At 53.3% G+C, this 115,343-nt stretch carries 98 protein-coding genes, 1 tRNA gene and 1 pseudogene (1 of these 100 running past the window's edge); 41 read left to right on the top strand and 59 right to left on the bottom strand.

What is annotated here, in order from left to right; translation table 11 throughout:
• From CXF87_RS18390 to CXF87_RS18360, 7 genes are all read right to left on the bottom strand, one after another.
• Nucleotides 1-167 carry the beginning of a hypothetical protein gene (locus CXF87_RS18390; protein ID WP_101147691.1) on the bottom strand. The gene continues 712 nt to the left of window position 1, outside the view, so the window shows 167 of its 879 coding nt (coding positions 1-167); it begins with the start codon at nucleotides 165-167; its stop codon lies beyond the left edge, outside the window.
• Nucleotides 164-472, bottom strand: coding sequence for a BolA family protein (locus CXF87_RS18385; RefSeq protein ID WP_101147690.1), 309 nt, complete (start codon nucleotides 470-472; stop codon nucleotides 164-166). The genes CXF87_RS18390 and CXF87_RS18385 overlap by 4 nt, the downstream gene beginning before the upstream one ends.
• 41 nt (nucleotides 473-513) lie before the next feature.
• Nucleotides 514-1,917, bottom strand: a complete 1,404-nt coding sequence (locus CXF87_RS18380) for an MFS transporter (protein WP_101147689.1) — start codon at nucleotides 1,915-1,917, stop codon at nucleotides 514-516.
• Between the two features lie 199 nt (nucleotides 1,918-2,116).
• Complete coding sequence (locus tag CXF87_RS18375; protein ID WP_008958714.1) at nucleotides 2,117-2,503, bottom strand: hypothetical protein; 387 nt, start codon at nucleotides 2,501-2,503, stop codon at nucleotides 2,117-2,119.
• An 83-nt stretch (nucleotides 2,504-2,586) separates the two neighbouring features.
• Nucleotides 2,587-4,098 carry a lysine--tRNA ligase gene (gene lysS / locus CXF87_RS18370; RefSeq protein ID WP_101147688.1) on the bottom strand — a complete coding sequence of 504 codons (1,512 nt, stop codon included), beginning with the start codon at nucleotides 4,096-4,098 and terminating at the stop codon, nucleotides 2,587-2,589.
• A 33-nt stretch (nucleotides 4,099-4,131) separates the two neighbouring features.
• Nucleotides 4,132-5,230 (bottom strand): peptide chain release factor 2 gene (gene prfB, locus CXF87_RS18365; RefSeq protein WP_101147687.1). Its coding sequence is split into 2 segments (ribosomal slippage): nucleotides 4,132-5,154 and nucleotides 5,156-5,230, totalling 1,098 coding nucleotides; the frame shifts between segments, so codons are not numbered across the junction.
• Between the two features lie 163 nt (nucleotides 5,231-5,393).
• Nucleotides 5,394-6,770 (bottom strand): OmpP1/FadL family transporter, encoded by a 1,377-nt coding sequence (locus CXF87_RS18360; protein WP_101147686.1) that lies wholly within the window; start codon nucleotides 6,768-6,770, stop codon nucleotides 5,394-5,396.
• Between the two features lie 265 nt (nucleotides 6,771-7,035).
• On the opposite strand from CXF87_RS18360, the gene CXF87_RS18355 reads away from it, so the two are divergent.
• Nucleotides 7,036-7,464 (top strand): MerR family transcriptional regulator, encoded by a 429-nt coding sequence (locus CXF87_RS18355; RefSeq protein ID WP_101147685.1) that lies wholly within the window; start codon nucleotides 7,036-7,038, stop codon nucleotides 7,462-7,464.
• Nucleotides 7,461-10,025: a heavy metal translocating P-type ATPase gene (locus CXF87_RS18350; protein ID WP_101147684.1), complete on the top strand. Its 2,565-nt coding sequence runs from the start codon at nucleotides 7,461-7,463 to the stop codon at nucleotides 10,023-10,025. Before CXF87_RS18355 ends, CXF87_RS18350 begins: the two co-directional genes overlap by 4 nt.
• 74 nt (nucleotides 10,026-10,099) lie before the next feature.
• Here the strand turns inward: CXF87_RS18350 and CXF87_RS18345 are convergent, their stop codons facing one another.
• From CXF87_RS18345 to ffh, 11 genes are all read right to left on the bottom strand, one after another.
• Nucleotides 10,100-10,729, bottom strand: a complete 630-nt coding sequence (locus CXF87_RS18345; protein ID WP_101147683.1) for a YitT family protein — start codon at nucleotides 10,727-10,729, stop codon at nucleotides 10,100-10,102.
• 45 nt (nucleotides 10,730-10,774) lie between these two features.
• Complete coding sequence (locus tag CXF87_RS18340) at nucleotides 10,775-12,571, bottom strand: single-stranded-DNA-specific exonuclease RecJ (protein WP_101147682.1); 1,797 nt, start codon at nucleotides 12,569-12,571, stop codon at nucleotides 10,775-10,777.
• 7 nt (nucleotides 12,572-12,578) lie between these two features.
• Nucleotides 12,579-13,967, bottom strand: a complete 1,389-nt coding sequence (gene thrC / locus CXF87_RS18335) for a threonine synthase (RefSeq protein ID WP_101147681.1) — start codon at nucleotides 13,965-13,967, stop codon at nucleotides 12,579-12,581.
• A 5-nt stretch (nucleotides 13,968-13,972) separates the two neighbouring features.
• Nucleotides 13,973-15,289 carry a homoserine dehydrogenase gene (locus tag CXF87_RS18330; RefSeq protein ID WP_101147680.1) on the bottom strand — a complete coding sequence of 439 codons (1,317 nt, stop codon included), beginning with the start codon at nucleotides 15,287-15,289 and terminating at the stop codon, nucleotides 13,973-13,975.
• Nucleotides 15,290-15,422: 133 nt separating this feature from the next.
• Entirely contained in the window at nucleotides 15,423-16,229 is an 807-nt protein-coding gene (locus CXF87_RS18325) for a DsbC family protein (protein WP_101147679.1), read from the bottom strand.
• Nucleotides 16,204-17,085, bottom strand: coding sequence for a site-specific tyrosine recombinase XerD (gene xerD, locus CXF87_RS18320; RefSeq protein WP_101147678.1), 882 nt, complete (start codon nucleotides 17,083-17,085; stop codon nucleotides 16,204-16,206). The genes CXF87_RS18325 and xerD overlap by 26 nt, the downstream gene beginning before the upstream one ends.
• 132 nt (nucleotides 17,086-17,217) lie before the next feature.
• Complete coding sequence (rplS, locus tag CXF87_RS18315; protein WP_008958726.1) at nucleotides 17,218-17,574, bottom strand: 50S ribosomal protein L19; 357 nt, start codon at nucleotides 17,572-17,574, stop codon at nucleotides 17,218-17,220.
• A 142-nt stretch (nucleotides 17,575-17,716) separates the two neighbouring features.
• Nucleotides 17,717-18,478 (bottom strand): tRNA (guanosine(37)-N1)-methyltransferase TrmD, encoded by a 762-nt coding sequence (trmD, locus tag CXF87_RS18310; RefSeq protein ID WP_101147695.1) that lies wholly within the window; start codon nucleotides 18,476-18,478, stop codon nucleotides 17,717-17,719.
• Nucleotides 18,479-18,579: 101 nt separating this feature from the next.
• On the bottom strand, nucleotides 18,580-19,125 hold the full coding sequence (rimM, locus tag CXF87_RS18305; RefSeq protein WP_101147677.1) for a ribosome maturation factor RimM: 546 nt from the start codon (nucleotides 19,123-19,125) through the stop codon (nucleotides 18,580-18,582).
• Nucleotides 19,126-19,186: 61 nt separating this feature from the next.
• Nucleotides 19,187-19,435, bottom strand: coding sequence for a 30S ribosomal protein S16 (gene rpsP / locus CXF87_RS18300; protein ID WP_007111767.1), 249 nt, complete (start codon nucleotides 19,433-19,435; stop codon nucleotides 19,187-19,189).
• A gap of 289 nt (nucleotides 19,436-19,724) precedes the next feature.
• A complete protein-coding gene (gene ffh / locus CXF87_RS18295) occupies nucleotides 19,725-21,152 on the bottom strand; it encodes a signal recognition particle protein (protein WP_071695239.1) in 1,428 nt (475 codons plus the stop codon).
• A gap of 244 nt (nucleotides 21,153-21,396) precedes the next feature.
• Here ffh and CXF87_RS18290 point away from each other — a divergent pair, with 244 nt between their 5' ends.
• Nucleotides 21,397-22,194 (top strand): cytochrome C assembly family protein, encoded by a 798-nt coding sequence (locus tag CXF87_RS18290; RefSeq protein WP_101147676.1) that lies wholly within the window; start codon nucleotides 21,397-21,399, stop codon nucleotides 22,192-22,194.
• 104 nt (nucleotides 22,195-22,298) lie between these two features.
• Nucleotides 22,299-23,573: an HlyC/CorC family transporter gene (locus tag CXF87_RS18285; RefSeq protein WP_008958731.1), complete on the top strand. Its 1,275-nt coding sequence runs from the start codon at nucleotides 22,299-22,301 to the stop codon at nucleotides 23,571-23,573.
• A 17-nt stretch (nucleotides 23,574-23,590) separates the two neighbouring features.
• Here the strand turns inward: CXF87_RS18285 and CXF87_RS18280 are convergent, their stop codons facing one another.
• Nucleotides 23,591-24,256 carry a 1-acyl-sn-glycerol-3-phosphate acyltransferase gene (locus CXF87_RS18280; RefSeq protein WP_008958732.1) on the bottom strand — a complete coding sequence of 222 codons (666 nt, stop codon included), beginning with the start codon at nucleotides 24,254-24,256 and terminating at the stop codon, nucleotides 23,591-23,593.
• Nucleotides 24,253-24,867 (bottom strand): TetR/AcrR family transcriptional regulator, encoded by a 615-nt coding sequence (locus CXF87_RS18275; protein ID WP_101147675.1) that lies wholly within the window; start codon nucleotides 24,865-24,867, stop codon nucleotides 24,253-24,255. Before CXF87_RS18275 ends, CXF87_RS18280 begins: the two co-directional genes overlap by 4 nt.
• Before the next feature lie 191 nt (nucleotides 24,868-25,058).
• Here CXF87_RS18275 and CXF87_RS18270 point away from each other — a divergent pair, with 191 nt between their 5' ends.
• A complete protein-coding gene (locus CXF87_RS18270) occupies nucleotides 25,059-25,745 on the top strand; it encodes an SOS response-associated peptidase (RefSeq protein WP_101147674.1) in 687 nt (228 codons plus the stop codon).
• Nucleotides 25,745-28,633, top strand: coding sequence for an insulinase family protein (locus tag CXF87_RS18265; RefSeq protein ID WP_101147673.1), 2,889 nt, complete (start codon nucleotides 25,745-25,747; stop codon nucleotides 28,631-28,633). Before CXF87_RS18270 ends, CXF87_RS18265 begins: the two co-directional genes overlap by 1 nt.
• Before the next feature lie 34 nt (nucleotides 28,634-28,667).
• On the opposite strand, the gene sbcB is transcribed toward CXF87_RS18265, so the two are convergent.
• The 4 genes from sbcB to minC form a co-directional block, all read right to left on the bottom strand.
• Nucleotides 28,668-30,161: an exodeoxyribonuclease I gene (gene sbcB / locus CXF87_RS18260; RefSeq protein ID WP_101147672.1), complete on the bottom strand. Its 1,494-nt coding sequence runs from the start codon at nucleotides 30,159-30,161 to the stop codon at nucleotides 28,668-28,670.
• Between the two features lie 106 nt (nucleotides 30,162-30,267).
• Entirely contained in the window at nucleotides 30,268-30,525 is a 258-nt protein-coding gene (gene minE, locus CXF87_RS18255) for a cell division topological specificity factor MinE (RefSeq protein ID WP_008958737.1), read from the bottom strand.
• Nucleotides 30,522-31,340, bottom strand: coding sequence for a septum site-determining protein MinD (gene minD / locus CXF87_RS18250; protein ID WP_008958738.1), 819 nt, complete (start codon nucleotides 31,338-31,340; stop codon nucleotides 30,522-30,524). The genes minE and minD overlap by 4 nt, the downstream gene beginning before the upstream one ends.
• Before the next feature lie 157 nt (nucleotides 31,341-31,497).
• Nucleotides 31,498-32,247 carry a septum site-determining protein MinC gene (gene minC, locus CXF87_RS18245; protein ID WP_101147671.1) on the bottom strand — a complete coding sequence of 250 codons (750 nt, stop codon included), beginning with the start codon at nucleotides 32,245-32,247 and terminating at the stop codon, nucleotides 31,498-31,500.
• Nucleotides 32,248-32,441: 194 nt separating this feature from the next.
• On the opposite strand from minC, the gene CXF87_RS18240 reads away from it, so the two are divergent.
• The gene (locus CXF87_RS18240) at nucleotides 32,442-35,258 is read left to right on the top strand and encodes a DUF349 domain-containing protein (protein WP_101147670.1); all 2,817 of its coding nucleotides are present in this window, start codon (nucleotides 32,442-32,444) and stop codon (nucleotides 35,256-35,258) included.
• A 99-nt stretch (nucleotides 35,259-35,357) separates the two neighbouring features.
• Here CXF87_RS18240 and phbB read toward each other — a convergent pair whose 3' ends face one another.
• Nucleotides 35,358-36,104 carry an acetoacetyl-CoA reductase gene (gene phbB / locus CXF87_RS18235; protein ID WP_101147669.1) on the bottom strand — a complete coding sequence of 249 codons (747 nt, stop codon included), beginning with the start codon at nucleotides 36,102-36,104 and terminating at the stop codon, nucleotides 35,358-35,360.
• A gap of 270 nt (nucleotides 36,105-36,374) precedes the next feature.
• On the opposite strand from phbB, the gene CXF87_RS18230 reads away from it, so the two are divergent.
• A tRNA-Met gene (locus tag CXF87_RS18230) sits at nucleotides 36,375-36,451 on the top strand.
• A 164-nt stretch (nucleotides 36,452-36,615) separates the two neighbouring features.
• Here the strand turns inward: CXF87_RS18230 and CXF87_RS18225 are convergent.
• Complete coding sequence (locus CXF87_RS18225) at nucleotides 36,616-36,891, bottom strand: helix-turn-helix domain-containing protein (protein WP_442906379.1); 276 nt, start codon at nucleotides 36,889-36,891, stop codon at nucleotides 36,616-36,618.
• Nucleotides 36,892-36,988: 97 nt separating this feature from the next.
• On the opposite strand from CXF87_RS18225, the gene CXF87_RS18220 reads away from it, so the two are divergent.
• The 13 genes from CXF87_RS18220 to tnpC all read left to right on the top strand — a co-directional run bounded on the left by CXF87_RS18220 (nucleotide 36,989) and on the right by tnpC (nucleotide 58,732).
• On the top strand, nucleotides 36,989-37,228 hold the full coding sequence (locus CXF87_RS18220; RefSeq protein ID WP_008958743.1) for a hypothetical protein: 240 nt from the start codon (nucleotides 36,989-36,991) through the stop codon (nucleotides 37,226-37,228).
• Nucleotides 37,221-37,532: an Arm DNA-binding domain-containing protein gene (locus tag CXF87_RS22190; protein WP_232774960.1), complete on the top strand. Its 312-nt coding sequence runs from the start codon at nucleotides 37,221-37,223 to the stop codon at nucleotides 37,530-37,532. The genes CXF87_RS18220 and CXF87_RS22190 overlap by 8 nt, the downstream gene beginning before the upstream one ends.
• A complete protein-coding gene (locus tag CXF87_RS18215; protein WP_332870671.1) occupies nucleotides 37,441-38,460 on the top strand; it encodes a tyrosine-type recombinase/integrase in 1,020 nt (339 codons plus the stop codon). The genes CXF87_RS22190 and CXF87_RS18215 overlap by 92 nt, the downstream gene beginning before the upstream one ends.
• Nucleotides 38,447-39,397 (top strand): TraI domain-containing protein, encoded by a 951-nt coding sequence (locus CXF87_RS18210; protein WP_101147667.1) that lies wholly within the window; start codon nucleotides 38,447-38,449, stop codon nucleotides 39,395-39,397. Before CXF87_RS18215 ends, CXF87_RS18210 begins: the two co-directional genes overlap by 14 nt.
• A 205-nt stretch (nucleotides 39,398-39,602) precedes the next feature.
• Nucleotides 39,603-44,855 (top strand): DEAD/DEAH box helicase, encoded by a 5,253-nt coding sequence (locus tag CXF87_RS18205; RefSeq protein ID WP_101147666.1) that lies wholly within the window; start codon nucleotides 39,603-39,605, stop codon nucleotides 44,853-44,855.
• Nucleotides 44,852-45,349, top strand: a complete 498-nt coding sequence (locus tag CXF87_RS22185; protein WP_232774959.1) for a hypothetical protein — start codon at nucleotides 44,852-44,854, stop codon at nucleotides 45,347-45,349. Before CXF87_RS18205 ends, CXF87_RS22185 begins: the two co-directional genes overlap by 4 nt.
• A 9-nt stretch (nucleotides 45,350-45,358) precedes the next feature.
• Nucleotides 45,359-47,698, top strand: coding sequence for a helicase-related protein (locus tag CXF87_RS18200; RefSeq protein WP_232774958.1), 2,340 nt, complete (start codon nucleotides 45,359-45,361; stop codon nucleotides 47,696-47,698).
• Nucleotides 47,699-47,762: 64 nt separating this feature from the next.
• Entirely contained in the window at nucleotides 47,763-52,007 is a 4,245-nt protein-coding gene (locus CXF87_RS18195) for an Eco57I restriction-modification methylase domain-containing protein (RefSeq protein WP_101147665.1), read from the top strand.
• A complete protein-coding gene (locus CXF87_RS18190) occupies nucleotides 52,004-54,652 on the top strand; it encodes an McrB family protein (protein WP_101147664.1) in 2,649 nt (882 codons plus the stop codon). The genes CXF87_RS18195 and CXF87_RS18190 overlap by 4 nt, the downstream gene beginning before the upstream one ends.
• Nucleotides 54,649-55,875 (top strand): McrC family protein, encoded by a 1,227-nt coding sequence (locus CXF87_RS18185; protein ID WP_101147663.1) that lies wholly within the window; start codon nucleotides 54,649-54,651, stop codon nucleotides 55,873-55,875. Before CXF87_RS18190 ends, CXF87_RS18185 begins: the two co-directional genes overlap by 4 nt.
• 491 nt (nucleotides 55,876-56,366) lie before the next feature.
• Nucleotides 56,367-56,684 (top strand): IS66 family insertion sequence element accessory protein TnpA, encoded by a 318-nt coding sequence (gene tnpA, locus CXF87_RS18175; protein ID WP_062374215.1) that lies wholly within the window; start codon nucleotides 56,367-56,369, stop codon nucleotides 56,682-56,684.
• Complete coding sequence (gene tnpB, locus CXF87_RS18170; RefSeq protein ID WP_101147662.1) at nucleotides 56,684-57,052, top strand: IS66 family insertion sequence element accessory protein TnpB; 369 nt, start codon at nucleotides 56,684-56,686, stop codon at nucleotides 57,050-57,052. Before tnpA ends, tnpB begins: the two co-directional genes overlap by 1 nt.
• A 45-nt stretch (nucleotides 57,053-57,097) precedes the next feature.
• On the top strand, nucleotides 57,098-58,732 hold the full coding sequence (gene tnpC, locus CXF87_RS18165; protein ID WP_101147661.1) for an IS66 family transposase: 1,635 nt from the start codon (nucleotides 57,098-57,100) through the stop codon (nucleotides 58,730-58,732).
• Nucleotides 58,733-58,747: 15 nt separating this feature from the next.
• On the opposite strand, the gene CXF87_RS22465 is transcribed toward tnpC, so the two are convergent.
• Complete coding sequence (locus CXF87_RS22465; RefSeq protein WP_198556138.1) at nucleotides 58,748-58,876, bottom strand: transposase; 129 nt, start codon at nucleotides 58,874-58,876, stop codon at nucleotides 58,748-58,750.
• A gap of 375 nt (nucleotides 58,877-59,251) precedes the next feature.
• Here CXF87_RS22465 and CXF87_RS22180 point away from each other — a divergent pair, with 375 nt between their 5' ends.
• Nucleotides 59,252-59,467 (top strand): conjugal transfer nickase/helicase domain-containing protein, encoded by a 216-nt coding sequence (locus CXF87_RS22180; protein ID WP_232774961.1) that lies wholly within the window; start codon nucleotides 59,252-59,254, stop codon nucleotides 59,465-59,467.
• A gap of 111 nt (nucleotides 59,468-59,578) precedes the next feature.
• Here the strand turns inward: CXF87_RS22180 and CXF87_RS18150 are convergent, their stop codons facing one another.
• The 17 genes from CXF87_RS18150 to CXF87_RS18070 all read right to left on the bottom strand — a co-directional run bounded on the left by CXF87_RS18150 (nucleotide 59,579) and on the right by CXF87_RS18070 (nucleotide 84,711).
• Entirely contained in the window at nucleotides 59,579-62,929 is a 3,351-nt protein-coding gene (locus CXF87_RS18150; RefSeq protein ID WP_101147660.1) for a DUF2357 domain-containing protein, read from the bottom strand.
• The gene (locus tag CXF87_RS18145; protein ID WP_232774957.1) at nucleotides 62,926-65,472 is read right to left on the bottom strand and encodes a chromosome partitioning protein ParA; all 2,547 of its coding nucleotides are present in this window, start codon (nucleotides 65,470-65,472) and stop codon (nucleotides 62,926-62,928) included. The genes CXF87_RS18150 and CXF87_RS18145 overlap by 4 nt, the downstream gene beginning before the upstream one ends.
• Before the next feature lie 2 nt (nucleotides 65,473-65,474).
• On the bottom strand, nucleotides 65,475-67,430 hold the full coding sequence (locus CXF87_RS18140; protein ID WP_101147658.1) for a hypothetical protein: 1,956 nt from the start codon (nucleotides 67,428-67,430) through the stop codon (nucleotides 65,475-65,477).
• The gene (locus CXF87_RS18135; protein WP_101147657.1) at nucleotides 67,424-70,792 is read right to left on the bottom strand and encodes a DEAD/DEAH box helicase; all 3,369 of its coding nucleotides are present in this window, start codon (nucleotides 70,790-70,792) and stop codon (nucleotides 67,424-67,426) included. The genes CXF87_RS18140 and CXF87_RS18135 overlap by 7 nt, the downstream gene beginning before the upstream one ends.
• Complete coding sequence (locus tag CXF87_RS18130) at nucleotides 70,789-72,132, bottom strand: protein kinase domain-containing protein (RefSeq protein ID WP_101147656.1); 1,344 nt, start codon at nucleotides 72,130-72,132, stop codon at nucleotides 70,789-70,791. Before CXF87_RS18130 ends, CXF87_RS18135 begins: the two co-directional genes overlap by 4 nt.
• Nucleotides 72,125-72,865, bottom strand: a complete 741-nt coding sequence (locus CXF87_RS18125) for a PP2C family serine/threonine-protein phosphatase (protein WP_101147655.1) — start codon at nucleotides 72,863-72,865, stop codon at nucleotides 72,125-72,127. Before CXF87_RS18125 ends, CXF87_RS18130 begins: the two co-directional genes overlap by 8 nt.
• Nucleotides 72,856-73,332, bottom strand: a complete 477-nt coding sequence (locus tag CXF87_RS18120; RefSeq protein WP_101147654.1) for a hypothetical protein — start codon at nucleotides 73,330-73,332, stop codon at nucleotides 72,856-72,858. The genes CXF87_RS18125 and CXF87_RS18120 overlap by 10 nt, the downstream gene beginning before the upstream one ends.
• Nucleotides 73,329-75,092 (bottom strand): Card1-like endonuclease domain-containing protein, encoded by a 1,764-nt coding sequence (locus CXF87_RS18115; protein WP_232774956.1) that lies wholly within the window; start codon nucleotides 75,090-75,092, stop codon nucleotides 73,329-73,331. The genes CXF87_RS18120 and CXF87_RS18115 overlap by 4 nt, the downstream gene beginning before the upstream one ends.
• The gene (locus CXF87_RS18110; RefSeq protein ID WP_101147652.1) at nucleotides 75,089-77,764 is read right to left on the bottom strand and encodes an FtsK/SpoIIIE domain-containing protein; all 2,676 of its coding nucleotides are present in this window, start codon (nucleotides 77,762-77,764) and stop codon (nucleotides 75,089-75,091) included. Before CXF87_RS18110 ends, CXF87_RS18115 begins: the two co-directional genes overlap by 4 nt.
• A complete protein-coding gene (locus CXF87_RS18105) occupies nucleotides 77,761-77,991 on the bottom strand; it encodes a hypothetical protein (RefSeq protein WP_198556137.1) in 231 nt (76 codons plus the stop codon). Before CXF87_RS18105 ends, CXF87_RS18110 begins: the two co-directional genes overlap by 4 nt.
• Nucleotides 77,984-78,328: a hypothetical protein gene (locus CXF87_RS18100; protein WP_101147650.1), complete on the bottom strand. Its 345-nt coding sequence runs from the start codon at nucleotides 78,326-78,328 to the stop codon at nucleotides 77,984-77,986. Before CXF87_RS18100 ends, CXF87_RS18105 begins: the two co-directional genes overlap by 8 nt.
• A complete protein-coding gene (locus tag CXF87_RS18095) occupies nucleotides 78,325-79,635 on the bottom strand; it encodes a hypothetical protein (RefSeq protein WP_101147649.1) in 1,311 nt (436 codons plus the stop codon). The genes CXF87_RS18100 and CXF87_RS18095 overlap by 4 nt, the downstream gene beginning before the upstream one ends.
• Nucleotides 79,636-79,651: 16 nt before the next feature.
• Nucleotides 79,652-79,921, bottom strand: coding sequence for a WXG100 family type VII secretion target (locus tag CXF87_RS18090; RefSeq protein WP_101147648.1), 270 nt, complete (start codon nucleotides 79,919-79,921; stop codon nucleotides 79,652-79,654).
• On the bottom strand, nucleotides 79,921-80,667 hold the full coding sequence (locus CXF87_RS18085; RefSeq protein WP_101147647.1) for a vWA domain-containing protein: 747 nt from the start codon (nucleotides 80,665-80,667) through the stop codon (nucleotides 79,921-79,923). Before CXF87_RS18085 ends, CXF87_RS18090 begins: the two co-directional genes overlap by 1 nt.
• A 281-nt stretch (nucleotides 80,668-80,948) precedes the next feature.
• Nucleotides 80,949-81,341: a hypothetical protein gene (locus CXF87_RS18080; RefSeq protein WP_101147646.1), complete on the bottom strand. Its 393-nt coding sequence runs from the start codon at nucleotides 81,339-81,341 to the stop codon at nucleotides 80,949-80,951.
• Between the two features lie 224 nt (nucleotides 81,342-81,565).
• A complete protein-coding gene (locus tag CXF87_RS18075; protein ID WP_101147645.1) occupies nucleotides 81,566-83,227 on the bottom strand; it encodes a hypothetical protein in 1,662 nt (553 codons plus the stop codon).
• A 35-nt stretch (nucleotides 83,228-83,262) separates the two neighbouring features.
• Nucleotides 83,263-84,711 (bottom strand): hypothetical protein, encoded by a 1,449-nt coding sequence (locus CXF87_RS18070; RefSeq protein ID WP_101147644.1) that lies wholly within the window; start codon nucleotides 84,709-84,711, stop codon nucleotides 83,263-83,265.
• Nucleotides 84,712-85,020: 309 nt separating this feature from the next.
• Here CXF87_RS18070 and CXF87_RS18065 point away from each other — a divergent pair, with 309 nt between their 5' ends.
• Entirely contained in the window at nucleotides 85,021-87,030 is a 2,010-nt protein-coding gene (locus CXF87_RS18065; protein ID WP_101147643.1) for a DEAD/DEAH box helicase, read from the top strand.
• 48 nt (nucleotides 87,031-87,078) lie between these two features.
• On the opposite strand, the gene CXF87_RS18060 is transcribed toward CXF87_RS18065, so the two are convergent.
• Genes CXF87_RS18060 through CXF87_RS18045 form a run of 4 tightly spaced genes read right to left on the bottom strand, consistent with a single transcriptional unit; the run spans nucleotide 87,079 to nucleotide 89,602 of the window.
• Nucleotides 87,079-87,618: a hypothetical protein gene (locus tag CXF87_RS18060; protein WP_157826570.1), complete on the bottom strand. Its 540-nt coding sequence runs from the start codon at nucleotides 87,616-87,618 to the stop codon at nucleotides 87,079-87,081.
• On the bottom strand, nucleotides 87,606-88,247 hold the full coding sequence (locus CXF87_RS18055) for a hypothetical protein (protein WP_101147641.1): 642 nt from the start codon (nucleotides 88,245-88,247) through the stop codon (nucleotides 87,606-87,608). The genes CXF87_RS18060 and CXF87_RS18055 overlap by 13 nt, the downstream gene beginning before the upstream one ends.
• Nucleotide 88,248: 1 nt before the next feature.
• Nucleotides 88,249-89,184 carry a hypothetical protein gene (locus CXF87_RS18050; protein WP_101147640.1) on the bottom strand — a complete coding sequence of 312 codons (936 nt, stop codon included), beginning with the start codon at nucleotides 89,182-89,184 and terminating at the stop codon, nucleotides 88,249-88,251.
• On the bottom strand, nucleotides 89,168-89,602 hold the full coding sequence (locus CXF87_RS18045) for a hypothetical protein (RefSeq protein WP_101147639.1): 435 nt from the start codon (nucleotides 89,600-89,602) through the stop codon (nucleotides 89,168-89,170). The genes CXF87_RS18050 and CXF87_RS18045 overlap by 17 nt, the downstream gene beginning before the upstream one ends.
• 517 nt (nucleotides 89,603-90,119) lie before the next feature.
• On the opposite strand from CXF87_RS18045, the gene CXF87_RS18040 reads away from it, so the two are divergent.
• The 6 genes from CXF87_RS18040 to CXF87_RS18015 all read left to right on the top strand — a co-directional run bounded on the left by CXF87_RS18040 (nucleotide 90,120) and on the right by CXF87_RS18015 (nucleotide 95,235).
• Nucleotides 90,120-90,830 (top strand): hypothetical protein, encoded by a 711-nt coding sequence (locus CXF87_RS18040; protein ID WP_101147638.1) that lies wholly within the window; start codon nucleotides 90,120-90,122, stop codon nucleotides 90,828-90,830.
• Nucleotides 90,831-91,034: 204 nt separating this feature from the next.
• Nucleotides 91,035-91,652, top strand: coding sequence for a DUF2201 family putative metallopeptidase (locus tag CXF87_RS18035; protein ID WP_101147637.1), 618 nt, complete (start codon nucleotides 91,035-91,037; stop codon nucleotides 91,650-91,652).
• Nucleotides 91,653-91,692: 40 nt separating this feature from the next.
• The gene (locus CXF87_RS18030; RefSeq protein WP_101147636.1) at nucleotides 91,693-92,715 is read left to right on the top strand and encodes a helix-turn-helix transcriptional regulator; all 1,023 of its coding nucleotides are present in this window, start codon (nucleotides 91,693-91,695) and stop codon (nucleotides 92,713-92,715) included.
• A 223-nt stretch (nucleotides 92,716-92,938) separates the two neighbouring features.
• Nucleotides 92,939-94,117, top strand: coding sequence for a hypothetical protein (locus tag CXF87_RS18025; protein WP_101147635.1), 1,179 nt, complete (start codon nucleotides 92,939-92,941; stop codon nucleotides 94,115-94,117).
• A 99-nt stretch (nucleotides 94,118-94,216) separates the two neighbouring features.
• Nucleotides 94,217-94,732 (top strand): gamma-glutamylcyclotransferase family protein, encoded by a 516-nt coding sequence (locus tag CXF87_RS18020; RefSeq protein ID WP_101147634.1) that lies wholly within the window; start codon nucleotides 94,217-94,219, stop codon nucleotides 94,730-94,732.
• A complete protein-coding gene (locus CXF87_RS18015) occupies nucleotides 94,732-95,235 on the top strand; it encodes an opioid growth factor receptor-related protein (RefSeq protein ID WP_101147633.1) in 504 nt (167 codons plus the stop codon). Before CXF87_RS18020 ends, CXF87_RS18015 begins: the two co-directional genes overlap by 1 nt.
• On the opposite strand, the gene CXF87_RS18010 is transcribed toward CXF87_RS18015, so the two are convergent.
• Both CXF87_RS18010 and CXF87_RS22175 read right to left on the bottom strand, forming a co-directional pair.
• On the bottom strand, nucleotides 95,232-96,446 hold the full coding sequence (locus tag CXF87_RS18010) for a DUF4236 domain-containing protein (RefSeq protein WP_101147632.1): 1,215 nt from the start codon (nucleotides 96,444-96,446) through the stop codon (nucleotides 95,232-95,234). The genes CXF87_RS18015 and CXF87_RS18010 overlap by 4 nt on opposite strands.
• 28 nt (nucleotides 96,447-96,474) lie before the next feature.
• Entirely contained in the window at nucleotides 96,475-96,765 is a 291-nt protein-coding gene (locus tag CXF87_RS22175; protein ID WP_231125681.1) for a hypothetical protein, read from the bottom strand.
• A 441-nt stretch (nucleotides 96,766-97,206) separates the two neighbouring features.
• Here CXF87_RS22175 and CXF87_RS22460 point away from each other — a divergent pair, with 441 nt between their 5' ends.
• On the top strand, nucleotides 97,207-97,596 hold the full coding sequence (locus CXF87_RS22460) for a lysozyme inhibitor LprI family protein (protein ID WP_101147630.1): 390 nt from the start codon (nucleotides 97,207-97,209) through the stop codon (nucleotides 97,594-97,596).
• 125 nt (nucleotides 97,597-97,721) lie between these two features.
• Nucleotides 97,722-99,137: a TOTE conflict system archaeo-eukaryotic primase domain-containing protein gene (locus CXF87_RS17995; protein ID WP_442906380.1), complete on the top strand. Its 1,416-nt coding sequence runs from the start codon at nucleotides 97,722-97,724 to the stop codon at nucleotides 99,135-99,137.
• 251 nt (nucleotides 99,138-99,388) lie between these two features.
• Here CXF87_RS17995 and CXF87_RS21820 read toward each other — a convergent pair whose 3' ends face one another.
• The 4 genes from CXF87_RS21820 to CXF87_RS17975 are packed head-to-tail and all read right to left on the bottom strand — an operon-like array spanning nucleotide 99,389 to nucleotide 103,234.
• The gene (locus tag CXF87_RS21820; protein WP_198556135.1) at nucleotides 99,389-99,556 is read right to left on the bottom strand and encodes a hypothetical protein; all 168 of its coding nucleotides are present in this window, start codon (nucleotides 99,554-99,556) and stop codon (nucleotides 99,389-99,391) included.
• A complete protein-coding gene (locus CXF87_RS17985) occupies nucleotides 99,549-101,546 on the bottom strand; it encodes a DUF262 domain-containing protein (RefSeq protein ID WP_101147629.1) in 1,998 nt (665 codons plus the stop codon). Before CXF87_RS17985 ends, CXF87_RS21820 begins: the two co-directional genes overlap by 8 nt.
• Entirely contained in the window at nucleotides 101,543-102,967 is a 1,425-nt protein-coding gene (locus tag CXF87_RS17980; protein ID WP_101147628.1) for a DUF262 domain-containing protein, read from the bottom strand. Before CXF87_RS17980 ends, CXF87_RS17985 begins: the two co-directional genes overlap by 4 nt.
• Before the next feature lie 6 nt (nucleotides 102,968-102,973).
• Nucleotides 102,974-103,234 (bottom strand): hypothetical protein, encoded by a 261-nt coding sequence (locus CXF87_RS17975; protein ID WP_101147627.1) that lies wholly within the window; start codon nucleotides 103,232-103,234, stop codon nucleotides 102,974-102,976.
• A gap of 761 nt (nucleotides 103,235-103,995) precedes the next feature.
• On the opposite strand from CXF87_RS17975, the gene CXF87_RS17970 reads away from it, so the two are divergent.
• The 6 genes from CXF87_RS17970 to CXF87_RS17945 all read left to right on the top strand — a co-directional run bounded on the left by CXF87_RS17970 (nucleotide 103,996) and on the right by CXF87_RS17945 (nucleotide 108,907).
• Complete coding sequence (locus CXF87_RS17970) at nucleotides 103,996-105,090, top strand: PcfJ domain-containing protein (RefSeq protein WP_157826568.1); 1,095 nt, start codon at nucleotides 103,996-103,998, stop codon at nucleotides 105,088-105,090.
• Nucleotides 105,091-105,202: 112 nt separating this feature from the next.
• Complete coding sequence (locus CXF87_RS17965; RefSeq protein WP_101147625.1) at nucleotides 105,203-105,823, top strand: DUF2201 family putative metallopeptidase; 621 nt, start codon at nucleotides 105,203-105,205, stop codon at nucleotides 105,821-105,823.
• A 41-nt stretch (nucleotides 105,824-105,864) separates the two neighbouring features.
• On the top strand, nucleotides 105,865-106,899 hold the full coding sequence (locus CXF87_RS17960; protein WP_101147624.1) for a helix-turn-helix transcriptional regulator: 1,035 nt from the start codon (nucleotides 105,865-105,867) through the stop codon (nucleotides 106,897-106,899).
• Between the two features lie 41 nt (nucleotides 106,900-106,940).
• Entirely contained in the window at nucleotides 106,941-107,456 is a 516-nt protein-coding gene (locus CXF87_RS17955; protein ID WP_071695207.1) for a gamma-glutamylcyclotransferase family protein, read from the top strand.
• The gene (locus tag CXF87_RS17950) at nucleotides 107,453-107,968 is read left to right on the top strand and encodes an opioid growth factor receptor-related protein (protein WP_232774954.1); all 516 of its coding nucleotides are present in this window, start codon (nucleotides 107,453-107,455) and stop codon (nucleotides 107,966-107,968) included. Before CXF87_RS17955 ends, CXF87_RS17950 begins: the two co-directional genes overlap by 4 nt.
• 330 nt (nucleotides 107,969-108,298) lie before the next feature.
• Nucleotides 108,299-108,907 carry a hypothetical protein gene (locus CXF87_RS17945; RefSeq protein ID WP_101147623.1) on the top strand — a complete coding sequence of 203 codons (609 nt, stop codon included), beginning with the start codon at nucleotides 108,299-108,301 and terminating at the stop codon, nucleotides 108,905-108,907.
• A gap of 9 nt (nucleotides 108,908-108,916) precedes the next feature.
• Here CXF87_RS17945 and CXF87_RS22455 read toward each other — a convergent pair.
• A pseudogene (locus tag CXF87_RS22455) lies at nucleotides 108,917-109,066 on the bottom strand (DUF4236 domain-containing protein); the annotation flags it as partial.
• A 68-nt stretch (nucleotides 109,067-109,134) separates the two neighbouring features.
• Complete coding sequence (locus CXF87_RS21685; RefSeq protein WP_157826566.1) at nucleotides 109,135-109,395, bottom strand: hypothetical protein; 261 nt, start codon at nucleotides 109,393-109,395, stop codon at nucleotides 109,135-109,137.
• A 116-nt stretch (nucleotides 109,396-109,511) separates the two neighbouring features.
• Between CXF87_RS21685 and CXF87_RS17940 the strand changes: the two genes are divergently transcribed.
• Both CXF87_RS17940 and CXF87_RS17935 read left to right on the top strand, forming a co-directional pair.
• On the top strand, nucleotides 109,512-109,805 hold the full coding sequence (locus tag CXF87_RS17940) for a lysozyme inhibitor LprI family protein (protein ID WP_157826565.1): 294 nt from the start codon (nucleotides 109,512-109,514) through the stop codon (nucleotides 109,803-109,805).
• Between the two features lie 116 nt (nucleotides 109,806-109,921).
• Nucleotides 109,922-112,255 (top strand): TOTE conflict system archaeo-eukaryotic primase domain-containing protein, encoded by a 2,334-nt coding sequence (locus CXF87_RS17935; protein WP_101147621.1) that lies wholly within the window; start codon nucleotides 109,922-109,924, stop codon nucleotides 112,253-112,255.
• 581 nt (nucleotides 112,256-112,836) lie between these two features.
• Here the strand turns inward: CXF87_RS17935 and CXF87_RS17930 are convergent.
• Together CXF87_RS17930 and CXF87_RS17925 are read right to left on the bottom strand one after the other, a co-directional pair.
• The gene (locus tag CXF87_RS17930) at nucleotides 112,837-113,130 is read right to left on the bottom strand and encodes a helix-turn-helix domain-containing protein (RefSeq protein ID WP_008958885.1); all 294 of its coding nucleotides are present in this window, start codon (nucleotides 113,128-113,130) and stop codon (nucleotides 112,837-112,839) included.
• Between the two features lie 26 nt (nucleotides 113,131-113,156).
• Nucleotides 113,157-113,480 (bottom strand): type II toxin-antitoxin system RelE/ParE family toxin, encoded by a 324-nt coding sequence (locus tag CXF87_RS17925; RefSeq protein ID WP_101147620.1) that lies wholly within the window; start codon nucleotides 113,478-113,480, stop codon nucleotides 113,157-113,159.
• A 366-nt stretch (nucleotides 113,481-113,846) separates the two neighbouring features.
• Between CXF87_RS17925 and CXF87_RS17920 the strand changes: the two genes are divergently transcribed.
• Together CXF87_RS17920 and CXF87_RS17915 are read left to right on the top strand one after the other, a co-directional pair.
• Nucleotides 113,847-113,996, top strand: coding sequence for a DUF4113 domain-containing protein (locus CXF87_RS17920; RefSeq protein ID WP_101147619.1), 150 nt, complete (start codon nucleotides 113,847-113,849; stop codon nucleotides 113,994-113,996).
• Nucleotides 113,997-114,208: 212 nt separating this feature from the next.
• On the top strand, nucleotides 114,209-115,090 hold the full coding sequence (locus CXF87_RS17915) for a hypothetical protein (protein WP_101147618.1): 882 nt from the start codon (nucleotides 114,209-114,211) through the stop codon (nucleotides 115,088-115,090).
• A 7-nt stretch (nucleotides 115,091-115,097) separates the two neighbouring features.
• On the opposite strand, the gene CXF87_RS22170 is transcribed toward CXF87_RS17915, so the two are convergent.
• Nucleotides 115,098-115,343, bottom strand: a 246-nt coding sequence (locus tag CXF87_RS22170; RefSeq protein WP_232774952.1) for a hypothetical protein, incomplete at its 5' end; no start/stop codon positions are given.

The raw sequence follows: 115,343 nt of genomic DNA, 5'->3' as shown, positions 1-115,343 counted from the left end.
TCATCCAACAGCGCCTGCAGCCGCTCCCGGGGTGGCGTAGGAGCTGGCGCAACATCGTCCCACTCGCAGGCTTCAGTAGGCAGCGCATTGGGTAGTTGGTAGCGCGAGCCCCAGGCGGTAATGCCCATGGCGTCCAGATAGTGGCGCCGAATAACTTCCTGGTTCACTTTCCGCCGCCACGGCAGTTGGGAGAATCAGGCCGATCACCGCCACGGGCTTGCCACTCACTAGGCGTATAAAGATGCAGCGCTAGGGCATGCACTGGCCCTGACAGTTCATCGGCCAACAGCGCATAAATCTGCTGGTGGCGCTTCACCGGCATCATGCCGTCGAAGGCATCGCTTACCAGCGTCACTTTGAAGTGGGTTTCAGAGTTCGCGGGCACGCTGTGCATATGGCTTTCGTTTTCAACCTGCAGCACATCGGGCGCGAGTGCCGCTAACTTCTGCTCAATCTGTGTCTGCAGCGTCATGGGGGTCTCCTTGAGATTACAAACCACTTTATTGTACGCGCTTACTGCCCGGCAGACGATGCCCGACGAGCGTGTAATGCACGCCTTGCCAGTGGCATACGTGCAACGCTTGCCAATAGCGCTAGCAGCGTAGTTAACGCCCCTAACCAGAGCGTCACCTGCACCGGCCACCCCAACGCCAGGGCGGCGCCGACTAGAGCGACGCCGAACGACTGCCCCACCGTGCGCGTGGTGCTCATTACCCCTGAAACGTTAGCGCTGCGCTCCGGCGGCAGGCTGCCCATCATTTCGCGATTATTGGGCGGCTGGAACAGCCCAAAGCCAATACCGCATAACGCGGTGCGCCATAAACTGCCGGCTACTCCGGTCGACTCATCAACTAACGCCAGCGCAATCAGGCCAATGATCAGCAAGCTAAGCCCTGTACTGGAAAGAATACTGGGATTAATTCGGTCGGCTAGGCGCCCGGCCACAGGGCCAACGAACATGATAGCTAGCGGCCAGGGAGTGAATAGCCAAGCGGTTTCCAGCGGTGAAAAGCCCATCTGTTCCTGGTAGAAAAATGACAGGGCAACAAACGTAAGACCCTGGCCAATAAAGGCAAGCCCAGAGGCAGAAACGGCCAGCGTAAAGCGCGGCTCGGCAAATACGCTAAGCGGCAGTAATGGATAAGGCGCACGACGCTGGCGGGCAATAAAACCGGCACAGGCCAGCACCGTCAGTAGCGCCCAGCCACCGCTTTGCCAAATCGGCGCGGCGTGGCTCACGGCGTCCATGGCAATAAAGAAGCTGGCCAGCATAACGATCGAGAGCAATGCCCCAGCAACATCAAAACTGCCTTTGCGCGGCTCTTCGCGGGGCAACGCACGCTTGGCCAGCCATAGCGAGCAGAGACCCAGCGGCACATTTAAGGCAAACAGCCAGGGCCAGTCGGCAAACGACAAGATCACCCCGCTCAATGTGGGCCCCGCGGCGTAGCCACCGGCCACCACCAACGCACTCAAGCCCAGCGCGCTACCCAGCAATCGCGAAGGGAAAATAGCCCGATACAGCGACGGACCAATGGAGAGCGTCGCGGCGGCGCCCAGCCCCTGGAAAGCGCGAAACACCAGCAGCGTTTCCAGGTTGCGTGATAGCGCCGCCCCCAACGCAGCAGCAACAAAGGTCGCCAGCCCGAACAGGTAAAGCCTGCGCCGCGTGATCAACTCGCTAATGCCCGCGAAGACGAGCAAAAAAGCCGCACAGACCACTTGAAAGAGGTTGGTGATCCATACCGCTCGTGATGCCGACACACTTAAATCCGCAGCGATAGTGGGCAGCGCCAGATTGATCATGGTGGTGTCCACCACCGCCATTAAGGTACCGGTTACCAACGCCAGCACGGCCAAGGCACGCTCAGGCCCAGGCAGGCCATCGTCGCCAGGGCGGGTTTCAAACAGTCGCATAGCGAAGTCCTAGGGAAGAGTGTTTCTAAACGAAACGGCTAAAACCATTGTTTTCAAAACAATTATCTCGAAAACAATTAACTTGAAAACCATGAGCTTGAAAACAAAGAAACCGGCCTAAGCCGGTTTCCTAGTGCGCTAAATGGCTGTATTAAACAGCCGCGCTGGCAGCACTGAGCTTGCCTAAAATATTAGCACGCTAATCCTGCTCACTGTCTAATAACAATGCATCATCGACTTCGGAAATCTCAAGGGCTGTTTCGTCGTCCAAATCAATTGCTAGGTAGCTATGTTCAACGCGCACAAATTCTTGAAACAGAGCCCAATCGATCTTGTCCGGCCACTGGCGCTCATCCTCTTCCCAAGCGCGCAACTCAGTCTCGAGAATTTCCACGCAGCGCTCGCGCACAAACGTTTCCAGCGCCTCTGGAGTATCCATCTCTGGAATCAGATAAATGGTACTTTCACGTTCGACGTCGTCCAGGGTCAGGTCGTCGTCTCCCATGGTGGGTTCCAGCGCGTTGATCCAGTCCACAAAGGGCTGGGTCGGCCTGACGCTCAGTGCGGAGCGGTTAAGCAGTTTCATGGGATTCTCCTCGCCGTCGAAACGTTGACCATTATGGGCGCTATAACGCGCCCTTACCAACTTTTCATCCGCTATCGAATGGTTTAAACCACTTCGGGGCGCATCGCAGGGAATAGCAGTACATCACGAATGGAAGGGCTGTCGGTAAACAGCATCACCAGGCGATCAATACCGATACCTTCACCCGCGGTAGGCGGCATGCCGTACTCCAATGCGCGAACATAATCCGCATCGTAGTACATCGCTTCCAGGTCGCCAGCGTCTTTTTCCGCTGACTGGGCGCGGAAACGCTCTGCTTGGTCTTCGGCGTCGTTGAGCTCCGAGAAACCGTTGGCGATTTCACGACCACCAACAAAGAACTCAAACCGATCCGTAACGAACGGGTTAGCGTCGTTACGCCGCGCCAAGGGGCTGACCTCTGCAGGGTACTCGGTGATAAAGGTCGGCTGATCGAGCTTATGCTCGGCAACCTCTTCGAATATCTCCGTTTGCACCTTACCCAGGCCCCAGCTCTCCTTGACCTTGATGCCCAGTTTTTCAGCCATGGCCCGCGCAGCGTCCAACGAATCCAAATCAGCATCGGCAATGCCGTCACCGTGATCAAGAATTGCCTGGCGCAGCGTCAAGCGGGTAAATGGCTGACCAAAATCGTAGCTCGCGCCCTGATACTCAATCACCGCGCTGCCCAGCACTTCTTCAGCCGCTGTGCGCAGCATGGCTTCGGTCATGTCGAGCAGGTCGCGGTAATCCGCATACGCCCAGTAGAACTCCACCATGGTGAATTCTGGGTTGTGCCGCGTTGATAACCCTTCGTTGCGGAAATTGCGGTTAATCTCAAACACTTTTTCAAAGCCGCCCACCACCAGGCGCTTGAGGTAAAGCTCCGGTGCAATGCGCAGATACATATCGATATCCAGTGCATTGTGGTGGGTAATGAACGGCCGCGCCGCGGCGCCGCCGGGAATCGGCTGCAGCATCGGCGTTTCCACTTCCATAAAGCCACGGGCTTCAAAGAAGCGACGCATGGAGCTAATCACCGCCGCGCGAGTCTCAAATACTTTGCGCGAATGCGGGTTCATGATCAGATCCACATAGCGCTGACGATAGCGGGCTTCCATGTCGGTCAGTCCGTGAAACTTATCGGGCAGCGGGCGCAGGCTCTTGGTGAGCAGCTGAGCCTCTTTCATCATCACGTACAGATCGCCCTTGCCGGATTTATGTACCGGTCCATGAGCGGCGACGATGTCACCGATATCCCAGCTTTTAACGTCTTCAAGCACGTCAGCGGGTAAGCCTTTCTTATCCACGTAGAGCTGGATTTGCCCTGCCACATCCTGAATAACGATAAATGGCCCACGTTGACGCATCACACGACCTGCCACAGCGGCGTGGTGATCCAGCGCTTCAAGCTCGGTCTTTTCTTTATCGCCAAAGGCGTTTTGCAGCTCGACGGTTAAGCTATCGCGGCGAAAGTCATTGGGAAACGCACTTTTTCCCTGCTCAGCGGCGCGCTCGCGGCGAGCGGCCAGCTTGGCACGGCGCTCGGCGATAAGGTGGTTTTCGTTGTCTGCAGGAGACACGTCTTGGTTAGCCATGGGGCACCCTGTTCATGTTCAAACGCTAAAAAATTACAAACCTTGCTTTAAGCTGGCGACGATAAACTGATCAATATCCCCGTCGAGCACTTTATCGCAGTTGCTGGACTGCACGCTGGTGCGCAAATCTTTAATGCGCTGATCATCCAGCACGTAAGAGCGAATCTGGCTGCCCCAGCCGATATCCGCCTTGGAGTCTTCGGCTTCCTGCTTGGCGGCGTTGCGCTTTTGCATCTCATGCTCCCATAACCGCGCCTTTAACTGCTTCATGGCAAAGTCGCGGTTAGCATGCTGGCTGCGCTGTCCCTGGCAGGCCACGACAATACCGGTCGGTTCGTGGGTGATCCGCACCGCTGAATCGGTAGTGTTAACGTGCTGGCCGCCCGCGCCACTGGAACGGTAGGTATCAACGCGCAAGTCCGAGGGATTAATTTCCACTTCGAAACTGTCGTCAATTTCCGGGGACAGGAATACCGACGCGAAGGAGGTGTGCCGACGACCGCCGGAATCAAACGGGCTTTTACGCACTAGGCGGTGCACACCGGTTTCGGTACGTAGCCAACCGAAGGCGTAATCGCCCTGAACATGCACGGTGGCCGACTTTATGCCTGCCACTTCGCCTGCGGAGATTTCGGTGATATCGGCTTTAAAGCCGTGGCTCTCCGCCCAGCGTAGGTACATGCGCAGCAAAATATTGGCCCAGTCCTGGGCTTCCGTCCCACCGGAACCGGACTGAATTTCCAGGTAGGCGTTATTGGGGTCCATTTCGCCGGAGAACATGCGCCGAAACTCAAGCTTTTCTAACGCGGCTTGCATGCTGTCCAGCTCTTGGCGCACCTCATCAACGGTACCTTCGTCCTCTTCCATTTCAGCCAGCTCTAACAGATCCCGGCTATCGCCAAGGCCTTGCTCAAGATCGTCAATAGTGGCCACGATGGCTTCGAGGGAGGCGCGCTCTTTGCCTAACTTCTGCGCGTAGTCTGGATCATTCCAGACATTGGGGTCTTCCAGTTCGCGGGTGACCTCTTCTAACCGATCTTTCTTCTCGGCATAGTCAAAGATACCCCCTAAGAACGTCTGTCCGCTCAGACAGGTCCTTAATCTGGTTATGAATCGGGTTGGTTTCCAACATGGGGTCGCCCTAGCGTTGTCAGTAACTGATCGTACAGAGGTGTTCCGATCAGAAAAGCGCATAGTGTAACGAAAGCCGACACGCCCCGCATCCAATGCCCTGTTACAAGGCAATAAAAAACCCGGCGGGCGCCGGGTTTCGGTGGAGATTGACTCGCTAACGCTTAGAAGCGATAGGTCAACTGAGCGCCAAAGCCATGGGCTTCGTTTTTGTAGTCGGCGGAATAGTTTGAAGTTATAGGCGCTGTTTCTCGCCCTGCCACTTTAAAACTATCGGTTTTGGTTTGATCTACTTGGGTGCTGCGCTCGGTTAGGTAAGAGTAAGCAAAGTCGAGCGTCAGATCAGGCGTTGGGCTCCAACCTGCACCGATAGAGAAAATACGACGATCATCGGAAGGTATACGCACGCTACGAGTAGAATCTTGGGTAGGGGTAAAATCTAAAGCCACCCCTGCGCGCAATGCTAACTGCGGAGTCAACTGATACTCACCGCCGGTTGAAAACGCCCAAGCATTTTCATAATTCTGCTGCTCATTAGTTATTTCACCGCGTTCAGTGCCTGTCACTAAAATTTGGTCGAAACGGCTCCAACGCGCCCACGATGCCCCGAACATGAGCTTAAGATTTTCACTCATCTGCTGGGTTAAAGAGAAATTAATCGTTTCAGGTGTGGTTAAATCCAGCGCAGCGGTATCTGTTACCGTTCCAATTCCCAACTGGTCTAACACGGGCGAGCTTGCTGAAAAACTGCCTTCCAGATTGAAATCCACTTTTGAGCGGTAAGTTAAACCCAACGTTGTTTCAGGCACTGGCTGGTAAATAACACCCAGGTTATATCCCCATGCTTCGTCATCACCCTCAACCCTTGAATCTACTTCAGTTACCATAGGACTCATTAAAGGATTGCCGGGCACTGAAACTGGAACCTGTCGATGAAGCTCACCTTCTACGCGATTATAAGTAACACCTGCGCCAACCGACCACTGCTCGGTAAAGCGATAAGAAATGGTTGGCTGAGCCGTCATTACCTTCACTTCGGTGTAATTTCCTTGATTACGGCCTTGGAAGCTGTCTTCGTAATCTGTTTTTGAACCGAACGGCGCATACACACCGAAGCCAAATGCTAGCTGTTCATTCACTGGGTGCGCATAGAATGCAAAAGGAATAAGCGTACCTGGAACCATATCACCGTCATTAGAACCAGAAACTGAGCCGCTGAAAGGTATGACGCCAGTAACATTTCCCCCTGCATCTGTATCAACAAGAGCCCCTGAGCGGGAAGAGCTGACATTACTAATATCACTATTAACGTTCAAATAAGTACCACCAACGGTAATCTGCGCTCGGTCTAAAAACGACATACCCGCCGGGTTGCCGTATACGATGGTGGCATCATGCACATTCGAGCTTCGGCCTGCATGGCCATAGCCCTGCCCACTAACGCTCTGCTCATTAATTTGGTACCCGCCCGCGTGGGCTTGGCTGGCGAAGGCGGCCGTAATAGCAGCGGCCAGGGTGAGCTTATTAAATTTATTATTCATAGTGGGCCTCTCTTCCCGATGATCCAGTGGATACCGACGATCCACTCTCTTTATTTTTTACATGACTGTTTTCTCGCACCTGAGCCAAAGGTTCAAGGGCAAACGTTCGTTTTATTTAATTTTTGCCTTATACATTAGTCGCACGGCCGTTTTAAATCAGTGTTTTAGTCATTTTGACTGATAGCCAAAGACACCCTTGACCTATGGGTTACCCATAGGTTCTACACTTGGATAGTCACTAGTTAACAAGCTGGGAGAACAGGTCATGAAAGTTAATGAGCTTGCCAAACGAGGCGGCGTTACCGCGGAGACCGTACGCCATTACGCTCGTGAACAGCTGCTTGCCCCCCAGCGGCACCCCGATAACGGTTATCAGCTATTTTCCGATGCCGACTTAGAGCGGCTGCGCTTTATTCAACGGGCGCGCAAGCTAGGATTTAGCGTGGCGGAGATTCGCGACATCCTGACCCACGCCGACCAAGGTGACTCCCCCTGCCCATTGGTACGCGACTTACTTGCCAGCCGACTACCACAAATCCGCGCACGCATTGCCGAGCTGGAAGCGCTAGCCGAACGGATGGAACAGGCCATGGAGAGCTGGCAGAAAATGCCCGACGGGTCTCCCGACGGCCACAGCGTGTGCCGCCTGATTGAGAGTTTTCCTGACTCCACGTCTACCAAGGAGGCCCCATGAGTGACTCCTCTACCGAAGCCGCCTCAGGCGTAAGCACTGCCAATGACGCCACCACACGAACCATCCCCGGCATGAGCTGCCAGGGCTGCGTTAAGCGTATGCGCGAGGCGATTCAAACTATCGACCCTGACGCTGATGTGATCGGCACGCCTAACGAAAAACGCCTTGAGGTGGTTTCGACGTTAACCGACGCCGAGCTTGATCAATGCTTGACCGAGGCGGGCTATCCGCCAACAGTCCCAAACGCTGCTGATAAGCAGCCAGATAACGCGCCACCCGCTGAAGCTGAAAAGGCTGCAAGTCATCCTTCCCATTCTCAAGGACATGGCCAGGGCAAAAAGCAGCGCTTGGCGATTAGCGGGATGACCTGCGCCAGCTGTGTCAAAAGCGTTCAAAAAGCGCTTGAACGTACCGAGGGTGTGGACACTGCCAGCGTCAATTTTGGCACCCACTCCGCCCAAGTGTTTGGCAGTACCGAGACCCAAGCGTTGATCGCCGCCGTTGAGTCAGCGGGCTACGGTGCCGAGCCAATTGTGGATATGCGGGAAGCCGAGCGCACCCGGGCAGAGCAGGATGCCAAGACCTACCAAAAACGACTGCGCGGCAGTGCTATCTCGCTGGCACTGGCGATCCCCCTCATGGTTAGCATGCTGTTTTTCCACCCTCATCCTATGGGGCTAGGACGTCTCTACTGGTTGGTGATTGGCCTATTAACCCTGGGCATTATGGCCTTCCCAGGGCGGCACTTTTTTGTCAACGCCTGGAAGCAGTTTAAGCATCGCCAAGCCAATATGGATACATTGGTTGCCATGGGCACCGGCACTGCCTGGCTCTACTCCATGACGGTGGTGCTGTTCGCACCATGGTTACCGGAAGTCGCTCAAGGCATCTATTTTGAAGCTTCCGCCATGGTGATCGGGCTGATTCTGCTCGGCAATGCCATGGAACTGCGCGCCCGAGGGCGCACTAGCAATGCTTTAAAGCGCCTGCTTGACCTACAGAGCCGAACAGCGCGGGTTATTCGCGACGGTCACGAGCAGGAGATTGAGATCGATGCCGTGCAAACGGGCGACCACGTTCGAGTGCGGCCCGGCGAACGCCTGCCTGTGGATGGCCGGGTAACCGAAGGCGAAAGCCATATCGACGAGTCGATGCTTACCGGCGAACCCCTACCCGTAGCGAAGCGTGAGGGGGATGAAGTCAGCGCTGGTACGGTGAATGGCCGTGGCGGGCTGGTTTATCAAGCAACGCGCGTTGGCGCCGACACCCGGCTGGGCCAGATTACCGAGCAGGTGGCGAGCGCTCAAAACTCGCGCCCTCCGATTGGCGAGCTAGCCGATCAGGTCTCCAGCGTTTTTGTGCCTGCGGTAATGATCATTGCCGTATTGACTGCCCTGGTGTGGTTCAACCTAGGGCCCGCTCCCCAAGTGATCCATATGCTGGTGACGGCGACCACCGTGCTGATCATTGCCTGCCCCTGCGCGCTGGGCCTGGCCACGCCAATCTCAACCATGATCGGCGTCGGTAAAGCGGCGGAGCACGGGGTGCTGGTGCGCAGCGGCGAGGCGCTGCAAACCGCGAGCAAGCTGACCACGCTAGTCGTCGATAAAACCGGCACGCTCACCCAGGGCAAGCCCAGCGTTACTGATGCACAGATGTTTGGCGTGGAGCAACCCACCGTGCTGGCGCTGGTGAACGCGCTTGAGCGCGGCTCCGAACACCCCCTGGCAGCGGCGTTAATGAACTACGCAGATGAACACAACGCACCTCCTGCCGAGGTTAATGGTTTCGACAGCGTGACCGGTGGCGGGGTAAAAGCCCAAACCGCTGATGGCAAAGCGCTGCTGCTGGGCAATGCGCGCCTGTTAAGCGAGGCCGGTGTGGATCTCAACGCGGGTGAAGAGCAGGCTCGCGCTCTGGAGGAGCGGGCCCGCACACTGGTTTATCTAGCGGTGGATGGAAAACTGGCCGCCCTGTTTGGCATCAGCGACCCGCTTCGCCATGACACGGTGGCCGCGATCAAGCGCCTGCAAAAAGATGGCTTAACCATCGTTATGTTAACCGGGGATAACGAGCACACCGCCAAAGCCATTGCCCGGGAGGTGGGCATTGATGAGTTTCGCGCGGGCTTGTTGCCTGAAGATAAGTACGCCGAGATTGAGCGCCGTCAAAAGGCAGGGGAAATCGTTGGCATGGTGGGCGATGGCATCAATGATGCCCCAGCGCTGGCCCGAGCGAATGTGGGCTTTGCGATTGGCCAAGGCACCGATGTGGCGATTGAGAGCGCGGGTATCACGCTAATGCGTGGTTCGCTGCACGGCGTGGCGTCTGCGATAGAGATCAGTCGCGCCACGCTGCGCAATATCAAACAGAACCTGGTGGGCGCCTTTGGCTACAACCTGCTGTGTATTCCTATCGCGGCGGGGGTGCTTTACCCGATCACCGGCATGCTGCTCTCACCGATGATAGCGGGCGCTGCCATGTCGCTCTCTTCCATCACCGTGGTGAGTAACGCCAACCGCTTGCGGCTGTGGAAAGCTAGCCAGGAGGACGCCTCATGAGTATATTGATCAACTTGGCAGGCCTGGGGATCATCGCGTTAATAGCGTGGTGGTTCTGGCTTAACTAAAAGTCTTTAACTCACCCCAATATAGCGCCCTGGCTTATGGTTCAGGGCGATAATCAGGTTGAGCGTCAGCGCCCCTAGTACCGAATAACCCACGCGATCCAACGGCAGTTGGCTCAGGGCTATCAGCAAGATAACGCCATCGATGGCGAGTTGAACGTAGCCTGCGCGCAGGCCGTGTTTATCCTGCAAGTAGAGCGCGAGGATATTGATACCTCCAAGGCTGGTACGGTGGCGAAACAGCATCAGCATACCAATGCCCATTAGCGCGCCGCCCATTAAGGCGGCGTAGATCGAGGGCACGCTGGCAAACTGTACCCAACCTTGGGTTAGCTCTGAAAACAGCGATACCAAACCGATGGCGGCAAAGGTGCGCAGGGTAAAACTCCAGCCCATGCGCTTCACCGCCAAGTAGTAAAACGGTAGGTTAATGGCAAAAAAGTACACCCCAAAACCCCAACCGGTCACGCTGCTGGTCATGTAGTTCAACAGCAGCGCCAAGCCTGCGGTACTGCCGGTTAGCAGTACCGCATGGGTGTAAAAGGTAACCCCCAGCGCGACGAAGAACGTCCCCAGCAGCATCGCCATGACATCTTCATAGGGACGATGCTGATCCGTTGGTAAATCTTCCACGCGCATGGGGCGTCCTTACTTAAATGGTTAGTAGATGATGCGATGTACCGCTTAAATTGGGCTGGCGTGCTCGACCATCAACTGCAGCGTCTCGCGGCCACGCCAGCGGTTGCGATTAAGTTTGTAAGCACAGTGCAGCGTATCTCCCACGTTAAACCCAGGCAGTTCTCCCGGCGTTAAGGCGCGAAACCAGATCGCTTTGCAGGTCACCGGGCCAGTGGAAAGCTCCAGCATCAGGTGCGCGCCGTCGGCACCCACCGGGCGCAGCGCCTCGACAATAAAGCGGCCTTCAAACAGCGGCGGGTCAAATTCCCGTCCGTAGGGGCCGAGCGTTTCGATCTCTTGCAGGGTGGTCAGCGAAAGCTGCGCCGTAGAAAGTTCGCCATCCGTCCAAAGGCGCGGATAGAGCGTTCGCCCCTCCAGCTGCTCGCCCACTGCCTGCAGGAAAGCCGCTTTAAAGGCGCCAAGCTGATCCCGTGGCACGCCCACGCCTGCCGCGCCACCATGGCCGCCAAAGCGCGGTAACGCCTGGGGCGCAAGCTCAAAGGTACGCTGTAGGGCATCGCGCAGGTGCAGCCCGTCAATCGAGCGGCCGGAGCCGGTTAGCATGCCCGGTGCCGAAGCTTGTGTTAGCACCAGCGCCGGGCGCCCGTAGGCCTGCACCAACCGCGAGGCGACGATGCCTTGTACGCCAGGGTGGCCATCTTCCAGCAGCACCACCACGGCGGGCTCATCGGCGGTTAACGCACTTACCGCCAGAGTGCGCGCCTCGGCGGCCATATCGGCCTCAATCGCTTTACGGGACTGATTATCCTGATCCAGCACGTCGAGCTGACGATTGGCGACCCCATCATTCTCGGCCAGCATAAAGTGCAGCGCCGCGTAGGGGTCATCCAGCCGCGAGCGGGCATTGATGCGCGGCCCCATCTGAAACGCTAACGTCTCGGCGTTAAACGGCACGCTGTCGGCACCTAGTCGAGTGGCCATGGCACGCCAGCACGCCGCATCCATCCGATTGATCAGCTTTAACCCTTGATTAACCACCGCGCGGTTGGCGGGGCTGCCACCCAATGACACACAGTCAGCCACAGTGCCCAATGCTACGTAGGAGAGCCAGGGCGACAGCTTGGGCGTCGACTCTGACAGCGCTCCCCACTCAATCAGCACACCGCGCGCCAGTGACATCAACAGCCATGCCACCATACAGCCGGCGATGGTTTTGTCAGGGTAGTCACAGTCCGAGCGGGTCGGATTTACGCAGGCATAAGCAGAAGATGGTGGCCCCTCGATAGGCAGCGCATGGTGGTCGCTGACCACCACATCGATACCCGCCGCTTTTAGGCGCGCGATCCGTGGCTCATCGGAGCTGCCACAGTCGGCGGTAATCACCAGCGTTGGAAACGGCTTTTGCGCAAGGGTGCGCTCTACCAGCGGTAGGCTAATCCCGTAGCCGTCGTGAATACGATGGCCGATTAGACTGTGCAGCTTGCCTTCTGGCACCCCAAACAGCTCCACCAGCGTGCGCCGGATCACCACATGGGAGGTAATACCGTCCACATCGTAATCGGTGAGAATACCGATCGCCTCGCCCTCTGCCACCGCCTGAGCGATACGTTCGGCGGCGCGACGACCGTCGGTAAGCTTCTCCGGGTGGGCCAGATAGCGCAGGCTGGGCGAGATTAGCGGCAGCAGCTCGCCGCTGTAGCCGGGTAAGCGCGAGGCTAGCAATCGCGCCTGCAGTTCGCTTAACCCTTCCGCTTGTGCACGGGCATAAAGCGCCTCGTCCACAGGACGAGGCTCTAAGCGAGGCCGGGTGGTGCTATGGGGTAAATCGACGGTTGAGGTCATTAACACCTCAACGCCGGTTTTCCACAACAAACTGCTGCACGGCGGCAAGCTCGGCGGGTAGAACGGTATAGCGCTCCTCGCGCTCAATGAGGTCTTCCATATGCGGCGGCAGTGGCACGCCCAGGAAGCCCGCTTTCACCACGGCTTCGGCAAACTTGGCCGGATGCGCAGTCGCCAGGGTAATCACCGGCGTTGACTGATCAGCCCGGGCGCGCTCAGCGGCAATATAACCGGTCGCCGTATGCGGATCGAGCATCTCACCGGTGCGCTTATGAGCGTCACGAATCACTTCCAGAATCGTTGCATCGTCCACGCTATAGCTTGAGAACTTCTCGCGCAGCTTGGCCAGCGGCGCATCGGCCAGAGCAGAGGGCTCCTGCTGGAAGCGCTCAAGCAGGGCTGCCACGGCCATACCGTCGCGGTCGTAAGCATCAAACAGCAGCCGCTCGAAGTTAGACGACACCACGATATCCATGGAAGGCGCCAGCGTCGCCGCCAGCTCTTTTTTGGAGAAGTCGTTGGCGGTCAGGGTGCGGTGCAGAATATCGTTGGCGTTGGTGGCGATGATGAACTGCTTCACCGGCAGGCCCATTTTGTAGGCCATATAGCCCGCAAACACATTGCCAAAGTTGGCGGACGGTACGCAGAAGCTCACTTCACGATGCGGCGCGCCTAGCGCGACGCCTGAAGCGATGTAGTAAACGATCTGGGCCATAATGCGCGCCCAGTTGATCGAGTTGACCGCCACCAGGCGCGTGCCGTTTAGGAACGTTTGATCGGCAAAGCTTGCCTTGACCATTGCCTGGGCGTCGTCGAAATTCCCTTCGATGGCAATATTGAAGACGTTATTGGCCAGTACCGAGGTCATTTGACGACGCTGAACTTCTGAGACCCGGTTGTGCGGGTGCAGAATAAAGATATCCAGGTTGTCGCAGTGGCGGCAGCCCTCAATCGCCGCGGAGCCGGTATCGCCTGAGGTCGCGCCCATGATCACTGCGCGCTCGCCGCGCTTTTTCAGGAAGTGATCCAGCAAGCGACCCAGCAACTGTAGCGCCACATCTTTGAACGCCAGCGTCGGGCCATGAAACTGCTCAAGCAGGAAGTGGTTGGCATCTAGCTGCTTAAGCGGCACGACCGCATCGTGATTAAACGTCGCGTAGGCTTCGGTCACAATGCTGTGGAACGTGGCATCGTCGATTTCACCGTTCACAAATGGCTTCATCACCCGGAAGGCGATCTCCGCATAGGAGAGCCCGGCCATCTCGACGAGCTCTTCGCGGGAGAATTCAGGCAGTGTTTCCGGCACATATAGGCCGCCGTCGCTGGCCATGCCGGTAAGCACTACTTCTTCAAAAGAGAGCGCGGGCGCCTGCCCACGCGTGCTGATATAGCGCATCTGGGCTACTCCCCTTCGTCCAGGCTTTCCACGCGAATGCGTGTTAGCGGCCCGGCGATATCGGCCATCGACTCAATTTCACGAATCGCTTCGTTCATCTGCTTCTCTTTGGTGCGGTGGGTCAGCAGAATGATCGGCACTAATTCACCCTCGGTCGCTTCTTTCTGAATCAGCGCTTCGATAGAGATGCCCTGCTCGGCCAGAATCGTTGCCACTCGCGCCAGCACACCGGGGCGATCTACCGCCAGCAGGCGCAGGTAATAGGCGGTGGTAATGTCTTCCATCGGCATGATGGGTAGCTGGCTTACATCTTCGTCAATGCCGCTGAACGCCAGGTAAGGCACGCGGTAGTGGTGATCGGTAGAGATATCCCGCGCTACGTCGAGCAGATCGGCCACGACCGCTGAAGCAGTCGGCTCTGCGCCCGCACCAGCACCGTAATAGAGCGTCGGGCCAACTGCGTCGCCCATGATCGCAATGGCGTTTTTCACACCATGCACATTGGCCAGTAGGCGCTCTTTAGGAATCAGCGTGGGGTGCACGCGCAGCTCCAGGCCTTGGTCGGTGCGTTTGGAGATCCCCAGATGCTTGATCACATAGCCAAGGTTATCGGCCTGCTCGACATCTTCCGCGGTAATCCGCGAAATACCTTCGGTAAAGGCTTTCTCAAACTGCAGCGGCACGCCGTAAGCAATCGAGGCCAAAATCGTCAGCTTGTGCGCGGCGTCGATACCTTCCACATCAAAAGTGGGATCGGATTCGGCGTAGCCCAACGCCTGGGCTTCCGCAAGCACGTCTTCAAAGGCACGGCCTTCGTCGCGCATATGGGTAAGAATATAGTTGCCGGTGCCGTTGATAATGCCCGCTACCCATTCGATACGGTTGGCACCCAAGCCTTCGCGCAACGACTTAATCACCGGAATACCACCCGCGACCGCGGCTTCAAACGCCACGATAACGCCCTTTTCGTGGGCAGCCTTGAAGATTTCGTTACCGTGCACGGCAATCAGCGCTTTGTTGGCGGTGACCACGTGCTTGCCGTTGGCGATCGCCGTCAGCACCAGTTCGCGAGCGATATCGTAACCGCCAATCAGCTCCACCAGAACATCGACATTGGGGTTGGTGGCAACTTCAAACACATCAGAGGTGGCATTGATGCCGGTAATATCGCAGTCAGGATGAATACTGCGGTGAGCAACCTGCTCAATCACAATAGGACGGCCAGCACGACGCGCAATATCGTCAGCGTTGCGGGTCAATACGTTAAAGGTGCCGCCACCGACAGTGCCTAAACCACAAATACCTACTCTTACCGGTTTCAAAATACTTCCCCTTTCGTGTCGTGCACCTGGTGGTGCTGGTCTTAAATTTAGTCTTAAAAGCGGTTTTATAAGCTCTTAACCACGCGCGTTAAGACAGTATCTCAGCGTTGTATGCCGTCTAATCGTTGCGGCACTACTCATCGTCATCCAAGCCTAACATGGCGGTGAGCCGCTCGGGTGGCACAAATCCAGGGACCAACTGCCCATCGGGCAAAATAATCGCCGGTGTCCCCTGCACGCCCAGGGCTTTACCCAGCTCATATTGGCCAGCTACCGGATTGTCGCAGTCTGCCGCGCTGGCAATAGCCTCGCCTTCTTTGGCTTGAGTCATCGCTTCGCTGCGATTATCTGAGCACCACACCTGCTTCAGCGTGTTGGCGGCTTGGCTCCCCATGCCCGCACGAGGAAACGCCAGATAATGAACGGCGATACCGCGCTCATTTAGGTCGGGAATCGTTTCGTGTAAGCGGGCACAGTAAGGGCATGTGGGGTCGGTAAACACCGTGACAGTTGCCTTCGGCTCATCAGCTCCGCGGAAGATCACTCGCTCACTTTCAGGCACTGCGGCCAGTGCATCGGCACGCTCTTGGTTCTGTTCCTGCTCGGTCAAATTGATCAACCCATCGGGCGCATTTTCATATAGGTCGCCGACCAGGAAGTGGCTGCCGTCTGCATTGGTGTAAAACGATTCGCCGCTCTCCAACCGCACGTGGTAAACGCCATCCATCGGTGTTTCGGTGACCGCTTCCACGGGCATCGACTGGCCATTGACGCTCAGTGATTCAACCAGTCGATCTGCCACGTCGTCAGCCTGGGCAGCGGAAGGTAACAGGCTGGCGGTTAGCAAACACGCCAGCATCGTGGAAGGTGTTAGTAAAGGTAGAGTTACAAAACGGCGTTGACGCATCTTCAATTTAACCTCGTGGGTGATGTTCTGCATGTAGGCTTTCCAAGCGGGCCTGGGCTACATGGGTATAAATTTGGGTCGTCGACAGATCACTATGACCTAGCAGCAGCTGTACGACCCGCAAATTGGCCCCATGATTCAATAAATGGGTGGCAAATGCATGGCGAAGCGTGTGAGGTGACAGTGGGCGGGTAATCCCTGCCGTTATTGCATGCACCTTAATACGATGCCAAAACGTTTGCCGAGTCATGGCCTTATCGCCCCGGCCTGGAAACAGCGCGGGGCGTGTTGGGTCGCTCATCAAGGCCAAACGCGCAGTCTCCATGTAGTGCGCAATCCAATCTGCGGCCTCTTCACCCATGGGCACCAGGCGATCCTTATCGCCTTTACCGCGCACCCGCACCACGTTTTGGCGCAGGTTGACCGCATCGCCGGTGAGCCCTACCAACTCAGACACCCGCAAACCGCAGGCGTAAAGCAGTTCCAGCATGGCGCGGTCACGGACGCCCAGCGGCGTATCGGTATCTGGCGCTAACAGCAGGCGCTCTACCTCGTCCTCTTCCAACGTATTAGGCAAGCCGGGTATGACTCGCGGCAGCTTGATGTCGGTGAGTGGGTCGCTCGTCACCTGGTTATTAAGACGCCCCCAGCGGTAGAAGCTGCGCAGCGTCGACAGCAATCGGGCATTGCTGCGCAGTTGATAGCCTTCTTCTCGGCGGCTGGCCAACCACTCACTAAGGCGTTCGGGCGGCGGTGCCAAGAGGGCTTCACCGTGGTTCTCCAGGTGACTTTGCCAGGCGGTTAAGTCACGCCGATAGGCGGCTAACGTATGATCGCTGGCGCCCTGCTCAAGCCAGAGAGCATCCAAAAAAGCATCAATAACGCTCATACGTTAGTCACCTCCAGTCGCTTTTATTGAGCGACATAAACAAAACCCCGCCCCGCAAAGCGGTGACGGGGTCTTGGTATCCAGGCGAGACGCAGATCAAAGTACTGCGCTCGCCTTGGGAACAGTGGCGGTTTAAGCCAACTTTTCCTTGATACGTGCAGAACGACCGCTGCGCTCGCGCAGGTAGTAAAGCTTGGCTTGACGCACGTCACCACGACGCTTGACTTCGATGGAGTCAACCAGCGGGCTGTAGGTCTGGAAAGTACGCTCTACGCCAACGCCGTGAGAAATTTTACGCACGGTGAAAGCGGAGTTCAGGCCACGGTTACGCTTACCGATGACCACACCTTCAAACGCCTGCAGACGCTCGCGAGTACCTTCTTTTACTTTTACCTGAACGACAATGGTGTCGCCGGGGGCAAAGGCAGGAATTTCCTTGCCCATTTGCTCAGATTCGATCGCCTGGATCACTTTGCTTTTGCTGCTCATCATCATACTCCTGAATAACGTGTTGGCTTGACCGCTCAATCATGGGTGGCGGAAGCCGTGATCCCGGCGCTCGAAACGAGCTACGCGGGAGTCGTTATGGGTGACACAGGTGCGCTTTTTCGCCCTGCACCGCCGCTCTGGCCTAATTAGTGGACAGAGCGTGTTCCTCGATAAACTCGTTCAACAGCTTGCGCTGTTCGGCATCTAACGGCCGCCCTTCCAACAGATCGGGACGACGCTGCCATGTACGGCCTAGCGACTGCTTTAACCGCCAGCGCTTGATGGCTGCATGATTACCGCTTAACAGCACATCCGGCACCTGGCGCCCGTCAATGACTTCTGGACGGGTATAGTGCGGGCAGTCTAACAGACCGTCATTAAACGAGTCTTCGACAGCGGAGTCCTGATGGCCCAGCACGCCGGGAATCAGCCTTGCCGCTGCATCGATTAGCACCATTGCTGGCAGCTCGCCGCCGCTCAACACATAGTCGCCAATCGACCACTCTTCATCGATGTCACTCTCCACCACGCGTTCATCAATGCCTTCATAGCGTCCTGCCACGACCACTAACGGCCCGGCGGAAGCCAGTGCTTGAACGCCCTGCTGATCCAGTGTACGCCCCTGGGGCGAGAGGTAGATCACCGTCGGCACTAAGCCGGTGGCTTGCTGCGCCCGTTCCCGGGCTGCAAAGATCGCTGCGCGCAGAGTGTCGACTTTCATCAACATGCCTGGACCACCGCCATAGGGGCGGTCATCGACGCTGCGGTGGCGGTCAGTGGCGTAATCCCGCGGATTCCAAAACTCCAGTGCGATACGCTGTTTCTCTACCGCTCGCCCGACCACGCCCTGTTGCGTTAACGCGTCGAACATTTCGGGAAACAACGACACCACGCCAATCCACATTGCAGGCGCTACTGCTTCACTCTCCGTTTCCGGAGCGTTGCCACTATCCAACTCAGTTGAGCCGGAAGATGCATCATTACTCAAACTGTTCATAAGTTTGGTCAAAACTCAGGGTCCCAATCGACGACCATGCGGCCCTCTTGGGAACTGATTTCAACAATGACATCATCTGGCAAAAATGGCAGCAGTCGCTCGCGCTTGTCGATTGCGTCTGAATCGCCGCGAACCACCATGACATCGTTGGCGCCGGTTTCAAACAGGTAGCTTACCCGCCCTAACCGCTCGCCGGCCTGAGTGAAGACCGTCATGCCTTCAAGCTCATGCCAATAGTATTCGCCGTCAGAAAGCTTAGGTAGTGTTTCTTTGGGCATCAGGATGTCCGTTTGGGCTAATGCTTCCGCCGCACTACGGTCATCGACCCCTTCAAGCTGCACTACAATTCCCTTGCCCTGTCGACGCCCCTGAACAATGCTCATGCGCTTAAGGGTTTCACCTTGGCGCACCCACCATTCCGGGTATTCGAGAATGCTGTCCATCGGGCTAGTGTAGGAGTACACCTTGAGCCAACCTTTCACCCCATAAGGGCTAGTCAGCTTGCCTAGCACCACATGCTTGTCGTCAGTTTGGCTTATTTCAAAACGCGTCATTGACGACCTCAGCTAACCCAGCATTCATCTAATATCACACTACAGAACCCACAATGCAGACTTAAGCCTGTTTGCGTGCTTCTTTAACCAGCTCAGCAACACGACCAGACAACTGGGCGCCTTGGCTCTGCCAGTGAACAACGCGATCTAGGTCAACGCGCAGACGCTCTTCCTGGCCACGGGCAACCGGGTTGAAGAAGCCGATACGCTCGATGAAGCGACCGTCGCGGGCGTTACGAGAGTCAGTAACGGTCAGGTGGTAAAAGGGACGCTTCTTGGCGCCACCACGGGCCAAACGAATGGTAACCATACGATAACTATCCTTCGGTTGAGGTTACGAGAGTATGTTGTTAGCGCAAACCGCTATCGGAACACTCTTCGTGCTGTTTTCTTGGCGCTAAGCCCACATAAGGCATGCTTAGTACCATTAAGGCCTTCACTGAGACTGTTACCGCTACGTTTTTAACGTATTTTAGGCAACACCCACGCATGAAGAGGCCGCATTCTACGCAAATGCGCTCGGCTTGGAAAGCCTGACAGCCAGAAAACTCACAGGCCGTCAACCTCACCAAGCGCATCAGCACGTTACTGTTAGTGTTTTAACGCCGCGGCAATCCGCCTGGGCCACCCATACCGCCCATGCCGCCGGGCCCACCCATACCTCCGGGCCCGCCTGGGCCACCGCCGCCCATCATGCCGGACATGCCGCGCATCATTTTCTGCATGCCGCCCTTCTGGCCCGCTTTCTTCATCATCTTCTGCATCTGCTTATGCTGCTTAAGCAGACGATTAAGATCAGGCACTTGCAGACCGGCACCCGAGGCAATACGGCGCTTGCGCGAGCCATTGATAATATCCGGCTTGCGGCGCTCTTTGGGCGTCATGGAGTTGATCAGCGCTTCTAATTTGCCGAGCTCTTTCTCAGGACCTGGGCCTTGAGCCATCTCAGCCATCTGCCCCATACCCGGCAATTTGCCCATCAGGCCACCCATACCGCCCATCTTCTTGAGCTGCTGGAGCTGGTCGCGAAAATCTTCCAGGTCAAAGCCATCACCCTTCTTGACCTTTTTGGCCAACTTCTCGGCTTTGGACTTATCGACGGTGCGCTCGGCTTCCTCGATCAGCGACAGCATGTCGCCCATCCCCAGAATGCGCGAGGCAACCCGGTCTGGATGGAAGGGTTCTAGGGCATCGACTTTTTCACCGACACCCATAAACTTGATCGGCTTGCCGGTAATGTGGCGTACCGACAGCGCCGCACCGCCGCGGGCATCACCGTCCGCCTTGGTGAGGATCACCCCAGTTAGCGGCAGCGCTTCGCTAAATGCCTTGGCAGTATTGGCGGCATCCTGGCCGGTCATGGCGTCAACGACAAACAGCGTTTCCTGAGGCGAGACTGCTTTATGCAGCGCCTGGATCTCCGCCATCATGGCTTCATCAATCGCCAGACGGCCGGCGGTATCGATCAGCACGACATCGTGAAACTGGATTTTGGCGTGCTTGATGGCCGCTTCGGCAATCGCTACCGGCTGTTGGTCAGAGCGTGAGGGGAAGAAATCCACCTCGACTTCTTTTGCCAGGGTTTCGAGCTGGTCGATAGCCGCCGGGCGATAGACGTCGGCAGACACCACCAAGACTTTCTTCTTCTCCCGCTCGCGCAGGTAGCGGGCCAGCTTGGCCACAGAGGTGGTTTTACCCGCCCCCTGTAGGCCGGCCATCAATACAACGGCGGGTGAGCCTTTAAGCACAAAGCCGTCGTTGGCTTCGCCCATAATCGCTTCCAGCTCTTGCTGGACGATTTTGACGAACTGCTGGCCAGGCGACAGGCTTTTGGACACTTCCTGCCCTACCGCCCGCTCGCGAACGCGCTCGATAAACTCCTTGATGACCGGCAGTGCTACATCGGCCTCAAGCAGTGCGCGGCGCACTTCGCGCAGGGTGTCTTTTATATTGTCGTCAGTCAGGCGAGCCTGACCTTTAATCGACTTTAACGTCTGGGAAAGACGCTCGCTTAGATTCTGAAACATGGGGCCTCTGCCTCCGTCACTGCCGTCGGCGCGCACGCCCTGGACTAATTAGTAAAAAGATTATACGCGCTCACGCTTAGAGTCTCCATGGGGTGCATTGAGCGCCATACCTATTTTCCTACGTTTGCCCTGCTGGGCGACGCCGCTTGGATTAGTTATAGTAGTTGGATAGATTCTCGTCGTAATCACACTTAATACGTTTATTTATTCACAGCAACGCGCTGCAAGGCGCACGGATAGCATCATGCAGGCGCTCCCTTTCGCCACGATTGCTTTTGTTTTTTATGTTGCCGCTGCCATTTGGCAGGGCATGGCGCTCTTCCGGCGCGTGCCGCCCCGCCAGGGCATGGTGCGCCTGCTCGCCGTGTTGGGCTTGCTGTTGCATATTCCTGTGGTGGTCAAATTAGTCGGCCAATCCCCTGGGCTACTGCCCAGCTTTACCACCAGTGCCACGCTACTGATGGCGGTGGCGGTTAATGTTGTGTTGGTCGCCAGCCTGTTTAAACCAGTGCTTAATGCAGGCATTGCACTGTTTCCGCTAGCAGGCATTGCGCTCATTGCTGCCACTTGGCTACCGAATCAAGGCGGCCATACGGGACTAACGCCAGGCATTTTGTTGCATGCAGTGAGCTCTGCCCTAGCGTTTGCCGTATTGGCCATTGCCGCCGCACAAGCCGTGCTGGTTGGCCTGCAAAACCAAGCGCTACGCCATCATCATATTCGCGGCATAGTGCAGTCGCTACCGCCGCTGACCACCATGGAGCGCGTGCTTTTTGAGTTGATCTGGGCGGGCATCATTCTATTAACGCTCTCCATCGCGAGCGGCCTTATTTTCCTGGATAACTTTTTTGCCCAACACTTGGCGCATAAAACCGTGCTTTCGCTGCTGGCTTGGGTAATCTTCACGACACTGTTGATTGGTCGTTATCGTTATGGATGGCGCGGCATGCGTGCCGTACGCTGGACACTGGGCGGCTGCGGCCTACTCGTACTGGCCTATTTCGGCAGCAAGTTTGTACTTGAGGTTTTACTCAATCGATAACTGCTCAACCGCAAACGGGGCGCAACCACGCCTTTGGTTGTCTTGACACACCACTCGCGACCTTCTACAAATCGAGCCTAATACGCCACAAAGGACTTTTCGACTTGAGCGACGACTTCCCCCTGGGGTTACTGTTCGGCCTGCTAGCCTTACTGATAGTGCTTTCTGCTTTCTTCTCCAGCTCTGAAACCGGCATGATGTCGATTAACCGCTACCGCTTGAGTCATCAAGCCAACAGCGGGGATCGCAGAGCCAAACGGGTCATGCGCCTGCTCACACGCCCAGACCGCCTGATCGGCGTTATCCTGATCGGCAATAACTTCGTCAATAACTTGGCAGCGTCGATCGCCACCATTATTGCCATTCACTTCTTTGGCGATGTATCAGGGCCTGCTATCTCCACCGCCCTGCTGACCATCACGATTCTGATTTTCGCCGAAGTGACGCCGAAGACCTACGCCGCGATTAAGCCCGAGCGGATTGCTTACCCGACGTCCTATGCCCTTGAACCGCTGCTGAAACTGCTCTACCCGCTGGTATGGCTGGTTAACGTGATGTCTAACGGCCTGCTCCGGCTAGTGGGCGTTAAAAGCGTCGATAACGGCGGTGACAGCCTAACGCGTGATGAACTGCGCACGGTGGTACATGAAGCCGGCACGTTGATTCCCTACCGTCACCGCGCCATGCTGCTGTCGATTCTTGACCTTGAGAACGTTACGGTTAATGACATTATGGTGCCTCGCCATGAAGTTCTGGGCATCGACCTGGATGACACGCTGGAAGATATTTTGACGCAGATTCGTACCAGCCAGCACACTCGGCTGCCGGTCTATAAAGGCGACATCAATAATATTATCGGCATGCTGCATTTGCGTAATGCGGCACGCTTTCTATCCCGGGATGAAGTCACCAAGGCATCCATTGTTCAGGAAGCCCGCGAGCCCTATTTTATTCCCGAGTCGACACCTCTCCATACCCAATTGCTCAACTTTCAAAAGCAGAAGCGGCGTATTGGCATCGTGGTAGATGAGTATGGCGATGTTGAGGGCTTGGTCACGCTGGAAGATATTCTGGAAGAGATCGTTGGTGAATTCACCACCGATGTCTCTGAAGATGAAGAGATTCACCAGCAGGACGACGGCAGCCATGTGATCGAAGGCACCGCCAATATTCGCGAAATTAATAAGATGCTCGGCTGGCAGCTTCCTACCGATGGCCCCAAGACGCTTAACGGGCTAATCCTTGAACACCTTGAAGCTTTTCCGGAAGGCCCGGCGTGCCTGCAGATCGACAATATGCGCATGGAGATTCTAGAGATCCGAGACAATCTCATCACCTCGGCACGCTGCTGGCAAAAAATACGCCTGCCACGCCGCTAGCCAGTTACAAGCAAGTGTTAATGACGGTTGGCAAGATCCTGGTCAGCTGCCGCTTTTAACGCCCTTACCCTTGCCTCTAGAAACCGCCGCAGCGCCATATCATCAGCATCCAGGCGATTGAGCGGTGGGCCAAAGTGCAAGCTGACCGGCGCACGAAACCGCTTGGGGTATTTCTTCAGCGCCTTACCACCATGGTGAGACGTCCAGGAACCCCATAGACCCGCCAATCCAGCAGGGATTACCGGCACATCGTCCCGCGCCAGGATTGTCTCCAAGCCACGGCGAAAAGCGTGAATCTCACCATCGGGGGTCAATCGACCTTCAGGAAATACCATCACGACCTGACCCTGACGAAGGGCTGCGCTCACGTCATCCAAAGCGCGCCTAAGCGCGCCGGGGCTGCGGCGCTCAGACTCAATCGGAATAGCGCCAACCAGCTGGAACCACCACTTCAGCCAAGGGGAATCAAAAATCGGCTGATCCATAACAAAGCGCAGTGGCCGAGGGCTAGCACCGCCGAGCACTAAGGCATCCATAAAGCTTACGTGGTTACACACCACCAGCGCCGCGCCGTGTTTGGGAATATGGTGGCGCCCATGAACCTGCAGCCGGTAGCAAAGGCGCATGGAGATAAAAATCAGCCAGCGCAGCACCTGGCGAGTCACATTGACCCACCCCGTCACGTTGCCGCCTCACGGTGGCGTAAGCCAGCCAGAATGGTGCTCATCAGCTGGTCGAGCAACTCGTCCACTTTTAACTGCTGCCCCTGCCAGTAGCCCAAGCGCTCATTAAGGCCAAGCTGAACGAGTCCGTGTACGCTGCCCCACAGAGTGCGCCCCAATCGACGCGCTTCAAGGTCATCCAACGCAGGCTGATAGGATTTGAGCGATGCTTCCACCTGCGTAAACAGCGCTTCAATCAAATCGCTCTGGCGCTGATCAAGCTCACCCTCTTTTGCTAACGGGTAATCGAAAAGTAATTGCCAGCGGTAGCAGTCTTGTTCAGCGAAAAGCCAGTAGGCACGGGCTAGCGAACGTAACCATGGCTCAGGCTCATCATCCACTAAGCTAGTAATGGTGTGCTGCAAGCGCGCCAGCGTTTCCACATTGACGTGCTGCAACAAGTTATTGAAGCTGCCATATAGTTTGAGTAGCGTGCTGGGGGCGCAGCCAACTTCCCTGGCCAGAGCACGCAGTGAAAGACCATGGACTGGCTGCTCAGCCAACCACTCATCACAAGCGTGCATGACCTGCGAATGGAGGGCATCGGGCGCATGCTGTCTAGGACGGGCCATGGCGATCTCTTAAGGTCAACGGCAAACGAGGAGGAATGCCTCACTGCACTTTAGCGGGAGTAAGGGTTACTATAGGATACCTTACATCGAACACTGTTTTCGACACTAAAACACTACAATTCGTGCTTAATTGCGCGAAGTCCCTCACATCTAAGACCACTTCCACGACGATTTTGCTTAAGGAGATAGGTATGACGGGACGACTGCATGTGCAAAACTTACCGCTAACCCGTTTATTGCCATCGCTTGGACTCCAGGATCCGCTGATTGAATCCCCGAACCTAGCACCTCGACGGCCCATTTCGGCGATTCGCCTTGAGCAGGGCCAGTATCGGCTCTCGTCGGTTTTCTGGGGGCTGACACCACCCTGGCTGGAAGTGCTGGATCACGCACCGCATTGCGCCCGCTCTGAAACCCTGGAATCACGTGCAATGTTTCGCGATGCTTTCAGCGCACGCCGCTGCGTTATTCCGGTGAGCGGTTTTTATGTATGGAAAACCCAGCCACGCAGCAAACAGCCTTTTTTAGTGACTCAGGTGTCCCGGGCACCGCTACTGTTAGGCGCTTTGTGGTGCCGCTATCACACTACCTTAACGGCGTTCACCGACTCCACTGCCTTGATTACCGTGCCCGCTAATATTCTGCTATCACCACTAACGGATCGCCTGCCAGTGGTCATTCCCAATCATGCGCTATCCACTTGGCTCAACCCCGATACCGATACTGAAACGCTTAATTCACTACTAGCGCCCGCCCCTTTGGAACTGTTGGGCGCTTTTCCGGTATCTAAATATGTCAATAATCCCGCCTATCAGTCATCGGCTTGTGCCCACCCCACCGGGTCGATGCTGCGCTGGGCTGTGTCTCAGGAGCTGTAATGTTGCAATCCCCTTGTTTCAAGCACTGGCATCACCTGCCTCAGCGTGCACTGCTCGGTGTCATCATAAGCCTATGGGTAGCGCCGCTTGCGTTAGCCGCCGACACTGAGGCCGTTGCTGACACGGACGCAGTGGACGCTGTTAAAGAAACAGTCATCCCGATCACCAGTCCTTATGACAGCCGCGACTACCGCGTATTGACGCTTGAAAATGGTCTCAATGTGCTATTGGTCAGCGACCCCGAGGCAGATAAAGCAGCAGCGTCAATGAACGTCCGTGTGGGCAGCGCGCAAGACCCTGATGATCTTCAGGGCTTGGCACACTTTCTGGAGCATATGCTGTTTTTAGGCACCGAACCGTATCCAGAATCCGACGGCTACCAGCGCTACATCTCCAATAACGCCGGTTCTCATAACGCCTTTACCGCGCAGCAGGACACCAACTACTTCTTTGATATTGAGCCATCGGCACTGCAGGGCGCGCTTGACCGCTTCAGCGAGTTTTTCCTTTCACCGCTGTTCAATGCGGACCACCTGGAAAGCGAGCGCAATATTGTTCACTCGGAGTACATGGCGCGGATCCGTGACGAATCGCGGCGTGAAAACGATGTCCTCAATCAGCTACTCAATCCTGATAATCCCACCACCGGCTTTGCCGTCGGTAGCCGCGAGACATTAGCCAGCCCACCTGAGGGCGAAACACCTCTGCGCGAGCGAGTGATTGACTTTTATCACCGGCATTACGACGCCAATGTCATGAATCTGGCCATTGTCGCGCCCCAACCACTGGATCAGCTGGAAGAGTGGGTCGTTGAACGCTTTGCCGCTATTCCCGACAACGACTTGAGTGTGCCGACCATAGAAGCGCCATTAGTGGAGGCAGATACCCTGCCCCGCTATATCGAACGCCAATCGCTGCAAAACCGACGCCAGCTACGCTTCTACTTCCCAGTGCCCGACCCCACCGACGACTACCGTACAAAGCCAACACAACTGATCGCCCACTTACTCGGCGATGAAGGCGATGGCAGCTTGCTGGCGGTACTGCGCGATGCAGGGCTTGCCGACGGTCTTTCCGCTGGCGTTGGCCGGGGCGACGGAAACGAGGCACTGTTCACTGTTTCCATCAGCCTGACCCCGGCGGGCGCCGAGCGCCTGGACGATATTGAAGCCACCCTGTTGGCGGCCATTGAGCAACTGCGTAACGACGGTCTCGCCGAGTGGCGCTACGAGGAGCAGGCAGATCTTAACGAGCAGGGGTTCCGTTTCCAGCAGCATGGCGCACCTCAGCAGGAAGCGACGCGCCTCTCCATGAACCTATCGCGCTACCCGGTAGAAGATGTGCAGTACGCGGCTTACCGCATGGATGGCCCTGATGTCGAGCGTCAACAAGAGTACCTGGACGCACTAACGGCGGATAATATGCTGCGCTTCTACTCAGCGCCGGACGTAGAGAGCGATACTGTATCCCCCTGGTTTAACACTGAGTGGCGCGAGCAAACACCCGACCAGCCGGGTCAAGCCTTAAGCGGCTTAGCACTGCCCGGCCCCAACCCCTTTATCGCCAATGATTTAACCTTGCTGGAAGGACAGGATGATCACCCTAGCCTGCTAATCGATACGCCATCGTTTACCGCCTGGCACATGCAGGCTGCGCGCTTTAATACCCCCAGCGTCGAGTGGCGTGTCAGCCTGCAAAATCCAACCGCCAGCTACTCCGCCCACGAAGCGGTGCTTACCCGGCTGCTCGCCAGCTGGCTTAACGATAGCCTGAATGAATCTCTCTACCCGGCGTGGCTGGCAGGCCAATCGTTTAGCGCTTACCCGCACTCCCGTGGCATGACGCTCTCATTCTCAGGCTGGCGGGATGGGCAAACGCCCCTGATCGAACAGGCGATTGAGCAGCTTAAAAATGCAGAGATTGACGACGGCGCTTTTGAGCGTGTGCGTTACCAGCTGCAGCGTGAATGGCGCAATGCCCCTCAGTCATCGCTGTATGGACAAGCCAGCCGAACACTGGGCGAAGCCTTGCTCACACCGCAGTGGTCCACTGCTGAACTGCTCGCCGCCAGCGAACGCTTTGAGCGTCACCACCTAGAGGATTTTCGCCAACGTTTTCTGGATGACCTCTATGTCGATGCCATGGCAGTCGGCAATCTTGATGCCGAGCTGGCTCGGGAACAAGCAGAGCTGATACGCGCTGAGCTACGCCCACGTTTAACCCGCGAGGAGATACCCAACCTAACCCCACTGGCGGTAAATGAAGAGCACACCGTGCTACACCCTCATAGCTCGCGAGATGAATCGTTGGTGCTGCGCTACCTGCAAGCTCGTGACCAAACCCCTGAAGAGCAAGCAACGACCAGCGTGATTGCTCAGTGGCTGGATACGCCGTTCTACCAGCAGCTGCGTACTGAACAGCAACTCGGCTACATCGTTAACGCTCGCTATTCGCCCCTTCTAGAAGCACCAGGCATTGCGTTAGTGGTGCAATCGCCAGATGCCGACAGCGATACGATTGCCGAGCGGATGGATGCGTTTCTTGAGGACGCTGGCCAGCGTCTCGATCAGTTAAGCGACGAAGCGTTAGCGCCTCACCGCCAAGCAGTTCACGACCAGTTGCGCCAGCGCGACACTAGCTTATCAGGAATGGCCAACCGCTACTGGCAGGCAACGGCCCTGGAAGACGTGCGCTTTGACCGCCGCGACCAACTGGCGGATTTAGTGCTTAACGTTAGCCTTGATGACATCAAGGCCCTTTGGCCATCGCTACGCGAACACATGCTAGAGGTGCGTTTTAATCCAGGCGATGAACCCAGCGATGTCAGCGATTATCGGGAGGCCCGCTCACCATTGCCCAACGTGCGTGAACAGCAAGCCGCCCCGTAACATTTAATCGTAACGACTCGTTATTGATAGCGGCTCAGGCATCAAACGCCTGAGCCGGCATCATAGCTTCCACGAACATGACTAGTTCTTCCAGAATCTGCCGCTCGCGATCAGTGAGCGTTTGCTGATTGTACTGAGCGATCTCTCGCGCAAACGCCTTTAACGTAAAACCCGCTAGCGCAGGGTCATTAATGCGCATCCAGCGATACGCATCCCACTGCTCACGCTCCTCGCCTTCCAAGGTGTCGGGGTAGCTGCGCGCACGAAAGCGAAACAGCATTTCTTCCAAGCGTGGATCTTGAAATGCAAAACGCTGCCCCACCAAGTCCCACGGCTCCATTTCACGCACACGCTCCATCTGCTGGCGGTCAGCGGCGGAAAAGAAGCTGCCTGAATAGAGCATTAGATCCGGGTCTTGTGGCGCATCTTCATAGCCTGCGTTAAATACCTCTGCGACCTTTTCAGCCACGCCGCTGGCATCACGCAGGGTTTTCCAATGCTGCCGACAAGCCGTCACATCCAAGCCTAAACGTTCAACGATAGAGCCATACTCACCCTTTTGCGGCCCATCGACATCTTTTAAAGCACTGGCAGGCAAGACCACCGGGCAGCGGTTGATATGAATCACTTTCAGCGGAATGCGTACATCGCCTTCTGCCAAATCTTGCTGGCTAACAAACACACGGTCACGAATCTGTTCTACCGACATACTGAGCATATCGCTAGGATCAACGCTTAAGTCGTAAACGATGACCCCGTTGGGGTTGGTCGGGTGTTCAGCCAACGGCATCACCAAGGCGCTGCAGCCACGGCTAGCAGGATAACGACGGGAAATATGTAGCAGCGGTTTGGCATTGGGCAAGTCGAGCTGTTTAGCCACCGCGCGCTTACCGCGCAGGCCGAGCAAGTAATCAAACAGTTTCGCATTGCGTGCTTTGAGAAGACGCGCCAAGGCGATTGTTGCGCGCACATCGGCCACTGCGTCATGAGCCCCTTCATGGGCAATACCGTTCGCTGCCGTTAAGTGCTCAAGCTTAAAGCTGGGCGCGCCATCTTCGCGCAGTGGCCACTCGATGCCGGTAGGCCGCAACGCATAAAAAGCGCGAACCACATCAATCAAATCCCAGCGGGAATTGCCGTTTTGCCACTCACGGGAATAAGGGTCGAGCAGGTTGCGATAAAACAGGTGACGGGACACTTCGTCATCAAAGCGCAGGCTGTTGTAGCCGACTACGCAGGTGCCTGGCTCGCTCATATGGCGCTGAATTTCGCCCGCGAACTCTGCTTCAGGCAAGCCATGGCGTTGGGCTTTTTGAGGAGTGATACCGGTGATTAAACAGGCGGCGGGTTGCGGTAAATAGTCATCGGCCGGTTTGCAGTAGAGCTCAATCGGGTCGCCGATCTCGTTCAATTCGGCATCAGTGCGCAGGGCTGCGAACTGGGCTGGGCGATCGCGACGCGGGTCAGCCCCGAAGGTTTCATAATCATGCCAGAGAAAACTGGCAGGGGCAGCATTGGGTGGCGCCATGAACAAACACTCCGCTGGGCAATGAAAAGCCCAAGCGTAGCACACCCGCCACCCCTTTCGCCGCGTCTTACGCGCTTTGATCTAGCGCTTAATACTCGCTCTCAAGTCAAGATCCGCTCTTGGGAAGCGTAACGTTTAGCTCCAGCACGGAGCAGTTGTCTTCGCTATCCAATGAAATCTGAATGGCATCGTCATCTACATGCACGTAACGGCGAATTACTTCAAGCAGTTCGCGCTCAAGCAGCGGCATATAGTCGGGCTGACCGCGCTGGCTACGCTGATGCGCCACAATAATTTGCAAACGTTCTTTGGCTACCGAGGCGGATTTCCTGCGCTCACGCTTCAAGAACTCCAGCAGTTTCATCGACGACCTCCCCCGAACATGCGGCTCAGCAGGCTTTTACGTTGCATTTCGTGGAAACGCAGCGGCATGTCTTCACCGAGCAGGCGAGATACGGTGTCGCTATAGGCTTGGCCCGCGTCACTCGCGATATCGTGAGTCACTGGCACGCCCTGGTTGGAAGCACGCAGTACGGCTTCTGACTCAGGAATCAAGCCCAACAGGTTGATCGCCAGAATTTCACGGATATCGTCCAGCGTCAGCATGTCGCCGGAGGTAACGCGTTCCGGGTTATAACGGGTAACCAGCAGGTGCTCCTTGATAGGGTCTTCGCCCTGCTCCGCACGCCGGGTTTTAGAGGCAAGCAGCCCTAAAATACGGTCAGAATCGCGCACTGACGATACTTCAGGGTTGGTAACCACGATGGCTTCATCGGCAAAATACATCGCCAACTGAGCACCACGCTCAATACCGGCGGGTGAATCGCAAAGAATGTAATCGAAGTCTTCTTTCAACTTCTCGAGAATTTCCGCGACGCCTTCCTGGGTCAGGGCATCTTTATCGCGGGTTTGAGAAGCCGGCAAAATAAACAAATTTTCGACGCGTTTATCACGAATCAGCGCTTGATTAAGCCCCGCTTCGCCTTGAATCACGTTGACTAAGTCATATACCACACGCCGTTCACAGCCCATGATGAGATCAAGATTACGCAGACCTACATCAAAATCGATGACGACGGTTTTTTTACCGCGCAGCGCAAGCCCTGTGGAAATTGCCGCCGCACTGGTGGTTTTGCCGACCCCTCCTTTACCAGAGGTCACTACAATTATCTTGGCCAAGAGTCACTTCCTTCTTGAAGTCGTTCTTCGCGAGCGCGAGTCATTTGCCGCTCTGCGCATAACGGGAACGTCAATGTCATCAACAAGCCATACTGTAACGGATAGCGTCTTCGGCGTCGCTAGTCATGAAACACCAACGCAGCCTCATACCAATACATTAGCCTAATGGCTTAATTTCAAGCTGTTCTTTTGTAAAGTGAACTTCTGTGGGACGGCCCAGAAGCTGTGCATCAATATCTTCGGAACGTTTGTAATTGCCTGCCACTGACAGCAACTCGGCTTCCAACTCACGGCAGTAAATACCCGCTTTGGTATTGCCATGGATACCCGCTAGAGCACGGCCACGCAGCGCACCGTACACATGAATACTGCCAGCCGCTAATACTTCCGCCCCCGCATTTACCGCACCAATCACGACCAAATCCCCCTCAGAAGCACTAACCTGCTGCCCCGAGCGAACGGTGCCACGGTATAAGCGAGTGGCAAGTGCAGGAGCGTCCACGTCGCTTATGGGAGCCTCTTCACGGCTGACTTCCTGCTCAGCGGAACTGTTAACGCTTTCGAGTACCCGCGGGCGCCCCTCTTCAACCGGCGGGAACCAACCCAGCCCCAGCGCCCAGGCCGACTGACGCACAGGCTCAGCGCCACCGCGCACTGCTACCGGCAACAACTTATGGTCGCGGCACACGGCGCAAATACGCTCAAGGGCTAAGTGCGGTTCATCTAGCTTTTCCACGCTGAGCACAACCGGTGTATGCTGAAAGAAAGCAGGCGATTGGGAAAGTTTGCCAGCCAACTGCTGCCGGATTCGTTCCGGGTCAGCGCTACTTAGCTCCATGACGGTCATCGGCAGCATGCCGCCTTTGAAGGTAAAGGCCACTGCGGCACTATCCACGTTAAGGCTCATGGCCGAACTCCCTGTCATGTTCAGATAAGATAAAGGTAGCGTACTATCATGCATTGTGGTCTAGAAAATAGTCGCTTACCACACCATGCTTATTACAAGATAGTAAGGCCAAGCTAAGCGACAGCGCCGGTGACTGCAACCGCCGCATTGCTGACTAACGATTTTTTTCACGCTACGCACCAGCAGGATGATCCATGCACGGACTGTTAAGACGCCTGTTCGCACCTCGGTGGCAGCATCCCGACCCCGAAGTACGTCGTCAGGCCCTCCAGCGACTCGACCCTGAACAATCAGAACAGCGCCAGGCGCTGCAGTCGCTCTCTCAAGATCCCGATAGCCAGATACGCCTTGCTGCGCTGCTGGCGTTGGATGACTGCGCAGGCTTAGTCGATGCTTATCCGCATCATCAGCAAAATGAAGCCTGGTTCAATGCGGTTTGCCAACGGCTAAGCGGGCGTGAAGGCCATACCGACCTGCAGCAGCGTCAAGCGCTGGTTGAGCTTGTTGAAGAGCCGCGAGCGTTAAACGCGGTGGCCTTACAGGCCGACAATCTAACATTACGCTTAATGGCATTGAGCAAGCTTACTGATGAGAACGACCTGATACATCAGGCCTGCCATAACGGCGTGGCCGCGGTTCGTCACCAGGCTGCTGAGCGCATTGAGGATGAAGAGGGACTCAAACGCTTATTGAAAGAAGCACGCCGTGACCGCCAAGTGGTTCGTTTAGCGCGGGAACGCCTTAACCGCTTACGTAGCGATGCGCAGTGGCTAGAAGCTGAAGCACAGCAGCGTGAAACACTGCTTAGCCAACTGGAACAGCATGCCCGCGCACCGTGGGAGCCGCTTTACGGCGGCCGTTTCCGGCATCTTGAACGGCAATGGGAACAACTCACTCAACCGCCAAGCGTTGAGCAGGAGCAGCGTTTTCACCAGGCGCTGCTCAATTGCCGCAAAACATTACACGATCATGAGACTCAAGAGCAGGCTCGCCAACAGAGCGCAGAGCGCCGCGACGAAGCCGAAAACACGCGCGAACAGTTACTTGAAGGAATTGAAGAAACCCTCGACGGCCTACGTCACGCGTCTGCCATGACCGTACAGGACATAGACAGCCTGCGCGCTCAGCGCCAGCTACTCGGCCAACGCTGGCAAACGCTTTCCGATATGCATCCGCCGAGCGACGCTATACGCCAGCGTTATACAGTAGCGATTCAACACTACGATCAATGCCTGGAAGCTTGGCAACGCTGGTGCGTGGTTAGCGCCAATATGGAAACAGCGCTGGCTAATGGTGACCACGCCACCTTGGCGGCACAGGTTAGCGAGTGCCAATGGCCCGACACGTTAACGCCCCCCGCGCTACTGGGCCGTGCCCATGCGGTACTTAGCGACGAAACTACCGCCCCATCGCCTCCGGCGGAAGATCAAGCCACACTCACGACCTATGCGGGCGAACTCGACTCCTTTGAACACTTGCTAGAACGTGGCGCCTTCAAAAGCGCCAGCCGCCTACACCAGCAGCTTAAACCTCGTATCGAAGGGCTAGAAAGCGCTGCCGCTCAACCGCTCAAAACTCGCTTGAAGCACTTAGCAGCACGGCTAGCGGAGTTACGCGATTGGCGTGGATTTGTCGCCGGACCAAAGCGTGAGCAGCTCTGCGCCAGCATTGAAGCGCTAGCCAACGATCAGCATATGGCGGAAGAAGCGCTTGACCGTCACCATCGTCAGTTGGTTAAAGAGTGGAAATCACTAGGTGATGCAGCGGCCAACCGCGAACAGTCTGCTCGTTTTCGCAGCGCCTCGGACCGTATTCATGAGCGCCTCGCTCCTTGGCGGGATCAGCTCAGCAAGGAGCGCGAACTCAACCTTCAAGCCCGCGAAGCGCTATGCGATCAACTCGAAAGCTTGCTGGCCCAGCCAGCTGAAAACGCCGACCCCGATGTACTGCGGCAAATTCGCGACAAGGCACGCCACCAATGGCGTCACTACAGCCCAGTGCCTCGTGACCGCTCAGAAGCCGTTGGTCGTCGCTTTGGTACTATTCGTCATCAGCTACAGGCGCTAATTGATCAGCGTGCCGATACGATCGCCTCACAGAAACGGGAGCTGATCAGTCAGGTAACTGCACTGCGCAGTGATGACAGCCAACCGTTGGCACAACGCATTCACCACACCAAGCAGCTACAACAGCAGTGGCGAGCGCTCGGGCGAGCCCCCAAAGGCGAAGAGCAAACGTTGTGGCAAACCTTTCGGCATGAGTGCGACCAGCTTTTTGCCCAGCGCGATGCGCATAAAAATGAGCAAGCGGCACGCCAACAACAGCAGCTTGATGAGATGCAAGCGCTCATCAATCAAATGGATAGCTGGCAGCCCATTGAGGCCAGCGAAGCCGCCACATTGGATAACTTTCTAAACCAGGCCAACCAGCTCGAGCCGCTGCCACGCAATCGTCGCAGCGAGGGCATGCAGCGGCGCATGAGCGGCATTGTGCGGGCACGTCGCGAACGCTTAAATCGGCTCGCCGTCGTCAATACGGTTCAGCAGTGGCACACCATTATGCCGCTAGTGAATGCTCACTTGACCGCCGACCAGAATTACCTGAGTGAGGGAACTCCCAACGAGGTAGATGCGCAAGAGTTACTCAGCGCCCCCCTTCCGGCGGCCTTTAAAGAGGCACACGCCATCCGCAATCAGCAGCGCCATCGTGTAGCAGTGCCGTTATCTGATAATGACTATGCCAAGCTGGCGGAGTCTCTCGCCCGATTGAGAGTACATCTCTCTATGCTGGCCGTTGGTAGCGTGCGGCAAAGCGATGAGCCACTGCGGCTAGCCATCCAGGTAGAACGCTTGAACGAGGGCTTCAGCCAGGAGCGCAGTCGTGATGAAGAAGTCACCGATATTCTAGCCGCGCTTTTGGCACTGGGACCGATGCCTGCCGCACTATGGGCTGAAGAAGTAGAAGAGCTGGATAACCTGCTAAGCCGCTTGGCAAGAATTCCCCTGCCTTAACAAATGACGAAATATCAATAACAACGGGAGGCTGAGCGCCTCCCGTTTGCGTTCTCCTCTGAGTAAAGGAGCTAGTGTTTATCAGCCGATGGCGAACCACTAGCCCATAAACTGACCGCCGTTGATATCGATGTTAGCACCGGTAATAAATCCTGATTCCTTGTCGGCTAAGAAAGTGACCAAGCGGCCAATCTCTTCTGGCTTGCCATAGCGCTTCACTGGGATTGTTTCCCGAATGGCTTCACGCACTTTTTCTGGAATATTCATGATCATATCGGTAGCGATATAACCAGGCGATACAGTATTAACCGTAATCCCCTTGGTCGCCGTTTCCTGTGCCAGCGACATGGTCAAGCCGTGCATGCCGGCTTTCGCTGCCGCGTAGTTCACCTGACCAAACTGCCCCTTACGGCCATTGATGGATGAAATATTGATGATCCGGCCATAGCCATTCTCAAGCATCATCTCAATAACACTACGGCAGGTGTTAAAAACACTGTTGAGGTTAGTATCGAGCACTTCGTACCACTGCTCGTAAGACATTTTCTTCAGGGTGCCATCACGGGTAATCCCCGCACAGTTCACTAGCACACTGATAGGGCCATACTTGTCATGAATTTCGCGTGCACCTTCCAGGCAGGCGTTGTGGTCAGAAAGGTCGACACCGGACAATTCGATATTGTTATAGCCGTCAGCACGCCGCGTTTCTAGCCAGGTTTTGGCCTTATCGGGGTTGTGGTAACCCGCGACGACCAAATATCCCGCATCTGCCAACGAACGACAAATTGCCGTACCGATACCACCAGTTCCACCAGTTACCCAGGCGACGGGGGCTTGATTGGCCATTGACTACCTCCCTGAAATGACAAACGGCTTGGGTCTAAAAGCATATAGTTTGTATCACAAGCCATTGTGAATAAGCGCGGTTGCGCTTGTATTACCCTAGTGCATTACTGGCTTGAGCAATGCACCAACGTAAGCTTTTTGTTATAGCTACCTAAGCATAGCTGCACTCCTTTCATGTTGCAGCAGGATGCTCGCTACTGCCATAAGCCGAACGTGTTAATCCCCTTATTGACTTCATGAGAAATCTCTGTAGAATACGCCACACGTTGATGCGGGGTGGAGCAGTCTGGTAGCTCGTCGGGCTCATAACCCGAAGGTCATCGGTTCAAATCCGGTCCCCGCTACCAATATTTTGAAAGGCAGATCAGTTACTTACTGGTCTGCCTTTTTTGTTTCTGTTCGTCTGCAAACTTCCTGTGACACATCTGTGACGTATATGTGACACATTCGCTCAGTTGCTTACGTGCGTAATTTATTCTTGCGACCTTCAGTCAACTACTGGCAGTATTAATCAACTCTCATTTTTCTCATGGTTTTTTTGAATTTCTAGCAAATCACCCACTTCACAACTGAAAAGCTTGCATAGCTTATCCAGTGCATCCAGCTCGATTCGCTGAGCGGTTTCTTTATAAAGAAGCGTAACAGTATTGCGGTTAAGACCTGTTGCACGCGCAACATCCACGATCTTCATTTTGTGCTCACCCATCAAGCGCGCGAGATGACAACGAACCATCAAAATCTCCTGTAAATGCTTTTTGTCATCCTGAATGGCAAAAAATGCTTGCAAATGGTATTTTGCTGTCTAAAATGTCATTCAAGATGGCATTCTGATATTTGGAATGTCTTTTAGTCACACAGAATACCACTCCTTCTGGAGGTTTTCGATGGATTCATCTTATACCTATCTCACGACCGAAGAGCTTGCCCAGCGCATCAAGTACGACTGCCGTACTATCCGACAGCAGCTAAAAGACAGCGTCCTTATCGAGGGCACCCACTACATCAAGCCATTTGGCCGACGGAAAATTTTGTTCTTGTGGGAAGCCGTTGAAAAAGAAATGCTGAAAGCCGCTCATGGCAACATTTCGATTCCGATGGCAAATGGAGGCTATAGCCATGGGTAAGGTTCGCCAACGAAAAGAGACGGGTAAGCTCTATCTGGATTTTTTCTACCAAGGCCTGCGGCTACGTGAGCAAACTGCACTGAAAGACACGCCTACTAACAGAAAAAAAGTGGAGCAATTACTGGCAAAGGTAGAAGCAAAGATTTTGCTAGATGATCTCGACTATGCTGAGTTTTTCCCTGGCAGTAAAAATTTGCAGAGGCTGGGGTTAAATAACCCCGCTAAAAACCAAACTCTTCAACCTGCACAGATCGAGAACACTCAACCGGCTGTGGAGACACCACTCTCTCAACGATTTTTCTGATCAGTGGTTCGACGAGAGCAAAATCCAATGGCGTGCCTCTCACGTACGCAATGTGAGTTCGATCTTGGATAGCTCCCTTAAACCAGCGTTTGGGAAAAAACACATCGGAGATATCACCAAGGCGGACATCCTGGCGTTCCGCACCAAACTAGCCAAGCGCAGGGGCCGTGGTGCCACGGGGCTGGTATCGCCTAAAACGATCAACAGCCATATGTCCATTTTGCGTATGGTGCTCGATGAGGCGGCCGAGCGTTTCGACTTTGAGACGCCGTACAAAAACATCAAGCCGTTAAAGCTACAGAAGACGCATATCGAGCCGTTTTCTCTACACGAGGTGCAACGCATCATCGACAATGTACGCCCAGACTATTGCAACTATTACACCGTGCGGTTCTTTACCGGCCTGCGTACTGGTGAAGTCGATGGATTGAAGTGGAAAAACATTGATTTTGCTAAGCGGGAAATCTTAGTACGCGAAACATTGATCAATGGTGAAACTGAATACACCAAGACCGATGGATCGCAACGAGAAATCCCCATGTTCGGGCAGGTGTATGACGCCCTCAAAACGCAGTACGCCGCCACTGGGCACATGAGTAAGTACGTGTTCTGCAATCAGATGGGACAGCCGCTTGATCACAATAACGTGACAAAGCGCGTGTGGTACCCCTTACTCAAGTCTCTTGGGCTGACCAAACGCCGTCCTTATCAAACACGCCATACTGCCGCGACACTCTTTTTAGCTTCTGGCGAAAATCCAGAATGGGTGGCCCGGATGCTAGGCCACAGTTCAACCGAGATGCTGTTCAAGGTCTATTCCCGTTACGTCCCCAATGCCACCCGTATGGATGGCTCAGCCTTTGAGCGTTTGTTAGGCAACACCACGCCTACCAAGCCCCAGAAGGAGCAGCGTCATGAAACTGCTTGATAACGTCACAACTCACCTGTCTCGCACCTTCACGGGCACTTACCGCCTTACCGGACGCGTGGTGGAGTTTGATAACGCGAAAACGCCCTTCTTAAAGCTGCGGCTGAGCGATTGCATGGGGGATCACATCGCGATGCTCAACTTAAGCAAAACAACGGTACCTGAGCGCATCGGCCATCTGGACTTTGTTACCGCTTCCGGAGTGAAGTGTTTGTCAGGCCAATTCATTCTTGATGAGTTCCGCAAGGCGTCCCGGAATGAAGTGACCTCTATGGTTACCCTGCAATCGTTGCCACGGGTGTACTCCCCGGTGCCAGAGGTATTCGATAAGTTAGTTACGACTGTACAGTCGCTTCAATCAGAATGCCTTCGAGCGTTTTTGACGCGGGTACTGGAACGCAAGGATCGTCTTGAAGCTTTTTTGAATGCACCGGCCAGCGTCAATTATCACCATGCCTACCCGGGCGGCTTGCTAGAGCATTCGTTGAACGTCGCTAACAATGCCGTGGCAATGCTACGTCTTAACGAGCCCGCTATGGCGCGCCTGATGCAGGAAACGTGTTTTGTCGCGGGGTTATTGCATGATATTGGAAAAACCTACACCTACGACTCTAAAGGCAAACCGAATGCCGCCTGTAGCCACGATGCCTTTACCTTAGAAGCCTGCGCTTATGGGCTGGCGTATTTGGATAAGCACGCGCCTGACCTCGCTATCATGCTACGGCATGTGTGGACATGCGCGTCACCGGGTGCACGCTACGGCCAGAAAGCAGCCATAACACTCGCTCGTTATATCCGTGATGCCGACGGACAAAGTACAATGGCCAATAACCAAATACGAGCGTTTCGCTCCAAAAACCACTGGGGCTTCAGTCGTATTGGTCAAAATGTTTTTTGGCGGCCTGAGATACCAGCGTTGCAGCCTCAACCTCGATAGCGCTACACATGCCATCACTTTAATGCCGCCAACGCTGTCGTGTGGCGGTTTTTTTATGCTTTTTCGTTAAACCAAAGCTCTAGCACTCATGTTATTTGGTGACACATTAACGCTTGGCTGACACCCTCTCTTGATAGCATTAGACTGCTTTCCTAAATAAGGCTAATCGAAGTGCCTTTTCAAACTTAAGCAGACAGGGGCGTGCATGGACGTTTTCGAGTTTAGGAACCAGCTAGTAAACGATTATCGCGATTTCACTCGGTCGTTCATTCAGCCCAAAGCATCAGACATCATCACTTTCCTAGATAGCGAGTATGACGGCGGCCACTACTGGCCATCACCACTTATTCAGATCAACCCAGCTTATGTCACGGAAGGCACTGTCGAAACACTGGTTAATCAAAAAGTTTTACATCCAGCTACAGCCGACATATTTCGCTTTGGAAAGAGCAAAAAATCCCATGGCACACCAGCATCATTGTATAAGCATCAGCGTCAGGCAGTTGATTGCTGCCTAAGGCTAGAGCCCTACGTATTAACAACCGGCACTGGCTCTGGCAAATCATTGGCGTACTTCATTCCAATGATAGATGCGATCCTTAAAGACAAAGAGCAGGACGCAACCCCGCGAGTCCGATCGATTGTTATTTATCCCATGAATGCGTTGGCCAATAGCCAACGAGAAGAGCTAGAGAAATTTTTAGCTGACTTCCCTGATGATAAGCCTCCGGTGACCTACGCACGCTACACAGGCCAGGAAAGCCAGGAGGAGCGCGAACGGATCATGCAGGATCCGCCCGATATTATCCTCACCAACTATATGATGCTTGAACTGCTGATGACTCGGCAGAGTGAGCGCGACAAAGCCGTGATTCGTCACTCTCAAGGGCTGCAATTTTTAGTATTAGATGAGCTGCATACCTACCGCGGAAGACAAGGTGCAGATGTTGCTATGCTGGTTCGCCGCGTGCGCGAACGCATGAATCAGGATCTCACTTGTATTGGCACGTCCGCGACGATGGCAACAGAAGGTACTAGAGATGAACGACGCTCTAAAGTTGCTGAAGTAGCGAGCAAGATGTTTGGCCAAACAGTTCTGCCAGGCAATGTGATTGGAGAAACCCTGCAACGCCAAATCCCAGGAAACATGCCAACATCTGAAGCATTGGCAAATGCTCTTAACAACCCGCCACCGGCCAATGCTAGCTTTGAGTATCTTAGAGAACATCCCATTGCCGCTTGGGTTGAGCTCACACTTGGGGTTATGAAGGACGAAGGAGAGTTGGTTCGAGCCAAACCCAAATCATTGGGCGAAGCCGCTGAGCTCTTAGGCAAACAATCAGGTATAGAGATCTCAATCTGCCAAGACTACTTGGCGCGCTTCCTGCTACTTGCCTACCAAGCAAGAGATATTAACGACAAACCCCTCTTTGCTTTTCGCCTACACCAATTTATTTCTGGCGCTGGCAACCTCTATGCCACGCTTGAAGCACCAGAAAAGCGGCGCCTGGATTTACATGGGCAACGCTTTGTCCCTGGTGAACGCCACAAGCGCTTTTACACGGTGCATTTTTGTCGTGGTTGCGGTCAAGAGTATTACCCAGTCTGGCATGAAGTTGACGTGGAAACAGGTTCGCTTGGTTTCCAACCTCGTGATATCAAGGAAACCGCTAGTGGTGACAGCGAAACCTCTTACGGGTTCTTAATGCTGAACCACTGGAATGAAGAGGATTACCCCGAAAACTGGCTAGATTTCAAAAAAGACCCACCTAAGCTCAAACCACACTACAAGAAATTCCGTCCACAAGAAGTACATGTTCTGCCTGATGGGTCGCAAGGGCAGAGTGGTGAACGAGGCTTTTATATACCAGGCGGCTTTCGCTTTTGCCTTTCATGCGGTCAATCTCACGTTGCTGGTCGAGACTGGACGCGCCTTGGGTCTCTATCAGCGGAAGGCCGTAGCTCCGCGACGACGACACTGACACTATCTTCACTACGCTATTTGCTAGGCGCCGAAAACGATCTTGCTGACGAAGCGCGCAAGCTCTTGGGTTTCAGCGATAACCGTCAGGATGCTGCGCTTCAGGCCGGTCACTTCAATGACTTTATGCAGATTCTACTAGTACGCGCTGGCGTTTTGGCCTCGCTAGGCGACAACAGTGACAGCGTGCTCTCAGATCAGGATCTAGCCCAGCACGTTTTTCATGCATTAGGCTTGGATAGTAAAGATCCTGCTATTAGGGCTGACTTCCTCTCTAATCCAAATGCTCGTGCACCGCATGCCAGACGCGGTGCCGAAGAAGCCATGCGTAATGTCCTTGGTTATCGCGCTTATCACGATTTGCGCCGTGGCTGGCGCTATACCGTACCCAACCTAGAGCAGGTAGGACTGCTACAAATTGAATACGGTGGCCTGGATGAACTTAGCGAGCTCCAGGAACTCTGGAATGATGCCCCGCCGATGCTAGCGCAAGCAGACCCCAAAATACGTTTTCATGTGACAAAACTAGTGCTGGATGTCATGCGGAAAAATCTCTGTATACGCACGCGATATCTTGATCAGGAAGAACAGGAGAAGTTCGTAAACGCCGCCTACACACATCTAACGGAAAAATGGCAGCCAGGTGACGTGCGCGATATGGCAAAAGCCAACCACGCTATCACTGGCAGCCGACCAAAAGGGCGTGAACTAGATTTAATTTCACTTGGCAGCCGTTCTCGCCTCGCCCAAGAGCTAAAAAAGCCCGCTAGCTGGGGTAACGGGCCATTTGAGCCTCTAGATGATAAAAGTTGGCCTCCTTTCATCGACTCGATACTGAAAGCGCTGTGCGAGTATGGCCTGATTGAAGGTGAAAATGTCGATAAAGAGCTGACCGGCTATCAGCTGATTGGGGAAGCACTGATTTGGCGTCGCGGGTCTGGTGAGCCAGAGCGCGACCCATTAGCACCAGCCACCAGCCAAAACCCCTACTTCACAGAGCTTTACCAAGCGGTGGCACAAAGCCTCGCACATCAACACCATGACTGGTTCCAGTTCATGGCACACGAACACACAGCCCAAGTAGACCCAGAGGACCGGGAAGAGCGTGAGCGGAATTTCCGTAGCGGTGATCTACGCGTAATGTTCTGCTCACCTACGATGGAGCTCGGTGTCGACATTAGCTCACTGAATACTGTTTACCTCCGCAACGTCCCGCCAACACCTGCCAACTATGCACAACGCAGCGGTCGTGCAGGACGCTCAGGCCAACCTGCTCTAGTCGTGACTTACTGTGCCGCGCAAAGCCCTCATGACCAGTATTTCTTCCGTGACCCAAGACGTATGGTTCATGGCCAAGTAACACCGCCCATGCTGGACCTCGCCAATGAAGAGCTGGTTAGCAGCCACCTTTATGCGACTTGGCTGGCCGAAACCGGTGTTAGGCTGCCCGCCGGTATCAATGAACTCATCGATGTAACGAAAGAGGAGATGCCGTTGGGAGACGACTATGCCAACCCGCTAAGCAAAACAGCAGCGCTAAAAGGCGCTCAACAGCGGGGTGCTCAGCTAATGCGCTTAATCGGAAATGATTTAGCCCCTGCTCAGGGCGTATGGCTTCCAGATAATAAGCCCCTGGAAACCGCTGCTGCTGACTGGGCTGAACAGCAGCTTAACAAGGCCATGGGAGCTTTTGATGGTTGTTTCAACCGATGGCGCGAGCTTTACACGTCGACGCTTAATCAGATTGAAGAAGCCTCTAAGTTAATGACCCAACCTGGTAGCAGCAAGCGAGAACGTGAGGTCGCAAAAAGACGCTTCGACGAAGGCTCGATCCAGCTCAACTTGCTACAAGACAACAGCAAACGACAGTCCGATTTTGAAACGTATCGCTACCTGGCAGGTCAAGGCTTTCTTCCTGGCTATAATTTTCCACGTTTACCTCTGGCTGCCTTCATTCCTGGCACACGCAAGAACCGCCGGGAGACACAAAGTCGCGTGCTCTCACGCCCACGTTTTCTAGCGATTGCCGAGTTTGGCCCACTGAGTCTGATCTATCACGAAGGACAACAATATCGTGTCAAACGCGTCATTCTGGGTGCTGTAAAGCAACAACAAATTAACGAAGCAAGGCTTCCAGAACAGCAAGTCCGCCTTTGCCCACATTGTGGTTATGGCCACTTCAGCGAACAACTCAACTTGGACTTGTGCGTTGCCTGTCAAACACCACTGGCAGAAGCGAAACACGTCCACAACCTGTTTCGTATTGAAAATGTGGCAACTCGCCCGGTGACACGTATCACGTGTGATGAAGAAGAGCGCATGCGTCAGGGGTATGATTTACGCACGACACTGCAATATCCCGAAGAGAATGGGCAGCTTAAAGTCGTACGAAGCGAAATGCGTCATCAAGATGACGTGCTCGCCGAGATGGAGTACGCCCAGCAATGTCATATTTGGCGAATCAACTTAGGGTGGAAACGGCGCAAAAATACCGCAATAGACGGCTTTATGATCGACCCCATCAACGGCAACTGGCTCAAGGACGAAGAACAAGCCGCTGATGATGAAGAGGCAGACATGCCAGTCAACCAACGTCAGCGCATTTCGCCCTATGTCGCTGACCGCCGCAACGCCCTAGTGATTCGCCCGCGCCTAGATATGTCATCGACGACAGCAGCGACACTACAATACGCGCTAAAACGCGGTATCGAGCTCAACTTCCAGTTGGAAGAGAGTGAGTTGATGGCGGAACCTCTTCCCAGTCAGCATGAGCGCAATGCCCTGATGTTTTACGAAGCAGCCGAGGGGGGAGCAGGCGTGTTAACGCGACTAGCTACCGATGTCGCCGCCTGGCGAAAAGTCGCTCTCACTGCCCTGGAGCTGATGCATTGGAAGCAAGAAGATGAAAGCAAACCCTGGCACACACTACCACTGAAACAATGGGTTAATGCGGATGAGAGCTGCGAAGCCGGATGCTACCGCTGCATCCTGAGCTACTACAACCAGCCTGACCATGAAAATATTGATCGCAAAGACTCTCTCGCGTTGGAGTGGCTTGCCAAGCTAACTGGCCTCGACCTCAACGTAGGAGCCGGGGGAAAACCAGCTGCCGAGCAGAAAGCGCGACTAAAACGCGCCAGTGGTAGCAGCCTTGAGCATGCTTGGCTTGAGGCATTGAACACTTATCAGCTACGCCAGCCGGATTCAGCGCAACCGCTGTTAGAAGCCTATGGAGTACGTCCGGACTTCGCTTACCGAGAAAGCCGTGCACTAATTTTTGTCGATGGCCCTCATCACGATACGCCAGAGCGCAGCATGATCGATCAACAACAAACGCAAGATCTCGAAGATGCTGGTTTTTTGGTAATCCGCTTCCCGAAAGAAACACAGCGCTGGCCTGCCATCTTTACGCAACACCCGGATGTTTTCGGCAGCATGCCTGCCTCTGATAAGAATACTAAGGAGAGCACGTCATGAATGCGCCTGTCACACAAACAGATTTTACCCCTGGCAGTATTGTCAAGGCGCGGGGCCGTGAATGGATAGTGCTCCCTGAGTCCAGCGACACCGACCTTTACCTACGCCCACTTGGTAGCGGTGATGATGACAAAGTGCGCTTGCTAACAGCACTGGAAAACGTCGAAGCGGCATTATTCCCACCGCCTTCTCCTGAAGAAGCGCGAGAGGGTAATCGCCAAGCAGGTTTACTGTTGCGCGACTCACTACTTCTCAAACTACGTGCTGGTGCTGGCCCCTTCCGCGCAATCGGTAATCTTGCCTTTGAACCCCGCGCCTACCAGCTAGTGCCTTTGCTGATGGCACTTCGCCAACCTATAGTACGCTTGCTCATCGCGGATGACGTCGGTATTGGTAAAACGATCGAAGCAGGTCTCATTCTGCGTGAACTGATCGACCGCGGCGAAATACAAGGCTTCACTGTGCTTTGCCCGCCGCACCTTTGCGAGCAGTGACAAGAAGAATTGGCCGAAAAATTTCATCTTCGCCCAGAAATAGTCAGCCGCCACTCTGCGGCGCGCCTGGAACGGGGGCTTTTACAGAGCGAGTCACTCTTCCAGCAGTACCCCTTTACTGTCGTCAGCTTGGACTACATCAAGTCCGACCGGCGCCGTGATGAATTTCTCAATAGCTGCCCCGACTTTGTCATCGTCGATGAAGCCCACACTTGCGTTCAAAGCAGCGCACAATCTCGCCACCAGCGTCATGCATTGCTACAAGGCCTGGCAGAGAATCAAGCCCGCCACATGCTGCTACTGACCGCCACGCCACATAGTGGGGATGATCAAGCTTTCCGCAGCCTACTTGGCCTCTTAAAGCCTGAGTTTGCCCAACTAGAACGGTTGGATGATACTCGCAACCCACTGAGGCAGCAGCTAGCCAATCACCTCGTACAGCGCCGCCGCCAGGATATTGCCGAGTGGCGTGATAACACTCAGTTCCCTGAGCGCAGCGTCGGCGAAACGGCTTATCAGATGCAGGGTGAATGGCAAGCATTGTTCCAGGACGTGGTGGATTACGCCCGTGAGCTAGTCGATCGTGCCGAAAGCCTGGATCACGTTAGCCAGCGCCTGCACTGGTGGGCCGCGTTAGCGCTGCTGCGCTGCATTTCATCTTCACCGGCAGCAGCAGTGCGCACGCTCAAAAACCGTATTCATAACTCGCAAAAAGAGAGTATTACAATTAGCGAGCTGGATAACCAAGCGAACCGAACAATTCTCGATAGTAGCGATGATACTCAGGACGACTTGGAGCCTGATGCTCATCTTGAAGATATCCCGCTGCTGGAAAGCTTTTTAAAGCGCGCGGCTGATTTACATGGGCCAAAAAAAGATCCAAAGCTGAAACAGCTCGTCACCACTCTTACGCCCATGCTTAAAGAGGGGTATCGACCGGTCGTTTTCTGCCGCTACATTGCCACCGCGCAATACGTGGCAGAAGAGCTGCATAAGCGTTTTCCATCGCACAGCGTTGGTTGCGTAACAGGGGAGCTACACCCAGCCGAGCGTGAAGAGCGTGTACTGGAGCTTACTCAAGCCCAAGGCTCTGCATTGCTGGTAGCCACGGACTGTCTTTCTGAAGGTATCAACCTACAAGACGCTTTTGATGCGGTGATTCACTATGACTTAGCTTGGAACCCCACCCGTCATGAACAGCGCGAGGGCCGTGTTGACCGCTTTGGCCAACGTTCCCCTACCGTGAAAGCACTGATGCTCTATGGCGATAACAACCCTGTCGACGGTGCCGTACTCCGCGTGATCCTGCGCAAGGCCGAGGCCATTCGCAAGGCGCTTGGGGTCAGCGTTCCCATGCCAGAAGATGAAAACCGCATCACTCAGGCCATTATGCAAACAGTGCTACTAACCCGCGGCGCGGACAGCGGAATGAGTCAAATGGGGCTTGGCTTTGATGAACCCTCGCACAGCGTCGACGACCTTGCCAACCACGTAGACGTCACCTGGGAAAGCGCACTGAATAAAGCCAAACGCAATCGTACCATTTTCGCCCAACAGGCCATCAGGCCAGAGGAGGTGCTACCGGAATGGCAGCGCATGCAAGAGGTGTTGGGAAGCCAGCAGGACGTAAAGCGCTTCATCAAGCAATCCCTAAGCGCGCTGCGAGCACCACTATCAGAACAAGCAGATGGTCGCTACCACCTTAGTTGGGACGCCTTACCCCGCGCCATTAGCCAGCGCTTGGAAAGCCACGGCATCACAAACCTGAGGGATATTGGTTTTGCCATGCCGTTACCCCGGGGCACTTCCTACATTCATCGCAGTCACCCACTGGTTACCGTATTAGCTGATGAACTTGCCGAACGAGCGTTGGAAGCAAGCGATAGTGAAATCGAACGCCCTGCACGCCGAGCAGGCGCCATTACCACCGCTCATGTCAAGGAGCGCGTCGTGATTGCCCTGCTTCGCATGCGCACCAATCTCACGCTAGTAAGAGAAGGCACACGCCGCGAGATGCTAGCGGAAGAAGCTGTTACGGTGGTTCTGGATGGCCAACATCCTCCTCGTTCTCTCACCACCCAAGAGGCTGTCGATTGGTTTGCCCTTGAGGCCACACAGAATACCCCCCCAGCAGTGCGTGAGCGTGCCGTTAGCAATGCACTAAAGCACTTAGATACCCATCAAAAGGCACTTGATCACATCGGGCAAGAGCATGGTCAGCAGTTACTCAAGGATCACCGTCGTGTCCGTGACGCCGAACGTCACGGCCGCGGTTCATTCGAGGTCAAACCGCAGCTACCCATTGATGTATTAGGTGTTTATGTGCTGATGCCGGAGGTCGCATTTTGACATACGAACGCAATAAACCGGCTGTTAGCCAAATCCGTTTGACCAACATGCAGGAGCTTTTGAAATGAAGCGCAGGGATGCTACTCAGGATGCGATCTTTCGGCTGGAAGGTGGCTTGCTGCCGGCTGACCTGTTCAATCAGCTGGATGCTCTGCAGCTGCCTGGTCAGAAACCAGGCGACTATCAGATACCCAAAGGGTTAACGCTTCGTGACGAGATAGGCCGCTATTGGCGTATCGCTCAGGCCCAGTGGGCCAGTTTCGATAAACAGCGCCAGCGTGAAGACCTAGCCGACCCTATCGCGACTGCTCAATCCTGGATGCACTATCTGCTCGTTCAGGTATTTGGCTTTACTGATTTACATGAATGCAAACACGCCTGCGTTATTGGCGAACGCCACTTCCCTATCACCCACTTCGCCTTCGGGGGCGCTGTGCCGCTGGTGATTTGTGCGCCGGGGGACAAGCCCTTGGATACTGCCCTACCTCGCTTTGGGCATGAGGGGCGAAAACGTAGCCCCACCGGGCTTGTTCAGGAGTACTTGAACGCGACAGATGAAGCGTTGTGGGGCATCGTCAGTGATGGGCAGCGCCTGCGCATTCTGCGTGATAACCCTTCAATGACGCGCCCGGCTTATATCGAGATTGAACTGGCCACGCTATTTACGGAAGAGCGACTGCCGGATTTTCGACGTCTCTGGCTACTGCTGCACGCCAGTAGGTTTGCTTCACAAGGCGATACAGATACCGCACAACCTAATCACTGCTGGCTGGAAAAGTGGCGAGAGCAGGCCGAAGAACAAGGCGAACGGTTGCTTGATAAGCTGCGTTTGGGCGTTACCGATGCTCTTAAAGCCCTCGGCAGCGGTTTTCTTGCTCACCCAGAAAACATCGCCCTGCGCCGGCAATTCAGCGACGGCACTCTCAATGCCCACGCTTACTATCAAGAACTTTTGCGCCTTGTGTATCGACTGCTGTTTCTACTGCGTGCCGAAGCTCGCCATTTGCTCCACCCTGCCGATAGCGACTCGCTAGCTATTGAGCGCTATCGCGATGGATACAGCCTGGAAACCTTGCGCCAAGCTGCGCGCAAAACCCATCGTTTTGAAGCGCGCCATCATGACCTCTGGGTCACGTTACAGCACACACTCGCTGGGCTCGCGAATGGCCAACTCCTGCTAGCGCTACCGCCGCTAGGTGGGCTGTTTGGTGACGAACAGTGCCCGCATCTAGATGCTTGCCAGCTAGACAACCGTGCGCTGTTGACTGCCATTCGCGCCTTAACTTGGCACCGCAGTGATACCACCCAAACCCTGGTAGCGACCGACTACGCCAACATGGATGCCGAAGAGTTAGGCTCTGTCTACGAGGCACTGTTGGAGCTGGTGCCTGCCATTAGTGAAAGCCCGTGGCAATTCCGCTTTGTCGGCTTAGACGACGGCGAAACCACTGCAGGCAACCTGCGCAAGCTAACCGGTTCTTACTACACACCGGATGTGCTGGTGCAATCGCTTATCGAGTCCACCTTAAAACCGGTGATTGCCCAGCGGCTGAAAGACAACCACCACCAGCCCCGCGATGCTCTTTTGAGTATGCGCATTATCGATCCGGCCTGTGGCTCAGGCCACTTCCTGCTGGCAGCTACCCGTACCCTGGCGCGTGAAGTTGCCCAGCTGGACGCAGAAGAAAGCGAGCCCACACCCGAACAGTTCCAGCATGCCCTGCGCGATGTGGTGCAGCACTGCATTTTCGGGGTGGATGTCAATCCCATGGCAATCGAGCTGTGCCGCACCGCACTATGGATGGAAGCGCTCGAACCCGGCAAACCACTGACATTTTTAGAAAGCCATATCCAAGCGGGAAATGCGCTAGTGGGCGTGTTCGACCCAGCCGTACTAGAGCACGGCATCCCTCAAGAAGCCTTCGATGCCATCGAAGGCGACGACAAGGAACTGCTCAAGAGGCTGCGTAAGAGCAACAAGGCCATGGCCGACACTCTGGCGGTGGACCTGCGCATCAACAGTCGCCAGCTCGCAGCTGTAGAAGAGCTCTCGGAGGAGTCTCTGGAGGAGATCGCCGAAAAGCGACAGCGCTGGGAGGCGGCCCAGGAGAGCCCCGAAGCCCGACGTGCCCGTCTACTTCAGGATCTCTGGACAGCGGCCTTTTTCATTCCCAAAAATGCCAGCTTTAAAGATCGCATCATCACTAACGAGGCGCTAATGGCCGCTAACCGTGATGAGCTCGACCCGCGTATTGCAGCTGAAGTTCGTCTGCGCGCCGAGCAAAACCGGTTCTTCCATTGGCAACTGCAGTTCCCGGAGGTCTTCGAGCGAGAATTCCCAGGCTTTGATGTGGTGTTGGGCAACCCGCCTTGGGAGCGCATCAAGCTACAGGAGAAGGAGTTCTTCGCCGTGCGCGCCTCAGAAATTGCCGAAGCGCGCAACGCCGCCGCCCGCGGCCGCATGATCCAGGCACTCGCTGATAGCGAAAGTCCCGCAGAGCGCCATCTCCATACCGAGTTCCAGCTGGCCCGCCACTCCGCCGAGGCCTCCAGCCAGTTCGTGCGCAAGGGCGGGCGCTTCCCGCTTACCGGCACCGGTGACGTCAACCTCTATGCCCTCTTCGCCGAGCTGGCGCTCAGGCTGATCGCGCGTGGCAGCCGTGCCGGCATCATCGTGCCCACCGGCATTGCTACCGACGATAGCACCAAGGCCTACTTCGATGCGCTGGGCACCGGTCATCGCCTCGCCAGCCTTTACGACTTCGAAAACCGAGAAGGGCTATTTCAGGGTGTTCACCGCAGCTACAAGTTCTCGCTGCTGACCATTGCCGATCAGGTAGAAGTCGCCGACCTGATGTTCTTCGCCACCCGCATCGAGCACCTGCACGACGAGGACCGTCACTTCCAGCTCACGCCGGACGACTTCGCACTGATTAACCCCAACACTCGCACCTGCCCGGTGTTTCGCTCCAAGCGCGATGCCGAGCTGACCCGCAAGCTCTACCGCCAGGCGCCAGTGCTTATCCAAGAAGCGCCTGAGCAGAACCCGTGGGGCATAAGTTTCTCGCGGCTCTTTGACATGTCGAACGACAGCGGCCTCTTCCTTGGGCTAGATGACCTGCGCGCTCAGGGTGGTTATCTCGACGGCAACCGCTTCCACCAGAGCGAAAACCGCTACCTGCCGCTCTACGAAGCCAAGATGGTTCACCACTACGACCATCGCTTCGCCACCTACGATAACGGCGGCGAGGAGATTCGCGACGCCACGCCGGGAGAAAAGGCCGACCCGGACTTCGCCCCCCTGCCCCGCTACTGGGTCAACGAGTGGGAGGTGATACTGCGTACCGCCGATGTCCCCCAGGATGTGATCAAGAACCTCAAGAAAGCGGACGCCGACAAGCTCGACAAGGCCCTGCGCACCTGGCTCACCGGCCTGCTGCTGGTACGCAATGAGACCGACCACGCCTCGCGTCTGCTCGGCAAGCAGGTGGTCAAACAGGGCGCTACTGGCAGCCTCTTCGACCAAGCAGAGGAGACCAGGGCCGGCCTCGAAGCCCGTGAACTTGCTGAGGCGCACCCGATGCCGGACGAACAATTGGACGAATGGCTGGGGCGCTTCGAGGGGAATAATGATCGCTTCGCTCTGGTAGAGGCTCTACTCCCCACCAGATGCCCTCATTACATGCTGGGTGTAAGAGGAATCTGTCGTTCTACGGATGAAAGAACCCTCATAGGTGGGGTCTTTCCGTTAAGCTCAGTAGGAAATAGCCTCCCTGTTCTCGAGTTCCCTTCAACCACAAGCCCGAAGCTACTGGCGACATTACAAGCAAATATATCTGTATTGGTCCTCGATTTTGTAACAAGACACAAAATCGGCGGATCTAACTTGAACTTCTTCATCATCAAGCAGCTCCCGGTACTACCACCGGATGCCTACAACGAAGAAGCCCTCGACTATATCGTCCCGCGGGTGCTGGAGCTGACCTATACCAGCCATGACCTCGCACCTTTCGCCCGAGACCTCGGCTACGAGGGCATACCCTTCGGCTGGGAACCAGAGCGCCGCCATCAACTGCGCTGCGAGCTCGATGCCTACTACGCCCATCTCTACGGCCTAACCCGCGATGAGCTGCGCTATATCCTCGACCCGGCTGATCTCATGGGGCCTGATTACCCCTCTGTTACCTTCCCCGGCCTCAAGCGTAAAGAAATCGCCAATTTTGGCGAATACCGCACCCAGCGCCAGGTGCTAGAGGCGTTTGATGTTCTTGCCATCCAATTTGCGAACGACGAGGAAGTCTTGGCATGAGCCGCTATAGCCACAAACACGAGACAACGCACCTGCTCGCCGCTGCCGAGCGCTGGAAGGAAAACTGCCTTCTTCAAAATGGCAGCCTCTTCAGCGATACAAGACTCTGGAACCTCGAAAACCTTGAGGAGCTGAACCGCAGCTTCACCCAGAACCCCATCGAGGGAGGAGACAGCTTCGTACACAAGCTGTCACTTCAGCTGGCCGATACCTCTCCACAGGCCATCCAGCTGATGGCCGAACTCAACTGGCTATTGTTGCTTTTCTCGAGCAATATCAAGCCCGACACAAAACGCCGCATGGTGAAGGAAATCTGGGAGCTGAGTGATGAGCCCTTCCCCGAGCAGGCATCTGGACTCGACGACGAGAGCCTCGGCGGAGTGGGCAGCACAGGCACCGGCTTCAATACTCATCGCTGGCGCGAGTTGGTATTTCTGATCGACCTGCTGCGCGCTTTCAAGTCACTCCCGGCCGATCAACAGCAGCGCCAGACACAAGCTCCCTGGGCTTTTGCGGACTGGATGGCTAGCGTACGTCGCGACGGCAACCGCCAGCTGACTCATATCCTCAACTACCTACTCTTCCCGGACAGCTTTGAGTACATATCCATCAGCCTCGACAAGGAGAAGATTTTAGAGGCCTTCGAAGGCCTCTCGAAGCACCGACTCCGCCAACTCTCAGAGCGCGAGGTCGACCAGGCGCTACTAGCCCTGCGCCAGCGACTAGAGCAGGAGCACGTCACCAAGGTGGACTTCTATGACACCCCCTGGCTAGAGCAGTGGCGCCCTACTCCCGGCACCTGGCTCATGGCCTGGAACCCCGAGCGTTGGCATTGGGAATCCTTTCAGGACGACCGCCTGAAAATCGCCAGCGGCGAGAACGTCACCATACCGTGGCGCACTGCCTCCACCCAGCTGCGCGAGGGCGATACTTTCTACCTGGTGCGAGTGGGGCAGGAACCGCGTGGTTTGATCGCTCGCGGGAACATAGCATCGGCCCCCTACGAGGATACCCATTACGACACCAATCGCGCCGCCAACGGCGATACCATACGACGCGTGGATATCATCCTGACTGACCTGCGTGACCCCAAGGTAGATGCCTATATCAGCATGGCTGACCTTCAAGGAGGCACAACCGATGGTCAAATATGGTCGCCTCAGGGCTCTGGTATCGAGATCAAATCGCTTTCGGCCAAGCTGGTCGGCAAGCTGTGGGAGAAACTGCCTAAGGTAAAGGTATCTGCCGCCAGGCCCAACACCCCCAAACAGCAGGCTATTCAGATCGCACGCCCTGTAAACATAATCTTTTACGGCCCACCCGGTACGGGCAAGACCTACCACTTGCACACCCATTTAATGCCCCGCTACGAGAGCCAGGCTAATCGAGCACCCACCGGCGAGTGGCTGGAGGAAGAACTGGCGAGCACCTCCTGGTGGGAGGCTATCGCCCTGGCACTTGCCGACCTGGGCGGTATCGCCACTGTTAATGAGCTTTTAATTCATCGTTTCTTCAAAGCTAAGGCCCGGGTACAAGGGCGGGCCAATAACCCTCACCTACGTCAGACCTGCTGGGGCGCATTACAGCAACACACGGTACTTGAATCGGAAACGGTTCAGACTGCAGCCGAGAAGCGAATTTCACCACTGATATTCGACAAACAAAATGGCGGACGCTGGATCTTGACCGGCGAATGGGACGAAGCCGGGGAAGGGCTACGCGAGAAGCTCGCACAGCTCCAGGAGGGTCCCGCCAGTGATGACGCCCGCATCAAGCGCCACTTAACGGTCACCTTCCACCAATCCTATAGCTACGAAGACTTTGTGGAGGGGATACGCCCGCAGACTACCGAAGGTGGCGGTATAAGCTATGAGGTTCGCGACGGGCTATTCAAGACGTTCTGTCAGCGTGCCAGCCAAGACCCTGACCAGCGTTATGCGTTGTTCATCGATGAAATCAATCGCGGCAACATCTCACGTATTTTTGGCGAACTAATCACTCTGATCGAGCCTGACAAGCGTGCTTGGTGGGATCAGGAAAGCCACTTGGTTGAGGGAATCGAGCTGGTACTGCCCTATTCCGGTGAGCGCTTCGGTGTGCCCAAGAACCTTGATATCTACGCCACCATGAACACCGCTGACCGCTCCATTGCCTTGATGGATGCCGCGCTGCGCCGACGCTTCCACTTTCAGGAGCTGATGCCGGAGCCCATGCGAATTCCTGGCAGCCAAGGAGACGGCTATATCCCCGATGGCGAGGGCGAGCTACTTAACCTGCGCGCCCTGCTACAAGCCATCAACCTACGTCTGCGCTACCTATTGCACCGCGACCAAACCTTCGGGCACGCTTATTTCACGGAGGTGAAGGATCTCGACGCTCTGCGCCGGGTCATGGTCTACGACATCATCCCTATGTTGGCAGAGTATTTCTACGACGACTGGCGCCAGATCCGCCGCGTTCTGGCCGATGAAGGCGCTAACAGTGAACAGCAGCTAATTACCGCTACCATTCTTGACCCAACCCAACTCTTCCCGGGTAGCGATGACCTGATGCTTGAGAGGCCCGACTATCAAGTCAAAGCACCTAATGAGATCACCGCTGATGCCATCAAAAAAATCTACGAGTCGCTGGAAGGCGAAGCATGAGGCAGTTGACCGCCATTGAACATGGCTGGCTGGATATCGGCGAGGGGTACTCACTATCGCCACTTGAGGCTGAGGCGCTGGCCACGGTTGAGAGCGTGCTCCCGCCCGGCTGCTTACAGTGGGGCCACCGGCGAGTTAAGTTTACCCAGTTCTGCGGTGTCGTCCAGGTGGACGGACTCCAGATGGAGGTGCTGCCCAAACTGACTCCCTACCAGACCGAAGCCCAGCAACGCAACACCCTACTAACCATGCTCGCTTACGCCGGCGACTTGGTGGGAGTGGACACACTGGGCGCAGGGCTGGCGACCAGCCAAACCACCCTGTTGGATCTGTTCATAAGTCATTTCGCCCGGCTGTTAGAACGCCAGTTGCAGCAGGGCCTGCTACGCGACTACCGGGACATTGACGACACTCTGGATCAGGTGCGTGGACGCATTGATCTGGTGCGCCAGCAACGCGAGAACCTCTTCAAGCCACAGCGGCTGGCCTGTCGGTACAGCGAATTGGTCGCTGATATTCCGGTTAACCGCTTGCTGCACAGCGCTCTGCGGCTAGTGATCCCCCTTTGCACCAGCCCCCTGCTGGCTCAGCAGCTTCATGCGCTGCGCATGCGTTTCGGTCACGTCGGTACCTTGGCGTTCCAAGAGCGAGGACCCGCAGTCGATCAACTCAACAGGATGCAGACTCGCTACGCCTCACTGGTCGCGCTGGCTCACCTATTTCTGGATGGGCAGTTTCTCGATGCTCGCTCCGGAAGCCAGCAAGCCTTCAGCCTGCTCTTCGACATGAACCGTCTATTTGAGCGCTACACGGCTAACCGTTTAAGGCCGCTCGCTCGCCGCCAAGGGCTTCGGCTTGTAGAGCAGCGACCTAGGCGTTACCTCGCCAGTGACGAGCACGGCAAAGGCCGAGTACTCATGCGTCCTGATATCGCGCTTCTCGATAAAAACCAGCGCCCGGTGACTATCTTGGATACCAAGTGGAAGCGTTTGCCTAATCAGGATCCACTCTCGTCACTCTCCGCCGCAGACCTCTATCAAGTCAACGCCTACGCCAGCACCTACGGTTGTGCCACAGTAGGACTACTCTACCCGGAGCAAACATTTTTGCCTCCAGGTAAGACGTATGCTTTGCAATTGGCAGGCTCCATCAACAGCAATGTGTTACTTCAATCCGTTGCTGTTGACGGAAAACCAGTAGATATAGCGATTGAGGCGACGTGAGGACCACTCGCCTCAATAGGCTTGGAAAAATGCTGAAACGCGACTGACTTGTGCAATTGCCGAAGGATCTAAAGTATAGAGCTACTCAATCAGGGGGTGACGTCGCGCTTTTCCTAAGTGATTATGCATAATTAATCGTGCGCCCCAAACCGTAATCCTAGAGCAAGCGATTGGACTTCACCGCAGAGCCGATCAAATGAGAGATAGGCTCCCAAGAGTAGCCAATAGTATTTGATCTGTCGCCACAAGATCTCGATCAAGTTCAGCTTTGGCTGCCGCAAAGTGATTGGGCGCAAGCCATAACATGTGCAGTAATGTCGCAATGCATCGCTGCCGTACCCTTTGTCAGCTACGATATACTGGCTACGCTTTCGTGGTCGACCTAACCGCCCAGGCAACAGAATCTTTGTAAGCGCCCGTAAATCGGCACCTACAGCCACGCCCTGAAATTGCCCACACTGATTTCCTCATAAACACCAGGAGGAATCAGCATGACACACATCGAACGCAGACGGCTCTGGCAGCAACGTATCGAAGACTGGCAGGCATCCGGTTTGTCCGGCATGGCCTACTGCCAACAGCAGTCACTAACCTATTGCCGCTTTGTTTATTGGCGTAAAAAGCTGACCGAACCGGAGGCGTCGTTTCCGGAGCAACCCGTGTCGTCGCCCGGCTTTGCCAAGGTATCGGCAGTGCCTGGTCCGGAGTCGTCAGAAGGATTAACGGTGTCATTGCCCGGCGGCGTCTCGATCACCGGCCTGCACGCTGGCAATGTGGAGTTGCTCGGTGCCGTGCTGAGGCAACTGTAATGCGCCACCGGTACCTTCGCCCCTCCTGGGACCTGCCGGAGATTTACCTGTATCGACAGCCTGTCGATTTCCGCAAGCAGGCCAATGGGCTGGCGCTGATTGTCGAGCAGGAGCTGGGGCACAGCCCGTTCTCCGGCGCGCTTTACGCTTTCACCAACCGGCAGCGCAACAAGATTAAGTGTCTGATGTGGGAAGACAACGGCTTTGTGCTTTACTACAAGTCCCTGGCCGAGGAAAAATTCAAATGGCCGGGCCCGTCGGATGAGCTGATGCCGTTGAACGGCGAGCAGATCAACTGGTTGCTGGACGGCTACGACATCACCCTGCTGCAGGACCATAAAACCCTGCATTATGAGAGCGTTGGGTAGCACTTTTTAAGTGTGTCAGGGCGTTGTTTTTGCTATCATTTCGCCATGAAAACAACGCCTGATAACACGCCCAAAACACCCGATTTCAGCGGTCTCTCGCCCGCTGAAATGGCGGCGGTTATCAACGATTTGCAGGAACAACTGGCCGCGAAAGAAGCGGCTCTGCAGAGTCAGTTGCAGCAGCATGATGAGGCCCTCCGGCGTCGCGACAACTATATCGCTATTCTCGAAGAGCTGCTGCGTCACAAGAAGATCCAGCAGTTCGCCGCAAGCAGTGAAAAACAGCCCAACCAGATCGTGTTGTTCGATGAAGCCGAGCTGGAAGTGGCGATTGACGAACTACGCGACGAACTCCCTGACGATGTGGAAGAAGCCGATGCGCCGCCTCGCTCCCGCAAGCGCCGCCAACGCGGCTTCTCCGACACGCTCTTGCGTGAGCGTATTGAGCTGACCCTCAGCGACGACGAGAAAGCCGGCGCCAGCAAGACCTTCTTCACCAAAGTGAAAGAAGAGCTGGAGTATATCCCGGCCCAACTGAAAGTCCTGGAGTACTGGCAGGAAAAGGCGGTGTTCGAACAAGACGGCCAAGAGCATGTCATTGCGGCCGCCCGGTCCAAGCACCCACTGGGCAAGTGCATTGCCACACCGTCACTGCTGGCTTACCTGATCACCTCCAAGTACGCCGATGGCCTGCCACTGTACCGGCAGGAGCAGATGTTCAAGCGCCTGGGTCATGACCTGAGCCGCACCAGCATGGCCCACTGGATCATCCGCCTGAACGACGTGTTCAAACCGCTGATGACCCTGATGCGTGAAACCCAGAACGGCAGTGACTACCTGCAGGCCGATGAAACCCGGATCCAGGTGCTCAAGGAGGATGGCAAAAAAGCCCAATCGGACAAGTGGATGTGGGTGACCCGGGGTGGTCCACCGGGAAAACCCTCGGTTCTGTTCGAGTATGATCCATCACGAGGTGGCAAGGTGCCGGTGCGCCTGCTGGATGACTTCCAGGGCATCCTGCAAGCCGATGGCTACTCCGGCTATGGGCAGGTCTGCCGTGAAAACGGCCTGACACGCATCGGTTGTTGGGACCATGCCCGGCGCAAGTTCGTGGAAGCCTCCCGGGCTGCGCCGGCCAAGGGAAAGAAAGGCCCGCCGTCAAAAGCCGATGTGGCCCTCAGTCACATCCGCAAACTGTACGCCCTAGAAAAAGCCGCGAACGAACTGAGTGACGTCGAGCGCTACCGGGTGCGCCAGGAGAAAAGCCTGCCGCTGCTGAACGCCTTCAAGGCCTGGCTGGATAAAAACACCAGCAAAGTACTGAAGGGTTCGCTCACCCGTAAAGCCATGGAGTACACCCTGAACCAGTGGGACACCCTGGTGGGCTACTGTGAACGTGGCGACCTGAAAATCAGCAACGCGGGTGCCGAGAATGCCATCCGCCCGTTCGCTCTGGGAAGAAAAGCCTGGCTGTTCGCCGATACCTCGCAGGGCGCGAAAGCCAGCGCCACCTGTTACTCGCTGATCGAAACGGCCAAGGCCAACGGACTGGAGCCGTCGGCTTACATCCATCATGTGCTGACGCACATCGGTGATGCAGTTACCCTCGAACAGCTGGAAGCTCTCTTGCCCTGGAATGCAGAGCTGCCAGCTTCAAAAAAAGCGGCTCAATACGGTTAGGGCAAGTGGGGCGGTTTAATGGCGCTTACGAATCTTCTCCAAGAGTTCCGTCAGGTAGGCCGAATCGGCACTCTGGCCTGCGGATAGAGAAAAAGTAATGGGAAAGCCTTGGCTATCGCACAGCAGGTGTATTTTCGTGGACAACCCGCCGCAGGAGAAGATGCCGTGGCAGCGGTGACCCTTCCTGCGGACGGTGCGGCGTCCGTCTGCGAGAGCCAAGACGCTTAGTCAGAGAAAATAGTGTGGCATCGCATCGGCCCCTCTATTCAAGGCCCCAGCCAAACCCAACGCCATGACTGATATGCTAGCGATAGTGGGAACGGGAAACTAGCCAGATACCTAGCAGGATGCGGACGCCGCCGCGGACGAAACACCTATCGCTCTCTCCGGTGAATCTCTTCCGACCTTGTCCGCCGCTGTACCTTCGCCGTTAGCCTCCACGTTCTCCACAGGCGAGCACTTCATGGCGTGGCTCATTACCAACCAACGATGCGAAAGCGCTGGTGCATACCGTGAGCGATAGATACCACCGAGCTAGTCAGCCCTGTCGTATTTCAGCGCTATACGCAGGAGCATACTCAGTTAGAAAAACTGGCCAAACAAGAAAACCAGCAGAACTGGCAATGGGTGAAAATCGCTTTGAGCGATTGCATCGCAAGCAATCAAGGATCTGAACATCTGGACATGCGAAGTCACAGATCCCAAAAAAAACAAGGAAGCTACACGGCTATTTAATTATCCAGCCAGAAATAGTCTTCGACTCAACACAACCCAATAACCTATACCTATTTGCATTGGAATTTACCGTTTCTAATGAGCTCAATAATCTATGAAAATTAAATCATCTTAATCACCATCAGAGACACTCGATACGTGAATCGCGTTCGCGCCATCATCACCGCTGAGATAAAGACGCAGCGCATAAAGTAAGTCGGGTGTGCGGTCGCCTTCCGGCTTCTGAATGTTGAGTTGCACTCGGGAAAAGAGAGGAATATTTGACTGCAAAATAATCTCCGTCACACGCTCAACCTGCTTCGTAAGTTCTTTGGTAATTTTCTGATGCGGCTGAAGGAGCATCTTAATTTCAGGATTAGACGATGCGCGGGCGCGCAGCAGGCCCAGCAAAAGCTCAAGAGGCTCGGTTGTAGCACGAATCCATTTGCGAGCAGTCCATTCATCTTTCTCGTGTTTACGCGGTGGGCATTGCTTGATCTTGTCAAGCATGGTGTTCATAGCTTTCAGAATATGCCGAAAGTCTGTCAGACTGAACTTATCGACGAAATGCTGTTCTCGCCAGATAGCGTATGAAAGGATACGAAGGGCATTATGTGTAGGATTCGAAACGAGTTGGTAAAGCATGTCTTTCTGCCATTGCTCCGAAACATCTCCAAGCGCGAAGCCGACCGCTTGTCTTTCACGAATGCTACTACTATTTATCTGCCCTAATATCCATTGAATACATTCTTCATGCGCATCCTTATGCATATAGGAGAGCAGAAATCGAATTTCAGATCTCACTGACTCTGGAAGTTCATCTTCGGACAATAGGGCAACGAGATAATCACTATTAGCCTTCATCATAGCGCCAAAATCTTGTGGGCATTCTGGATCGTTAACCGAGCGGCCATCACGCCACACCTGAATAATTGGGAAATAAAGCCTCTTGCGAATACTAGCAACTAATTTTTTCTCAGCTTCTTTGTCAATTTTCTTCAGATATGCAGTTTCCTCATATCCCGGCTCAGCCACTTTCCCGCCAGAATATTTTCCTTGGCGCTCTCTTAGCTCGAATGATATCTCTTCCCCCTCTGCAAAATCGGCATAGTTCAATGCGCTAATAAAGCTACTCTGATGGATGAACACAGATTCATTGGTAGAGCTGCATGAGGCAAAGGTAAAATGCCCGCCTTTTTTGTCGGTCAGCCATTTCTGAATTATCACGCCAGTTGTTCTTAGCTTGGGCCGGATGTACAGATCGCGATCAAATTGTGTAATTGCGTTCTGCACCCATTCGAGCAGGTCGGAGGTTCCATTACCGCCAGACTTTGGAAAAATCTGCAAATCATCCCAAGTCAGCGGCTTTGGATATTCCGGTGCAGGGGCATCAGTGATGACGACTTTTTCCGTACGCTGCCACGTTGCGCGAATGGGCGGAAAGGACTTGTCACGTGGAGTAAAAACGAGTTTGTAAGGATCGTCCGCACCGTATTCAAAGGTCAAGTTTAATTCGCACAAGACATCTTTTTTTAAAGGGAAAACGGATGGATTATTGAGTCGTGCGGAAAAGCCAAGATCGTCAGCATTGCTGCCAATGTAGAGAGGGAACGAGTAATGCGACTTTCCGCTTGGAAGCGTGAAGTCTTCAGCAATGGGTATGGTCACGGGCTTTCCGCGAACAGGCTGTACCGTTGTGCCGCGCGAAACAAGATGAAAGCGTTGGTAGAGGCCTTCATTCATCACCTTGATTGAAAGCTCGGGGATTTGATCGCGCCAAAGCGGGATATCACCTGCTTGTTGTTGCAAGGCATGGAGGTGGATACCACCTGCAACGGGACTTTCCGTTAGATTGATGCAGAACGCGAAGCTTCCGATACGTTGGTCACGCTTGAGGTACTCAGAGTCGATGTACACGCTCTTGGTAGGCGGAATTGCATCGTGCCACTGTTCTCGGGCATCAACCGTGGGAATATCGTAGTCTTGAGAATCAGTTATTCCCTCATCCGTGGTGGCGATGATGACTGGTGGGCAGCGCTCCCAATAAAATCCGCGAGTTATAGGAAGGCGTTTTTTCAGGTCTTCGTCGAATCTGGCCAGTAACTTGATTGCGCAGGTCTTGCTGCCGATGACATCTACAACAACGACAGCATAACCCTCTCCCTTAATTTTAGCTGGGTCAGCCTGTGCGAAGACGGCTGCTATGCTGCGCGGTAGTGGTTCAGCATTGGAGAAACGGGCATTAAAATTGCGACGAATAGCTTCAAGCTCGAAGTCGCTTAAAACATCTGGGACGAGCCAGTAAAGCGTGTTACTCCTGAAAATATCACGCAGCCGACTAGTGAATGCGCGAGCGGCACGGTCGCAGCACTCTGATGTGTTGTCTTTGGAAAATAAGAGGTCTGGCGCAGATATGGTAGTCGATTGCGCATGAAGCCAAACTGCATCCGAATGGAAAAGTTCGAGATCGACACTCTCACCATCGCGTCTCCATTGCTGCCATAGGAATGTATCCGGTAATGACTGAGCTACCTTACCATCGCTACTGGCGTAGCACGGATGTAAGGACGTGAAATCAACACAAACTGGATCAGTGATTACACACCGCTGAATAAGCCGTGAAATATTATTTCTTGATATATTGAACAGAGGTGGCTTTGAAGACCAAGGAAGAATCTCAAACTTCTCGTAATCAAAAATAAGCGGCACCTCAGCGAATAGATGCTTTCCGGCAGCCCACATTTTTGCGCATTGCGTCCAGAGATGCATCGTTTTGTTGCGTGCATCAAGCTTTGCAAGATCGCTAGCGACATTATCGTCCAAGGCCTGTAGCCAGCGCCATCCATCCCAAACTCGCCGGTAATCTCGTTGCGAGAGCAGCGTATTATTGGGCGGCAGGTTGTACCAATTGCCAATGGCCTGTGCTTCTCCGGAACGGAGCCAGGATTGTATTTTTGGCAGAAGCTCGTCCTCATGGCCGAGCCTATCTAGGCGAAGTTCAAGCAACTCAACCAAGTGGCGAACAAATACCTTTAGCAAGCGGTTTTCCGGCAAATCGACAGATTGAAACCGACGTACGGCCTGCATATAGGGCTTGCCCGCGAGCTTTTCCCTAACAGTGCGTCCTGGACGACTGCTGAGCTTGATGAAGCTGTTGGCATCAAGTTCACGCACGGCGTGTACGGGTAACACAGCATGCTCTCTGCGTGGACTTTCGTTGAGAGCGTGGAACAAACGCTCGATTGAATCACGACAGTGATCAATGATGCGCCAAAGGCGGTCTCGAATTACATCGTCATTTTTTGATGAGGCATAATCTGTAATTCTTGCGAGCACCGACGACAATCCTTGCGGCAATGCTTCACCAGTCTTAGGGTCAAAATCTGCGATTCGACAATACCAGTCCTGTTGCCCAAGCATTGCACGGGCTTTTTTTTCTTCGGCGCGATAATCGCAATATATTTTCTCTAAATTGATTGTCATGGCTTAGGTCGAATCCTTTCAGCCTTAGCATTATCTTCTAACTTCCTACTAAGCTCGTTTCGTTGCTCGTGCGTCTTTGCGCTCCATGCCTTAAGGCGCTTGGCCTCATCTGTTTCAGCATTCATAAAAAGCGGATGGGGGTCATCGTTCTCATCTGACGCTAGAGCAGTCATAGGTCGGCTTTCATCAAGGCAGGTATCGCCAATGTTAAGATAATTTGCCGATTGCCAAATAAACTGGCCATAGCCAAGATCGCAGGCTAAATCGAAATCTTCTGCCAGATTGAACGAGTTACTGCCGATTCCTGTAACGATCTGACCGCGAATCTTGTCTAGGCACTCCGTCTTGCTCTTGCCACGCGTGTCTATACCTCGCAACTTGGGCATGACCTTCTGCACGAGTTGATCCTCGAAAGCGACATGCATGGCCCTATCAAGCGCATCCTGATCGGATGTTTGCTGTGCTGCACGGACATCTGGGTAATTAGCCATGTAGTATTCAATGGATTGCCAGATGCGATGACCGAGGGCACGACCTGTTACCGCGAGAGAGGCATTGATTCCTTCAATGAATTTTTTGAAAGGGCTTATCTGGTAGTCAGAGAAATTACTGCCTTGCGCTAGCCAACTCTGCCACGACGTTTTGTGTAGCGCCGGGCCCCGGTTTTTACCATCAAGTGGAGCAAGCTTCAGGCGTCGTTTGAGTTCTGTCGGGCGCGGAAAGTTGATGATGATAGACCGATCAAGCACCTTGTCTGAAAGTGACTTGGTGGTTTCATCCTGGTTCATCGTTCCCGTCCATAGCACATTGCGGCCCAGCGAAAGCTCATATGGCTTCATGCCCGCACCGATTTTTACCGGGATAAACGGTACATCGTTGCCTTTCCTCCCACGCCGCAGTTCGAGTTTGCTGAGGAATTCAGCGAAATAAAGCTCCGGATGGGCAAGGTTCATTTCATCAAGCAGAACAAGGCAAACTGCGTCTTGCAAACCCGGATAATCATTGCTCCACGGCTGCTGACTTTGTGCTAAAAAGCGGAGAACTGGTTGGGAGTCGAACTTATTATCTATGGAGTTGAAGAACCCCAGCATGGATTCCTGCGAATCCCAGTTCGGTTGAACGGAAAGCGGCTCGAAGTAAATACCGCCAAAGTGCGAGTACAGGCGAGGTAGTTCGGATTTCCCGGTTCCGGAAACACCTGCCAGTACAGTTAGCGGCGACCATTCAGCTGTTTTGAGCGCTGTATGAAAGGCTTTCAGTATGCGCGGGTTGAAATGCAATCCGTATGTGTCACAGGCATTGCCAATGCCCGTGAGCCAAGTCATCTCATCAATCTCAGATTTCACGGGTTGTTGTTTAACTTTGTCCACACTGATGTGCGGCATCTCGATTTCTTTGTAACGGGCTTCCGCTTCGGCGGGACGCTCATAGGGCGCACGCAGACGGTTGAGTTCGGCTTGCGCTTCGTTGGCTGCCCCCTCGAAGATGGACGCCCTTTGCGCCAAAGATTTGTTCTCGGCGCTGAGTTCCGAGCCTTGACGGCGCAGGTCGCCAATTTCGGCGATCGCCGCTTCATTAGTGGCAAGTTGCCGCTCTAGTTCTTCTGCCCGGGTTTTCTGGTTCCTAGCATCCGATTCAAGAGCCAGATACCGCTCACGCATTTCCTCGGTGGGTCGGGTAGCAAGCTCTTCCCGCAAGCGCTTGAGTTCGTCGGCTTGGCTGTTCAGTGCGCGAAGAATCTCTGCGGGTTCTTTCCCGCCGAGTTGCTGTTTCAGTTGCTCAAACGCACTGACAAGCCCAGTCTGAATATTCAGAGCTTCACGCAGTCGAGTATTTTCCGCCCTGAAAGTTGCCTCCGCAGCCTCCAGTGACTTACGGCGCTCACCAAGTTTTTCCTCTACTTCATCTTGCAATTGCTCATTGCGTCTCTGCCATTGCTGCTCCAACCGTTGTTCTTTGCGCTCGAGCACCCTCTCAGCGCTTTCAAGCTCTACCTTGCGACCCTCAACCTCACTCTGCAACGCAGATAGCGCACCCCTCTGCCTCTCAAAGTCAGTGCGCTCGGCATTCAACTTCTTGCGAGCATCGTCCTGTTGATTCACCCAGGCTTCACGCTCTTTGGCTATTTCCGCACGAACACGTTCGCGCTCCAAATTTTCAGAATTCGCAATGTCATCCAGTCTCGTGGCTTTTAGTTTGGCGCTTTCATCCTCAAGCTCGGAGAGCTTCCTTGCTCTGATGTTCGATATGTCAGCTTCTGCTTGATTGCGTTTGTCGCGCAACTCATTGTTCAAGGCTGCCCGTTCATCTGCGAAGCCTGCATCGCGCTTTTGTTCGGCAATGACGATGCTCCTCTCGCGCTCAGTCAGCTTGTGTTTCTCTGTTTCAATCATCTGGCGATAAGAGCGAATCTGTTTTTCTTGCTCAACCAGCTTGTTTTTTTCCGCCTCAATCGCCAAGTGGTTATCACGAGCCTGTTTCTCTTTTTCAAGCACGCTAGCTTCTCGCTGTTTTAGAACAGCGTCTTTTTCTGATTTTTCCATTGTCATTGCTCTATAAGTGTTTTAATCGTTGAGAAGGCTGCTTTACGAAGCTTCGCAATTTCTGCTTTAGACAATGGCAGTGGCTCGTTGCCATGCCCGCGCCGAGTGATGAGGTTTGTCATATCGTCCAAAAAGGTCGGCTGCACGTCGTGAATTGCGGTAAGTGCACCCTCATCAGACACGAGCAGTAACGCGATGACACAAGCACCGAGAGATTGGCTGCCACCCTGCAGCGTTTGACTTACAGCCCGTGTTTTGACGGTTCGCAAACTTTCGGATAAGGCATTGCAGAGTTCAGCCTCAACAGCCTTAACCTCAGCCGTACCGATGAGTAGTGTGTCACTGGTATCGGGCGGAAGCCTACCTGTCAAAACCCTCTCGAATGAAGCTTGGGCTACTGCATAGAGGTCGCCGACATAGGCAGAAGCATCATCCTCATCATGGCAAAACAGGAAAAAACGCTCTGCGTGAACCAAGCGCTCTTGCACGTTCATGCCAAGGCGGTTGAACAACTTGAAGCCAAACTCCGCCTGAACGCTAGCGCGGGCATCTAGCAGTACATCGCCTTGTGCGTCCTTATCCGGCGCGGCAGCTGGGTTGTCAGCAAACACGATGTTCGGGACGAGCGATTGAACGACGGTGCGCATAAATAGATCGTCTGTCAGTTCCTGCCGCGGCGCATCCGCGCCTCCTTTGCCATGTGCTTTTTCGTTGCGCTTGGCATTGATGGCAAGAAGACGGTTTATGAAATCTGGATACGCGGAAACAAGCCGACGCAAGGGGTGCCCGGCGTCATCGCGCGCCTGAAGCATAGCGATGGCAAGAACTGTCTCTTGATAGGCGCCCCCGGCCTCGAATTCTCGCAGCTTACCCTCACGAATCGGCCTGAAGCCGCGCGATGGTAGCTCAAATCCTATAGTTTTTGCTGCTTGCACCAAAAGTGCAGAGTGTTGGCTCTGTTCGGTGAAGCTGAGTGTTGTAATGATATTTTTGAATGGACGAATACAACAGGCATAGAACAGCGCCCATTCTATGGAGGCGTGAATTTTGGACAAAGTTCGAAATTCTGCATTGCTTGCAGGTCTTAAACTGGCAATCAGCTTCGGGTAGCGTTGCCAGTTGGCATCCGTCTCGAACGGCTCTTTTGGTCTGACGTCCTGTCTTTCGGGACGAGCACTACTCAGTAGCTGTTTCCAAGTGAGCAGCCATCCAGCCAGGTTATCTTCTCGCTCCAGCAGCTGCTCGAAGGCTTTTTCAAGAATCAGCGAAAACCCATTACCAAACGGGTCGGCAATGCGGAACTCGCTATCGATTTTCTGAATGGCGATTGGGCAGTCGAGGTGATATAGCTCTGGTTCAGCCATTATCGTAATCTGCTGGGCGGGTGGCATCTTTTCTTCCATGCCAAAAACTGCTGCGCGTTTCTTCATGCCCCGCAATGCGTTGATGACATCGCGTTGTGTGGGCGGGTTTCTTCTGTGAGTAGCATCCCAACGGATGTTCCGAAAACCTTTCTCCTTGCCTTCCTTTTTTTGCAAGGGGTTTGCATCGTCCAGCCAATGCAGGAAAGGCAGGATTTTTCCGGTGACGAGTTCGCGGAACAAAAGCGCGGTAGCGAAGACCGGAGCATTGTCTTCGTCTTTTAAGCCATCATCATGCTCCTGCATGATGATGGCATTGTATTCGTCAATAAATCCTTTGTCCTGCAAGCGCAGGAGAATGCCCTTGACTAAATCAAGCGGAATGCAGGTTTCAGCAGCCAGATTTCCAGCATCCAGCGTGCCAACAGCATCCAGCAATTTCAAGACGACACGCTCAAATGCGTTCAAGCCATCGCTATCGTTTGAACCCTTGGGCAAGGTAACGCGATACGCGTTTACCGGCCATGCGAGGTTGCGTGGTTTGCCGATGATGCCACTGAAGGGATTGGGCTTGCCGTAGTCCAGGAGCCTCAGCATGGCAGCACCACGCCTTCACTCTTACAGAGGCGAAGAAAATCTACCAATCCCGGCACATAGTCCTCCGCAAGCTGGTTTTGCAACGCACCAGCATCACCGACCACTACCAACAATTTCTTTTGACGGCTCATGGCGACATTAAGACGGTTGTAAAGACAGAGATGTCCAAACAGCCCTCTGGCTTGTTTTTCGCTGTTATCACTCTTTGGCTTCCAGTTTTGCGGCAAGGTCCGCACCATAGAGAGGAAAACAACATCGAACTCCATGCCTTGGAAGGAGTCCACCGTTCCGACACGTAGTTTCTTGTCATCGTTCGCAATCCCGCCGAGTTCCCTTTTAAGCTGTTCCCTGATGATGTCGGCCTGCGCCTTATAAAACGAAATAACACCAAAGGAGAGATATTTTCCCGCATCCGACCTCATCCACGCCTGTAACTGCCGGGCGATGACGGTGGCCTCTGCTGGGCGCGTCCAACTGGTGCCGTTACGCTGGTGTCCACCTTTGGCCGCTGGAACATCAAACCAAACAACGGGCTTTTCGTGCGTGCCAGATAGCGTGTGGGCGAAGTCACTTGCAGGCCGCCCAGATTCGAATTTTTCCGATGGGTCGAAGCGTTCGTAAAAGTTGCGACTGATAAAGCTGCCCAGCAGCGGGTGCATGCGGTATTGCTTGTCCAGCGTTACTCGGCGAGGGAATCTGTCGCCGTCCTCCAGCGCTTTTAGACGGTCACTGAAAAGATACTGGAACATGGATTTTTTAAGCCAATCATTTTCGTTCTGACCCGTTTCGCCTTCCTCCATCTGGCGAGCCACCTCTTCGTCGATAATATGCGGCAACTGCCGGTGATCGCCCACCAGAATAATGCGCTTGCCTTGTGCCATAGCCACCATCAAGTCACGAGGCGATACCCGGGCAGCCTCGTCCACGATCACATATTCGTACTCCATCCCTTTCAGGTTCTCACTGACATCACGCCCGGTGATGCCTTTCTGCATTTGCATCCCCCGATTTACGCTTTGCTGGCAAGTGGCTGCAAAAGCAAAGCTGTAATCAGAAACAGCATCCATCATTCCATAGGGATTGCTTTCGAGTTCAGCCAAAAACTCCACCAGCGCCGCGGATTTTTTATCTTTAGCCGAGTGTCCTACGTTCTTGATGCGCTGGATGGCACGTTCTGCCAGCGCAATCACTTCGTCGTTTTGTTTGTCCACGCGAAAAACCGGTGGGTTGGTAAAACGGACGAGAAGTCTCCTTTTTAGGGCTCTCAACTCCTCCAGAAACGACGGCGGGCCATCTTCGCTGCGCCATAGGCTGGCTTCGTCCAGCAGCTTGCGTTCGTTTTCTTTAAGAACATCGCTCAGGTCGTCCAGTGCGTCCACTGCCCTTTCCGCGCCATCATCAGCGAAACTTTCGAAGCGCACGCGCAGACGACGTGCAGCATCAAGCCATTGACCTGAATCGACGTTGAGCCGTTCTTCGCGTGCCAGGGTCTTCTCCAGATTGTCCGCCCGCCGCGCATCGTCTTCTCCAAGCACCGAAATGCCAAGCGCTGTGATTTTCCTGACAAGGTGGGCAGCCAATGGGCGAGTCGGTGCCTGGACATATTGTAAGAATAGGTTTTTGATTTCCCTTTCCTGCTCCACCTCAGCAAGCTGCGGGTTACGCTCACGTAGTTCGGCAGCCAAATTGGAGCACCAGTCTTCAAGATTGCGTTCGAAAGTGCTGTAATCATCTTCCGCTGCGCCAGATCGTTTGCCGAATTTCGGCACGGGTAAGCTGTTGAGCGAAAGTCTCTCTATCATGTTCTCCACCGCATCGTGCTGAAACCCCGTCAACAGAATTTGACCTTTGACACGCGCACCGCGTTTGTCTGCCATCTCGTTTAGGCGCTCCAAAATCGCAGCGATAACAGTGGTCTTGCCAGTACCGGGCGGGCCTTGAATGAGCGCGATGTCGGGCGTGTTCAACGCGACCTTAATGGCGGTTTCCTGCATTAATGTTGGGTCATTGCGAAAAACTTTCTTGCGGACAAACGCTGTAAGCGGTGGAATCTTTTGCGGCTCACGGATTTGTGCAATTTGTCCATGCTCTTCAATCAATAAACCCAGCTGAGGGTTGGCACTACGCCCCTCCAAGATCGCTTGACGGGCGGCCATGCGGCGCTCAATTTGGGTAACATCACCCTTGAGTGAGAGAATGAGCGTACCGAATGCCGAGTGCAGGGTCTCGGTTTTGAGCGCAAGTGAGCGGGTTTCCTTGTCAAAGCTTATAACTGCAAAAGAAGCCCACTCTTTGCTCTGTACGAATCTTTCTTCGATTTTCTTCTCGAAATCCGCAGCACTTTTTATGCCTTTCTCAAACTCTTTGAAGCTCAAGAGCTCATTCAGCAAATAGTCTGGCAGTTCATCGACAAGTTCGAGCTCTGGTACTTTATTTTCAGTCAATATAGTTATGGCTGAATCAGAGGCGTCGACTATGCGAACAGTAACAGTCCCGTCTCGCCTTTGCTCCATGTCCGTGAATTGCAGCGTACCGACTGCACGCGCTTGTTTGAGTAGTAGCTCACCTTCCACCTCACCAAACTCGTCCCACTTTTTCAGATAACTTCCATCATCCTGTGTGAGTGCTGCCATTTGCGCTTTGGCGAGAACTTGCACTTGCCCCACCCGCGTCCAATCCAAAAAACGCAGCTTGCCTTTGGCCAAGCGCAGGGCGCGGTCGGAGGTGTTCCTTCGTCCAGTCAGGCGGGTGGCAATGAAGATGGAATTGCCACCCGGCACAGCTTTTTCAGTAGCAACGAAGCGGATGCCGTCGCCGGTGATGCAAAATGAACTTTCTCTGGTCGGCTCAGCCCCTGCGGCTTGGGGCGAGCCCTCCGCACCTGGCTTCAATTCTTCATCAATGGCGGGGCCTGCGGTCAAAAAGAAAAATGCGTTTTCGTCTTGGCGAAAGCAGCAGAGATGATCAAGCTTCTCGTAAAGGCGCTCACCCTTGAAGTCATACCTCGCCTTCCTCAGCCCATCTTCTACATATTCGTCTACACCGATATCGACATCGCCCATTTCAAGGCAGTCACCTGTGAAAAATGCGATTTGCAATTCGACGCTGCCATCTCTAGCAGGGCTGGCCAGTTGCGCCAGCAGGGCGCGCCCACTAGCCAGATCGGTATTGAGGCGACGGATGTCTGCCGCTAGGACAGGGCGAACGAAGACAACGGTGTCTTTTAAGCGGATCTCAAATTCATCAACACGGCTTGGTCGCGTATCCACCGAAAATACGGGTTGCTCTTGCAAAGCTGAGAAATTGGTTGTTGGCTTGACACGGATGCTTAGGATGTGGGCGGGAATGTCTTGAAACTTCATTTACCGCCCTCTACGAACTTGAAAGTTAGGCTTTCAGGAAAGCCTTTCGTGCCTCGCACGGGATCGGCGGTTTTGGCCGCGAAATTCAGTACGGACTCGTACTCCATGTCGTCGTGATTTTCGAATGAAAATGGGTAGAACAGGCGGTGCGGCAGGGCAAATTCTGTGGTGCAGGCAGGAGTCAAAACTTCCCAACGTGACGTTTGAACACGAATGAAGGCGGGTCGCTCGCTGCCGCAATAAGGACAGCTCTCGTGATCGTCAGCAAAATAGCTCATCCTACATTCGGGACAATCCAGTGAATGGTCGGCTGCCTTGATAAGCTCCAATGCCCAGAATGCCATCGCGGGGCGGCTATGTGGGTATTCTCGGCCTTCAGTGAAGGTTTCTTGAAAAAGGCGACGGAGTCCCGGTGTTGTGACCAGTGCGCGTGGCAGCCCGCCAATACCCATATTGGAATCATCATCTTCGTCATCGATGAACGGCAAGTACCCAGCAAATGCCTGCTCATCAAGATCCATAGACATCTCATTCACTTCTGGATCGGTGTCCCAACCATCTTCCTCGTGATCAGGCTCCAGGACTTTCTTTCCAATGAAGGGGTGACACAGCGCCAGCAACTTGAAGGCCATTACCGCGAATGCCCAGCAATCCGTTCGCGGTCGGGACTGATCACGCCCCTGAACTACCTCTGGCGCACCGTAACCTGGCGTATAAACGGAAATTCCACCGCTCGGTAGTTCAAGTCGCATATTGTCGGCATCAATCAGCCAGACATCGCCAGCAGAACCTTCACTGAAGAACGCATTGTTGGTCGAGATGTCGCCATAGACCAAGCCGGCACCGTGGAGTCGGGCAAGAATGGCTGCACACTTGGAAAGCGCAAAAAGGCGGCGGCGAGTAGAACCTGTATTGGCGTAATGCAGGAGCCGAAGTGCCATTTCTTTATCCGTAATAGCTGTCAGCCATTGGGGGAGCACCGCGTTTCGGTCTTCCAGTTCTTTCTTCGCTTTGCTATTAAACTCAAACATACTGAATGGCTTCATGTCGCTCAACAGCCGCATCACATAGCCTGGCTCATCACGTAGGATGGCAAGAGGCAGAGATACCGGAACGCGGGCAGGTATGGGCAACAAGCGGATGTTCTGAAAGCGTTCGCGAAGGTTGGCACTTTTGTCTGGTTGATCATCTTTGAGTGGTTGTTTAATAGCTAAATCTGCATCCTTGGTGCGGAAGACTACACCCTGACCACCTCGGGCAAGTTCATCGACAAGGTAATGCTGATTACCGTATTCGTCAGCAAGCGGTTTCGATGATAGAGCCTCATTTAATTTAGACATCTGTAGATTCCTCACGGAACAAGCAGGCGAGTGTCTTATCGTCACTATGCTTGGGTGTAGGCCATTTTTCGAGCATCTCACGCGCATGGCGACTGGCACTTAACGCGGCAAGTGAACGATACCCATCAACAAAACCTGTTACAAAACCTTCCACATTATCCAAATCGTCAGCTACACCATCGGTGCACAGCAAGACTGCACTACATTCCTCCTCCGGCAGCGAAAAATAATGCCAGTCCTTCGGCGACACATTTGGGGATAACGCAGTGGTGATGTTTGAAAAACCGTGGGCTTTATCTTCAGAGAGTGACATGACAGAACCATCAGCTTTGATAGCTGCGGCAAGTCCATCACCCAGTATCCCAAAGTGGATTAATCCGTCACCGATTCGGACGGCAAACAGACAGGTAGCCGAACAATCTCGCGGCTCAAGCGGCCCGATAATGGAAAGCCAATGAGTTTTTATTTTTTCAAATAGGAAGACACGATCAATTTGGGCATTAGACATATCCGCTTGGACGCGACACGCCAATGCCGCACAAGCTACTGCAAGACATGCAGCATTACTTCCAAAATTGGAGAATGGTTTTGAACCAACTCCATCGGAAACCACAACACCATCCCCCCAAGCACGGTGAAACGGCATCCATGCATCTTGGTTTGGCAAGCCTTCAGCAATGTGACCTGGACCGCGGACGCTTGCGCCAAAACTTTTCCAAGGCGTTACATCCATTCCTCAACCTCTCGAGGCCATCCGTCGAGCGCAGCAAATAAATCGTCGGAAGAGAACAGCTCAGGCCCTTTGAGTTGAGGATTCGAATCTGCACCAATTTTTATGATTCTCAGCGTGTCTGGGGGCAAACCGCCCTTCCATCTTTTTAGGGCTCTCACATCATCCCGAGACCAGAACCCATCAGTGAGAAGCAGAACCTTTCCGTCGAGCTTGCTATCAAATGATTGAATGAGTGAGGACAAATTTGTAGCTCCTGAACATGAAAGGAGTTCATCCGGAAATTCGCTCTTTGGGCTCCAGTCAGAGATACGCTCCACCTTAATGCTCCAAGCCCACAAAATAACCTCTGCATGCCCATAGCCATACAAAACCCATTGCGCAATGCTTGTAACCAATGTCCTCAGGATGAAGGGCTTCCCGCCGTCTCTCATGCTGCCAGAAATATCGCAAATCAGATGGATCGTCACGTATTTACCTCTATCGCTTCAGCTCGCGCAGTGATGTTGTTCATCACTATCTTTATTTGCTCAGAAAGTGATGCACCAGCCCAAAGCGTCAGTCTGGCATCTTTGATTTTTTTCTTGACCGAATCAGTATTTGGCGGAACACAGCAGGCAACGATGCCACGACCTTCACTTCCTCCGTAGAAGCGCACAAGGTTTTGCAGCTTCATAACCTGATCTTGCGTTACATTGCCCGCCTTGCATTCCACAATATAAAGCGAGTAGCCGTCGGTAAATGTGATATCCAACTCGTTGTATTTAGCACCGAAGCTCGAATAGCCTTTCGCTCCTCCTGAATTCAAATTAAGCTTGACATTGATACGCAAGTCTTGAATGACGCCAGCATCTTCATATGGCTTGCATTGAAAATAAACAAATTCCTCGAACCATCCGCCAGACAGGTATTTAGCGAAATCAGGCCATTTCTCAAACAACAGATCCAATCCGTAGCCCTGGACGGATGCTGTCTCCAAGTCATCCAGCTTGAAATTGAAGCCATCACGACAGATTTCGAATGGTTTAAATGTATCGTTATAGTCAGTCAGCTCTCTATAAAACCTGCGCACCTTGTCACGATGTATCCAGAGAGTCTCGGTCAGACGTTGATGATTCGACGATATCTCATTCATGACAGAACTACCGGCGATCTCCAACTCGTCGCTATTGAGGCGTAAAAAGGTTTCTATTGAATCAATCTGCATGATTTTTTCGCGCCGAACACTATCAATGAAAGTAACGCGACGATTCTTGCTATCAAAATAAAACGGAACGGCACCAAGCTCGCGCGCAGCAGAAAGCGCGCCTGCAAACATCAATTTTGTGCCACCGGTTAAATTGATTCCAATTCGTGTTTTTTCTGGGAATTTTTTGGCCAGCTCGGTGATTTTTTTGTGTACGGCACGATCATCCCAAGGGTCAACGGGGAATTCGTGTAAGTCCCGGGAGCCAATAAACGCTCGCATACATGTAGCAGGGAAGTCTTTTGAATTCACAAAAATGTGATCCGCCGACTCAAATTGCCGGATACTCAACAAGGCTGGCATCCGTTGCTCACCAAACAGATGAAAGGTCACATCGAACCCGTTAGAGATATCTCGGATCGCAGCCTGTTTTGCGCCGTGTCGATCAAGCCACTCGGAAGGCAAAGCTATGACTTCAGGTGCTTTACCAATTATCGACGATGCTAGGAGCCTTTTTTTAAGTTCAGGAAAGCTCAACGCCGCGAGCGCCCAGACAAAGGCCATTACCGGAGTTCCTGGGCTAAGATAGAGCGTAACAAACTTTTCACCAGGCTCCTGCTCCACCTCACCCAGCGCCCGCATCGCGCCTGCATAAATGCCTTCGGTGTCATTGAGTCGGCAAAGCCTTTCGCTTTTTAAACGAATGCTTACGTTACAGCCCAAAGCGGCGGCTTTCTTTTTCAGCCAAGCCTCAAAATATTCATTGGCCACAGCGGTATTGGCGAACTTAGAGACAAACTGACCAGTAACCATCCAATCATTCTGTTGCCCCATCTTTTGAATTGATGCCAATTCAAGCGCGAATGTTTTCTGCGCTTCGACCAGCTCGTTGGAATCATTGTCCGCCCGGGTGTAACCTAGGATAACGACATCCGAATAGGACGCACCCGCAAGAGCGCTGGCAATAGGACCATCGGTATTATCAAACCCCAGAGACGCACGAAAATCGGTGATTCCATACCATGTGAGCAGAAATGCCTTCATCGAATGCTTTCCTGAACATAGGGGCGGAACCATGTGATGTCATTCGTCATTTTGTTTACGAATACAGCCCGGCTCGGTTTTTCAATGCCTTTAAACTTACCAATACCGCCACTCACCAGCGATCCGGCATCGTCTTCGTTCATGCAATACGCCACGCGCAATTCGAAAGAGGAGAAAAGGTCTTTACAGGTACTGCCACAGCGCTGCCAACGATCGACAAAGACAAAAACAAACGTCCCCTTCCTCGGGCCGTCCTCGGCGATACGCTTTAACAGGTCAGCTGGGGTTGGTAGCTCATCAGGCTTGGGCGATCTAAACGCAGGGGCAGGCTGTAGTGCTTTCTCGGAATCTAGTCCATCGATAATTAACGCCATGCGGCGATCCCCAATATCGTCTGATATCGCTTGCAATGGCAGCACGAAAATATCATCGAACTCTTTGAAGCGTGCACCGAGCATTTGCGCTGCGGTGGAGAACCCTCCTCCCGGAGAGACCCCACGTGCATTAAAATATACAACTTCGTCAAAGCTGTCTGCGAAAGCAAAGCTGGAAAGTATAGTAGCCAGGAGGCCATCGTGAATGTGATCGTTGTAGCCGCTAAATAGAATATTAAACGCGGATCGACGAATAAGTGGCACCGCCAACGGCCTTGCATCGAATGCAAGGCTTTCGCCCAAAAGAAGTGCTTCTTCTTGCGCAAAAACTGCCTGATATTCAGAGTGAGACGGCATCTCCGGAAGGGATGCTCCGCTAAAGACTTTCGTTTTGGGGGCCGCCCCAGAAAGACGCGAACGCTCTATTAGCTTCGTTAGTAACTCGCGCCGATGTTCACTTTCTCCGGCGAATGGAATCATGAACTTCACATTGCCGGATTTGGCACCGTTGGCATTGTTGATGATGCCTTCAGGTGGGCTCCGCAGGTCAGCGGCTGCCCAGTTCCCACCTCCGAGGATCATCGCGGAATCTTCCTGCCCACAAGCCAGTGCAATACGGCATCCCAGCTGGGTGATGATGCTTCCGATGGACTGTGCGTTGATGCCCTTAAGAGTCTGAGTAGCCAGAAGGATGTGAATGCCGAACGAACGCCCTTGTTTCAGGAGCTTCGAGAGCAGCTGCTCGGCGGCTTCTGCCACTTGGCGACCTTCTGAAAAAAGGACCTGGAATTCATCTATGACCAACAGAACGCGGGGCAACCGTACTCCGCTTGATTTTCGGTATTCGGCGAAATCGTTGACATTTTCGGACTTGAACAAGCGGGCACGTATTTCCAGTTCACCTACAAGATGCCGCAGCACAGTGACGCCATACTCAGGATCGCTTTCCGTAGCGACAAGGCGGGCATGCGGGACTGGCGGGGTTGCGTAAACATTGAACTCCGTCGACTCCTTGTAATCCAGCAGATAAAGATCAAGCTCTTCGGGCGAATATTTCTCGCATAGCGTGTGAATCAAAACATGGAGTAGATTGGATTTACCCGAGCCCGTCTTCCCCGCAAGTAGCGCATGATGTTCGGAGTCCGTCGCGCCCAGTCTCAGGGTGGCGAAATCACCAGCGGGGGACCAGCCGATGGGAATATCAAAGCCACCAAGAGTCGTCTCTCCCTTGACAAAGCCCGACCAGAGATCAGGCATCGTTTTCTTGAAGCGCGTATTAGCGGCACAATCTTCAACGAGCCTTTCCATAAAGCCATCCAGCACATCCGGTCTCGGCCATTGCTCCGGCTGGTAGGTAAATGACAGATCGCCAGCCCATGCGCGTTGCAACAGCTCATCCAATTGCGTGGTTGAATTTTTCAACGTGGTGCTGAACTTTTCATATCGCCTGTCTTCTATGCGTTGTCCATCAATTGCAATGATGGGCAGCACACCGCAGCGTGGACCGTTCTCGCAAATGCGTCCAAGCAGCCAAAGAGATTTTTCCGTTATCTGCTCTGGCACATCGAAAAGCAGCACTACCTTGTAAGGTAACGGGGCATCGGGTTTTATTCTGTTGTACTGCAACCAGTTGGATGCCTTTTCATTGAAACGCTGCTGGATTATCTCCTCAATTTCGTCCGTCAGTTTGCCGAGCGCGGCTTCTATTTCGTCCGAACGTGTAAGAACATGACCTTGTGGCACCAATTGCTCAACCTTCAGCAATGGCAGGAACGGCTCGACCGATTGTCCCTGCTGCAGTGGGTCTATCAGCGTCAACTCTACTTGACTTGGTGGCAAAGCCGACAGCAACCGTAACAAGAGACAGTGCACGAGTCGTTTTTGCTCTGCATCGCTTTGCGGCAAAACAAGAGCGCTGGAGAAGGGAAATGAGATGATCTTTGGAACATGACAAGAGAGCTGCTCGAAAAAGATCTGCTGCGAGCCAAGCACAAGACCTGCAGGAATTTCCGATGCCATCAATGGCTTGTCGACACCAAAATCTACGAAAGCGGGCTGATGCTGTCTTAGCTGCGAACTTGCGTTCGCTATTGCAGTTGCGTTTTTTTCCCATTCTGTGGCAAAGCCTGCCTGCCAATTCGACTTCCTGATGCTCAGATTACGTTCCTGATCCTCGCTTAATGGCTTTTTAGTGGCATTGAATTCTCGGTCGATGCGCACAAACCCTTCTTGATAGTCCGCGATTATCTTGTGTAGTTTGGCAATCACATCCTGAAAATCCCTCACGCTTCCATTCATTGAGTCCACCCACTGTCTTTGAACTGGAACGATCGCGCACCATTCAAGATTCGATCAATGTCGAACGATTGCTGCTGGAAATCAGCATTTAAAATGCGGAGCGAATCGACCTCCTTGAGAATTGGATCAAGTACATCGGCAACAATGGATGCGCCAAACGCATCACGCACTCCTTCGCGGAAGTTTCCAGCACATATCGCAGCCATTCCAAAGACCTCATCAAACATTGACCTCCTCCTCTTCCATATCACCGTCGATTGGAAGTTCGAGAACATAGTTTCCAGCTACTGAGATTGTTGGAAATAGGGGAGCAAAAATAGTGCCAGGCACAAGATAGCTGGATTCAAATTCAGGGATCCTCATCCTAATTTCGTTTAGAAATGTGCACCATTCTTCCTCGGACAACTCAATCGACCTGCAATCAACTGTAAGCTCCAATAGGTGTGCGGTGGCCGTATCCACGCCATCCATATCTCCGATATTGACTGCACGTCGGAGGACGTCAACTTCAGCTCGGACTCGTTCGAGAAGGTCAGGGCTTACAACTGCGAAACGTATTCTCATGACAGTGCCTCCTCGTTTTGGTGGATAAAATCAAGACAGGACTGATCTATTTCATTTTTCTTTGGCAACATTCCAACCATTGGTGAGCCAGCTTCGTGCAGAGCATCGCGCAGCTCTTTCTTTTTTTCTTCTGGCAAATCTTGGATGTCTCGCGAGCAAAGAGTGCATTGCGCGTCTGCCTGCTTGTGCCCCTCGGCCTGGAAAATCATGTGATCTTTCTGCGAGTAGAGATATTCCGCCTTGCCGCATTTCACTTCGAATGCCATCGAGCCTCCTACAGGCGCTCCCATGCCCTCTCCGCGCCCCAAAATAACCGGAACTCGCAAGTCGGTGACTAGTAAATCTGTTTTTGTGTACCGTCCGTTGTCACCAACGAAGGTTCGCCCTTGCGTCTCGATCTGGCTGCCAAGTGGCGCAAGTGCGTGCCGAACCATCTGCTCCCCGAATTCACCACTCAGGTGTATTCGTGCCTTACGTGCGACGATGTTTCGCTCTGCATCACCCTTGGCTGATGCCCATTGGTTCCGATACTTATCGACCTGCCTGCGATACGCTGGATTACGGTCATAAAGATATTCCTGAAGCAATCGTCTCTGCTCTGACGATAGGTTCATACGGTCTCTCAACATATCTGGGGCCACAGGGCGGCCATCTTTGGTGGGATCCCATTTCAACCAGGCATGAAATTGTGCAGCGGGCAGGTTTGTCGCGAGGTAGGCATCCAGTGCCCGTTGCGCGAAACTCAAGCGCGCAGTGCCGATTTCAATTGCTTGATCGACAGCTGCCAATCGCATATTGCATTCTTGTAGAGCCTGCGCCAGGGCATGTTCCGCCATCGCCTGTGCCTGCTTCGCAAGATCCGCACGCTGCTCCAGGGAAATACGATCTCCTGTCGCCACCTCCAGTTCGACTCCTGCTTGCTCCAGCATGTTTTGAGCCTGCTCAACAGCGGCTTCCGCTTCGGCAACGGCAGAGTACTCGCCGGAGCAGTCCGGGTAGCGCTCATCGTCATCGTGCGGCTGAGCAAGGCAAGACGATAACGAAGACTGGGCGGAAGAAAGTGAGCTCTGACTGCTTTCGAGCGCCTGCTCAGCGCTGTCAACATTTTGTTTTGCAGTTTGCTCCTGCTGAATGGCGTTTTCCAGCATGCCTGCGCTGCTCTTCCCTTCTTCGCGAGCCTCTTCGCATTTCTGCTCCGCAACAGCAATTTGTTCGCGGCATGCGGTCTCTAGTGCCTCGCGCATTGAATGTAGTCCGCGCACGAGGTCTTCCAGATTTTCCACTTGTCCAATTGAAACTTGTGCCATTGCGATCTCGGCGCCCTTAGCTTTGTAAATAATCTCGTAGCCGCGACGCGAGCGCTGCCAGATATGGAACCTGTTCAGACGCGTTGCCGTTGAACTGTTGCAGCTGCTGAAGGAGCGCGTTGTATTCCTCCTCAAATCGCGCCCGCTTTTCGTCTTGCCACGTGTCTCCAAGCGCAGCAAAGGCGCCGTTCAGGTTGCCTACTGCGTCGTCAAGCGAATCAATAAACTGTTGCAATGCGTACGCGAAGCGCTCTAGTTCTTCTGGGTCACCGATTGCTTGCGCCATTACCAATACCCTCCATCTTCTGCTAAAGAACTCTGTGTCACAGTTTTCTGCTCGTCTTGGCGTGCTTCGATTGTGGCGGGCTGGATATCAATGGTGCTCGCTTCAGGCACGTTGTTTGGCGTCTTTGACTTTGTGTTCATGGTCACTGACATGGTTACTGACATGGTCACAAATTTGAAGAAATCATGCAGTTGCTTTGCGTTCTCTGCATAGAAGAGAGGATTCGAAGTACCTTCGATAAATTTACCAAGTACGGCCTCATCTGCATCTGCACCAATAGCCATTGCCAAACGGTCGCATTTTGCAGAGCGACCATCACAAATGAACGCACTCAGTGGCTTTTTCCATTCATCATTTGGCCCTCCATCAGAGACCAATACAACCATCGGACGATACGCACGCGAAGGTACGACATCTTTGTCTTCGATCATCGCTTTGGCCATTTGCAATGCCGTGCCAAGCGGGGTCATACCACCAGCCGAAAGGTCCTGCCACTGAATGGCACTGGCACTCGTAAGAGGCTGATGCAGGGTTACTTGAGTACCAAAAGTGATTATCGCAACATGGATTTCAGTTTCGCCATTCTCAGTGTCGCTGAATGTATTCAACATATCGCGAACAGCATCATTCATATTGCGGATATTGTTGCCACTCATACTGCCGCTGACATCGAGCATGAGAATTACCGGCAGCGGTTTAGCTTTTGGAGCTGTGAACTTCGATGGATCGAATGGGGCGTTGCTCATAAACAGGCCTCCTTGAAAGTTTAAAAAAAGAGTTACTAGACGCGCGTGATGAGGCGCTCGCAAAAAAACAGCCTTGTCTTGCGCGATATTCTTGGCGATTTGACACTTACACTTATGTACAACCTTGGCGCACGGAGCTTTTCGCATCGCTGAGTCTTTAGGTAACTGACGACCACCTTCAGCATATTCAGCTTCATCGTTTGCTCCCTTCCTTCATAGGCGCGCCCTAATTTGCGGCGGTGTCTTTGGCGGCACTGCACCTTTGGCCTAGCCCCACCGCATCAGCAATTAGGATAGGCAGGCGGTTCTGCAGAGCGCCTGCAGCGATGGGTCGAGCTGGCACGGCACCGGATCCATCGCCGTTTTGTGGCCCAGGTGAATATTGTCATCTGCGGGGTGATCTGGCGCAGCTGGGTTTCAATAAACAGGCGGCTTTTTTCAAAGCCTGGTGTCAGGTCTTCCTCTAAGCGGGCTTTAGCGGGGTTGAGCGTACGAATAGCATTTTCAGCTTCTTCAAGCTTGGTAAGAAAGCGTGCGCTTTTGCCACTGACCAGTTCAGAAAGGCCATCTACGGTGAGAATATAGCCCCCGTCATCGCTGGCATCCGCGCGACGAACAATCCATTCACAGTCGCGGATAACCACGCGCGCACCGGGGGCGTAGAGAGCTGACATGCCTGTTTCCTTGTTTTCATCAAGGCGGCACGGGATGCCAGGAGAGCGAGCAAAACTCCGACATTCCGTGTCGCACTGTGTCTGTCATGCTAAATAGTGAAAAAAAATTAATAATAATGAGATTATCATTATGCTGAGCAAGGATATAGACACTGCCCTACAAATACTTTAAGTAATTTCAGTTAAGCCCTGGACTAGCCGGGCTAAATAGAGGTTGTAGATGTTTACTGGCCATGCGGCTGAATAACACTTTTCCTTGCTCCCCCAAGCGATACGGCAATACGGGAAAAAATGTCGATAAGCTCTGGGTAATCCTCTTCAACCCACTTCGGACAAGGCGCTGCGGGGACTGTTCTGATCAATACTCCATTAACTTCCAACTCCCTGCCGATCACATTTTGTGCAAACGGCAATGTGGCGCCGCCACCTGTTAATACAATTGCCAGTTCATGGCGTGGTGCGTTCTCCAGATAGTGCTTTGGCACTCGTTCAAGGATCTCTACGATGGTGTTTTGCAGTGTTTGCTGAAACTCCTGAATCGAAGAGGACTCCATCACCTGCTCCAATGTGATTTCCACAACATTGCCATCAATTAACGTGACATCTACATTTCTATCGTTAAAGAGGTCTTCCTTGTAGCGCCGAATATTACGCTCCAAGGCATTGTAGATGCGCCGATAGTTACTAGTTTGTGACGTCACACCTGCAAGTGAAAGCACCTTATGCGTCAGGACGCGGTCAATATAGTTACCTGCCATGCTGAATCCGGCAGTGGCCCCGGGAATTTGCAACGCCACAAAGTTATCGTGCTCCGGATCCACACGAATACGAAACATACTGATATCCGTGGTGCCTGCACCGATGTCGATGACCATCGAGAGGTTGTTCGCTTTACCATCTTCACTGATCAGCGCTGAAGCAACACCGAGGGGCTCCGTGATGGCGAAATTAACAAAGGAGTATTGATGATTTTGTGACTGAACGGCATCGCAAACGGCTTTCAGATCACTCAGGGGTATACCCTCGTGAAACGGGTTTTCCATTTCGTCGTTCAAGAAACCATTGTGCTCCAGACAAGCCACTGCCACGTAAGCATTTCCCAACATGTCTGAGAGCAACCTGGCGTACTCATTAGCCTTGCCATTGTCGAAACAGGGCATGGCGTAACGGCGCAATAGCGCGGTGTTATAGCTCTCATCCAGATTTTTCACACATTTACCGATGACCCAGGTGAGATAAACCAAGTAGTAGAGCAGAATGTCTTTAAAGGTGGTGTCGAGTTTTGTCGGATTGAAGGCCTCCGCGAGGAAATCATCTATGCCATCTTCCGACAGGAAACGCTTAATGTTGTCGACCCGCTTACGGGTATCATCCTCATCCGCCTCCTGATCAGAGACTTCCAACGCGCTTTTACCAAAATAGACCTTGCCGTCATTGCCTATGTACACCGACGAAATTAGCAGTTCCGGGCCGCCATCAATTGGGTCTTGATCAGCGATTTCGCCAAGAGGTAAGACTTCGATGATATCACCGCCATCATCTCGCTCCCCATCATGTACCAAGGTGACTTTAGACATTGCCGTGCCAAAGTCGATGCAGATACGGTAATCAGGAGATATATCATCGAACTCGAGTTCAGGTACTTCGATCAGCGGATCCACTGCTGGAGGTATTGGGCCACCTTTTTTCTCATCAGGTATCTTTTGCCCAGTTTTTTCCTCATCAACTGGCGGCGCCGTTTCGCCCCCAAGCGCTTTAACAGCTGCCTCCAGCGCGCGTTGCTCCGCTTCGGTGAGCACGCCCGTAAGTTCTTTTTTGCCGTCGTTTCTATCCGTTATACGGTCGAGCAGATTTTCCAATAACCACTTGGCCTGACTTTGCGTCATTCCCTTCGACTCCTTGGCATTATGTGTTTTTTTCCTCAGGCAGGCTCGACCAGCGCCTTAACGACAATGCGCTCGCGTCCATGCAACGTCTGCACAACCTGATCGCGTCTCACTCTGACTTGGGTAATACCCGCCTGATGGCCCCCGTCCATTTCATGGCGCGTTCTGCTGTAGGTTATGACCTCCCCTTGCAAACCGGAAGGCTCGATACGCCTAAGGCGACATAACTGACGAAGTAACGTCGACATTTCCACAAAGCCGCTCAACCCCTTTTGCAATGAAGCGAATACAACCGGATCGTGGACGAACTCTTCAATCAGCGGCATTAAGTTAATCCGCACATTTTCCAAAGGCCGTCGGGCAGCTTCACCTTCCAATAGCAACTGCCCAATCAACATATCGGCATCGGCTTGCAGCTCTCCCCTCTGGGTATTGCCTGCCATACGCTTTGTGCCACCAGATATCCACCAGTCGGAAATCTCACTGTCCAGCTCGTGATGACCTACGAAGTGACGCTTGATATCTGTAGTCATACCGGTACGAGTGGCGTACATCACTTTCATCGTTTCCAGTAAGGCCATATCCGTTTGCCCTTGGCGTGCCAACACCAGACAAGCCTCGAGCAAGCAGGAAAGTACCCGTGGCCTCACTTGAGAATGACTACGGAGATGCGTCCACAAACGAGTGCCAAACTGGGCTTTCATCATCCTGACCGCGGCATAGGTGTTAGCCTCCAACGCGTAGGAGAAACGAAGCTGCACGACACGCAGCAGAAGCTCCAGTAAACGATCCCCCACTTCCGTGGCCAAGCCCTCGTCTTTGGCCTCTTTAACGTATCGCAGTGCTGATCGCACGACGGCGCTCAGAACTTCGCCAGGGTTACTCTCCAATGGCCAGAAATGATCCCGAGACACCTCCTTCCAGGCATCTAAAATACGCTTGAGTCTTCTTAGGCGGGCATCCGGGGCTTCAATTGCCAGGTTGTCGAAACCAACGGTCATGGCATTGAGGACAGCAGCGTAATCATCAGCACGGTCTCTGACGATAGCTAGCAGCGCTTTACGTGCGTTTTCTGCCGCATCCAGTTCAAACGCCTCTGACACCGCATACTTCATCAACCAACCTGGTGCGGGATCCAAGTACCCCAGCGCCGCTGCGGCGTAAGCTTTCTCATCACCATCTTTTAGGGTGTCCAAAGATGCCGGCGGCGCTTGCATCCAAGCTTCAAATCCTTCGAAAACTTGATCTACCCGTGACCGTACCACCGCGCTTAGACGCCCAAATAAGGCAGCCAGCAGTAAGCGCTCTTCAGCGCTTTGGGCATTGCAGAGCTGGTAAGTACGCTGCACCAGCTGGGAAAGCTTTTCGTCTTGAAGTAGTGTTTGTAACTGATGCGCGGCCATAGAAGCAGTTAGCACATCATCCAATGCACGAAGTGTCGTCGCTGTTTCAATATCTTCCCATTGAGGGGTAAATGAAGACACGTTTCTTCCTTGTCATTTTCTGGTGATGCGCCCTGTGGGCTAGACACATATCTTTCAACTTTATGCCTTAAGCTCTCGCGAGAACCCCCATACGTCAAGTATTCTTTGGTAGGCGTATCATAGGAAAAGCTCATAAAGTGCACAGTCATTTCAGCACATAAAGCATTAATTAATTATTAAAACATTAACATTAAAGTGCGACACAGCTTGTCGTATCTGCCAAGTATAATTGTGGCTAAAAATAGAGTTGAGAGATCTAAGTTCTCCTGATACTACTACTTTCATCATACTGATGGGCTAGGAGGCACCATGCCACATTTGAGGCAAATCAGGGAAGCGATCAGCGTCGAAGAGCTGGCTCACCGTAATGCATCTATTTTTCACGTTGCCAGTGCGAGGCGACTTTCTACTCGTATTGGTGTCTTGCGCCTTAATACCAAAAAGCACCGTGGACAAAGCGATGTATTGAGCGAGGCATTAGAAGGGGCTAATGCCTGGTGGCCTCTACCCGAACAGCAGCATGGTACCGCCATCGTGCTATCGGTCTTTCCGGAAGATAATGAAATACAGCTGACGAATGTAAAGGGCACGCTACCCTCAGAAGATACCCAACTACGGATCTATCCTCCGAATTTTATAGAGCCGCTACGTAAGCTCTATCATCACGAGAAATACGCCACGGAAGGACTAAAAATCTTTCGGGCCTTTAATCGCAACGCCTCCGTTGATGACAGAACTCTCCCTGTTCCAGAGGTAATGACATTACGTAAGCAGCAGAAGAAAGCACTAACCCTACCGTACCAAAGCCATGCGTTGCTATTCGGCCCGCCGGGCACCGGCAAGACATATACACTGTCGGCGCTCATCGCCCAGTTTCTGCTGCATGAACCCGGCCAGCGTGTTTTGCTTCTTTCACATACCAATGCCGCCGTTGATGATGCTCTGGTCAAAGTCGATAAAGCCCTTGAGCGACTTGAAGATTACAACCGCAGCAAACGCTCAGTACGTATCGGCAAGAATTTCTCCATGCCGGCCTATAAGGGACGCGAACACCTGCTGCCATCAAGCAAGGCGCTTACCTCGCAGCTGGAAAAGCTGGAAAAAGAAAAGCCCGAACAAAAGGATGCGATTAAATATGACGCGTGGCTAACCAAGCGCGACAACCTACGTAAAGAGATTGACGAACACACACGGAAACTATTGCACGAACGCCCACTTGTGGCCACCACCGCGGCTAGCGCGGGATGGCGATTTGAACAGTTCCTGGAAGGTAACTTCGACTGGGTGGTATTTGATGAGGCTAGCCAAGTCTCTCTTTACCAAGTCATAGCTTTGTTGCCACTGGGCAAACGCTATTTATTTTGCGGTGATGATCGTCAACTCCCCCCGGTTTATGTCGCGCATACCAATACGCAAGCTAAGCGCTGGATAGGAAAATCCATTTTCAGTAAAGCCGACCAATTTCCTGAAACATCAAAAATATTTCTTGATGAGCAAGACCGCATGCTCCCTGAAATCTGCGAACTGGTCAGTCACCAGTTCTATGAAGATAGGTTAAAAACCGCGGTGCCTTATCAAGATCAAGCGCGAACGCAGTGGCACAAGAGTCGCCAACGGCTACATAAGGACTATCAGAAAGCTATCGACATTGTGTTCGTCGAGGACCACGCTCGCTGGCGTCAACGCTTTATGGGCGAAGTGCGCTATGGCTCAGCAGAAAAGGCCGTCGAAATTTACAAGTCACTTAGCGATGAGCGAGAGACGCTCAATGCAGAAGCAGTTATCCTTGCACCACTGCACTCACAGTTACGCCTTATTCGTGAAGTAGCTAGAAAGCAAGGAATTAGTACTATTCCTTGTTCAACTATCCATAAAGCGCAAGGGCAGGAGCATCACACCGTCATATTAGATGTGATAAACCTATCGGGTAACAACCAATTCCTATCTGAAACATTATCTAAAGAGCTCATCAACGTTGCCTTCAGCAGGGCTAAAGCTAGGCTCATTATACTTGCTAATAAAAATGATCTTAACTCCAAGTATATTAATGCTGCTCATGAGCCCGCCACGCTAGATTCATCGACACATGCAAACGTGCCAAACGCTAGTCTTCCTCATCTTACTGACCATGCACCCATCGGCGAGCATAATCTGGAAGAAATACGCGATAGGCTCTTTAATCTTCTTCTCCCAACTGGCGAGTACATACAAGTCAAACCGCTTGGCATTCAAGATAAGTACCTCCAAGTGGAAAAGCAGCCTGCAGGACAAATAGCTAGCTATTCGCTCATTAGGCTTAATGATCAACATGACGGATGACTACTGTTACTTGGTTCTACGACTCCGTAAAACCTACGCTAAGCTAAACTAAAGATGCTGAAAAATCCGATATTCCTCTGGCAGCTCTGATTCATTCATCTCTTGGCTGGAAGAGCGCCGCAGCTGATCCAGCATTGCATCACCCCATGCCAGACGATCGGCTTCTAAAGCGCTATGAAGCTCTGTTTCAAGATTCGCCCATGTATTCACTAGGGCCTCTTCCATGGCCGGGCGGAGTTCCTCTTCTTGCTTAACCAACGCGAAATACTCAGAGCCAACGGTTATCGCAATAATGGTTCCTGCCGTGACAGTGCCGGCAACCACCGCACCAGGGCCAGCTGCCGCCGTACCGGCTGCGACGGCACTGCCCGCGGCCACTGAACGGGCTTTCGCTAAACTAACGCGTACTACGAAACGTCGTACCATGGCACGTGCTGCCACCATCACCGGCCTGGCCATCAGTGCAGCGGTCATCCCAGCACCGGCCATGAACCCGATACCGAGAGGTGGTCTCGACCAAGACCGCGCCTCCAGGCGGTTAACATTATTCGTGGCGGCTATCGCTCGATCTAAGTTCAGAGTAACCATCGTCCCATCGTCCCATCGTCTATCTCCGAGGTGGGAACAGACATCGGGGCGTAGTGGAGGTATACATCATTCAATGCTTCAGACAGCAGCTCCTGTTGAACGTCAAGGAGGCGCTCTCTGTATTCGGTATGCAGCAGCGACACTGCCTGTTCAGCCCCGCTGGGTTCCACCAAACGATCTTGTATCTGACGCGCCATCCAAGGCTCCAGATCGCCTGTCAGGCTAACCGCAAGGCGGGCGTAGCTTCCGGTTGCAGAAAAGTACCAATCCAAATAGTGCTCCCCGGCCTCTTGGTACTGCTCACGTGCTTGTAGCAGCGCCTCATCCATCCATGGCTCAAAACGTTGCGCTGCGCCTTGCTCCAACACCTTAAAGCGTTCACTTAAGTCTCGGCTTAAGGCAGCACCATCTTCAGCGCTCAGCACAAGGCTTTCACCATTGATAATGTATTGGATAAGAGGTGAATGGCTTGTTGCCAACCAGCGATAACTCATGCCAGCCAGAAAGAGAATCACCAGCATAGTGACTATGGAAATCAAGAGATGTGCTGACGAGACGCCTGCAGGGAGGTGCTTCCAGAATGTAAACCGCGTCATGCGACTGGTATCACCCGATAACAATCCCTTCATTTCACCTTCTCCTCTCCTGCCCCGCAGAAAGTGATTCGCCATCACCAGCAGTGCATCCCCATAAGCGGCGGAGTGCGTCATACGCAGCCGCAACACCCACTAGAAAAAGCACAAACGCCAGGGCTAACGCACTCTGTAGCGCGAAGACACCGATCCAACCCAACAGCGCCCCCCAACCTGCTACGCCCAAACCATCCAGTGCATTCTGCACGGCCCAAAAAGACGCCAGCTCGATCACACTGGCACTGCGCTCAAATACGCCTAATAGCGAATGACTGTTAGAAACGACGTGATGCTGGACAGCCATGCCAAGCTCCACATCTATCAGATAGGGCTGTGGACGTATTAGGGAAACCACGATTAATCCAGCGGCGAGCAGTGCAGAGGCAGGAGCGACCAATAGTCGTCGTGTCACAGCGGATAGGTAGTCATGAATCACATGTCTTGCTAAATGCGCTTTCATCCAACGGCCCAATAGCCAAAGTGCGCCCGCGCCTACCGCTAAAAGAACCATTTCAGGCCAGCCAACGAGACGAATAGAGACCAGCAGCACAACCGCTAAAACTGCGCTCACCAGCTGATGCCACACCACCATCACTACGCCACCTCGAAGCCAGCGGCTCCACGGAGACGACTGCTTGAGATATTGCCCCAACCAGGCTCTACGCCTTAGTCGTGCTGCTTCAAATGCGCCTATAAAAATGAGCTGAGTGGCGACTACCCAAACAAAAGGGAACAATGAACCGGCAACAGACCCCGGCAGTTGCCACCAAATAGGCACAGCCAACAGCAGTACAACATGCCATAGCACGTCTTTTTTCGTAGACATAGCACCGACCAGACCCCATACGCCTAACTCAGAGGTGGGTGTCGAGGCCTGCCTCTTAGTGCTTTCCTCCGTGCCATCAGGGGCGGCTCGCTTACCCCTTAGAGACATGGTGTGCCTCTCCCTTGCCTTTGCCTATGGCGTAATCGGTTACAACGCCTTTATTTACGGTCAGCCGTAGATACTCGATATTTTCGGATGTGAAGCGGATATTAACGTGCTTACCCAATGGCTTAGCAGGCGCTAACAGTCGTTTTGACACCCAGTCGGCGAATAACGGCCTTTCTGCAAGCAGGCGATCACCTAACATAGTGTCAAGATAGAGCTTGTCTTCGATGACCACCCATGTGGCTGTATACCCACGATAGCAAGCGGTGCTCTGTGTGAAACTAAGTTCTAGATCATCAGCGGGAAACTGATCAGGGGGTCGCACTATTAGTCCATCGTGCTGCTTCGGCAGTCCTGGCGACTCTTCTAGGTCATAAGACTTACCTTGCCAAACCAGCGTATCTGACACTTGTCGGGTCATAATACTTATCCTCTCCTATGCAGCATTAACGGCCCAATGTCCTTGATGAGCAGCGGCCCAACTGATGACGGTGGCAACACCAGATGGTGTCAACAGCTAACACACGCCACCTAGCCCTTATGACTGGTTAGCCTGACCATTGACTGGCAGGCCAGTCTCAGCGCGCTGAGAACATGGATTAAATTTACATTGGCGTCTATTAAATGCCTATAAGGCTTTTAGTCGCGACTAAGACAGCCTTAAGTCTCGCACGGTAATCCATAAAAACGGCTTTCTGCCGACAGATTGGCTTAAATCTAGCCGCTCCATACGACATATCACGTCGCACTAACGTGAGAGCGTGAACTCTACGCGTAACGTTCTGATATCGCCCGTCACACCTATAATCAATAAGGTTTGCAGGTGATACGGTTGTGAGACACGCAAAAAATTGTGCTCGGCACTTTCATTGCTATGTCGGCGATTACGTCATACGCCAAACATTATCATTCACCTACTCACTGAGACGGAAAGCATTATGGCAATTCGCACAGCTGGATATTACTGGGTCATGTATGGGCAAGAATGGGAACCCGGCTTCTGGAGCGACGGCCATTGGGCATTGATTAGTGAACAAGAAAAAGTCGTGGACGACGACTTGTCACTGATTGGTCCACGGATAGTGCCGCCGAACCAGCACGAGTTATTTCCGTTAGAAAAGCCCTCGCTGATGACCGCCTCAACCAAAGAAGAGCGGAGTACGTATGTCGACGACGCACAACAGCGTATGGAAAAACATTATGCGTATACGCCTACCGATAACGACTGGGGGCTGTTTTGCTACACCGATGCATCACCTGGCATAGGCGGTGGCGTGGGAGCTTTCTACTGGTTCTCATCTCGTGATGACGTTTTCAGATTTATCTGCCAAGTGCTTCCCTTTTACTCTAGCGGCCATTCCTACGATAACCCGCATCTTAAACAGAGGCAGCTGGGTGTCATCGTGGAGGCGATACGCATCGGTGCAATAAGCAAAGCCGAAGGGCTAGTCCAGCTTAATAAAGCATTGGTAAACGTGTATCAGATTACTTGGTGGGGAACACTGCATAGTCTCACCCAAGGGGATAGTCCCTTTGCAAGAGCAGTGATCGATGCCTTTGAAGCGCAGCATACGGCCACAATTGAGCCGCCACTCAGTGATGCGCAGCACAAAGAGTGGTTAGCATTTTTGAGTGAGTATGGGCTTTAGCCGTCATTTACGCGACATATTCAAGCCTAACGCGGGTGCTGCACCTATCGCAAAGCACCCGCTGAATTGCATGCATGTCTAACTAGCCAACGAAGTCTAAGGTTGTAGGTCTACCACTAGAATGTATATCTGAGCTATACGACACCAAATGTCGCAACCACGTCATAGCCTCATCCTCTCTTATCAGGGACGGTGGACGCTACGATGACCATGAACGAATGTGTAACGACTCAAGACACTACCCAACAGGAAATCGCCAAGTGGCTAGATGATCGTGAGCAATGGAAACACGAAATGCCCGTCATGGGCTTTTTAAGCCAGTTTCTCACCCTTACCTTCGTCACTGACTCACATTTTCACAGTGCGGGCACGGATGGCAAACAGCTTTATATTTGCCCAGATTACAGTGCCACACTATCTGATACGTCTCGTCAGTTCTTACAAGCGCACCTCATTTGGCATTGTGTGGCGGGTCATCTAACCGCACCGCTGGTGGCCAACTATCAACGTTGGCACCTGGCGTGTGACCATGAGGTGAATGCACTGCTGTTGACACTCGGGATTCCTTTCCCTGCTGATGCCCTGCTCTTTCCAGTATGCGTGGGGCGCAGCGCGATGAGCGTTTATCGCTGGCTGGAAGGGCACCCCAATATTGCGGTAGAAGCGTCCATCGATATCCACCCCGCCGCCCTTTGGCATACATTACCCACGACTCACATAGACCCAAGTACCGTGACGCTGTGGCGACAGCGTGCTCACCTAGTCGCTAAAGAGCCCGGCGCTTTACCAGCGCGGGTCGCTAAGTTTTGTGAGGCGCGTTAAACTCAACGCTTTCATGAGTTCAGCCAAGGTTGGCGTCACTATGTCCGAACCCCGCGATACGCTTTTCCGTTACTTGACCATGTTGCAGCTGATTCCTCGCTTTCCAGGGCGTATCGCGACGCCCGTGTTGAAAGAGAAGCTTGCAGAGCGCGGGTTTAACATCGACACACGTTCACTCCAACGAGATTTAAGCCAAAAGCTCTCCACGCAGTTTCCGATTGGCTGTGACGATAGCCAGAAACCTTACCGCTGGTATTTTGATCGCGAGTTTCAGTGTCAGTTACCCGCGCTTGATGTACCCAGTGCGCTAACGCTGGTATTGGCGGAAGAATATTTGAAGGGGTTGCTGCCTCCGGTGGTGGTCGGCCAGCTCTCACCCCACTTTACTGACGCACGGAAACTGCTGGACGACATGAGCGCTAATGGGCTTAGCCAGTGGGCACGTAAGGTACGCGCCATTCCTAACGGCAAAGCGCTGATCCCCGCTGAGATTAACGAGGCAACCTGGCAGACCATCTCGCAGGCACTCCTTGAGCAAAAAGCCATCGACGTTATTTATCTATCACGCACGAGTCACTCTGAAAAGGCGTTTACCCTCCACCCTCAAGGCATTGTGAGCCGCCACAGTGCCACCTATCTGTTAGCTCATGTGGATGGGTTTAAGGATCTGCGCCAGTTCGCCCTTCACCGCGTGAAGCAGGCAACACTCAGTCAACAGCCCTGGCAAGAACAGCACGATTTTGACATTGATGAGTACATCAAAGGCGGTGCGTTTGGGTATCGGCAAGGGCCTAGCGATGTGGTGTTGGAAGCCGAGATTGCTAAGCCGGTGGCGTGGCTACTACAGGAAACGCCGCTATCTGACACACAGTCGATAGAAGCGTTGCCGGATACTGACGGCTGGTATCGGCTGACCGCCCACGTACCGGATGATCAGCAGACGCTGTGGTGGTTGATGGGCATGGGACCCAATATCAAGGTCGCCGCGCCTCACGCATGGCGAGAGACAATCAAAACGAACGCAGAACAGATGCTGGCGCACTACGCCACAGAGCTTTCATAAACGACTCATTTCTTGCTGATGTTGGTGCTACTCACAAGGTTACTGAAGGCACTGAAGCTAGACGGGAGGGGCAAGTGACCGATGGGATTGATTAATACAAACCTTTAAGCCTAAGGGCTATTGCCACTAAAAAGCTGACAGTCTCACCCATGGAGGAAGACAAACTAGCGGCAACCAATATCCATAGTATCGCGTTAAACCTCACCGAATTTTAAGGGTACTTATGACACAGCTTACCCGCCTTTGTGCGGCTTTCACCTTCGTTGTCCTAACACTTCCCGCCTTGGCAGAAGACGCTCCTGCGCTGGCAACGCCCCAGGTGGATCAGTCGAATGCCATCTCCCTGCTTTCCAAAGCAGTGGAGCATTTCGACGAGCTCACCCAGCTGCCAGAGTCGCACTGGGTACGTCGCGACCAGGACAGCGCGACCCGTGATATCACCAATCTCATTGAAGACGCGCTGGAGGTACTTGATATTCCCGAGCTTTCCAGTATCCGCAACCAGTATAGGCAAGTGGAAGACCGTATTCGAGATGAAGAGCTAGCACTGGCAGAGCTTAGAGAAAAGCGTCTGTTGGCACCGGAAGGTGATGCCGGCACGCTAACTCGCTGGACCCCGACGGAGACACTCCGTAACTTTACTGCGCGCACTCGCGGCGACTTTGAAATGCTCGTTGAGATACGCCAAGGAAATGTTGAGGCCTATCGGGATGAGCTGGCACAGCTGCGCCGCACCTTGGCAGAGCAGCTTCGCAAGATTGACATCAACATGCCGCCTGATCAGGTTGAGCTGTGGCTGAGTTCTGCCATCGGTAACGATGTCATTTCCATGAGCGTTGTTTTCAATAGCATTCACACCATTACTGAGCGCCTGGAAGAGCTGACGCATGAGAGCGGAGAAAACCTGTCTTTTGCCAAACGCTATTACGGCATGGTGGTCATACTGCATAAGCTGGTCGTGCATATGCAGAACTCGTTTGTTGAAAAAGTCGACAACGATATCCTTCCACGCCTAGAAGAGTTTCAAGCCGAGGCTGACGAGATTATCGCCGAATCACGAAGGCTCATCCGTGAAGGAGGCAACCGCACTACGCTAGAGACCAACATTGCCGCCAACGAGCTGACGAAGCAGGCCATATCCCTCTATCAGCGGGTCGTACGTGGTCAGAGAGACAAAGTTGCCGATGCCCTGGCCATAAGTCGGCGTGAAGAGTCCGTGGCCATCAATACCTATCGCACGGTATCGCTCAGCGCCAATGTTGCCGGTCTGATTCGCGATGGCTTAAGTACGTTCGAAACGCTGTCTAACCTGCAGGTACCGGACACTGCCAACTTCGAGAATGCAGAGGTGCGTGAGGAGTTTCGGCAGCTGACCGAGCGGCTATCTGCGTCTTCAAGATAATGCTCAGTAGTATATTCCAGATATCGCGGCGAGCCACGGCAACAAATGTCGGCATGCCGAAAAAAACTTTTATTAACTTTTCGACGCTCCAGGAAACACATGCTCTATTTTGCCTACGGTTCCAACATGGCAACCCAGCGGCTAGCGGCTCGCGTTCCAGCACGCTTTGTGACCACGGCCCTTCTGCCCGCTTACCGCCTAGCGTTTCACCAGCGCGGCAGTGACGGCTCAGGCAAATGCGATATTGTGCCTGCCTCAGCGCAGTCTGCTGTCTATGGGGTCATTTGGGAAATGGCGTCTCATCACAAGCCGACACTCGATCGCTATGAGGGACTGGGCGCGGCGTATAACGAGACGTGGCTTACCGTCACGGATCTCGCCAGTGACCGGCAGTTTGAGGTGCAGGCGTATATCGGCAACCTCACCGCACTCGGTCTACGCCCCTATACCTGGTATAAGCATCATGTGCTTGCCGGGGCACGCGAGCATGGCTTACCCGCCTATTACCTTCGTGCACTGGAGGGCATTGAGGCGCATCAGGATGAAGACGCTGAACGACATGCCCGAGAGATGGCGTTATATGCCCCGATGGACCCACTGATGAGTGCTACTTAATGGATAATGATCAGCGCTTGATTGAGTTTTACTGCGGTGAAGGCCGCGATCATAAAGGCCGGTGCCTTGAAGATATTTGGGCGCTATCCTCCTTCTGGCTAGAGCACACCCATGACTATATTCAGTGGCTGTTCCCTATCCCGGAGGCCGGCCGTTTTAATGCCTTTGCTCCCTTGCTGACGCCCACGGTACAGGCTGCGTTTGAGAGAAGTGACGTTATGCGCCAGCATCAGCAGCGCTCGCTAGACGTTATGCTCGACTTTTTTGGCCTCGCTCGGGATGGGAGCGATATCGTCGCTCAACCAACGCTGGCAATACAAACCCATATTTGGCTGAAAGCCGGTGGCCATAACCATTTACGTATCACGCGGATGATTCGGTCGTTAGCCTTGTGCCACCAGCCCGACCTAGCCCGCACCTTTCAGCAAGCGGTCACCGAGGTCGGCACCCAGCAGGGAGTAGTCTCTGAAACGTCGATTCGGTATTGGCGAGAGGCGTTTTAAACCAGCTTAAACGGTTCAATATCACGAAAGATGCCGGTTTTGGTCATGTCACGGCGCAACGTAAACGCTTCTACCGCCGCCACCGGGTCGACCTGCGCCAGCTGATCAAAGTGGATACGGTTCCACTGTGCTCGGGTGACCTTGATACTGTAAAGATACTGATCGCGCGTACCGCCCGTGATGGGATCAACTACTTGGCGATATCCAGATACCCGCGCTTCTTGAACAGAGGGCAAACGCACAAACACTGCACCTAGCACCCGAAAGGCAATGCCATGGACATGGTCACGGTACAGTTTGCGCTGTCGGGTGGCACTCAGGGACTTGGGGGTGAGCTTGAGCGCTTTGGCGGGCATCGTCCATTCTCGATCCGGCATGTCATCGTCAGAGGGCAGGTCAATATCCAGCGCCATCGTGGTGTCATCGCTTCCCAAATCAAAATCGATCACGGTCTCGCGAGGCCAGTCGATCTCTTCTAGGCGTTCTTGAAGCGTGAGCGTCATGTCATCACGTTGTCTTAGCACGCCCTGCTCTTCTCGCTGTTGTCGGGCAAACTCGGCGGCATCAAAATCAGCTTTGCGGTATTCCCAATGACGGTAGTCGTCATGAAATTGCGCCTGCCGGAGTGCGCTATCGATCTCATGTTGACGGCGCGCCGGTGACCAGAGCACTTTCCACCATGGAAGAGGCACCGGCGTGGGCGGAGTGGGTGCCGGCTCAGCAAAATGGCGTGGGGTGTAGCCACGGCAGTGAGGAGATGGGGTATCGTGGTGCAGCTGACCTAAGCGCACGATGTCCGCGTTTAATTCATCGCAGAGTGTCTTGAGCTGTGCACGAATAGCATCACGTGCATGACGGCGCAGCCAACGTACGTCCTGGTCGCTGAGTAGAGTGCCATCTTCAAATAGGTAGCGCACGTTGCCGTCTTTCTTAACCGACAGCTGAAGCCCCAGCGACTCCCCTTGCCCAATGCGCGTTTCTAGGGCTGAGGGAGCACTTGCTTGACCCTTTGAAGAAGCTCGACGAGATGATGACAGCTGGGTGCGATAGGCCAGTCCTGTTCCAGGAAGTCCGGCATGCGCATGGATACCTCGTGGCCCCATGCTGACACTGGCACCGCGCGGGCCGACAGAAAGGCCCACACCACGCTTGCTGATATTCAGGCGCACGCCGGGCGCAAGCGAAATACGACGTTGAAAACGAAAAGCCATCGACACTCCTTGAAGCGGGAACCTTACGTCATTGGTTCACGCGCCGTTGATCGCGCTTACCCACGACACAGTACCAGCGCGCCTCTTCCTCTTGCCGCCGCTTAATCGCCGCCTGCATGGCTTCTTCTGAGGTCGCATAGCGGGTGCGTGACGTACCGTAACTGAACTGCGCGCTGCGTTTTTTGCGTGAACCGTCGGGCATCAACTCATACCAAGCCGCTACCCAGAGTGTTGTTCCCGTGGGGCGCTCGTAGTGGTAAACGCCTGTTATCGGGCCAGCAGGCCGTTCACGATGACGCGCGACGGAGCGTGCCTCCACTCGCAACAGCTCCTTCCAGCGGCGTTCGCCCCAAATCTCTCTGCCGCGCTGGTCTCGATACGCAAGGCATCGCTCGAAAGTATCGTATTCATTGGCTAAGCGCGGGATCGACTTAGTTTCAGGTCTCCCCGAAGGGCGTGGCACGCGCACCATAGGGTTACTGTGGCTTTTGGGCCACGACACGTATTTGGTGCTTTCCCATAGCTGGGGTAAGGACAGCGCGTTTCTCATTTTTAAATCAATAGCTTTTTAGTGAGCAGGGACTTATAAAAAGTAACAGCTTCACGACTCGGTAACCTCTGCTTTTCTGTGCGGTATGCGCTCGCGCCCATACTTCAGAATAATTGGCTATCTTGATAATAGAAGCAATGGATTTAAGCCGATCGCCACTTTTTTGTCGGCAAGCATCAGTACAACAATTGAACAGAGGGCAATAGTGCTATGAAACGCCTCTATATCAAACGCCTCCTACTCGTCGCTACCCTTCTGACTAGCGCTTCCACTTACGGTAACGAATATTCAAAATCCTATGAGGCATGTATGCAGCAAGCGGTTAGCACTCTCGATATAGTCACCTGCATATCAAACGAATATGAACGCCAGGTCCAGCGGCTCAATGACAACTACCAGCAGCTTCGTGGCCATCTGAGCGATGAACGTCGCGACCAGTTGCTTAGCGTCCAACGGATATGGATTACATATAAGGAAGCCAATTGCGGTTTCTATGCTGACCCAGAAGGAGGAACAATGGCACGTATCAACGCCAATTCATGTTTACTCCGAGAAACCACTAGGCGAGCGGATGAATTAGAAAATCTAATGCAGCCGTGAACACCAGAAAAATGGGCATGATGATGCTCACTTTGTTAAAGCCCTGACGGTAAATTAGCGTTCATAAGCCTCTACTGAAACACGCAATCATCAAATAAAGTAACTGCACTAAGCACGAGGTAGGTATCCGAGCAGATCAAGAGCTTGCTGCTATTGAGTTAAGGCTATCAGAGCTTGAGAGGGAAAAGGCTGATCTTCTTTCCCGGAAGCGCGAGCTGCAGCATGTTGCGCACCGGCTCACTGCACCGCCGCTAACCCCCGATCAAAAAGTCGAGCTGTTCGGGAAGCTTTTTCGTGGTAGGCAGGACGTCTATGCGATTCGCTGGCAGAACTCCAATGGCCGTTCCGGCTATGCCGTCGCTTGTGAGAATGAATGGGTCCCAGGGCTCTGTCAGAAACCCCAGGTCAAGTGCGGGGAATGTCCCCACCGACAATTCAAACCCCTAAACGTCAGCGCGGTGTACGACCATCTTTCTGGCAAGCAGGTGGCTGGCCTTTACCCTTTACTGCCGGATAGCTCCTGCTATTTGCTGGCAGTCGATTTTGATAAAGAGAATTGGAAAGCTGACGTTCTTGCGCTTGCTCAAACCTGTCGTGATGAAGATATTCCTTATCTTGTTGAGATCTCTCGGTCAGGAGCGGGTGCCCATCTGTGGATATTCTTTTCGGAAGCCGTTCCGGCCTGGTCAGCGAGGACGTTGGGATTTAAGTTGCTGGATAAAGCCATGAATCTCCATCCGGGCTTGTCCTTCAGTTCTTATGACCGGTTGTTCCCGAATCAGGACACGATACCTGCTGGTGGGTTTGGCAATTTGATTGCCCTGCCACTTCAACACCAGGCGCGACATCGCGGCTGTACAGTGTTCGTTGACGATAACTTGACACTTTATCCGGATCAATGGGCCCTACTCAGTCGGCAAAAATCTCTCTCACCGGATCAGCTCGGAGAAAAGATCGGCAGGAAACCTGATGCCGATACTACCGCAAACGCTGCATTGCCTTGGGAGCAAGCGCTACCCGTTGAGGCAAAGAAAATAACCGGATGCCCTGACACCGTCACGCTCATACTGGCTAATCATATTTATATGAAGTTGTCAGATATACCAGGGATGCTGGCTGCTCGCATTAAGCGCATGGCGAGCTTTGCCAATCCCGTCTTTTTCAAAACACAGGCACTTCGTTTCTCAACGCATGGCATCCCTCGCTACATCTCCTGTGCCCGAATCGAGCAAGGTTATCTCTCGGTACCAAGAGGCTGTTTTGACGAACTCCAAACATTGCTGCTGGGCCAAGGAATTACAGTAAACCTCGATGATCGCAGACTACCCGGCCAGGTTCTAAATGGCATCAGTCTGAAAGCAACGCTGCGTGATGAGCAGAATAGGGCTGTGGAGGCACTTGCCGAGCATGATACCGGGGTGCTGCATGCGCCGACCGCGTTCGGCAAAACCGTAACGGCCATTGGCCTTATCGCCAAGCGACAGGTCAACACATTGATACTCACTCATAGTCGCCAGTTACTAGGACAATGGAAGGAGTGAATCGCCCCAGGTTTCGTAGACACCTGCGGGTATTATGCTAAAAGTTAGGAGGATCCATGAGCCGTTGATCGACTGACAGAGCCTTTTTCAGTAGATGCAGGATGCCGTGCTTCTTGATAAGCTGGCCATAGTGTTCCAGCAGCTTGCGCTGCCAGTCAGCAAGATTATGTTTTTTAGCTTAGCCAGCTGAATACTCTGAGTTTGCTCCAAAAAATCGCCAGAACAGCTTTTCATCAATGGCATACTGGGCATTAAAACCGATAGGCAAGCCAAGACGAAAACCGCTGTTGGCCACCAGATCGTCGGCCGGTGTTTGTTTGCCTCACATCGCCGGCAGCTTTCATCTCTTCGGTTGTCATACCAGTGAGGGCCTGCTCGATAGTAGTCTCCAGTGCCTGCTCGTTGGTTTGGCTACCCATCACAGCCTTCTCCCTGTTGGTAATGCATCCGCAGCACCTCAAGCATCCGTTTTTGGTGTGTGGCAAGTTCTGCCTCGGCCCACTGATTTCCGACATCGGTGTACAGCTCAAAAATCGCTTTGAGCTTTAATGAGTCATACCGGGGTTTACTTTGAAAATCTGCCTTTTTCTTGAGCACAGTCTGATTGCTGTAGGATGAGTTCTCACCCGGACTCAACAGCACCAAGTTACCGAACGCATCCAACGAACTCTTTGCTAGGACAGTTTTATGCTCCTCATTCTGAGGATGCACATGCTCAACAGAATTCTTCGAGGTGATGCGATAGCGTTTCAGCTTGTCATTGCGCTTATCGCCATGCTTCCACAGCAGATACTCCAGCTTCTGAAACCAGTAGTGCTCAAAACTGGTACCATGGGGCGTATCCAAATACCGCTCCTTCGTGAACCAGGCAGCCAACACTGGGTGCCGCCCGCTGGCTATTTTAAAGCTGGCTTCTTTCTGGGTTTCAGTGGTTAACGACAGTTCGTTATCCAGCTGTTCCAGTGTTGCCAGTACCTGTGAGTCCGTCATATCAGGCTGGTCAATCAAGCGTCCAAGCAGCGCTGTTAGCCAATACTGGGCTGAGCGATCGCCGGTAAAATTACGCACAGACTGCAACTGCACCAATTCGCCCAGATCTTTTGCCGTACGGTTGATGTAGTAATGATTTCCAGACAAGGATCGGCTGATGGTGGTTAAACGTAACTGAGGGTCTTCCCTGTCATCATGTTCAACCCACTTCACCACCCAGGTATCAAACTGGTAGCGCACTTGCCACAGTAGCTCGATAAAGGCCTTAATGACGGCCTCATCCTGCTTTAGCAACCCCTCAAAGCAGGCTAGTAAGTTACCGGCTTTGATGCGTGGCCCCAGATCAGGCCAACCCTTTTGTGCATGAAAAATTCGCAGGGCATGAATCAGCAGCAGCTCAAAGCCGATGATGGAACGACAGTAAACCGTTTCTGCGTCGATATTTTCCGTAGTGTCGTTCAGTTCTTTTTCTTTGACATTTTCCGGGGCATCACCGGCATTCATCTCTGCCAATAACTGAGCCACTGATTTACCCTTGCTATCTTCTATGCCCGATGCGCTGTCCGGTTGTGAAAAGGCACCACTGAACCGTTTCATATCCTTGTATTCCAGATCATTCCAACCGGCTTGGGGAAACAGTTGACGCAGGTTGCGCTCGAAATAGTTTTCAAGATGCTCGCAAGCCTGCCAGATCTTGCTGTACAACGCTTTATCGGTGTTGATCTTCTTCAGGAGGCGAGCTTTCAACAGATCCACCGGCTCCAACTGAATGCCGGCAGTATTCATGCTGGCAAAGAGGCGGTTCAGGTCCATGGTGACTGGCACAATGTTATTGACCCAAATAACCTTGCTGTACAGGTAATCGGCAAAGGCACCGAGATCAAAGTCAGGGTCCTTTTTCAGTCTTTCGACCTGCTGCTGGAGCACTGTCAGGTTGGCTGCCAGCGATTTCAGGTATTCATCGTGTTTGATTTCTTCATCCCCTGGCCGGGGAAGTTTTTCCAGCCCCGCATAACTGCCTAGCAGATTGCTGACAGAATCGCGGATCTCGAAGCTCAGGCGTGAATGCTCAGCCAACAGCGATACTTCGGCCAGTTTCGAATACACGCCCTCTGCCTTTGCCTTGAAGGCGATAGAAATGAGCATCAGGGTCGTTGTGCGCTGCTGCCCGTCGATCAGTTCATACACTTCTCGATCGTCAAAAGCTCGCCGAGCAGAAAGCGAACTACCAATAAAGTATTGCGTCTCGCCGGTTGAGAAAGCCTCTTTAATGTCCTCAAACAACTTGACCACATCGTCGTCTGACCAGACATAGGGCCGCTGATAACTGGGAATCAGAAAACCCAGGCCACGGTCGTTCACCTTCTGTAAGGTCAGTAGTTCTGTGTTCACCTGATGGCAGGTTGCCACTGAACTCATAGCGGATCTCCTGCCACTTTAAGAGTGATCGCCTGAGCAAAGCTTTCTTTGTATTGTCCAGGCTTCAATTCCAAAACAAAGAACTCGCAGACTTTGTCCATAAAGCGTTTTTTCACGCTGTTTTTATCCAGATTGCTGCCCTCCACCATTAACACAAAGCTATCCAGATAGGCGAAACACTGCTCCGGCGTGTAACTGAGCCCGATCCAATCCAGTACCGGATACTCTCTGGTAAAGGCATAAATTGATTTTTCACGCACGGCTTTCTGATTGCTGACCCGACGTGAATACACCACCAGGAAGAGTTTTTTGGCTGCCAGTTCCAGCTGGTTCTCGCCGAACTGGCTGATGTAGAGCAGCAGGCAGGCTTTGTACAAACCTTCCAGATAGCCGCAGCCCTCCATGCCTTTGAGCCAGACGATGAGTGAATGATAGCCGGGCAGATGGGGCAAGTCGGGTTTTTCCCAGTAGTCGTTATACAAGCCCTGGAAATAGCTCAGATAACGAATGGTATTGACCCCGGCATTCAGCGGCTGGCGCACATCGTAGCCCTGTTGCGCCTGATGGTGGCTGACATCACCTGACAGTCCGGTGTAGCGATAGGTACGGCCAAAAGCGATATCTTCACCCTTGCCGGTTAGTTGTGCGAATTCCGACACGATGCAGTCCCGCAGCTGTTTTTTTTGCTGATGCGAAGGCAGCTCACGCATACTGATCCGCTGCCAATAGCGGCCCTTTAACAGCGCGCTGACGGTGTCATCCAGCTTGCCCAAGGATTCCCACTGTTTGGCAAACGGCTTCTGATGCAGCTTATCTACCGCACGCAGGTGGTGCGCCTTAATAATATCCGGCCCACCCAAACGCACACCCCCGGTATTCTGGGTTTCAAAAAAGCGGTAAGCGTCGTCTTCCGACTGGGTGACCACCAGTGTGAACTGCAGCTTGTTAAAATCCACCAAACCTTGCCAATACTCCGGCTGGCTGCTGAAATTCTCTTTCAGCCATTTCAGGTTGTGCTTGATCTGCTGCTGACTGATGGGATGCTCGTACTCCAACCCTTGCAGCAAAGAAGCCTGAATTTCGCTGTGCGGTTGTAGCAAGCAACCCATCAACGCCAAGGTGGTGATGCGCTGCTGGCCATCAATAATATTCAACTGACCATGGGCCTGATGCAGAATCAGGCTGCCAAGATAGTAAGACAGCGCCGGGCGGTGTCTGCTGTGTGCAGTAATATCCTGCAGCAAAGCGCTCAACTGGGTATCCTGCCAACAGTAAGGGCGTTGATACTCGGGAATCGTCAACTCCCCAACAATGGCCGTGCCATCACTGCTGAGAATGCGAGCATCACCCGTAACCTGATCTCCCAGCAAGTGACCGGAAAACAACTGGGCAGCACTGCATGTTGCAACCTGAACCGTCATCTTTGGTCAGTCCTCCAGCATCTTGTGGGTGATTTTGATTTTTCCTGTCACAACTCTGTGGGTCAGAGTGGGATTGATCCTGATCAGTAACAATGGACACCTCACCGTTTCATCCTGACAGCAATACAACTTGTAGCCGATGGATGTTTCTATGGTGAAGTTGACCTTATCGACGCGCCGACCTAACTTCCGTGACGCCTGATTATCTCGCGCATTTATAGCAACACCAATGTTTGGCCCCCACCAAGCAAGCTCCAGATTCGCCACTACTTCGCCTTTATCATTTACGAGATCGCTGGCATACCCGCTGCACGATACTGTGCTATAAGGCCCTCAACAGCTGGGTTAGCAAACTTGGCGATTGCATCCCAACCCGATCCTATCTTAACTTGAGCCTGCTCACGCCGTAGCCGAGATTCAGCGGGGTCGAGCATGCGAATGGCACCGGTCTACTCTTCCAGTTTGATAAGAAAACGCGCGCTTTTGCCGCTCACCAGTTCCGAAAGGCCCTCCACGGTGAGCACATAGCCGCCGTTGTCACTGGGCCTGCCCGAAGGACGATCCATTCGCAATCACGGATAACCACCCGCTCACCGAGGGCGTAAAGAGCTGACATTCCTGTTTCCTTGTTTCAACCAGAGGCGACAAAGAGATGCCAGGAGGGTGAGCAAAAGCTCCGACACCCCCCGTCGCACTATTTTTGTCATGCTAAATAGTGAGCAATCATTAATAATAATGAGGGTATCACTATGCTATAAGAAGAAATAGTCAATCCTATAAATACCTTACTAAACCATTAGTACTAGCTTAACCCAATCAAGCGACACTTAACGTCGCATGCATCTATCATCATCAGTCGACCACCCTGCCTTTAGGTTAAACACTCGATGCGTTCTCTGATCAGCCAACCCTTTACATCCACCTACCTTAGGGGGTTTTCAGGCTTTTTGCGGCGCATCTGGCCTAATAAGAAGCCACCCTGTGATCATCGCATTACATTTGATGTGTCCTCGTCGGTGGGTTATCCGATGGTAGTACGGCTTTCGCCCTGGCAATCTGCAACACCCTTTGCGTGGGTAAGCGAGGCGGAAGGTGAGCCGCTGGCATCAGGCGCTTTTTTAGAACCGCCCGGCATTGGCTGGCACACGCTGATGGATACCCACGGCGATGCCTTAACCCAAGGCATGCCAGAGGCACTTCGAGTTGCCATTAATGCGGTGCCCTTCCTGGGCGTCGCGCTGGCGCAAGTGGCTGGGCGTTTGAGCACGGCGTTAGAACTGGCAGCATCGTCGCCGCTTTTACTTCTACTGCTCGTCGATAAAGGTCTGCAGGCACAGTGGTCTGAACAGACACTCTCTGCTGTGCTTAGCGAAAAACAAGCCACGCTATGCGGCATGGTCGGCTTGCCAGGCACACAGGCCAGCGCCAAGCTGCTGCGTCGGTGCCAGCTCAGCCCTATGATTCAGCGGGAATTTATCGTGCTTAAACGCGCACTTCACGACCCATCAACAGCGCGGCTATTACGCCACCACCCAGCGCCTTACGTGCAGCAGCTTATTTTCTTAGCGAATTACCACGGTGAACGCTGGCCGGGCTTACTGTTGCTGATGGATGACGCGCTAACGTCTGGCCGTGGGAGTGCATGGCTGAAAGAGATGCTGAGCGATACTCAGCGCTTGGCCGAGGCTAATCTGGAGGCGCTGCATCGCGTAACGACGGTGAAAGGATTGCAAGCACTGCACGACCGACAAATAACACGTTTTAATACGCGCATGGGTATGGGGGATATGGTCCGTGATGCCTCTTTACTTGAGAAGCGCCATGGGCCGTATCCTTCACCGCCGTTGCCTAACCGTGGTGCCATTTCGGCCATCACATCGTGGAAAGGCTTGCTGCTCGAAGGAAAGCGGATGCATCACTGTGTGGGCAGCTACGACCACCCCGTTGCGCGGGGCCATGTCGCGATTTATCACCTGCATATACCGGAACCGGTCACGATTGCCATCGCGCCTCAGGGCCACCAGTGGGGACTAAGCCAAGCACGCGGCGTACGAAATACCACGCCGTCGCTGGAAGCACAGCAAGTGATACATCGATGGCTGGCTGCGCAAGCAGACGCTTAGCCTTCGTCACTCTCTTCACCGCCCTCTTTTTAATGCGATGTTAGTGAATGCGGCATTAGTTGTCGCAGCACTGCCGTAGCGTACTACTTTCTTCACTCAGGGAAGGCAGGCTATGGATATACAGACGTGCTCATCAACTGCTTCAGCGACAGCCCAACAAGAACTCGCCAAGTGGCAAGCGGATCGGGACGTCTGGGCTAACACACTCCCTATCATGAATTTTTTAAGCCCGTTTTTAACCCTAACGCCGGTCGTATCACCATCGTTTGATGGCGCGAGCACCGATGGTCGGTATCTTTATTTTTGCCCCCGCTATAGCGCTACTCTCTGCGATGAATCACGCCGCTTTTTACAAGCACATTTAATCTGGCACTGTGTTGCAGGCCACTTAACGGCACCACTGGTCGCTAACCACCACCGCTGGCACCTCGCCTGTGATCACGAGGTGAACGCACTGTTGCTTGAGCTGGGTATCACGCTCCCGTTTGATGCGTTGCTGTTTCCCGTCTGCGTTGGGCGAAGCGCGCGGAAGGTATATCGGTGGCTTGAAGGGCACCCCAATACATCTTTAGAGAAAACGGCCGACATACACCCCGCCGCGCTCTGGGCGCATCTGCCTAATACGACACCTGAACATAGCATCGTGACGCTATGGCGTCACCGTGCTCATTTGCTCGCTCGGGAGACGGATACACTGCCCGAGAGAGTCGCTAAGTTTTGTGAGGCACGGTAGACTCTTTCGTTTTCATCATTAATCCTCGGAGTGGCGTCACTATGTCCGATGCGCGCGATACGCTTTTTCGCTATTTGACGCTACTGCAGCTCATTCCTCGCTCCCCAGGGCGCATTTCTACCCCGGTGCTAAAAGAGAAACTCGCGGAACGCGGTTTTCATATTGATACGCGGTCGTTACAGCGTGATTTAGGTCAAAAACTCTCAACGCAATTTCCGATTGGCTGCGACGATAGCCAAAAACCTTACCGTTGGTATTTTGATCGTGCGTTCCAGTGCCACTTACCGGCACTGGACGTGCCGAGTGCGTTAACGCTGGTGCTTGCCGAGGAGTACCTTAAAGGACTGCTCCCCCCGGTGGTGGTGGGTCAGTTAATGCCCCACTTTAACGATGCACGGCAGTTACTAGACGGCATGGCGTCTAACGGCCTGAGTAAATGGGCCCGCTGCGTGCGCGCGATTCCTAATGGCAAAGCGTTAATTCCCGCCGAGCTAGATGAAGCTATCTGGCAGACGGTCGCTGAGGCATTGCTGGAACAAAAAGCAATCGACGTGATGTATTTATCACGCACCTCTGAAACAGAAAAACCGTTAACGCTTCATCCCCAGGGGATTGTTAGCCGCCATAGCGCTACTTATTTACTGGCACACGTCGATGGGTTTGAGGATCTCCGCCAGTTTGCCCTGCACCGGGTGAAACACGCGGCGTTCAGCCAGCGCGCTTGGCAAGCCCGTGACGATTTCGATATTGATCGCTATATCCAAAGCGGTGCGTTTGGCTATCGCCAAGGTCCAGACAATGTGGTGTTAGAGGCAGAGATCGCACGCCCGGTCGCTTGGTTATTGCAAGAAACACCGCTGTCAGAGCAACAAACGATTGACGCCTTGCCGGACAGCCAGTGGTATCGCCTGACCGCCCAGGTGCCCGATGATCAGCAAACCCTCTGGTGGCTGATGGGCATGAGCACCAATGTCAAAGTGCTTGCACCAAGTGCGTGGCGAGAGACCCTAAAGGCGAATGCGGCCCAGGTACTGGCACATTACCAGGACACCCCGGACACCTGCGATACGCACTAAACACGGGCTGTTAATAACCACGTCACGTTAAGGAGAACGACATGCTCTGCTTTGCTTATGGATCCAATATGTCAACGCAGCGCTTAGCCGCACGGATTCCGGCACGCTTTGTGACTACCGCCCTGCTACCTGCGTATCGGTTAGCGTTTCATCAGCGTAGTGGGGACGGCTCGGGCAAGTGCGATATTGTGCCCGCCTCAGAGCAGTCCGCGGTATATGGGGTTATTTGGGAGGTTGCTTCTCATCATAAGCCCACCCTCGATCGTTACGAGGGGCTTGGGGTGGCCTACAACGAAACCTGGCTGATGGTCACGGACCTTGCCAGTGACCGTCAGTTTGAGGTGCAGGCGTATGTGGGCAACGTCACCGCCCTAGGGCTTCGTCCATATACATGGTACAAGCACCATGTGCTGGCCGGTGCACGTGAACATGGATTACCCGCCTACTATATTCGTGCGCTGGAACGCATTGAGGCCCACCACGATCACGATGCCGAACGCCACGCGCTCGAAATGGCGTTGCATGGTCACGCTGAACCATTAGTGCGGGGGGTATGATGGACAATAATGCGCGCTTAATCGCTTTTTATCGTGGGGAAGGCCACGATCATAAAGGGCGTCTACTTGAAGAGATCTGGTCACTCTCGCCTTTCTGGCTAGAGCATACCCACGACTACATTCAGTGGCTGTTCCCTATCCCTGAGGCAGGACGGTTTAACGGCTTTGCGCCCCTTTTAACGCCTACTGTCAAAACAGCCTTTGAGGGTAGCGACATTATGCGCCAGCACCAGCAGCGCTCGCTGGAGGTTATGCTCGATTTTTTTGGCCTCACTCGGGAAGAGAATGGCATCGTCGCTCAACCAACCCTGGCGATGCCAACACACATCTGGCTGAAAGCCGGTGGCCATAACCATTTACGAATCTCACGTATCATTCGGTCGTTAGTCTTGTGCCATCAGCCAGACCTTGCCCGCGCCTTTCAGCAAGCGGTCATGGAGATCGGCATCAAGCAGGGGGTGGTATCCGACACGTCAATCCAGTTTTGGCGGGAGGCAATACCATGCACATGACCACATGTGTAGATTGATACGCCGTTGCACGAACAACTTGGAATCCGTGAAACGGCTCCTGAGCCACACGAAGCTGGAAAGCACTGCAAGATATCTTGGGATTGAAGTAGATAATGCGCTGGCAATGGCAATGGCAATGGCAATGGCAATGGCAATGGCAATGGCAATGGCAGAAGTTTGAGGCACACTAACAGCATGCGATGCAAGGCCATCGTTTACGGCCTCAAATAAACCGCACCCCGGAATAATCGGTTCATTTCATGTGCGCAACAAAAGTCGCTCATTGACGCATTAACTTACCGACACGCTATTAATTTATAAAGGTTATTTATGAGTTTTGCATTCGATGATAAAGGAAAAGGAGCAGCACAAGCCTATTGGAATGCTCTTTCACGGTTGAAAGAAGTCTGGATGGATGTGTTCGGCACGGAACTGTACATTGAGCAAAGTAAAGCCAAAGATGCGTTCCAAGAAGCTGTTGCGAAAGTTAGTAATGCGCTAGCTAACAACCCAAAAAACACTAAAGACTTCAGCGAATATGGGGACATTCAACATCCTGAAGATCCCAACTGTCTCGCTCAGGCTCTGCTTAAAGCGGCCGACATTGATAATTTAAGCCCCAATTTTTTGATAGGCATTATGCTTGAAAGGCTTTCTGAACTAAGCCTCAATGAGATCTCTGAGATCGAGCTACGTTACTTCTTGAGAGATGTCCTTGATGACGCCTTTGAAGGGTTGGGCACACGTCGACCAAATGTTGGTGCCAACCGGCATTGGCCGCGATTAAGGCAGTATCTAAGAGAAATTGAAGAAGTTTATATCGGCCATACTCGCGCACAACCCAGCATAATGCTACGGAATACGCGTGGCGGGCGTATGGCCCTGAATCCCCGTGACCCAAGGCGACTCACACTGCTGATTGACCCAGAGTGTTTCTAATTATTGGTATTAAGATTTAATGATTGAATCGTGCCGTGTTGGCTTGGCGCCTTGAGTTATAAAATATTTCAATATAATTGAACACGTCGCGCCTAGCCTCCTCACGGGGCCGACTGAAACGCCTGCCCCACGCTTGCTCAGATTTAAGCGCACACCGGGGGGTTAAGGTAATACTCCTCTGATAACGAAAGGCCATCCAGTCTCCTTGGAGGTGCTTACTTAACGATTCACACGTCGATTATCACGCGTACACAGTACCACCGCGCTTCCTCTTCTTCGCGGCGTCGAATCACTGCTTGCATTGCTGCCTCAGAAGAGGCGTAGCGAGATTGAGGCGTGCCATAGCTGTATTGGGCACTTCGCTTTTTGCGTGTGCCGTCTGGGGTTAGCTCGTACCAGGCCGCCGTCCATATCGTGGTGCCACAAGGACGTTCATAGTGATACACCCCAATTATTGGCCCGGCAGGCCGTTGACGATGGCGCGCCACAGAGCATGCCTCGACCAACAGTAGCTCTCGCCAGCACTTATGACCCCATATTTCCACCCCACTTGGCTAGCGCGGTCACTTACGGTAATGAAAATTCGCAATCGTATGAAGCATGTATGCAGCAAGCTGTTAGCACTGTCGATATGGTTACCTGCATATCAAACGAATATGAGCGTCAAGACCAGAGGCTCAATGACAACTACCAGCAGCTTTGTAGCCAGTTGAGCAGTGAACGGCGCGACCAGTTGCTTACCGCCCAACGCGCATGGATTACATACAAGGAAGCCAACTGCGGTTTCTATGCTGACCCGGAAGGAGGAACAATGGCGCGCATCAACGCCAATTCATGCTTGCTCAGCGAAACCACCAAGCGAGCAGATGAGTTGAAAAACCTGATGCAACCCTATTAGTCAGGCTAACAGGCATGATGACCTTTATTACAGCACTGACGATAAACTAGCGCTTATAAGCTGTACTGAAGTACTAGATCATCAAATAAAAGAACCGCACTAAGCACGAGGTAGGTATCCGAGCAGATCAAGAACTCGCGGCTATTGAGCTGAGATTATCAGCGCTTGAGAAGGAAAAGGCTGCCCTTCTTTCCCGGAAGAGCGAGCTGCATCATGCTGCGCCCCGACCTCCAGTACCGCAGCTAACCCCCGATCAAAAAACCAAACTGTTCCGGAAGCTTTTTCGTGGCAGGCAGGATGTCTATGCGCTTCGCTGGCAGAATTCCGGTGGCCGTTCCGGCTATGCCGTCGCCTGTGTCAACGAATGGGTTCCAGGGCTCTGTCAGAAACCCCAGATCAAGTGCGGAGAATGTCCCCACAGAAAATTCAAACCCCTAGACTTTAGTGCAGTATACGACCATCTGTCGGGCAAGCAGGTGGTTGGCCTTTACCCTTTACTACCGGATAGCTCCTGCTATTTATTGGCAGTAGATTTTGATAAAGAGAACTGGAAAGCAGATGTCCGTGCGCTAGCTCAGGCTTGTCGTGATGAAGATATCCCTTATCTTGTTGAGATCTCCCGGTCTGGAGCGGGAGCCCATCTGTGGATATTCTTTTCGGAAGCCGTTCCGGCTTGGGCAGCGAGGACGTTGGGGTTCAAGTTGCTGGATAAAGCCATGGACCACCATCCGGGCTTGTCCTTCAATTCCTATGACCGGTTATTCCCCAATCAGGACACGATGCCCGCTGGTGGATTTGGCAATTTGATTGCTCTTCCGCTCCAATACCAGGCGCGAAATCGCGGATGTACAGTATTCGTCGACGATGTCTTGATTCCTTATCCGGATCAATGGGCATTGCTCAGTCGGCACAAGCCTCTTTCACCGGCTCAGCTCGGAGAAAAGGTCGGCAGGGAGCCTGATTCCGATGCTACCGCAGACGTTACAATGCCGTGGGAGCAAGCGTTACCAGTTGAGACAGAGAAAATTATCGGTTGTCCTGAAACCATCACGCTCATACTGGCCAATCATATTTATATGAAGTTGTCAGACATACCGGGGACGCTGGCTGCACGAATTAAGCGCATGGCGAGCTTTGCCAACCCCGTATTTTTCAAAACACAGGCACTGCGTTTCTCAACGCATGGTATTCCTCGCTATATATCCTGTGCCCGAATCGAGCAAGGTTATCTCTCGGTACCAAGAGGCTGTTTTGATGAGCTCCAGGCATTGTTGCTGGGTCAGGGAATAACGTTAGCAATCGATGACCGCAGAATGCCAGGCCAGATTCTAAATGGCATCAGCCTGAAAGCAACGCTGCGTGATGATCAGAATAGGACGGTGGAGGTACTTGCCGAGCATGATACCGGAATACTTCATGCGCCGACCGCGTTTGGTAAAACCGTAACGGCCATTGGCCTTGTAGCCAAGCGGCAGGTCAACACCTTAATCCTCACTCACAATCGCCAGTTATTAGATCAGTGGAAGGAGCGCCTGGAAACATTTATGGAGGGCGTCTCCGTGGGTGTGATAGGCGGTGGGAAAAAGAAACCTACCGGTCAGATCGACGTTGCCACCTACCAGAGTCTGATCAATAAGAAAGACAATACGGTCTCCGACCTGGTTAGTGAATACGGCCAGATCATCATCGATGAATGCCACCATATCTCAGCCCCTCGCTACGAGATGCTTCTTAATGAAGTCAGCGCTCGCTACGTCGTCGGCCTGACCGCAACGCCTGACCGCCAAGATGGGCACCAAAAGATCATGCTGATGGTTGCGGGGCCCGTTCGTCACAAAGTTCGTGCGGAACATAGCTCCCGGTTTGTTCAGCGCGTCATCGTTCGGGAGCGTCATGAAATTCCACCTGCCGATATTTGTCAGTCTCGTGAACGCCCTCATATAGCCTCAGTTTACCGCTGGCTTGCACAGAACAACGCCCGGAATCAGGACATTGTTCAGGATGTAGCAAGCTGCGTGAACAACCAGGCAAACTGCCTTCTACTGACGGAACGACGAGAGCACGCCGAGACACTGGCAGCACTGTTGGCCGCTGAATCCATAACGTCGGTTGTGTTGCGTGGAGGGATGCGTGTCAGAGAACGTCAGGCAGCGGAAGCGCAGTTACATAAGGTCCAGGTTATCGTTGCAACCGGCAAATACATCGGAGAAGGTTTTGACTTGCCTCGGTTAGATACGTTGTTTTTAGCCCTGCCCATCGCCTGGAAAGGAACGCTGTCGCAGTACGCTGGCAGGATCCACCGAGCCGTTGAAGGCAAGCAGGAAGTCACTGTCTATGACTACCTTGATACTGGACTGCCAATGCTTGAACTCATGTACCGAAAACGAGAGAAAGGCTACAAAGCCATGGGGTACCAGTTTACCGCTTCAGGGCAAACCAAGCTGCTTTAGACGTTGAGAGCACAACTAATCAAGCGATGCCTTGGTGACGCTCTTTCTGAGCCCAGCTTTCAAGATTTTCTGCCAGCACCCCTTTATTCCCCATCAGACTGTTGGCGAGTTACTGCTTGAACATTTCGTCAGGGTTGCTAGCAAACAGTATATCGCGTGACCAGACTTTCAGTTGGTCATGATCAGCTTGTTCGATCCGATTCTCCACCCAGTGCGGGACTTCACCAAATTTGAAGCTAAGCTGAGCCCGAAGATTATCGCGAGCTTCATCGAGACGGCCTTCAGAACCGCTCCTGTTGAGCCCAGTTCTCTAAGTTCTCTGCCAACATATCTTTATCCTCCACCAAGCTATTGAGCTGATCCAGATTGATTTCAGCTCCAAGCCACTGCAGATAGCGCTTCAGTCAGCGGGTGATAACCAATAAACCCGATCGCCTGAATGATTGCCCACAGGCGACCGTAAACCTTGGTTCAATGACCTTCTGCTTGAGTTGCTCGCAATAAAAATACGCCACGTGGTGCATCATATTGCGATCCACTGATGGCTAATGCTCAAACACGGCACGCTGAGCTGGTCACTCTCAGGCAGCAACCTCTTTCTCGTCTTCAATCTCTAGTTCGAGATGGAAGTGAGCCGGCCCTGTCAGGTTGACCAAGGCATCAAGGCTGAACTTGTTAATGCGACCGTTCAGCAGATCATTGAGGCGCGGCTGAGTAATTCCTAATCGGTCGGCTGCTTCTTTCTGAGTAATGTTCCACTCCCTGACACGGCCAGCAATTTTTGCCATGAGCTCGGAACGGAGCCTCATATTCAACGCCTCCTCAGGCGTATCCTCAATGGCATCCCACACACTGTTGTAATATTCGATGGCCATTATCTCACCTCACTTAGTAGCTGGACTCAGGGCAGCTCTTTGTATCGCTGTTTGCCCAAATTGATGTCTTTTTGGGACGTCTTATGGGTTTTCTTCTGGAAGCAGTGGAGAATAAATACCACATCATCTCGGTTGGCCACGTAAAAAACCCGAAAGGCACCGTTATTTTCTCGAACACGGATTTCCATCACACCAGAGCCAACGCTTGGCATCGGACGAAAATCGTCTGACTGACCTCCAGACTGAATTTTGTCTATCTGAAACCCCGCTTCTCTCTTGGCATCCAGAGGGAAGTCGCGCAGCCTATCCTTAGAGTCTCCGACGAATGCAACAGGTTTCTTGCGCGCCACGCTGACTCCTCAATTTTCATAATGCTTATATCAATACCGATATAATAGACTCATAAATCAAATGGCTCAAGCTTGATGTCGAAAACTACGAGGTGCCAATGCTCCATTAGGTTCCGTTTATCCATGAATCACGTCTATCGTTAGCCTTGGTCTTACCCAGCAACAGTGGCGACATCAGACCGCCCGACGAGGGAAAGCCGCGAGTTGTTTCATGCCACACAAGGACTTCGACAGCTGTGGCTGTAAGGGTTACGCCTACCATAAAGCCGACGTCATGCTCCTCGACCTTTCTCCCAAAGCCAACTGTTAACTTACACTAACGGAAACATCGCAAATAGAAGCCGAAGCAAAACTCAGCACCGGCTGATGGCCACTGTCGACCAGTTCAATCGTGAGTTAGGACAAGGGACAATACAGCTAGGGTTGCCACGGGCAGGCAACGCCTGGACATTACGTTCTGAACACCGGACTCCGAGCTACACCACTCGATGGGAAGAGCTGCCGCATGTACGCTAATCACGCGTACGGAAGCTATAGTTGCTAAATTAGGAAATAGCATTAAAAACTGCGTTTATTTAACCTTTCGAGCACATGTAGTAGCTGATAAATTATTTTTGCGCACATATAGTAGCAAATAAGAAGGAGTCGGTAGTACATCTCACTACACAATATAAATTTTTCTTAGCATAGAGCCTAAACCTTTCGATCCTAAAGTATTGAGGAACAACATGCCCAAAGAACAAAAGAAAACGCATTTTCAGTATCCTGAAAACCTCATCATAAAAGTAGTTTCTTTAGAAGATGCTATAAAGCTTCAATATATCAACGGCATCGAATGCACCCCAGAAAATCTAGCAAATACTGAAATAAAAGATTTCACTTACCACTTACAAAGTATTTTAACTAAGTACATCGAAGATCTATCACCTGACACCGAAGACCGCATTGAAAATAAATTTTTCATAGAAACAGAAGGCGAGCATAAAAACAAATATATTGGCATGCTGTTTTTAGAAAACCAACCCCATCAAGAAGCGCTCACACATAAGCTTGCCCTCTTAGCTTACAAAATAACGTACTCCGTTATCACGCAAAAAGATATTTTAAGCGTCACCTATACCGATCAAAAATCATCAGACGACAAAGCATTTATTACAGAACACTCTGAAAAATTCATTAACAAAAAAAATGCACGATCTATTAAGCATCCGTTTACCGTATCACCTGAAATAGATAACAAAACACAACCAAAAGTGGAACTCCTAGTTAGCGGTCAGTATTGTGCACCAACGTTTTCAACACATAAACCGACGCCAATGGAAGGGTATGCTGTACCAGCAGGATATGATGAATACGACAACACAATTTCTCTTTACAGCATCGATTCAACTAATAAAATATCAAGCAAACCTTTCACGCTAATCTGCAACCATGCTGATCATATAATGACATTAGCCTGTGCAAAAGTTAATAACGACATTCTATACTATACCGGCGATCGTTTTGAAAACCCCAAAGGCCCCAACAAACAAAAGACATATGTGTTGTCTACTCTTTCTATTGCGAGCGATGACAATCCTTACGAAACCTTTCAGCTGCAATCTAGCTAACGCCAAACTACCTTTTATTCATATACAAATAAGTGGCAGTCACTATGTAAGCGACTGCCAACTCATACCGATTTCTAACAATATCGCGTTCATTTTTACCTAGTAGTAGCCCGGCATACTGCTGATACTTCATCTCTCTACCGCCCTTTACAACTTCAAACATATCTAGCTGAACACCCGTATCACTTATCTCTTTCAACCCATACGAGTGCAGCATTCGCTTTACGTCATCGCTGCAGTTTTTTCCAACAAT

Source organism: Halomonas sp. MES3-P3E (assembly GCF_002836035.1).
In the GTDB taxonomy this organism is placed as follows: Bacteria; Pseudomonadota; Gammaproteobacteria; order Pseudomonadales; family Halomonadaceae; genus Vreelandella; species Vreelandella arctica.
The sequence above is the reverse complement of the archived record's forward strand: the minus strand, read 5'-3'. Positions and strand labels throughout refer to the sequence as shown.

Excerpts from the sequence above, each read along its gene's own strand:
- CXF87_RS18190 (WP_101147664.1), top strand. The coding sequence starts at position 52,004 with ATGAGCCGCTATAGCCACAAACACGAGACAACGCACCTGCTCGCCGCT.
- CXF87_RS18025 (WP_101147635.1), top strand. The coding sequence starts at position 92,939 with ATGACACAGCTTACCCGCCTTTGTGCGGCTTTCACCTTCGTTGTCCTA.
- CXF87_RS17930 (WP_008958885.1), bottom strand. The coding sequence starts at position 113,130 with ATGGCCATCGAATATTACAACAGTGTGTGGGATGCCATTGAGGATACG.
- phbB (WP_101147669.1), bottom strand. The coding sequence starts at position 36,104 with ATGGCCAATCAAGCCCCCGTCGCCTGGGTAACTGGTGGAACTGGTGGT.
- rpsP (WP_007111767.1), bottom strand. The coding sequence starts at position 19,435 with ATGGTTACCATTCGTTTGGCCCGTGGTGGCGCCAAGAAGCGTCCCTTT.
- CXF87_RS18290 (WP_101147676.1), top strand. The coding sequence starts at position 21,397 with ATGCAGGCGCTCCCTTTCGCCACGATTGCTTTTGTTTTTTATGTTGCC.
- CXF87_RS18015 (WP_101147633.1), top strand. The coding sequence starts at position 94,732 with ATGGATAATGATCAGCGCTTGATTGAGTTTTACTGCGGTGAAGGCCGC.
- CXF87_RS17920 (WP_101147619.1), top strand. The coding sequence starts at position 113,847 with ATGGCCACTGTCGACCAGTTCAATCGTGAGTTAGGACAAGGGACAATA.
- CXF87_RS18040 (WP_101147638.1), top strand. The coding sequence starts at position 90,120 with ATGGCAATTCGCACAGCTGGATATTACTGGGTCATGTATGGGCAAGAA.
- CXF87_RS18135 (WP_101147657.1), bottom strand. The coding sequence starts at position 70,792 with ATGAAGTTTCAAGACATTCCCGCCCACATCCTAAGCATCCGTGTCAAG.
- CXF87_RS18060 (WP_157826570.1), bottom strand. The coding sequence starts at position 87,618 with ATGGTTACTCTGAACTTAGATCGAGCGATAGCCGCCACGAATAATGTT.
- CXF87_RS18030 (WP_101147636.1), top strand. The coding sequence starts at position 91,693 with ATGTCCGAACCCCGCGATACGCTTTTCCGTTACTTGACCATGTTGCAG.
- CXF87_RS18045 (WP_101147639.1), bottom strand. The coding sequence starts at position 89,602 with ATGACCCGACAAGTGTCAGATACGCTGGTTTGGCAAGGTAAGTCTTAT.
- sbcB (WP_101147672.1), bottom strand. The coding sequence starts at position 30,161 with ATGGCGCCACCCAATGCTGCCCCTGCCAGTTTTCTCTGGCATGATTAT.
- CXF87_RS18095 (WP_101147649.1), bottom strand. The coding sequence starts at position 79,635 with ATGGCACAAGTTTCAATTGGACAAGTGGAAAATCTGGAAGACCTCGTG.
- CXF87_RS18375 (WP_008958714.1), bottom strand. The coding sequence starts at position 2,503 with ATGAAACTGCTTAACCGCTCCGCACTGAGCGTCAGGCCGACCCAGCCC.
- CXF87_RS18020 (WP_101147634.1), top strand. The coding sequence starts at position 94,217 with ATGCTCTATTTTGCCTACGGTTCCAACATGGCAACCCAGCGGCTAGCG.
- xerD (WP_101147678.1), bottom strand. The coding sequence starts at position 17,085 with ATGAGCGTTATTGATGCTTTTTTGGATGCTCTCTGGCTTGAGCAGGGC.
- CXF87_RS18340 (WP_101147682.1), bottom strand. The coding sequence starts at position 12,571 with ATGACCTCAACCGTCGATTTACCCCATAGCACCACCCGGCCTCGCTTA.
- CXF87_RS18110 (WP_101147652.1), bottom strand. The coding sequence starts at position 77,764 with ATGAATGGAAGCGTGAGGGATTTTCAGGATGTGATTGCCAAACTACAC.
- CXF87_RS18010 (WP_101147632.1), bottom strand. The coding sequence starts at position 96,446 with ATGGCTTTTCGTTTTCAACGTCGTATTTCGCTTGCGCCCGGCGTGCGC.
- thrC (WP_101147681.1), bottom strand. The coding sequence starts at position 13,967 with ATGCGCTATATCAGCACGCGTGGGCAGGCGCCCGCGCTCTCTTTTGAA.
- CXF87_RS17915 (WP_101147618.1), top strand. The coding sequence starts at position 114,209 with ATGCCCAAAGAACAAAAGAAAACGCATTTTCAGTATCCTGAAAACCTC.
- CXF87_RS18050 (WP_101147640.1), bottom strand. The coding sequence starts at position 89,184 with ATGTCTCTAAGGGGTAAGCGAGCCGCCCCTGATGGCACGGAGGAAAGC.
- CXF87_RS18220 (WP_008958743.1), top strand. The coding sequence starts at position 36,989 with ATGGATTCATCTTATACCTATCTCACGACCGAAGAGCTTGCCCAGCGC.
- minC (WP_101147671.1), bottom strand. The coding sequence starts at position 32,247 with ATGAGCCTTAACGTGGATAGTGCCGCAGTGGCCTTTACCTTCAAAGGC.
- CXF87_RS18140 (WP_101147658.1), bottom strand. The coding sequence starts at position 67,430 with ATGCTGAGGCTCCTGGACTACGGCAAGCCCAATCCCTTCAGTGGCATC.
- CXF87_RS17985 (WP_101147629.1), bottom strand. The coding sequence starts at position 101,546 with ATGAGTTCAGTGGCAACCTGCCATCAGGTGAACACAGAACTACTGACC.
- CXF87_RS18105 (WP_198556137.1), bottom strand. The coding sequence starts at position 77,991 with ATGTTTGATGAGGTCTTTGGAATGGCTGCGATATGTGCTGGAAACTTC.
- CXF87_RS18115 (WP_232774956.1), bottom strand. The coding sequence starts at position 75,092 with ATGAAGGCATTTCTGCTCACATGGTATGGAATCACCGATTTTCGTGCG.
- CXF87_RS18265 (WP_101147673.1), top strand. The coding sequence starts at position 25,745 with ATGTTGCAATCCCCTTGTTTCAAGCACTGGCATCACCTGCCTCAGCGT.
- CXF87_RS18325 (WP_101147679.1), bottom strand. The coding sequence starts at position 16,229 with ATGCAGAACATCACCCACGAGGTTAAATTGAAGATGCGTCAACGCCGT.
- CXF87_RS22190 (WP_232774960.1), top strand. The coding sequence starts at position 37,221 with ATGGGTAAGGTTCGCCAACGAAAAGAGACGGGTAAGCTCTATCTGGAT.
- CXF87_RS17940 (WP_157826565.1), top strand. The coding sequence starts at position 109,512 with ATGCAGCAAGCTGTTAGCACTGTCGATATGGTTACCTGCATATCAAAC.
- CXF87_RS18275 (WP_101147675.1), bottom strand. The coding sequence starts at position 24,867 with ATGGCCCGTCCTAGACAGCATGCGCCCGATGCCCTCCATTCGCAGGTC.
- CXF87_RS18205 (WP_101147666.1), top strand. The coding sequence starts at position 39,603 with ATGGACGTTTTCGAGTTTAGGAACCAGCTAGTAAACGATTATCGCGAT.
- CXF87_RS18185 (WP_101147663.1), top strand. The coding sequence starts at position 54,649 with ATGAGGCAGTTGACCGCCATTGAACATGGCTGGCTGGATATCGGCGAG.
- CXF87_RS18385 (WP_101147690.1), bottom strand. The coding sequence starts at position 472 with ATGACGCTGCAGACACAGATTGAGCAGAAGTTAGCGGCACTCGCGCCC.
- CXF87_RS17960 (WP_101147624.1), top strand. The coding sequence starts at position 105,865 with ATGTCCGATGCGCGCGATACGCTTTTTCGCTATTTGACGCTACTGCAG.
- CXF87_RS18355 (WP_101147685.1), top strand. The coding sequence starts at position 7,036 with ATGAAAGTTAATGAGCTTGCCAAACGAGGCGGCGTTACCGCGGAGACC.
- CXF87_RS18130 (WP_101147656.1), bottom strand. The coding sequence starts at position 72,132 with ATGTCTAAATTAAATGAGGCTCTATCATCGAAACCGCTTGCTGACGAA.
- CXF87_RS18210 (WP_101147667.1), top strand. The coding sequence starts at position 38,447 with ATGAAACTGCTTGATAACGTCACAACTCACCTGTCTCGCACCTTCACG.
- CXF87_RS17950 (WP_232774954.1), top strand. The coding sequence starts at position 107,453 with ATGATGGACAATAATGCGCGCTTAATCGCTTTTTATCGTGGGGAAGGC.
- CXF87_RS18270 (WP_101147674.1), top strand. The coding sequence starts at position 25,059 with ATGACGGGACGACTGCATGTGCAAAACTTACCGCTAACCCGTTTATTG.
- CXF87_RS18240 (WP_101147670.1), top strand. The coding sequence starts at position 32,442 with ATGCACGGACTGTTAAGACGCCTGTTCGCACCTCGGTGGCAGCATCCC.
- CXF87_RS17955 (WP_071695207.1), top strand. The coding sequence starts at position 106,941 with ATGCTCTGCTTTGCTTATGGATCCAATATGTCAACGCAGCGCTTAGCC.
- minE (WP_008958737.1), bottom strand. The coding sequence starts at position 30,525 with ATGAAACTGCTGGAGTTCTTGAAGCGTGAGCGCAGGAAATCCGCCTCG.
- CXF87_RS18100 (WP_101147650.1), bottom strand. The coding sequence starts at position 78,328 with ATGAGAATACGTTTCGCAGTTGTAAGCCCTGACCTTCTCGAACGAGTC.
- CXF87_RS17970 (WP_157826568.1), top strand. The coding sequence starts at position 103,996 with ATGGTAGTACGGCTTTCGCCCTGGCAATCTGCAACACCCTTTGCGTGG.
- CXF87_RS18035 (WP_101147637.1), top strand. The coding sequence starts at position 91,035 with ATGACCATGAACGAATGTGTAACGACTCAAGACACTACCCAACAGGAA.
- CXF87_RS18195 (WP_101147665.1), top strand. The coding sequence starts at position 47,763 with ATGAAGCGCAGGGATGCTACTCAGGATGCGATCTTTCGGCTGGAAGGT.
- CXF87_RS18150 (WP_101147660.1), bottom strand. The coding sequence starts at position 62,929 with ATGACAATCAATTTAGAGAAAATATATTGCGATTATCGCGCCGAAGAA.
- tnpA (WP_062374215.1), top strand. The coding sequence starts at position 56,367 with ATGACACACATCGAACGCAGACGGCTCTGGCAGCAACGTATCGAAGAC.
- CXF87_RS18090 (WP_101147648.1), bottom strand. The coding sequence starts at position 79,921 with ATGGCGCAAGCAATCGGTGACCCAGAAGAACTAGAGCGCTTCGCGTAC.
- CXF87_RS18125 (WP_101147655.1), bottom strand. The coding sequence starts at position 72,865 with ATGGATGTAACGCCTTGGAAAAGTTTTGGCGCAAGCGTCCGCGGTCCA.
- rimM (WP_101147677.1), bottom strand. The coding sequence starts at position 19,125 with ATGACGCGTTTTGAAATAAGCCAAACTGACGACAAGCATGTGGTGCTA.
- CXF87_RS22460 (WP_101147630.1), top strand. The coding sequence starts at position 97,207 with ATGAAACGCCTCTATATCAAACGCCTCCTACTCGTCGCTACCCTTCTG.
- CXF87_RS18350 (WP_101147684.1), top strand. The coding sequence starts at position 7,461 with ATGAGTGACTCCTCTACCGAAGCCGCCTCAGGCGTAAGCACTGCCAAT.
- CXF87_RS22185 (WP_232774959.1), top strand. The coding sequence starts at position 44,852 with ATGAATGCGCCTGTCACACAAACAGATTTTACCCCTGGCAGTATTGTC.
- CXF87_RS18075 (WP_101147645.1), bottom strand. The coding sequence starts at position 83,227 with ATGACGCAAAGTCAGGCCAAGTGGTTATTGGAAAATCTGCTCGACCGT.
- tnpC (WP_101147661.1), top strand. The coding sequence starts at position 57,098 with ATGAAAACAACGCCTGATAACACGCCCAAAACACCCGATTTCAGCGGT.
- CXF87_RS18145 (WP_232774957.1), bottom strand. The coding sequence starts at position 65,472 with ATGGAAAAATCAGAAAAAGACGCTGTTCTAAAACAGCGAGAAGCTAGC.
- CXF87_RS18080 (WP_101147646.1), bottom strand. The coding sequence starts at position 81,341 with ATGTCAGCTCTCTACGCCCCCGGTGCGCGCGTGGTTATCCGCGACTGT.
- CXF87_RS18360 (WP_101147686.1), bottom strand. The coding sequence starts at position 6,770 with ATGAATAATAAATTTAATAAGCTCACCCTGGCCGCTGCTATTACGGCC.
- CXF87_RS17965 (WP_101147625.1), top strand. The coding sequence starts at position 105,203 with ATGGATATACAGACGTGCTCATCAACTGCTTCAGCGACAGCCCAACAA.
- CXF87_RS18345 (WP_101147683.1), bottom strand. The coding sequence starts at position 10,729 with ATGCGCGTGGAAGATTTACCAACGGATCAGCATCGTCCCTATGAAGAT.
- ffh (WP_071695239.1), bottom strand. The coding sequence starts at position 21,152 with ATGTTTCAGAATCTAAGCGAGCGTCTTTCCCAGACGTTAAAGTCGATT.
- CXF87_RS18065 (WP_101147643.1), top strand. The coding sequence starts at position 85,021 with ATGCCACATTTGAGGCAAATCAGGGAAGCGATCAGCGTCGAAGAGCTG.
- CXF87_RS18085 (WP_101147647.1), bottom strand. The coding sequence starts at position 80,667 with ATGAGCAACGCCCCATTCGATCCATCGAAGTTCACAGCTCCAAAAGCT.
- trmD (WP_101147695.1), bottom strand. The coding sequence starts at position 18,478 with ATGTGGATTGGCGTGGTGTCGTTGTTTCCCGAAATGTTCGACGCGTTA.
- lysS (WP_101147688.1), bottom strand. The coding sequence starts at position 4,098 with ATGGCTAACCAAGACGTGTCTCCTGCAGACAACGAAAACCACCTTATC.
- CXF87_RS17945 (WP_101147623.1), top strand. The coding sequence starts at position 108,299 with ATGAGTTTTGCATTCGATGATAAAGGAAAAGGAGCAGCACAAGCCTAT.
- CXF87_RS18380 (WP_101147689.1), bottom strand. The coding sequence starts at position 1,917 with ATGCGACTGTTTGAAACCCGCCCTGGCGACGATGGCCTGCCTGGGCCT.
- CXF87_RS18055 (WP_101147641.1), bottom strand. The coding sequence starts at position 88,247 with ATGAAGGGATTGTTATCGGGTGATACCAGTCGCATGACGCGGTTTACA.
- CXF87_RS21820 (WP_198556135.1), bottom strand. The coding sequence starts at position 99,556 with ATGGGTAGCCAAACCAACGAGCAGGCACTGGAGACTACTATCGAGCAG.
- CXF87_RS17980 (WP_101147628.1), bottom strand. The coding sequence starts at position 102,967 with ATGACGGTTCAGGTTGCAACATGCAGTGCTGCCCAGTTGTTTTCCGGT.
- tnpB (WP_101147662.1), top strand. The coding sequence starts at position 56,684 with ATGCGCCACCGGTACCTTCGCCCCTCCTGGGACCTGCCGGAGATTTAC.
- rplS (WP_008958726.1), bottom strand. The coding sequence starts at position 17,574 with ATGAGCAGCAAAAGCAAAGTGATCCAGGCGATCGAATCTGAGCAAATG.